The organism is Delftia sp. RIT313 (assembly GCF_000632165.1).
Taxonomy (GTDB): Bacteria; Pseudomonadota; Gammaproteobacteria; order Burkholderiales; family Burkholderiaceae_C; genus Comamonas; species Comamonas acidovorans.
In genome coordinates, this window is sequence record NZ_JFYT01000001.1 from 287,848 (window position 1) to 401,702 (window position 113,855).

The 113,855-nt window shown below is 65.8% G+C and carries 104 protein-coding genes and 1 tRNA gene (2 of these 105 only partly in view); 39 read left to right on the forward strand and 66 right to left on the reverse strand.

From position 1 onward, the window contains the following. Together BW39_RS01230 and queG are read right to left on the reverse strand one after the other, a co-directional pair. Positions 1–1,012: the beginning of a diguanylate cyclase gene (locus BW39_RS01230; RefSeq protein WP_043819188.1), read on the reverse strand. 2,036 nt of this gene lie to the left of the window's left edge; the window shows 1,012 of its 3,048 coding nt (coding positions 1–1,012); the start codon lies at positions 1,010–1,012; its stop codon lies off the left edge, out of view. 115 nt (positions 1,013–1,127) lie between these two features. Beyond that, positions 1,128–2,183: a tRNA epoxyqueuosine(34) reductase QueG gene (queG, locus tag BW39_RS01235; RefSeq protein ID WP_043819190.1), complete on the reverse strand. Its 1,056-nt coding sequence runs from the start codon at positions 2,181–2,183 to the stop codon at positions 1,128–1,130. Positions 2,184–2,195: 12 nt separating this feature from the next. On the opposite strand from queG, the gene tsaE reads away from it, so the two are divergent. From tsaE to BW39_RS01250, 3 genes are all read left to right on the forward strand, one after another. Next, positions 2,196–2,723, forward strand: a complete 528-nt coding sequence (gene tsaE, locus BW39_RS01240) for a tRNA (adenosine(37)-N6)-threonylcarbamoyltransferase complex ATPase subunit type 1 TsaE (protein ID WP_034396474.1) — start codon at positions 2,196–2,198, stop codon at positions 2,721–2,723. Continuing rightward, entirely contained in the window at positions 2,720–4,213 is a 1,494-nt protein-coding gene (locus BW39_RS01245; RefSeq protein ID WP_043819191.1) for an N-acetylmuramoyl-L-alanine amidase, read from the forward strand. The genes tsaE and BW39_RS01245 overlap by 4 nt, the downstream gene beginning before the upstream one ends. Positions 4,214–4,442: 229 nt before the next feature. After that, on the forward strand, positions 4,443–4,667 hold the full coding sequence (locus BW39_RS01250) for a glycine zipper domain-containing protein (protein WP_012206927.1): 225 nt from the start codon (positions 4,443–4,445) through the stop codon (positions 4,665–4,667). A gap of 73 nt (positions 4,668–4,740) precedes the next feature. Here the strand turns inward: BW39_RS01250 and BW39_RS01255 are convergent, their stop codons facing one another. Beyond that, a complete protein-coding gene (locus BW39_RS01255; RefSeq protein WP_043782650.1) occupies positions 4,741–5,391 on the reverse strand; it encodes a DedA family protein in 651 nt (216 codons plus the stop codon). A gap of 273 nt (positions 5,392–5,664) precedes the next feature. On the opposite strand from BW39_RS01255, the gene BW39_RS01260 reads away from it, so the two are divergent. Together BW39_RS01260 and mutL are read left to right on the forward strand one after the other, a co-directional pair. Then, a complete protein-coding gene (locus tag BW39_RS01260) occupies positions 5,665–5,955 on the forward strand; it encodes a glycine zipper 2TM domain-containing protein (protein ID WP_013801089.1) in 291 nt (96 codons plus the stop codon). Between the two features lie 165 nt (positions 5,956–6,120). Then, on the forward strand, positions 6,121–8,145 hold the full coding sequence (gene mutL / locus BW39_RS01265; RefSeq protein WP_043819193.1) for a DNA mismatch repair endonuclease MutL: 2,025 nt from the start codon (positions 6,121–6,123) through the stop codon (positions 8,143–8,145). 70 nt (positions 8,146–8,215) lie between these two features. On the opposite strand, the gene BW39_RS01270 is transcribed toward mutL, so the two are convergent. Both BW39_RS01270 and BW39_RS01275 read right to left on the reverse strand, forming a co-directional pair. After that, entirely contained in the window at positions 8,216–9,220 is a 1,005-nt protein-coding gene (locus tag BW39_RS01270) for a Bug family tripartite tricarboxylate transporter substrate binding protein (RefSeq protein WP_043819194.1), read from the reverse strand. Positions 9,221–9,272: 52 nt separating this feature from the next. Next, entirely contained in the window at positions 9,273–10,496 is a 1,224-nt protein-coding gene (locus BW39_RS01275) for a M20 aminoacylase family protein (protein ID WP_043819196.1), read from the reverse strand. 114 nt (positions 10,497–10,610) lie between these two features. Here BW39_RS01275 and BW39_RS01280 point away from each other — a divergent pair, with 114 nt between their 5' ends. Next, positions 10,611–11,630, forward strand: coding sequence for a LysR family transcriptional regulator (locus tag BW39_RS01280; protein WP_043819295.1), 1,020 nt, complete (start codon positions 10,611–10,613; stop codon positions 11,628–11,630). 7 nt (positions 11,631–11,637) lie between these two features. Here BW39_RS01280 and BW39_RS01285 read toward each other — a convergent pair whose 3' ends face one another. The 4 genes from BW39_RS01285 to BW39_RS01300 form a co-directional block, all read right to left on the reverse strand. After that, a complete protein-coding gene (locus BW39_RS01285) occupies positions 11,638–13,095 on the reverse strand; it encodes an efflux transporter outer membrane subunit (RefSeq protein ID WP_043819197.1) in 1,458 nt (485 codons plus the stop codon). A gap of 28 nt (positions 13,096–13,123) precedes the next feature. After that, positions 13,124–16,375: an efflux RND transporter permease subunit gene (locus BW39_RS01290; protein ID WP_013801083.1), complete on the reverse strand. Its 3,252-nt coding sequence runs from the start codon at positions 16,373–16,375 to the stop codon at positions 13,124–13,126. Between the two features lie 86 nt (positions 16,376–16,461). Beyond that, the gene (locus BW39_RS01295; RefSeq protein WP_034396497.1) at positions 16,462–17,736 is read right to left on the reverse strand and encodes an efflux RND transporter periplasmic adaptor subunit; all 1,275 of its coding nucleotides are present in this window, start codon (positions 17,734–17,736) and stop codon (positions 16,462–16,464) included. Between the two features lie 114 nt (positions 17,737–17,850). Beyond that, positions 17,851–18,711 (reverse strand): alpha/beta hydrolase, encoded by an 861-nt coding sequence (locus BW39_RS01300; protein ID WP_043819199.1) that lies wholly within the window; start codon positions 18,709–18,711, stop codon positions 17,851–17,853. A 175-nt stretch (positions 18,712–18,886) separates the two neighbouring features. Here BW39_RS01300 and BW39_RS01305 point away from each other — a divergent pair, with 175 nt between their 5' ends. The 3 genes from BW39_RS01305 to BW39_RS01315 all read left to right on the forward strand — a co-directional run bounded on the left by BW39_RS01305 (position 18,887) and on the right by BW39_RS01315 (position 23,217). Further along, positions 18,887–19,801 (forward strand): LysR family transcriptional regulator, encoded by a 915-nt coding sequence (locus tag BW39_RS01305; RefSeq protein ID WP_043819201.1) that lies wholly within the window; start codon positions 18,887–18,889, stop codon positions 19,799–19,801. A 352-nt stretch (positions 19,802–20,153) separates the two neighbouring features. Further along, entirely contained in the window at positions 20,154–21,497 is a 1,344-nt protein-coding gene (gene gdhA / locus BW39_RS01310) for an NADP-specific glutamate dehydrogenase (protein WP_013801081.1), read from the forward strand. 184 nt (positions 21,498–21,681) lie between these two features. Next, positions 21,682–23,217, forward strand: a complete 1,536-nt coding sequence (locus BW39_RS01315) for an IPTL-CTERM sorting domain-containing protein (RefSeq protein WP_043819202.1) — start codon at positions 21,682–21,684, stop codon at positions 23,215–23,217. A 117-nt stretch (positions 23,218–23,334) separates the two neighbouring features. Here the strand turns inward: BW39_RS01315 and BW39_RS01320 are convergent, their stop codons facing one another. Together BW39_RS01320 and BW39_RS01325 are read right to left on the reverse strand one after the other, a co-directional pair. Next, positions 23,335–24,654, reverse strand: coding sequence for a serine hydrolase domain-containing protein (locus BW39_RS01320; protein WP_043819203.1), 1,320 nt, complete (start codon positions 24,652–24,654; stop codon positions 23,335–23,337). Positions 24,655–24,763: 109 nt separating this feature from the next. Next, complete coding sequence (locus BW39_RS01325; protein WP_043819204.1) at positions 24,764–25,636, reverse strand: methylglyoxal synthase; 873 nt, start codon at positions 25,634–25,636, stop codon at positions 24,764–24,766. Positions 25,637–25,785: 149 nt separating this feature from the next. Between BW39_RS01325 and BW39_RS01330 the strand changes: the two genes are divergently transcribed. After that, positions 25,786–26,688 (forward strand): alpha/beta hydrolase, encoded by a 903-nt coding sequence (locus BW39_RS01330; protein WP_043819205.1) that lies wholly within the window; start codon positions 25,786–25,788, stop codon positions 26,686–26,688. 27 nt (positions 26,689–26,715) lie between these two features. Here the strand turns inward: BW39_RS01330 and BW39_RS01335 are convergent, their stop codons facing one another. Further along, complete coding sequence (locus BW39_RS01335; protein ID WP_043819206.1) at positions 26,716–28,155, reverse strand: alpha/beta hydrolase; 1,440 nt, start codon at positions 28,153–28,155, stop codon at positions 26,716–26,718. Positions 28,156–28,469: 314 nt separating this feature from the next. Between BW39_RS01335 and BW39_RS01340 the strand changes: the two genes are divergently transcribed. Further along, complete coding sequence (locus BW39_RS01340; RefSeq protein WP_043819207.1) at positions 28,470–30,140, forward strand: ankyrin repeat domain-containing protein; 1,671 nt, start codon at positions 28,470–28,472, stop codon at positions 30,138–30,140. Positions 30,141–30,146: 6 nt separating this feature from the next. Here BW39_RS01340 and BW39_RS01345 read toward each other — a convergent pair whose 3' ends face one another. Both BW39_RS01345 and BW39_RS01350 read right to left on the reverse strand, forming a co-directional pair. After that, positions 30,147–31,397, reverse strand: a complete 1,251-nt coding sequence (locus BW39_RS01345) for a YeeE/YedE family protein (RefSeq protein ID WP_043819208.1) — start codon at positions 31,395–31,397, stop codon at positions 30,147–30,149. Between the two features lie 174 nt (positions 31,398–31,571). Beyond that, the gene (locus tag BW39_RS01350) at positions 31,572–32,537 is read right to left on the reverse strand and encodes a sulfurtransferase (protein ID WP_043819209.1); all 966 of its coding nucleotides are present in this window, start codon (positions 32,535–32,537) and stop codon (positions 31,572–31,574) included. 204 nt (positions 32,538–32,741) lie between these two features. Here BW39_RS01350 and BW39_RS01355 point away from each other — a divergent pair, with 204 nt between their 5' ends. The 11 genes from BW39_RS01355 (at position 32,742) to BW39_RS01410 (ending at position 44,390) form a co-directional block, all read left to right on the forward strand. Continuing rightward, the gene (locus BW39_RS01355; RefSeq protein WP_043819297.1) at positions 32,742–33,938 is read left to right on the forward strand and encodes a multidrug effflux MFS transporter; all 1,197 of its coding nucleotides are present in this window, start codon (positions 32,742–32,744) and stop codon (positions 33,936–33,938) included. Between the two features lie 29 nt (positions 33,939–33,967). After that, positions 33,968–34,957 carry a tRNA (adenosine(37)-N6)-dimethylallyltransferase MiaA gene (gene miaA / locus BW39_RS01360; protein WP_043819210.1) on the forward strand — a complete coding sequence of 330 codons (990 nt, stop codon included), beginning with the start codon at positions 33,968–33,970 and terminating at the stop codon, positions 34,955–34,957. Between the two features lie 16 nt (positions 34,958–34,973). After that, on the forward strand, positions 34,974–35,690 hold the full coding sequence (locus tag BW39_RS01365) for an ABC transporter ATP-binding protein (protein ID WP_043819211.1): 717 nt from the start codon (positions 34,974–34,976) through the stop codon (positions 35,688–35,690). Between the two features lie 19 nt (positions 35,691–35,709). Then, positions 35,710–38,277 carry an FtsX-like permease family protein gene (locus BW39_RS01370; protein WP_043819212.1) on the forward strand — a complete coding sequence of 856 codons (2,568 nt, stop codon included), beginning with the start codon at positions 35,710–35,712 and terminating at the stop codon, positions 38,275–38,277. A 197-nt stretch (positions 38,278–38,474) separates the two neighbouring features. After that, positions 38,475–39,173 carry an IPTL-CTERM sorting domain-containing protein gene (locus BW39_RS01375; RefSeq protein ID WP_043819213.1) on the forward strand — a complete coding sequence of 233 codons (699 nt, stop codon included), beginning with the start codon at positions 38,475–38,477 and terminating at the stop codon, positions 39,171–39,173. 9 nt (positions 39,174–39,182) lie between these two features. After that, positions 39,183–40,259, forward strand: a complete 1,077-nt coding sequence (locus BW39_RS32200) for a collagen-like protein (protein WP_200871494.1) — start codon at positions 39,183–39,185, stop codon at positions 40,257–40,259. Between the two features lie 169 nt (positions 40,260–40,428). Continuing rightward, on the forward strand, positions 40,429–41,538 hold the full coding sequence (locus tag BW39_RS01390; RefSeq protein ID WP_052155253.1) for a glycosyltransferase: 1,110 nt from the start codon (positions 40,429–40,431) through the stop codon (positions 41,536–41,538). A 26-nt stretch (positions 41,539–41,564) separates the two neighbouring features. After that, complete coding sequence (locus tag BW39_RS01395; RefSeq protein ID WP_043819214.1) at positions 41,565–42,632, forward strand: PLP-dependent cysteine synthase family protein; 1,068 nt, start codon at positions 41,565–41,567, stop codon at positions 42,630–42,632. 3 nt (positions 42,633–42,635) lie between these two features. Then, on the forward strand, positions 42,636–43,760 hold the full coding sequence (locus tag BW39_RS01400; RefSeq protein ID WP_043819215.1) for a lipocalin-like domain-containing protein: 1,125 nt from the start codon (positions 42,636–42,638) through the stop codon (positions 43,758–43,760). Positions 43,761–43,830: 70 nt separating this feature from the next. Continuing rightward, entirely contained in the window at positions 43,831–44,064 is a 234-nt protein-coding gene (locus BW39_RS01405; protein ID WP_043819217.1) for a type II toxin-antitoxin system ParD family antitoxin, read from the forward strand. Then, positions 44,061–44,390: a type II toxin-antitoxin system RelE/ParE family toxin gene (locus BW39_RS01410; protein ID WP_043819218.1), complete on the forward strand. Its 330-nt coding sequence runs from the start codon at positions 44,061–44,063 to the stop codon at positions 44,388–44,390. The genes BW39_RS01405 and BW39_RS01410 overlap by 4 nt, the downstream gene beginning before the upstream one ends. A gap of 72 nt (positions 44,391–44,462) precedes the next feature. Here BW39_RS01410 and BW39_RS01415 read toward each other — a convergent pair whose 3' ends face one another. From BW39_RS01415 to rpsO, 27 genes are all read right to left on the reverse strand, one after another. Further along, a complete protein-coding gene (locus BW39_RS01415) occupies positions 44,463–45,461 on the reverse strand; it encodes a branched-chain amino acid ABC transporter permease (protein WP_012206959.1) in 999 nt (332 codons plus the stop codon). Between the two features lie 27 nt (positions 45,462–45,488). Further along, positions 45,489–46,373 carry a branched-chain amino acid ABC transporter permease gene (locus tag BW39_RS01420; RefSeq protein WP_043819219.1) on the reverse strand — a complete coding sequence of 295 codons (885 nt, stop codon included), beginning with the start codon at positions 46,371–46,373 and terminating at the stop codon, positions 45,489–45,491. Positions 46,374–46,430: 57 nt separating this feature from the next. Next, a complete protein-coding gene (locus tag BW39_RS01425; protein WP_012206961.1) occupies positions 46,431–47,627 on the reverse strand; it encodes an ABC transporter substrate-binding protein in 1,197 nt (398 codons plus the stop codon). A 99-nt stretch (positions 47,628–47,726) separates the two neighbouring features. Next, positions 47,727–48,437 carry an ABC transporter ATP-binding protein gene (locus BW39_RS01430; protein WP_043819222.1) on the reverse strand — a complete coding sequence of 237 codons (711 nt, stop codon included), beginning with the start codon at positions 48,435–48,437 and terminating at the stop codon, positions 47,727–47,729. Position 48,438: 1 nt separating this feature from the next. Beyond that, entirely contained in the window at positions 48,439–49,209 is a 771-nt protein-coding gene (locus tag BW39_RS01435; protein WP_012206963.1) for an ABC transporter ATP-binding protein, read from the reverse strand. A 613-nt stretch (positions 49,210–49,822) separates the two neighbouring features. Further along, entirely contained in the window at positions 49,823–50,332 is a 510-nt protein-coding gene (locus BW39_RS01440; protein ID WP_043819224.1) for a DUF1178 family protein, read from the reverse strand. 38 nt (positions 50,333–50,370) lie between these two features. Continuing rightward, entirely contained in the window at positions 50,371–50,676 is a 306-nt protein-coding gene (locus tag BW39_RS01445) for a DUF2818 family protein (protein WP_012206965.1), read from the reverse strand. 55 nt (positions 50,677–50,731) lie between these two features. After that, positions 50,732–52,225 (reverse strand): NADH-quinone oxidoreductase subunit NuoN, encoded by a 1,494-nt coding sequence (nuoN, locus tag BW39_RS01450; protein WP_012206966.1) that lies wholly within the window; start codon positions 52,223–52,225, stop codon positions 50,732–50,734. Between the two features lie 24 nt (positions 52,226–52,249). After that, positions 52,250–53,725, reverse strand: coding sequence for an NADH-quinone oxidoreductase subunit M (locus BW39_RS01455; RefSeq protein WP_012206967.1), 1,476 nt, complete (start codon positions 53,723–53,725; stop codon positions 52,250–52,252). A gap of 16 nt (positions 53,726–53,741) precedes the next feature. Next, positions 53,742–55,757: an NADH-quinone oxidoreductase subunit L gene (gene nuoL / locus BW39_RS01460; protein ID WP_043782670.1), complete on the reverse strand. Its 2,016-nt coding sequence runs from the start codon at positions 55,755–55,757 to the stop codon at positions 53,742–53,744. Between the two features lie 53 nt (positions 55,758–55,810). Beyond that, positions 55,811–56,119 (reverse strand): NADH-quinone oxidoreductase subunit NuoK, encoded by a 309-nt coding sequence (gene nuoK, locus BW39_RS01465; protein ID WP_012206969.1) that lies wholly within the window; start codon positions 56,117–56,119, stop codon positions 55,811–55,813. Further along, complete coding sequence (locus tag BW39_RS01470; protein ID WP_012206970.1) at positions 56,116–56,784, reverse strand: NADH-quinone oxidoreductase subunit J; 669 nt, start codon at positions 56,782–56,784, stop codon at positions 56,116–56,118. Before BW39_RS01470 ends, nuoK begins: the two co-directional genes overlap by 4 nt. Positions 56,785–56,818: 34 nt before the next feature. After that, positions 56,819–57,328, reverse strand: a complete 510-nt coding sequence (gene nuoI / locus BW39_RS01475; protein ID WP_012206971.1) for an NADH-quinone oxidoreductase subunit NuoI — start codon at positions 57,326–57,328, stop codon at positions 56,819–56,821. Positions 57,329–57,339: 11 nt separating this feature from the next. Beyond that, entirely contained in the window at positions 57,340–58,416 is a 1,077-nt protein-coding gene (gene nuoH, locus BW39_RS01480; RefSeq protein ID WP_013801064.1) for an NADH-quinone oxidoreductase subunit NuoH, read from the reverse strand. After that, positions 58,413–60,536 (reverse strand): NADH-quinone oxidoreductase subunit NuoG, encoded by a 2,124-nt coding sequence (nuoG, locus tag BW39_RS01485; protein WP_043819225.1) that lies wholly within the window; start codon positions 60,534–60,536, stop codon positions 58,413–58,415. The genes nuoH and nuoG overlap by 4 nt, the downstream gene beginning before the upstream one ends. Before the next feature lie 15 nt (positions 60,537–60,551). Beyond that, positions 60,552–61,910, reverse strand: a complete 1,359-nt coding sequence (gene nuoF / locus BW39_RS01490) for an NADH-quinone oxidoreductase subunit NuoF (RefSeq protein WP_034396578.1) — start codon at positions 61,908–61,910, stop codon at positions 60,552–60,554. Then, positions 61,907–62,398 (reverse strand): NADH-quinone oxidoreductase subunit NuoE, encoded by a 492-nt coding sequence (gene nuoE, locus BW39_RS01495; RefSeq protein ID WP_012206975.1) that lies wholly within the window; start codon positions 62,396–62,398, stop codon positions 61,907–61,909. Before nuoE ends, nuoF begins: the two co-directional genes overlap by 4 nt. Then, entirely contained in the window at positions 62,395–63,648 is a 1,254-nt protein-coding gene (locus BW39_RS01500) for an NADH-quinone oxidoreductase subunit D (protein WP_013801061.1), read from the reverse strand. The genes nuoE and BW39_RS01500 overlap by 4 nt, the downstream gene beginning before the upstream one ends. Positions 63,649–63,680: 32 nt before the next feature. After that, the gene (locus tag BW39_RS01505) at positions 63,681–64,289 is read right to left on the reverse strand and encodes an NADH-quinone oxidoreductase subunit C (protein ID WP_043783660.1); all 609 of its coding nucleotides are present in this window, start codon (positions 64,287–64,289) and stop codon (positions 63,681–63,683) included. Between the two features lie 10 nt (positions 64,290–64,299). Further along, on the reverse strand, positions 64,300–64,779 hold the full coding sequence (locus BW39_RS01510; protein ID WP_012206978.1) for a NuoB/complex I 20 kDa subunit family protein: 480 nt from the start codon (positions 64,777–64,779) through the stop codon (positions 64,300–64,302). A gap of 23 nt (positions 64,780–64,802) precedes the next feature. After that, positions 64,803–65,162: an NADH-quinone oxidoreductase subunit A gene (locus BW39_RS01515; protein ID WP_012206979.1), complete on the reverse strand. Its 360-nt coding sequence runs from the start codon at positions 65,160–65,162 to the stop codon at positions 64,803–64,805. A 73-nt stretch (positions 65,163–65,235) separates the two neighbouring features. Beyond that, positions 65,236–65,320, reverse strand: a tRNA-Leu gene (locus tag BW39_RS01520). Positions 65,321–65,437: 117 nt separating this feature from the next. Next, complete coding sequence (gene secG, locus BW39_RS01525; RefSeq protein WP_012206980.1) at positions 65,438–65,830, reverse strand: preprotein translocase subunit SecG; 393 nt, start codon at positions 65,828–65,830, stop codon at positions 65,438–65,440. 58 nt (positions 65,831–65,888) lie between these two features. Beyond that, positions 65,889–66,635: a triose-phosphate isomerase gene (gene tpiA, locus BW39_RS01530; RefSeq protein ID WP_043819228.1), complete on the reverse strand. Its 747-nt coding sequence runs from the start codon at positions 66,633–66,635 to the stop codon at positions 65,889–65,891. 2 nt (positions 66,636–66,637) lie between these two features. Beyond that, positions 66,638–67,639, reverse strand: a complete 1,002-nt coding sequence (locus tag BW39_RS01535) for an NAD(P)H-quinone oxidoreductase (protein WP_012206982.1) — start codon at positions 67,637–67,639, stop codon at positions 66,638–66,640. 119 nt (positions 67,640–67,758) lie between these two features. Then, entirely contained in the window at positions 67,759–70,020 is a 2,262-nt protein-coding gene (gene pnp / locus BW39_RS01540; RefSeq protein ID WP_043819231.1) for a polyribonucleotide nucleotidyltransferase, read from the reverse strand. A gap of 207 nt (positions 70,021–70,227) precedes the next feature. After that, positions 70,228–70,494, reverse strand: coding sequence for a 30S ribosomal protein S15 (gene rpsO / locus BW39_RS01545; RefSeq protein WP_012206984.1), 267 nt, complete (start codon positions 70,492–70,494; stop codon positions 70,228–70,230). Positions 70,495–70,733: 239 nt separating this feature from the next. On the opposite strand from rpsO, the gene BW39_RS32205 reads away from it, so the two are divergent. The 7 genes from BW39_RS32205 (at position 70,734) to BW39_RS01575 (ending at position 76,949) form a co-directional block, all read left to right on the forward strand. Beyond that, complete coding sequence (locus BW39_RS32205) at positions 70,734–71,048, forward strand: hypothetical protein (RefSeq protein WP_081816104.1); 315 nt, start codon at positions 70,734–70,736, stop codon at positions 71,046–71,048. A gap of 247 nt (positions 71,049–71,295) precedes the next feature. Further along, complete coding sequence (locus BW39_RS01550; RefSeq protein WP_081816105.1) at positions 71,296–71,859, forward strand: GspH/FimT family pseudopilin; 564 nt, start codon at positions 71,296–71,298, stop codon at positions 71,857–71,859. Continuing rightward, on the forward strand, positions 71,850–72,470 hold the full coding sequence (gene pilV, locus BW39_RS01555) for a type IV pilus modification protein PilV (RefSeq protein WP_043819234.1): 621 nt from the start codon (positions 71,850–71,852) through the stop codon (positions 72,468–72,470). The genes BW39_RS01550 and pilV (BW39_RS01555) overlap by 10 nt, the downstream gene beginning before the upstream one ends. Beyond that, positions 72,467–73,342, forward strand: a complete 876-nt coding sequence (locus BW39_RS01560) for a PilW family protein (protein ID WP_043819235.1) — start codon at positions 72,467–72,469, stop codon at positions 73,340–73,342. The genes pilV (BW39_RS01555) and BW39_RS01560 overlap by 4 nt, the downstream gene beginning before the upstream one ends. Continuing rightward, positions 73,339–74,103, forward strand: coding sequence for a pilus assembly PilX family protein (locus BW39_RS01565; RefSeq protein WP_043819237.1), 765 nt, complete (start codon positions 73,339–73,341; stop codon positions 74,101–74,103). Before BW39_RS01560 ends, BW39_RS01565 begins: the two co-directional genes overlap by 4 nt. Positions 74,104–74,118: 15 nt before the next feature. After that, positions 74,119–76,515, forward strand: coding sequence for a pilus assembly protein (locus BW39_RS01570; protein ID WP_043819239.1), 2,397 nt, complete (start codon positions 74,119–74,121; stop codon positions 76,513–76,515). An 8-nt stretch (positions 76,516–76,523) separates the two neighbouring features. Next, the gene (locus BW39_RS01575; protein ID WP_043819303.1) at positions 76,524–76,949 is read left to right on the forward strand and encodes a type IV pilin protein; all 426 of its coding nucleotides are present in this window, start codon (positions 76,524–76,526) and stop codon (positions 76,947–76,949) included. A 20-nt stretch (positions 76,950–76,969) separates the two neighbouring features. Here BW39_RS01575 and ribD read toward each other — a convergent pair whose 3' ends face one another. From ribD to BW39_RS01610, 7 genes are all read right to left on the reverse strand, one after another. Further along, on the reverse strand, positions 76,970–78,079 hold the full coding sequence (ribD, locus tag BW39_RS01580) for a bifunctional diaminohydroxyphosphoribosylaminopyrimidine deaminase/5-amino-6-(5-phosphoribosylamino)uracil reductase RibD (RefSeq protein WP_235264134.1): 1,110 nt from the start codon (positions 78,077–78,079) through the stop codon (positions 76,970–76,972). A 64-nt stretch (positions 78,080–78,143) separates the two neighbouring features. Then, a complete protein-coding gene (locus tag BW39_RS01585; protein WP_043819242.1) occupies positions 78,144–78,635 on the reverse strand; it encodes a type IV pilin protein in 492 nt (163 codons plus the stop codon). Then, on the reverse strand, positions 78,632–83,524 hold the full coding sequence (locus BW39_RS01590; protein ID WP_052155254.1) for a pilus assembly protein: 4,893 nt from the start codon (positions 83,522–83,524) through the stop codon (positions 78,632–78,634). The genes BW39_RS01585 and BW39_RS01590 overlap by 4 nt, the downstream gene beginning before the upstream one ends. 12 nt (positions 83,525–83,536) lie before the next feature. Next, positions 83,537–84,247: a pilus assembly PilX family protein gene (locus BW39_RS01595; RefSeq protein ID WP_081816106.1), complete on the reverse strand. Its 711-nt coding sequence runs from the start codon at positions 84,245–84,247 to the stop codon at positions 83,537–83,539. Between the two features lie 11 nt (positions 84,248–84,258). Further along, the gene (locus BW39_RS01600) at positions 84,259–85,329 is read right to left on the reverse strand and encodes a PilW family protein (protein WP_043819245.1); all 1,071 of its coding nucleotides are present in this window, start codon (positions 85,327–85,329) and stop codon (positions 84,259–84,261) included. A 3-nt stretch (positions 85,330–85,332) separates the two neighbouring features. Continuing rightward, positions 85,333–85,953, reverse strand: a complete 621-nt coding sequence (gene pilV / locus BW39_RS01605; protein WP_043819247.1) for a type IV pilus modification protein PilV — start codon at positions 85,951–85,953, stop codon at positions 85,333–85,335. A 9-nt stretch (positions 85,954–85,962) separates the two neighbouring features. Next, positions 85,963–86,556 (reverse strand): GspH/FimT family pseudopilin, encoded by a 594-nt coding sequence (locus BW39_RS01610; RefSeq protein WP_052155255.1) that lies wholly within the window; start codon positions 86,554–86,556, stop codon positions 85,963–85,965. Positions 86,557–86,745: 189 nt separating this feature from the next. On the opposite strand from BW39_RS01610, the gene BW39_RS01615 reads away from it, so the two are divergent. Further along, the gene (locus BW39_RS01615) at positions 86,746–88,542 is read left to right on the forward strand and encodes a phospholipase D family protein (RefSeq protein WP_043819250.1); all 1,797 of its coding nucleotides are present in this window, start codon (positions 86,746–86,748) and stop codon (positions 88,540–88,542) included. A gap of 13 nt (positions 88,543–88,555) precedes the next feature. On the opposite strand, the gene BW39_RS01620 is transcribed toward BW39_RS01615, so the two are convergent. Beyond that, positions 88,556–89,545 carry a tRNA dihydrouridine synthase gene (locus tag BW39_RS01620; protein ID WP_043819253.1) on the reverse strand — a complete coding sequence of 330 codons (990 nt, stop codon included), beginning with the start codon at positions 89,543–89,545 and terminating at the stop codon, positions 88,556–88,558. 225 nt (positions 89,546–89,770) lie between these two features. Here BW39_RS01620 and BW39_RS01625 point away from each other — a divergent pair, with 225 nt between their 5' ends. Then, positions 89,771–90,313 carry a hypothetical protein gene (locus BW39_RS01625; protein ID WP_043819255.1) on the forward strand — a complete coding sequence of 181 codons (543 nt, stop codon included), beginning with the start codon at positions 89,771–89,773 and terminating at the stop codon, positions 90,311–90,313. A gap of 28 nt (positions 90,314–90,341) precedes the next feature. Here BW39_RS01625 and BW39_RS01630 read toward each other — a convergent pair whose 3' ends face one another. The 6 genes from BW39_RS01630 to BW39_RS01655 form a co-directional block, all read right to left on the reverse strand. Continuing rightward, complete coding sequence (locus BW39_RS01630; protein ID WP_043819257.1) at positions 90,342–91,553, reverse strand: N5-glutamine methyltransferase family protein; 1,212 nt, start codon at positions 91,551–91,553, stop codon at positions 90,342–90,344. 45 nt (positions 91,554–91,598) lie between these two features. Continuing rightward, positions 91,599–92,120, reverse strand: coding sequence for a GNAT family N-acetyltransferase (locus BW39_RS01635; protein WP_013801040.1), 522 nt, complete (start codon positions 92,118–92,120; stop codon positions 91,599–91,601). A 257-nt stretch (positions 92,121–92,377) separates the two neighbouring features. Further along, positions 92,378–93,874, reverse strand: coding sequence for a coniferyl aldehyde dehydrogenase (locus BW39_RS01640; RefSeq protein WP_081816107.1), 1,497 nt, complete (start codon positions 93,872–93,874; stop codon positions 92,378–92,380). A gap of 130 nt (positions 93,875–94,004) precedes the next feature. After that, positions 94,005–94,358, reverse strand: a complete 354-nt coding sequence (locus BW39_RS01645) for a hypothetical protein (protein ID WP_012207005.1) — start codon at positions 94,356–94,358, stop codon at positions 94,005–94,007. A 30-nt stretch (positions 94,359–94,388) separates the two neighbouring features. Beyond that, positions 94,389–97,001: an ATP-dependent chaperone ClpB gene (gene clpB / locus BW39_RS01650; protein WP_012207006.1), complete on the reverse strand. Its 2,613-nt coding sequence runs from the start codon at positions 96,999–97,001 to the stop codon at positions 94,389–94,391. A 133-nt stretch (positions 97,002–97,134) separates the two neighbouring features. Continuing rightward, a complete protein-coding gene (locus BW39_RS01655) occupies positions 97,135–98,043 on the reverse strand; it encodes an AraC family transcriptional regulator (RefSeq protein WP_013801038.1) in 909 nt (302 codons plus the stop codon). A gap of 104 nt (positions 98,044–98,147) precedes the next feature. Between BW39_RS01655 and BW39_RS01660 the strand changes: the two genes are divergently transcribed. Continuing rightward, complete coding sequence (locus tag BW39_RS01660) at positions 98,148–99,038, forward strand: DMT family transporter (RefSeq protein ID WP_235264135.1); 891 nt, start codon at positions 98,148–98,150, stop codon at positions 99,036–99,038. A gap of 12 nt (positions 99,039–99,050) precedes the next feature. Here the strand turns inward: BW39_RS01660 and BW39_RS01665 are convergent, their stop codons facing one another. Then, positions 99,051–99,512 (reverse strand): molybdenum cofactor biosynthesis protein MoaE, encoded by a 462-nt coding sequence (locus tag BW39_RS01665; protein WP_034396618.1) that lies wholly within the window; start codon positions 99,510–99,512, stop codon positions 99,051–99,053. A 99-nt stretch (positions 99,513–99,611) separates the two neighbouring features. Between BW39_RS01665 and BW39_RS01670 the strand changes: the two genes are divergently transcribed. The 3 genes from BW39_RS01670 (at position 99,612) to dapA (ending at position 101,436) form a co-directional block, all read left to right on the forward strand. Further along, positions 99,612–99,866 carry a hypothetical protein gene (locus BW39_RS01670; RefSeq protein WP_012207010.1) on the forward strand — a complete coding sequence of 85 codons (255 nt, stop codon included), beginning with the start codon at positions 99,612–99,614 and terminating at the stop codon, positions 99,864–99,866. A gap of 8 nt (positions 99,867–99,874) precedes the next feature. Next, on the forward strand, positions 99,875–100,219 hold the full coding sequence (locus BW39_RS01675) for a hypothetical protein (protein ID WP_013801035.1): 345 nt from the start codon (positions 99,875–99,877) through the stop codon (positions 100,217–100,219). Between the two features lie 281 nt (positions 100,220–100,500). Beyond that, positions 100,501–101,436, forward strand: a complete 936-nt coding sequence (gene dapA, locus BW39_RS01680; protein WP_043819261.1) for a 4-hydroxy-tetrahydrodipicolinate synthase — start codon at positions 100,501–100,503, stop codon at positions 101,434–101,436. Here the strand turns inward: dapA and BW39_RS01685 are convergent. The 7 genes from BW39_RS01685 to BW39_RS01715 all read right to left on the reverse strand — a co-directional run bounded on the left by BW39_RS01685 (position 101,382) and on the right by BW39_RS01715 (position 108,126). Then, positions 101,382–101,735 (reverse strand): recombinase family protein, encoded by a 354-nt coding sequence (locus BW39_RS01685; protein ID WP_013801033.1) that lies wholly within the window; start codon positions 101,733–101,735, stop codon positions 101,382–101,384. The two genes, dapA and BW39_RS01685, sit on opposite strands and share 55 nt — an antisense overlap. A 5-nt stretch (positions 101,736–101,740) precedes the next feature. Then, positions 101,741–102,016, reverse strand: coding sequence for a molybdopterin converting factor subunit 1 (gene moaD, locus BW39_RS01690; RefSeq protein ID WP_013801032.1), 276 nt, complete (start codon positions 102,014–102,016; stop codon positions 101,741–101,743). Continuing rightward, positions 102,013–103,248 carry a molybdopterin molybdotransferase MoeA gene (locus BW39_RS01695; protein ID WP_043819263.1) on the reverse strand — a complete coding sequence of 412 codons (1,236 nt, stop codon included), beginning with the start codon at positions 103,246–103,248 and terminating at the stop codon, positions 102,013–102,015. The genes moaD and BW39_RS01695 overlap by 4 nt, the downstream gene beginning before the upstream one ends. 9 nt (positions 103,249–103,257) lie before the next feature. Continuing rightward, the gene (gene mobB / locus BW39_RS01700; RefSeq protein ID WP_043819265.1) at positions 103,258–103,818 is read right to left on the reverse strand and encodes a molybdopterin-guanine dinucleotide biosynthesis protein B; all 561 of its coding nucleotides are present in this window, start codon (positions 103,816–103,818) and stop codon (positions 103,258–103,260) included. Positions 103,819–103,864: 46 nt separating this feature from the next. Continuing rightward, positions 103,865–105,292: a threonine synthase gene (thrC, locus tag BW39_RS01705; RefSeq protein WP_043819267.1), complete on the reverse strand. Its 1,428-nt coding sequence runs from the start codon at positions 105,290–105,292 to the stop codon at positions 103,865–103,867. A 140-nt stretch (positions 105,293–105,432) separates the two neighbouring features. Then, complete coding sequence (locus tag BW39_RS01710) at positions 105,433–106,782, reverse strand: homoserine dehydrogenase (protein ID WP_012207018.1); 1,350 nt, start codon at positions 106,780–106,782, stop codon at positions 105,433–105,435. Positions 106,783–106,890: 108 nt separating this feature from the next. Beyond that, a complete protein-coding gene (locus BW39_RS01715; RefSeq protein WP_013801028.1) occupies positions 106,891–108,126 on the reverse strand; it encodes a pyridoxal phosphate-dependent aminotransferase in 1,236 nt (411 codons plus the stop codon). Between the two features lie 170 nt (positions 108,127–108,296). Between BW39_RS01715 and BW39_RS01720 the strand changes: the two genes are divergently transcribed. The 4 genes from BW39_RS01720 (at position 108,297) to BW39_RS01735 (ending at position 111,679) form a co-directional block, all read left to right on the forward strand. Beyond that, entirely contained in the window at positions 108,297–108,665 is a 369-nt protein-coding gene (locus BW39_RS01720; protein ID WP_043819310.1) for an Mth938-like domain-containing protein, read from the forward strand. A gap of 138 nt (positions 108,666–108,803) precedes the next feature. Continuing rightward, positions 108,804–109,289, forward strand: a complete 486-nt coding sequence (locus BW39_RS01725; protein WP_013801026.1) for a peroxiredoxin — start codon at positions 108,804–108,806, stop codon at positions 109,287–109,289. A gap of 176 nt (positions 109,290–109,465) precedes the next feature. Continuing rightward, positions 109,466–111,277: a PhoH family protein gene (locus tag BW39_RS01730; RefSeq protein ID WP_043819268.1), complete on the forward strand. Its 1,812-nt coding sequence runs from the start codon at positions 109,466–109,468 to the stop codon at positions 111,275–111,277. A gap of 3 nt (positions 111,278–111,280) precedes the next feature. Beyond that, a complete protein-coding gene (locus tag BW39_RS01735; protein WP_043819270.1) occupies positions 111,281–111,679 on the forward strand; it encodes a hypothetical protein in 399 nt (132 codons plus the stop codon). 73 nt (positions 111,680–111,752) lie between these two features. Here BW39_RS01735 and dnaB read toward each other — a convergent pair whose 3' ends face one another. The 3 genes from dnaB to rpsR all read right to left on the reverse strand — a co-directional run. Further along, entirely contained in the window at positions 111,753–113,186 is a 1,434-nt protein-coding gene (gene dnaB / locus BW39_RS01740) for a replicative DNA helicase (RefSeq protein WP_012207024.1), read from the reverse strand. 132 nt (positions 113,187–113,318) lie between these two features. Continuing rightward, positions 113,319–113,771: a 50S ribosomal protein L9 gene (gene rplI / locus BW39_RS01745; RefSeq protein WP_013801023.1), complete on the reverse strand. Its 453-nt coding sequence runs from the start codon at positions 113,769–113,771 to the stop codon at positions 113,319–113,321. A gap of 11 nt (positions 113,772–113,782) precedes the next feature. Next, on the reverse strand, positions 113,783–113,855 hold the end of the coding sequence (gene rpsR, locus BW39_RS01750) for a 30S ribosomal protein S18 (RefSeq protein ID WP_012207026.1). Its footprint extends 209 nt past the window's final position; 73 of the gene's 282 nt are visible here — the last part of the coding sequence; its start codon lies off the right edge, out of view; its stop codon occupies positions 113,783–113,785.

The following is a 113,855-nucleotide window of genomic DNA, read 5'->3' on the forward strand; positions in this document are numbered from 1 at the left end:
GCTCGCTGAGCTGGCGCTGGCGCGCCAGCCACAGCGTCAGCAGCATGCCCAGCAGCAGCACCGCCGTGCCTATGCCGTTGCGCAGCAGGCCGCGCTCCAGCGATGCCTCCAGCGACTCGAAGATGGCTTTCTTGTCCAGCCCTGCACTGACGATCAGCGGATAGCCCTCCACCCGGCTCCAGGCATACATGCGCTGCACGCCATCGACGGACGATTCGGCCTCGTAGGTGCCGCGCTCCAGGGCAGGTGCGAACAGCGCCACGCGCACATCGGATACCGAGCGGCCCATCACCTGCTCCTGCCCCTGCGAGCGCGCCAGGTAGGCGCCATCGGTGCGCAGCAGCAGGATGACGTCGTTGGCGCCATCGAAGATGGACTGGAAATAGCGCGAGATGTATTCGGGCGACAGCGACAGCACCAGCACGCCCGAGAACTGCCCCTGGCGGTACAGCGCGCGGCTCAGCTGTATGGTCCATTTGTGGGAGACACGCCCCTGCACGGGGCGGCCGATGAACATGCCCATGTTCTCGCGGTTGGCATGCACCTGGAAATGCTCGCGGTCCCGGATGGAGACCTTGGCAGCCCGCGTCTGCACCTCCTGCTGGAGGTTGGAGTACACGATGTCCCCGTTCTCGTCGGCCACGGCGATCTGCAGGAAGGTGCCGGCCGGGTAGGCGTCGAACGTGGTCTGCACGGCACGCCGGAACCCGTCGACATCGCCATCGGCAAAGTCGGACTCCAGCCCGCGCATGGTGTAGTCCAGCCCGGACAGCAGGGTCTGCACCTGCACCGACACCGCATGCGACATTTGCCCCACCCGCAGCCAAGACTGGGACTCGGTAAAGCTGCGCTGGGTGCGGTGGCTGTCCACCAGCACCGTCCAGTACGCCACCGTGGCCAGCAGCACGCAGCACAGGCCCACCCAGACGGCCACAGTGGTCTGGGTCAGCGGTTCTGCGTTCAGCAGGCGGGACAGGCTGCGGGGAGGCTTTGCGCGCATATCAAACATCATGTTGAGTCACACAGGCCCCGCGCCTTCAAGGGCAGTGGCCCGCAACAGGCCGCCGGGGGGCACTCCGACAGAGCGCAACAATTGTTTCACACACAAGCGCCCTGGTCTTATCAGCTCAATCCGATCTTTGCGACAGCGCCCAGGCCACGTGCTCGCGCACCAGGGCGTCCGGATGTTCGGCGCGGCTGGCCAGCGCCTGCTGCAATGCCGCGTTGCCGGTTTCACGCCAGGCATTGCCCAGCGCCACGGCCACATTGCGCAGCCAGCGCGCATGGCCTATGCGCCGGATGGGACTACCTTCGGTCAGGCGCAGAAAGGTCGGCTCGTCCCAGGCAAAGAAGTGCACCAGCTGCCCGCCGGACAGGGCCTCGCGCGCATCGAAGTCGGGCAGGCGGCTGGGCTGGGCGAACTTGTTCCAGGGACAGGCCAGCTGGCAGTCGTCGCAGCCATAGATGCGGTTGGCCATCAGCGGCCGCAGCTCCTCGGGAATGGCGCCCGCATGCTCGATGGTCAGATAGGAGATGCAGCGCCGCGCGTCCACCCGGTGCGGCGCCACGATGGCGCCCGTGGGGCAGGCCGTGATGCAGGCCGCGCAGCTGCCGCAGTGCGCGGTCACCGGCGCCGTGGGCTCCAGCGCAAGGTCCACATAGATCTCGCCCAGGAAGAACATGGAGCCCGCTTCGCGATTGAGCACCAGCGTGTGCTTGCCGCGCCAGCCCTGGCCGCTGCGCCGGGCCAGTTCGGCCTCCAGCACGGGCGCGGAATCGGTGAAGGCGCGGTGCCCGAAGGGGCCGACTTCCTGTGCAATGCGCTCGGCCAGCTTCTGCAGCCGGTTGCGCAGCACCTTGTGATAGTCGCGCCCCCGGGCATAGACGGAGACAATGCCCTCGTCGGGCCGCTGCAGCCGCGCCCACTCCACCGCTTGCCAGACGCCCGGCGCATCGGCAGGCGTGTCGCGCGGCAGGTAGTCCATGCGCGCCGTGATCACGCTGACCGTGCCCGGCACCAGCTCGGCAGGCCGGGCGCGGCGCAGGCCGTGGGCCTGCATATAGTCCATCTCGCCATGGAACCCTTGGGCCAGCCACTGCATCAAACCCGGCTCCGCAGAAGACAAATCCACGCCGGCCACGCCAATTTGGGAAAATCCCAACTCGCGGGCCCAGCCTTGCATCAAAGGAACCAATTGACTGCTGCACAACATACTCCCTCGATTGTAGAAAGCGCCCAGCCGCAGGATGCGGAAACTGCGGGCCGTCGCTGGATATGGGGCAGCGAGGAAGACACGCAGCGGTTTGCGCAGCAGCTCGCGGACCATCCCGCGCTGCGCAACGCCTACGTCACGCTGCACGGCGACCTGGGCGCAGGCAAGACCACGCTGGTGCGGCACTGGCTGCGCGCACTGGGCGTGCAGGGCCGCATCAAAAGCCCCACCTATGCCGTGGTGGAGCCGCATGAGGCGCCGGACCTGGCCATCTGGCACTTCGATTTCTACCGCTTCGATGACCCGCGCGAGTGGGAGGATGCAGGATTTCGCGATATTTTCGCCAGCCCCGGTCTCAAGCTGGCAGAATGGCCCGAAAAGGCCGCAGCGCTTACGCCTGCGGCAGATATAGCTATTCATATCGAAGCAATCGACGAGACGCAGCGCCAGGTGACCTTGCTCGCCGGCACGCCCGTCGGACGCGCCGTGATCCAAGCACTCAAGGCATGAGCGACGCCAACTCCTCCTCCTATCCGTCCGGCCTGTCGCGCCGCAATCTTTTGCAGGCGGGCTCCATCGTGCTGCTGCTGGGCCGCCAGCACATCGCGCACGGCGCCACCATCGTGGCCGTGCGTGTCTGGCCCGCGCCCGAATACACGCGCGTGACCATTGAGTCCGACCGGCCGCTGGCTGCCAAGCAGTTCTTCGTGGACCAGCCCCCGCGGCTGGCCGTGGACATCGAGGGCATCGACCTCAATCCCGCGCTGCGTGAACTGGTGGCCAAGGTCCGCTCCGACGATCCCAACATCGCCTCCATCCGCGTGGGCCAGAACTCGCCCAGCGTGGTGCGCCTGGTCATCGACCTCAAGCAGCCCGCCAAGCCCCAGGTCTTCACGCTGCAGCCCGTGGCGGCCTACAAGCACAGGCTGGTGTTCGATCTGTACCCCGCCAAGGCCGTGGACCCGCTGGAGGCGCTGATCAGCGAGCGCCTGCGCGATGCCTCCGGCGACGATACCGCTGTCGCATCGGCACCGCCGCCGCCTCCACCACCGCTGCCCCGGCCCTCAGGCTCCACGGCGCCAGCCCCCGACCCGTTGGGCGACCTGATCGCCCAGCACAGCAGCGGCTCCGGCGGCAAGACGCCTGCACCGCCCGCCGTGGTGGCACAGGCACCTTCCCCTGCGGCTCCGGCCCCGGCGCCTCGCCCTCCCGCGCCTGCGCCCGTTCCGGCCCCTGCCCCCATTGCCGCGCCCAATATCGCCACCTCGCGCCAGACCGACCGCATCATCATCGTGGCGCTGGACCCCGGCCACGGCGGCGAGGACCCCGGCGCCACCGGCCCCAGCGGCACGCGTGAAAAGGACGTGGTGCTCAAGATCGCCCACCTGCTGCGCGACCGCATCAACGACACCCGCATCGGCGGCAGCCCCATGCGCGCCTTCATGACGCGCGATGCCGACTTCTTCGTGCCCCTGGCCACGCGCGTGGAAAAGGCCCGGCGCGTGCAGGCCGACCTGTTCATCAGCATCCACGCCGACGCCTTCACCACGCCGGCCGCGCGTGGTGCCAGCGTCTTTGCGCTCAGCGACAAGGGCGCCTCCAGCACGGCCGCGCGCTGGCTGGCCAACAAGGAAAACCAGTCCGACATCGTCGGTGGCCTGAACATGGGCTCGCAGGACCAGCATGTGCAGCGCATGCTGCTGGACATGAGCACCACGGCGCAGATCAAGGACAGCCTCAAGCTCGGCGGGGCCCTGCTGGGCGAGATCGGCAACATGGCCAAGCTGCACAAGCCGCGCGTGGAGCAGGCCGGGTTTGCCGTGCTCAAGGCACCCGACATTCCCAGCGTGCTGGTGGAAACCGCCTTCATCAGCAACCCCGAGGAAGAGGCCCGGCTGCGCAGCAGCGCCTACCAGGTGCAACTGGCCGACGCGCTGATGCGCGGCATCCGCAACTACTTCGCGCACAACCCGCCGCTGGCACGCAGCCGCTCCGTCTGACAGAGCCAAAAGGCATGGGCGCAGGGCACGGGCGAAGGGCACGGGCGATGCCGCCCGCAGCCGCTGTCGGACGGCAAAGACGCGACACTTCCGAGCCGCCCGGCGGCAGCTCGGGCAGATCTCCTACCGCTGCCGCAAGCCCTGAATGAGAGCATGCAAACATGTTCCACACAGTGCTTGCGCCACACGCCACTCACGGCGACAAGGCAGGCCATCACAGGAGATGAACATGAAGACACGCCTTTATTCCATTGCCGCCGCAGCAGCCATTGCCCTGTTCTCTGCCGGCTGTTCCACCAATCCCAGCAGTGCACAGATCGGTACCGGCGTAGGCGCCGTGGCCGGTGGTGTCGTGGGGGATGCCCTGTTCGGCAGCACGCTGGGCACCGTGGGCGGTGCAGCCGCCGGTGCACTGATCGGTAACGAGGTGGGCAAGCGCAACGATCGCCGCTGATCCCCACTCCCGCTCCACGAAAAAACCCCTTGCGCCATGAAGGTGCAAGGGTTTTTTTCTATGCGCTGAAAGCTCAGGCGGCCGTCTTGGGCGCGCGCCCCGCGCGCCAGGCGCCAAAGATCGCGATCAGGCCCGGCACCAGGATCAGGCCCCAGATGATCTTCTCCAGGTTCTCGCGCACCCAGGGCAGGTTGCCGAAGAAATAGCCGGCTGCGCTGATGCCGAACACCCAGACAATCGCCCCGCCCACATTGAAGGCAGTGAACTTGCCCCGGTTCATCGCGGCCACCCCGGCCACGAAGGGCGCAAAGGTGCGGATGAACGGCATGAAGCGGGCCAGCACGATGGTGATGCCGCCATAGCGCTCGTAGAACGCGTGGGCCTGGTCGAAGGCGCGGCGGTTGAACCAGCGCGAGTCCTCCCACTGGAACACCTTGGGCCCTATGTAGCGGCCGATGGTGTAGTTGCATTGGTCGCCCAGCACGGCCGCCACCAGCAGCACGGTGCAGGCGATCGAATAGTCCATGAGGCCCACGCCGCACAGCGCGCCGACGATGAACAGCAGCGAGTCGCCAGGCAGAAAGGGCATGACCACCACGCCCGTCTCCACGAAGACGATGAGAAACAGCAGCGCATACACCCAGGGTCCATAGGCCACGACAAAGGCCTCCAGATGCTTGTCGATGTGCAGGATGAAGTCGATCAGGAACTGAATGATTTCCAAAAGAGAGTCCTCCGCGGCGGGCGCCGCACCGGCCCGTACTGTACTTCGCCGACATGCCCCCACGGCCGAGCCGGAGCCGGTCACGCCATCGCACACACCGGCGCTTGCAGGAATCTACAAATGCTTGAAATCAAGCTTGTTTTGTTACACAACTTGATAAAACTCTACGAAAAACTCATGAGTGCGTCAGCTTTTTGCAGGCAAAGTGCTTCCATGCCGTCGGCAATGCCGGCCCGGCCTCACCACCATCGCCAAGACACAAGGAAGCAAGCCATGAACAAGACCCTTCGCACTTTCGCGCACAAGTCCGAACGCCAGTCCGGCTCCACGATGGGCCGCACCCTGGCCATCGCCGCCCTGCTGACCGGCGCGCTCGCGATGGGCGGCTGCGCCCACCGTCCCAACAATGCGCAACTGGGCACGGGCGTGGGTGCCGTGGCCGGTGGCGTGCTGGGCAGCGCGCTGTTCGGCACCACGCTGGGCACCGTGGGCGGCGCCGCGGCCGGTGCGCTGGTCGGCAACCAGATGGGCAGCAACAGCGACCGCGCAGGCCGCCGCCGCTGACCCTGCAGCCCCCTCATTCAAAGAGTGCCCCCGGCTCCGGCCTTTGTTGCCGGGGACGCCTCTTGGAGCCGCTTTCGCGGCTCCTTTTTTTTTGAGGGTGCCGGCGCCGCACACCCCCATTCCCACAGCCCGCAAGCGGTGGATGCGAGCCCCTAGAATTGCCGCGTGAACGCATCCATCCCCTCCTCCGACACCCTCCCCCGCCGCCCCATCCGCGACCTGCCCGACGAGCTGATCAGCCAGATCGCGGCCGGCGAAGTCGTCGAGCGCCCTGCCTCGGTGGTGCGCGAACTCGTGGACAACGCACTGGATGCGGGCGCCCGCCAGATCAACGTGCGGCTGCTGGCCGGCGGCGTGCGGCTGATCTCGGTGGAGGACGACGGCGGCGGCATCCCGCGCGATGAGCTGCCCGTGGCATTGCGCCGCCATGCCACCAGCAAGATCACCGATCTGCACGACCTGGAGACCGTGGCCACCATGGGCTTTCGCGGCGAGGCGCTGGCGGCCATCTGCTCGGTGTCCGAGGCATCCATCCTCTCGCGCCCTGCGGGCCAGGACTCGGCCTATCTGCTCGATGCGCGCAGCGGCGAGCTGCGCCCCGCCGCCCGCAACCAGGGCACGACGGTCGAGGTCAAGGAGCTGTTCTTCTCCACGCCGGCCCGCCGCAAATTCCTCAAGAGCGATGCCACGGAACTGGCCCACTGCATCGAGTCCGTGCGCCGCCATGCGCTGGCCCGGCCCGACGTGGGCTTTGCCATCTGGCACGAAGGCAAGCTGGTCGAGCAGTGGCGTGCCGCCGGCAGCATGTCGGACGAAGCCCTTGCGCGCCGCCTGGGCGATGTGCTGGGCGACGCCTTCGTGCAGAACTCCGTGACGGTGGAGCACTGGTCGGGCGCCGTCCACGTCACGGGCCGCGCCGGTGTTCCCGATGCGGCGCGCTCCCGGCCCGACCACCAGTTCTGCTACGTCAATGGCCGCTTCGTGCGCGACAAGGTGCTGACCCACGCCTCGCGCAGCGCCTACGAGGATGTGCTGCACGGCCACAAGCAGCCCGTCTATGCGCTGTATGTGGAGATCGACCCTGCGCGCGTGGACGTGAACGTGCACCCCACCAAGATCGAGGTGCGCTTTCGCGACAGCCGCGAGGTGCACCAGGCCGTGCGCCACGCCATAGAGAACGCGCTGGCCGCCCCGCGCGCGGCCGCCGCCGCAGCCGCTGCCGCCGAGGAAGCCGCCCGCACCCCGGAGCTGGCCCCTGCCGCACCGGCCACCGCGCCCAAGGTGGCGGCTCCCGCCTGGCCCCAGGCGCGCATGAGCTTTGGCGATGAACAGGGCGGCCACAAGGTCAGCAACATGGCGGGCCTGTGGGCACCCATGCGCGAAGCCGCGCCGGCCCCCGTGGCGCTTCCCGCACAGACGGCCATGCAGACTGCCGGTGCTGCCGAAGACCCGGTGGACAGGCCCGGCGTGCAATGGCCTGCCGGCGATGTGCCCGCCAGCTATGCACCCGCTGCACAGCCCCAGCCAGTCACCGTCACCGAGCCTTCACCTGCGAACTTCACGCCCCCGGCAGCGGACACCCCTGCCGCTGCCGAGGAAACCATCTGGCCCCTGGGCCGCGCCGTCGCCCAGATCCACGGCGTCTACATCCTGGCCGAGAACGCCCAGGGCATGGTCGTGGTGGACATGCATGCGGCGCACGAGCGCATCGTCTACGAGCAGCTCAAGAATGCCGTCAACGCGGCAGAGCAGATCCCCAGCCAGCCGCTGCTGATTCCCGCCACCTTCGCCGCCACGCCCGAGGAAGTGGCCACGGCCGAGGCCCATGGCGACACGCTGCAGGCCCTGGGCATGGAGGTTTCCCCCTTCTCGCCCAAGACGCTGGCCGTGCGTGCCGTGCCCGCCACCCTGGCCCAGGGCGATGCCGTGGAGCTGGCGCGCAGCGTGCTGGCCGAGCTGGCCCAGCACGACGCCAGCACCGTGGTGCAGCGCGCGCGCAATGAGATCCTGGCCACCATGGCCTGCCACGGCGCCGTGCGCGCCAACCGCCGCCTGACGCTGGACGAGATGAACGCCCTGCTGCGCCAGATGGAAGTCACCGAGCGCTCCGACCAATGCAACCACGGCCGCCCCACCTGGCGGCAGATGAGCATGAAGGAATTGGACGCGCTGTTCCTGCGCGGTCGCTGAACCTGCGCGGCTGCCGCCAGCGCCGTCAGCACCGTCTACACCGTCAACGCCGTCAACGCCGTCAACGCCGTCAGTCGCGCATGTTCGCGAAGGCCGCGAGCTGCTCGTACTTGCGGTCTTCCTCGGCGATCAGGCGCGCCAGGTCCTCGCGGCCCGTGGCCGGCACCATGCCGGCATCTTCCAGGCGCTTGCGCACGGCGGGCTCGGCCAGCGCCTCCTGCAGGGCCGCCGTGATGCGCTGCGCGGTGGCGGCGGGCAGCCCGCGCGGCGCCATCAGCGCAAACCAGCCCACCAATTCATAACCGCGCAGCGGCGCCAGTTCGGCCATGGCTGGAACCTGGGGCAAGGCGGACAGGCGCTGCGCGCTGGTGACCGCCAGCGGCACGATGCGCCCGCTCTGCAAAAACGGTTGCGCCGCCGTGGGCGAGAGCATGGCCAGGTCCAGGCTGCCGCCCGCCAGGTCGCTGGTCAACGGCGCCACGCCGCGGTAGGGCACATGGGTGATGGAAACACCCGCGCGCTGCTTGAACAGCTCTCCCGCGAAATGCAGGGTCGACCCCACGCCCGAGCTGCCGTAGCTGAGCTTGCCGGGCTGGCGGCGCGCCAGCTCCACCAGCTCGGCCATGCTCTTCACGCCCAGGCCCGGGCGTGCGGCCAGGATCAGCGGGCCGGTGGCCACCAGGCCCAGCGGCGTGAAATCGCGGCGGCCGTCGTAGCGCTGCGCGGGGTTGACGATGCGCGTGGCCACCAGCTCGTTGCTGGCCCCCACCAGCAGCGTGTAGCCATCGGCCGGTGCCGAGGCCACGCGCTGGGCCGCAATGGCACCCGCCGCCCCGCCCACGTTGTCCACCACCACCGTGCCGCGCAGCCGCGCGGCCAGCGCATCGCCCACCACGCGGGCGACCAGGTCCACCGAACCACCGGCTGGGTATCCGACGACCAGCTTCAAGGGCTTGGCAGGAAAGCCGACCTGTGCAGCAGCCGGCAGGGCCAGCCCCAGCGCAGCGGCGCCCAGAAGGCTGCGGCGGCTCAGGACCTGGCGGGCCTCGGAGGAGAGAGGAAATGCAGTGCGCATGGTGGCAATCGCAGGTGAAGTCGTGAAAGGAATCCGGTGCGGGCGCGGCGCCTCAGGCGGCGGACAGAAAGCGCCGGGCCAGCTTCACCCAGTAGGTGGCGGCCAGCGGCAGGATGCGGTCGTTGAAGTCGTAGCCGGGGTTGTGGACCATGCAGCCGCCCGTGCCATGCGTGTCGCCCACGCCGTTGCCCACGATCAGATAGCTGCCAGGGCATTGTTCGAGCATGAAGGAGAAGTCCTCGCTGCCCGTCAGCGGCTGCAGGTCGGGGATCAGCGCCTGCTCGCCCAGCCAGTCGCGCGCCACCTCGCGGGCGAAGACCGTGCTGGCCGCGTCGTTGACCAGGGCCGGATAGCGCCAGCGGTAGTCCACCACGGCCTCGGCCCCCAGCGTGGCGGCCTGGGCATGGGCCAGCGCGGTGATGCGTTCGCGCAGCAGGGCACGCACCTCGGGCCGGTAGGCGCGCACGGACAGGCGCAGCTCCACCTCGCCGGGGATGACATTCGGTGCATCGCCGCCATGGATGGCGCCCACGCTGACCACGGCCATGTCGCGCGGATCGACATTGCGCGAGACCACGGTCTGCAGCGCCAGCACCAGGTGGGCCGCCGCCACCACCGGGTCGGCCGACAGATGGGGGGCCGAGCCATGGCCGCCCTTGCCGCGCACGGTGATGATCACCGTGTCCGACGAGGCCATGAACGAGCCCTCGCGAAAGCCGAACTGCCCCTCGGCAAAGCCCGGCATGTTGTGCAGCGCAAAGATGGCATCGCAGGGGAACAGATCGAACAGGCCGTCCTCCACCATCTTGCGCCCCCCGCCCAGGCCCTCCTCGGCCGGCTGGAAGATCAGGTGCAGCGTGCCGTCGAAGCCGCGCGCCTGGGCCAGCTCGCGCGCGGCGGCCAGCAGGATGGCGGTATGGCCGTCATGCCCGCAGGCATGCATGCGGCCCGCGTGGCGGCTGGCATAGGGCAGGCCGGTCTGCTCGTGGATGGGCAGCGCGTCCATGTCGGCACGCAGGCCCAGCCGGCGCGTGCCTGCCCCGACCCGCAGCGTGCCGACCACGCCCGTGCCTCCCAGGCCCCGGTGCACTTCGTAGCCCCAGGAGGCCAGGCGCTCGGCCACCAAGTCGCTGGTGGCGAACTCCTCGAAGGCCAACTCGGGATGGGCATGCAGGTGATGGCGCAGGGCCACCATCTCGGCCTGCGTGGCACGAATGCCGGCAAGCACCGGATCGGCGGCTTCGGCCATGGTGGAAACGGACGGGTCAATGTTCATGCCCGCAGTCTAGGAAGCGTGGGCAGCGGGTGGAAGACCGCCAGCGCCTGCCCTGCCAGGCATTGCCTGTCATCCCCTGAACACCTGCACGCGCCAATCACGGGCATGGCACACATGGCACGAAACCTGCAAGATCGGCCCATGAATTCTCAGCCCCACCCCGATGTCGGTCCCGCCATGAAGCTGCACCAGATGCGCTACCTCGTCGCCGTGGCCGGCTGTGGCAGCGTGCGCGCCGCGTCACGCGCGCTGGGCATCACGCAGTCGGCCATCACCCAGGCCCTGCGCGAGTTGGAGGAAGGCCACCGCCTTGCGCTGTTCGAGCGCCAGAGCAGCGGCATCGTCCTCACGCCGGCCGGGCGCACGCTGCTGCGCCACGCCCAGCTGATCACCGGGCAGATGGCCCAGGCCGAGGATGAAATGGCCCGCCTGCGCGACACCTGCGCCGTGGCGCGCCTGTGCGTGGGCGTGACGCCCTGGGTGGGCCAGAGCCTGCTGCCCCATGTGCTGCGCGCCTTCCGCGCCGAACTGCCCCAGGTGCGGCTGGAGCTGTTCGAGGGCCTGTCGGCCGTGGCCCATCCGCGCCTGCGCGAAGGCACGCTGGACCTGCTGATCGGCCGCGTGCCCTCGGGCCCCTCGGGCGGCGACCTGCATGGCACGCCGCTGTTCCGCTATGACGCCACCGTCGTGGCCCGCACCGGCCATCCGCTGGCAGGCGCGCGCTCGCTGGCCGAGCTGATGGACTGCGACTGGCTGCTCAACTACACCCCGCCCGAAGAGGATGACCTGGTGCGGCGCCTGTTCCTGCGCCATGGCCTGCCCGTGCCCGTGGGCCACATCCACCTGGTGCATTCGGCATCGCTGCTGCTGCACCTGATCGCGCACAGCGACATGCTCTCGTTCTGCCCCTGGCCGCTGATCGAATCGGGCGTGCCCCAGGGCACCCTGGTGCCGCTGTCCCTGCGCGAACAGTTCGAGCCCCACACGGTGGGCGTGGTCCAGCGCGGCCACGGCCCCCTGCCCTGGGTGGCCGAGCGCTTCGTGCACCACCTCATGGAGCAGGTCCACGCCTGCCGCCACAGCCCGGACCCGGTGCTGCAGCGCGTGTTCCGCTCCATTGACGTACTGGCCTGAGGGAGCCTCAGCGCAGCGCAGCCTGGGCCACCGGCACGTCAGCCGGCACATCCCAGCCCCCGCCCAGCGCGCGGATCAGGCCCACAGCTGCCTGGTACTGCGCGGACTTCACCTGCAGCGCCTGGCGGCGGTTGCGCAGTTCGCTGCGGCGCGCATCCAGCAGGTCCAGCTGGCTGACATAGCCATTGCGGTAGCGCGTGTCCGAAAGGCTGGTGGCACGCTTGGCGGCCACCACGGCCTGGCCCTGCACGGTGGACTGCTCTTGCAGGATGCGGATGGACGACAGCTGGTCCTCCACCTCCTGGAAGGCCACCAGCGCCTGCTGGCGGTAGGCGGCCAGCGCGGCATCGAGCTGCGCGCCTGCGGCCTGCACGCCGGCCTCGCGCCGGCCGCCGTCGAACAGCGGCAGCGACAGCAGGGCGCCCACGCCCCAGGAGCGCATGGACCACTTGAACAGGTCACCAACCTCGGGCGAGGCATGGCCGGCCGCGCCGGTCAGCGAGATGCTGGGGAACCATGCCGTCTTCGCCACGCCCACGCGCGACTGGGCGGCGAACACGGCGCGCTGGGCAGCCGAGATGTCGGGCCGGCGCATGAGCACCGTGGCCGGCACGCCGGCTGGGATGGAGGGCAGCGCCGTGGTCCAGGCGCCTTCGCCCAGGCCGAAGCGCGAGGCCGAGTCACCCACCAGCACGGCCAGCGCATGCTCGACCTGGGCGCGCTGACGGTCCAGCGCCAGCGCATCCGATTCGGTGGCCGACAGCTCGGCCTGGATGCGCGCCACGTCCAGCTCGGCAATGTCGCCGGCCTGCAGCCTTCGCTCCGACAGGCGCAGCGTGTCGCGGTAGGCCTCCACGGTCTCGCGCATCAGGGCGCGCTCGGCGTCCAGCGCGCGCAGCTGCAGATAGGTCTGCGCCACCTCGGCCTGCACGGCCAGCCGCGTGCTTTGCAGCAGGGCCTCGCGGCCCTCGGCGTCCAGCCGCGATGCGTCGGCCGCCTGGGAAATGCGGCCGAACAGATCGACCTCATAGGACAGGTTCAGTCCCGCATTGACCAGGGTGGCAGGCCGCGTGCCCGAGGCCTTGTCCAGCCCCGCGCCGCGCGTGGCCCCTGCGCCCAGGCCCAGTTGGGGCATGCGCTCGGCATTGGCGCTGCGCGCCAGGGCGCGGGCCTCGGCCAGGCGTGCGGCCGCGGCCTGGATGCCCTGGTTGTCCAGCGTGGCCTTGTCCACCAGCGCGTCCAGCGCCGGGTCGGCAAAGGCCAGCCACCATTGGCCGCGTGCCTGGGCTTCGGCGGGCAGGGCCTGGGTCCAGCCCGCCTGCGGCGCGGCGCCCTGCTCCTTGAAGGCAGGGGCGGCCGGCAGCTCTGGCAGGCTCTGGGACACACTGGCGCAGCCGGCCAGGGCCAGCGCCGCCACCAGGGGCAGCAGACGCCTGGACAGTTTCGAAAGCGATGGGATCTTCATGATCGGTTCCTGTTCTTGTGGTGTGGGCTCATTCATGCTCGCCACGCGCAGCAGAGGGCATGGGCAGCGCGCCGCCACCCGAGGCATGGCCGTGGGCGGGTGCATGTGCAGGGGCCTCTTCCTCCATCTCGGGCCCATGCTGCTTGAGCGGCCGGTTGCCTGCCAGGCGGCGCATCAGCACGTAGAACACGGGCGTCAGGAACAGGCCGAAGGCCGTCACCCCGATCATTCCCGAGAACACGGCCACGCCCATGGCACGGCGCATTTCCGAGCCCGCGCCCGTGGACAGCACCAGGGGCAGCACGCCCATGACGAAGGCCAGCGAGGTCATCAGGATGGGGCGCAGGCGCAGCCGGCTGGCCTCGATGGCGGCCTGTATGGGCGTGCGGCCCTCGAACTCCAGCTCCCGCGCGAACTCCACGATCAGGATGGCGTTCTTCGCACTCAGCCCCACCAGCACGATGAGCCCGATCTGCGTGAAGACATTGCTGTCCCCGCCCGACAGCCAGACGCCGGTCATGGCCGCCAGCAGGCCCATGGGAACGATCAGGATGATGGCAATCGGCAGGGTCAGGCTCTCGTACTGCGCGGCCAGCACCAGGAAGACCAGCAGCAGGGCCAGCGGGAACACGATCACCGCCGAATTGCCGGCCAGGATTTCCTGGTAGGTCAGGTCGGTCCATTCGAAATCGATGCCCTTGGGCAGGGTCTCGGCCGCGATGCGCTTGATGGCGTCCTGCGCCTGGCCCGAAGAGAAGCCCGGTGCGGCACCGCCGTTGATGTCGGCCGTGAGGTAGCCGTTGTAGCGCATGGCGCGCTCGGGGCCGAAGCTGGAGTCCACCTTCATCAGCGCCGACAGCGGAATCATCTCGCCCGAGCTGGAGCGCACCTTGAGCATGCCCACGTCCTCGGCACGCGCGCGGTAGGGCGCGTCGGCCTGCACGCGGACGCTGTAGGTGCGGCCGAACTTGTTGAAGTCGTTCGCATACAGGCTGCCCAGGTAGATCTGCATGGTGTCGAAGATGTCCGTCACCGGCACGCCGAGCTGGCGCGCCTTGGTGCGGTCGATGTCGGCATACAGCTGGGGCACGTTGACCTGCCAGCTGGTGAACATGCCGGTCAGCTCGGGCGTCTGGTAGGCCTTGGCCATGAAGGCCTTCACGGCCGCGTCCATCTGGTCATAGCCCAGGGAGGCGCGGTCTTCCAGCTGCAGCTTGAAGCCGCCCGTCGTGCCCAGGCCCGCCACGGGTGGCGGCGGGAACATGACGATGAAGGCGTCCTGGATGCCTGCGAAGGCCTGGTTGAGCTGGCCGGCCACGGCGCCGCCGCTCTGGTCGGCGCGCTTGCGCTCGTCGAAGGGCTTGAGCGTGGCGAAGACGATGCCCGAGTTGGAGCTGTTGGTGAAGCCGTTGATGGACAGGCCCGGGAAGGCGATGGTGTCCTCCACGTTGGGGTTGTCCTTCATGATCTCGCCCATGCGGCGGATCACCTCGTCCGTGCGGTCCAGCGTGGCACCGTCGGGCAACTGGGCAAAGCCGATCAGGTACTGCTTGTCCTGCGCGGGCACGAAGCCCGAAGGCACGGCCTTGAACAGGCCGAAGGTCACGGCGATCAGCGCCAGGTAGATGGCCAGCATCAGCGCCTTGCGCGAGATCACGCGGCCCACGCCGCCGCTGTAGGCCTCGGAGCCCCGGTGGAACATGCGGTTGAAGCCGCGGAACAGCCAGCCGAAGGCCCGGTCCATGCCGCGCGTCAGCGCGTCCTTGGGCGCATCGTGGCCGCGCAGCAGCAGGGCCGCCAGCGCGGGCGACAGGGTCAGCGAGTTGATGGCCGAGATCACCGTGGAGATGGCGATGGTCACCGCAAACTGCTTGTAGAACTGGCCCGTGAGGCCGCTGATGAAGGCCAGCGGCACGAACACCGCCACCAGCACCAGGGCGATGGCGATGATGGGCCCGGACACTTCGCGCATGGCACGGTAGGTGGCGTTGCGCGGCGTGAGACCCGCCTCGATGTTGCGCTCCACGTTCTCGACCACGACGATGGCGTCATCCACCACGATGCCGATGGCCAGCACCAGGCCGAACAGGCTCAGCGCGTTGATGGAAAAGCCCAGCAGATGCAGCACGGCGAAGGTGCCGATCACCGACACCGGCACGGCCAGCAGCGGGATGATGGAGGCACGCCAGGTCTGCAGGAACAGGATCACCACCAGCACCACGAGCACGATGGCCTCCAGCAGCGTATGCACCACCGATTCGATGGAGGCGCGCACGAACTGCGTGGGGTCGTAGGCGATGCGGTACTCCAGGCCCTCGGGCATGTTCTTGTTCAGGGCCTCCATGGTCTTGCGCACATTGGCCGAGATCTCCAGCGCATTGGAGCCCGGCGCCTGGAACACGCCCATGCCCACGGCCGGGTCGTTGTTCAGCAGCGAGCGCAGCGAATAGTCGGCCGCGCCCATCTCCAGGCGGCCGATGTCGCGCAGGCGGGTCACGGCGCCGTCGGAGCCGCTCTTGACGATGATGTCGCCGAAGTCCTCCTCGCTTTGCAGGCGGCCCTGGGCGTTGATGGACAGTTGCATGTCCACGCCCGGCAGCCCCGGCGATGCGCCGACCACGCCGGCCGCAGCCTGCACGTTCTGGCCGCGGATGGCGGCCACCACATCGCTGGCCGACAGGCCGCGCTGCGCCACCTTCTGCGGGTCCAGCCACACGCGCATGGCGTAGTCGCCACCGCCGAAGATCTGGATCTGGCCCACGCCCTCGATGCGCGCCAGCGGGTCCTTCACGTTCAGCACCGCGTAGTTGCGCAGGTAGTTGATGTCATAGCGCTGGTTGGGCGAAACCAGGTGCACCACCATGGTCAGGTCGGGTGCGCTCTTGACCGTGGTGATGCCCAGGCGGCGCACCTCTTCCGGCAGGCGCGGCTCGGCCTGCGAGACGCGGTTTTGCACCATCTGCTGCGCCTTGTCGGGGTCGGTGCCCAGGCGGAAGGTGACGGTCAGCGTCATCACGCCGTCGCTGGTGGCCTGGCTGCCCATGTAGAGCATGCCTTCGACGCCGTTGATCTGCTCTTCCAGCGGCGTGGCCACGGTCTCGGCGATCACCTTGGGATTGGCGCCCGGGTACTGGGCGCGCACCACCACGGACGGCGGCGCGACCTCGGGGTATTCCGAGATCGGCAGCCCGCCCATGGCGATCAGGCCGGCGATCAGCATCAGCAGCGAAAGCACGCCTGCGAAGATCGGCCGGTCAATGAAGAATTTGGATAGGTTCATGGTGTTTGGCTCCGCCACGGCAAAGCGCGGCCCATGCCGCCTGCGGTCAGGCGGCATTTCAGAGGCAGGAAAGGTGTGCGGCTAGATCAGGACTTGGTTGCGTCAGCCACTTGTTCGGCTGCCTGCCGGGTGCCCGGCTGGCGGGCATCGGCCCGCGCATCCATGGACACCTCCTTGGGCGCGACCAGGGCGCCGGGGCGGATGTGCTGCAGGCCGTTGACGACCACGCGCTCGCCGGGCTGCAGGCCCTGGGTCACGTTGCGCAGGCCGTTGACCGAGGCGCCCAGGGCCACCTCGCGGTAGACGGCCTTGTTGTCGCCGCCCACCACCATCACATACTTCTTGCTCTGGTCCGTGCCGATGGCGCGCTCGCTGACCAGCAGCATGCTGCTGTCGCGCGCCTGGCCCATGCGGATGCGGGCGAACTGGCCGGGCATGAGGGCGCCGTCCTTGTTGTCGAAGGCGGCGCGCACGCGCACCGTGCCGCTTCGGGCATCGACCTGGTTGTCGATCAGCTGCAGCCGGCCCTCGAAGGGCGTGCTGCCCGCCGTGGCCGTGCCCATCTGCACGGGAATGCTGTCGATCTTGGCGCGGTTGCCCGCGCCGCCGCCGAGCTCCTTGAGCGCGCGCGTGATGACCTGCTCATCGGCATCGAAGCTCGCATAGATGGGGCTGACCGAGACCAGCGTGGTCAGCACCGGCGCGCCCGGGCCTGCGGCCACCAGGTTGCCTACGGTGATCTCGCGCTTGCCGATGCGGCCCGACACGGGGGCGCGCACCTGGGTGTAGCCCAGGTTCAGCCGTGCCGATTGCAGGGACGCCTGGGCCGCGCGCAGATTGGCCTCGGCCTCGCTGCCTGCGTTGATGCGCTCGTCCAGCTCGCGCTGGGCAATCGCCCGCTCGTCCCACAGGCGGCGTGCGCGCTCCTGCTCGCTGCGCGCATAGGACTGGCGCGCCTGGGCCGAGGCCACCTGGGCTTCGGCACGCTCGACCTCGGCCGCATACGGTGCGGGATCGATGGTGATCAGCAGATCGCCCTGCTTGACCAGCGCGCCCTCGCGAAAGTGCACGGCCTGCACGGCGCCAGCCACGCGCGAGCGGATGTCCACGCGCTCCACGGCTTCAAGGCGGCCCGAGAACTCGTCCCAGGCGGTGACCTCGCTTTCGGCGACCGTGGCCACGGACACGGGCGTGGCGGCGGGCTGGGCGCTGGCGGGCGCGTCATCGGCCTTGGCCTCGAAGCCATGCAGGCCGAACAGGCCGGCGCTGACGGCGAGGATGGCCGCAGCGGCGGCAGGCAGCCTCCAGCCCTTGCGCTGGGCCGAGACGGAGGAAGAGGATGAGGTGGATTCGGTGGACATGGTGTTTTTTTGAGAAATTCAGGGAACACGATGCCCGCCCGGCGCCTGAACGCGCCGGGAAGGCGGAAGGGGAAAACGGGGCAGCAGGTGTCGCCGGCTGCGGCGGCGCGGGGCCTAGCCCGGTGCTGCGGGCTTGTTCATGGTGGCCTCGAAGAAGTCATGCACATGCTGGGACACGGCGGCGCTGCAGGCCGTACAGGCCTCGGCCTCGGACAGGGCCTGCGGCCAGTTCGACGCGCTGGGCAGCACATGGCTGCTGGCCGTCACCCCGGCCGCGCGCAGGCGGGCCGCATAGGCCTGGGCCTCGTCGCGCAGCGGGTCGTCGCCACCCACCAGCACCAGGGCCGGCGGCAGCTGGGCCAGGCGCAGCGAGCTGCCGGGCACGGCATAGGGATGCATGGCGTCCTTGGGGCAGCTCAGGTACTCGCGCCAGCCCGTGGCCCAGCGGCATTCGCCGGCCTCGGGCGTTGCCTCGCGCTGCGAGGCGGTGCCGGTGCAGGGATCGAGCATGGGCGACACCAGGATCTGGCCCGCCAGCGGCGGATGGCCCCGGTCGCGCGAGATCACGGCCACGGCGGCGGCCAGGTTGCCGCCGGCTTCTTCACCCGCGAGGAACAGCGGCGCGCCCTTGCCCGCCATCTTCACGCGGTGCTTGTACAGCCACTGCAGCACGGCGTAGCCCACCTCGATGGGCTGGGGAAACGGATGCTCGGGCGCCAGCGGGTAGGCCAGCGACACCACGACGGCGCCCGCCTCGGCCAGCAGCCGGCCGATGTAGCGCCCGTTGTCCAGCGTGCCGCAGACAAAGGTGCCGCCATGGAAATGCAGCACCAGCGGCGAGACCGTGCCGGGCCTGCGCTGGCCATAGGCGCGCGCAGCCACGGTGCCGTGCTCGGGCAGCTCGATGGAGAATTCTGTTTCGGCAATCTGCGCCCCGGCGGCGGGGCCGTTCGGAAGCGACGGGGAAGTGGACATGGCGCGAACCTGCGGCAATGGTCGATGGTTGGAATATAGGCGGCGCCGGCCATGTCTGAAATAGCAACGCAGCCATCGCTCTGTTTCCGTTTCACGAACAATCGCCCGATACCGCGCATGTGAGAATTCCGCCGAGCCGGCATTCCCTTGCCGGGCGCTGCAGGAGCAACTTTCCATGGACCAGATCCAGGCCATGCGTGTCTTCGTTCGCGTGGTGGAAGCCGGCAACTTCACCCGCGCCGCCGATTCGCTCGACCTGCCCAAGGGCACGGTCACCAAACAGATACAGGCGCTGGAGGCGCGCGTGCGCGTCAAGCTGCTCAACCGCACGACGCGGCGCGTCACCGTCACGCCCGATGGCGCGGCCTACTACGAACGCGCGGCACGCCTGCTCAATGACTTCGACGATCTCGAAGCCAGCATGGTCAACACCCAGACCGCGCCCAGCGGGCGACTGCGGCTGGACGTGGGCAGCTCCATGGCCCGGCTGATCATCATTCCGGCGCTGACCGAATTCTGCGAACGCTACCCCGACATACAGATCGACCTGGGCGTGGGCGACCGCCTGGTGGACCTGATCAGCGACAACGTGGACTGCGTGATCCGCGGGGGCGAGCTCAGCGACCAGTCCCTGGTGGCGCGGCGCATCGGCTCGATGAACTGGGTCACCGTGGCCTCGCCCGCCTACCTGGCGCGCCACGGCGTGCCCCAGCACCCTTCCGAGCTGGATACGAAGCACCAGATCGTCGCCTTCTTCGCGGGCCATACGCGGCGCATGTACCCGCTGGAATTCCAGCGGGGCGATGAATCCATCGAGGTGGCGGGCAACTACCGCATCGCGGCCAACGACAGCAATGCCTACACGGCCGCCGTGCTGGCGGGCTTCGGCATCGCGCAGCTGGTCACGGCCTTTGCCCAGCCGCTGATCGACAGCGGCGAACTGGTCGAGGTGCTGCCCGAATGGACCCAGCCGCCGCTGCCCATTCACGTGGTCTATCCGCCCAACCGCCACCTCAGCGCCAAGGTGCGGGCCTTCGTGGACTGGGCGGCCGACCTGTTCGCGCGCCATCCCCAGCTGCAGCGCAGCTGAAAGGCCGTCGATGGGATGGCCGGGCGGGCCCAAGCCCCGTCCGGCTGCAAGGCCTTCCTAGCCACTCTTCATGTCAGCTGGCATGGCGCCAGCCATTCCCATTCGCCATGGCCATGCACGCCACCGGATACGGCTGATCCAGGCCGCTGCCTGCCCGCTCACTGCGGCACGCAGGCCCTGCCCATGCACCAAATACCGTCGGCACCTCTCTGGAAATGCACCGAAAAACGGCATTCAGGCACCAAGCACGGGCACTGTTCACCAAAACGATGCATGACGGCATAACTTTTTGGCATAATTTTGGTTTGCACTCACCCCTTCCCGCAGCCGTTTTTTAGTCAGAGGTTTTTCCATGAAGTACGAGTCCGTCGGCCAATTCCTTGAAGAAGTGGCGCAACGCAACCCCGGCCAGCCCGAATTCCTGCAAGCCGTCACAGAAGTGATGGAAAGCCTCTGGCCCTTCATCGAGAAGAACCCCAAGTACGCCGAACTCGGCCTGCTGGAGCGTCTGGTCGAGCCCGAGCGCGTGGTCATGTTCCGCGTGAGCTGGACCGACGACAAGGGCCATGTGCAGGTCAACCGCGGCTTCCGCATCCAGCACAGCATGGCCATCGGCCCCTACAAGGGCGGCCTGCGTTTCCACCCCTCGGTCACGCTGTCCGTGCTCAAGTTCCTGGCCTTCGAGCAGACCTTCAAGAACGCGCTGACCACGCTGCCCATGGGCGGCGGCAAGGGCGGCTCGGACTTCGATCCCAAGGGCAAGAGCCCCGCTGAAGTCATGCGCTTTTGCCAGGCCTTCGTCACCGAGCTGTTCCGCCACGTGGGCCCGGACACCGACGTGCCGGCAGGCGACATCGGCGTGGGCGGCCGCGAAGTGGGCTTCATGGCCGGCATGTACAAGAAGCTGTCCAACAGCGCCGCCAGCGTGTTCACGGGCAAGGGCCTGTCCTTCGGCGGCTCGCTGATCCGCCCCGAAGCCACCGGCTACGGCACCGTCTACTTCGCCCAGGAAATGCTGGCCACGCGCGGCCAGTCCTTCGCAGGCAAGACCGTCTCCGTCTCGGGTTCGGGCAACGTGGCCCAGTACGCCGTGGAGAAGGCCCTGCAACTGGGCGCCAAGGTGGTGTCGGTCTCCGACTCCTCGGGCACCGTGTATGACCAGGACGGTTTCACCACCGAGAAGCTGGCCATCCTCATGGACGTGAAGAACCACCGCTACGGCCGCGTGGACGAGTACGCCAAGCTGGTGGGCGCCGAGTTCCTGCGCGGCAAGACGCCGTGGCACCTGAAGGTGGACGTGGCCCTGCCCTGCGCCACGCAGAACGAACTGACCGAGGAAGACGCCAAGGTGCTGATCGCCAACGGCGTGGTCTGCGTGGCCGAAGGCGCCAACATGCCCTCGACCATCGAAGCCGCCAAGGCCTTCGAGAAGGCCGGCGTGCTGTACGCACCGGGCAAGGCCAGCAACGCCGGTGGCGTGGCCACCTCGGGCCTGGAGATGAGCCAGAACGCGGCCCGCCTGTCCTGGCCCGCCGAGGAAGTCGATGCCCGCCTGCTGCAGATCATGCAAGGCATCCACGCCGCCTGCCTGAAGTACGGCAAGCGCGAGGACGGCACGGTCAGCTACATCGACGGCGCCAACATCGCCGGTTTCGTCAAGGTGGCCGACGCCATGCTGGCCCAGGGCGTGATCTGAGCATCAACGCTCCCCATCCCTGACGAAAGCCCATGCAGCCTGCTGCATGGGCTTTTTTCATGGCTGGCCCGCACACAGAAAGCGCGACGGCCTTCGCTATTGAAAGCCAATTCTCAGAATTGCTCAGATTCGCCGGCCAACGGGAGAGGACACTCAGCGCGCCCTGTCTCCACCCCCGTTCCCCATGCTCCCTGGACCCATCACCAAAGCGCTGCTCGTCGGCGCCGCTGCCCTGTCGCTGGGCAATGCCTTCGCCTATGAATCCCTCGGCTTCAAACCCAATCTGGATGTCAACGGCAACTGCAGATCCACGACTGACACGACGCCTTCATCGCCCTACTATTTTTTCTCCGCACAGATGGTCGGCGGCACCACCCGCTGCGGCACCGACAGCAACGGCTGGATGAGCTTTCGAATCAGCGGCTCGGCTTATCCCTTTGCATCCTGGTCGGTGTCGGCTCTCACCGGAAAGATCAATTTCCAATCATTCGTGATGCGCAACAGCACGGCCAATCCGTTGCAACTGACCATCACATCGGGCGCCGTGACGTACACCAAGACGGCACCGGTGGGCATCTCCACCATTGCGCTGGACGAGCCCATCACCAACAGCAGCACCGTGAAAATCACTTTCTCGGCCGCCGACATTGTGGGTGCGGCTCTACAGTCCGTTTCCGTCGAGCCCTTTATTCCCCTGAGCATCAGCCCCTCGACCTTGCCCAGCCCCCAGGTCGGCAGCCTGTACTCCCGGACGCTGACGGCAACCGGCGGCCTGGGCGCACCCTACACGTTTGCACTGCAAAGCGGAGCGCTGCCTGCAGGCCTTGAACTGGACCCCGCCACAGGCACGATCAGCGGCACGCCCACGGCCGCAGGCAGCACCTCGTTCACGGTCCGGGTCACCGACAGCAAAGCCAATACGCTGGACCGCAGCTACACGCTCAATCCCATCAAGATCCCCGAGCCCCAGGCAGCCACCGTGACCGCGACGCCGACAGCCGTCGCCGTGGGCGAAACCACCACCCTGGCCCTGAGCGGCGGCATCGGCAATGCCGTCCCCGCCTTCCAGCTCCTGAGCGGGCCATGCACGGTCAGCGGCAACCAGCTGACCGGCACGGCCACCGGCACCTGCGTCGTGCGGGGGACCAAGGCCAGCAGCGATCCCTTGAACTACGCAGCCGCAACCGGCACCGTCTCCGTGACTGTTCTCGGCCTCACACAGCACGCCGATGGAACGAGCAGGACACAGTTCACGCAAGGCCAGCCCAATGGCACCTGCACCTTCCGCCATGTCGCATTCACCAGCGCCCTGCCCGGCCCCTTGCCCGCCGGCTTCACGGCCGTGCCCGACATGCCCAGGCCCGTGCTGGAGTTTGAGACCCGGGACTGCACCGTCGGCGACACGCTGACCATGCAGGTGACGCATGCAGACGTGCCCGCAGGTGCCGTTCTGCTGAAATGGAAGCCGCTGGCAACGCCTGCCCAGTGGGTGAAGATTTCCAGCTTCAATGGTGGCACTGCCAGCTACACCGTCACGGACGGCGGCGATGGCGACGATGACGGAGCCCAGGACGGCGCCATCCTCGACCCCGTGGTCGTGGCCATGCCCGCGGCAGCCACCACCACCGCGGTGCCCACCCTGTCGCAGTGGTGCCTGATTGCCATGTCGGCCCTGCTGGCCCTGTTCGGCATGACCCGGATGCGGCGTCGCCAGGTCTGACGCGTGCGCTCCATTGCGGGCCGTGCCAGGCGATCAGAAGCCGGCCCGGCCTGCCCACGGGCCGAAGGCAACGTGTTTGCGCACGCTGCCTTTTTTGCTGCCTGCTACCTGTTCCTGCTACCTGTCGCGCACCGCATCGGCCAGCGCCGCCCAGGCTTTGAGCGTCAGCGCATGCGTGAAGGCCGCGCCCGCCACCGGGTGCGATGACAGCTTGACCACCACCATCTGCGCGGCCGGGTTCACGTGGATGAACTGGCCGTGTATGCCGGCGGCCTCGTAGGCGCCGTCGGCGTTGTGCAGCACCCACCACTGGTTGCGGTAGCTGTAGCCGGGCCGCGCGGCCTGGATGCCGCGGAACTTGAACTGCTCGCGGTCGCCGCCGCGCGCAATGTCGTCCAGCACCGCCTTGTCGAAGATCTTCTGGCCGTTGAAGCTGCCGCCCAGGCGCAGCATCTCGCCCACGCGCGCCAGGTCACGCGCCGTGGCGTTCAGGCCCGCGCCCTGCAGCGGCGTGCCGGTGCTGTCCACCATCACATAGGCGTCTTCCTGCATGCCCAGCTTCTGCCAGATGTTCTCGCTCATGAGATCGCTCCAGCGCCGGCCCGTGACGCGCGAGACGATCCAGCCCAGCACCTCGGAGTGCACGGTGCGGTAGACAAAGCCCTCGCCATGCGTGCCTTCCTTGGGCAGCGTCTTGAGGAAGTCGTACACATTGGTCGGCCCCGCGTAGCCGGGCGGACGCGGCAGCATGCCCGAGGCCCAGGAGTAGCCGAAGATCTCGGTCTTGGGGTCGGTGTAGTCCTCGCGAAAGCGCACGGCGCCCGTCATGTCCATGACCTGGCGCACCGTCATGTCGCCCCAGGCCGAGCCTTCCAGCTCAGGCACGTACTTCGTCACCAGCGCCTGGGGGTCGATGCGCCCCTCGTGGGCCAGTTGCGCGGCCATCAGGCCGGTGAACGATTTGGTGACCGAGAACAGCAGGTGCGGCGAGCTGGCCTGCATCTGGTTCTGGTAGCGCTCGAAGACCACCCGCCCCTTGTGCAGCACCACGATGGCGTCGGTATAGGTGCGGTCCAGCCACTGGTCCACGGTGACGGGCTGGCCCTTGTCGTCGTCAAAGCGCAGGCCGCCCAGGGCCATGGGCGCTTCGGGCAGGGCCGAGGGCGCCGCCGCGCCGCGCCGGATGTTCTGCGTGGGCTGGATTTCGCGCAGGTGCTGCACCACCCAGCGCAGTTGCGGATAGCGGTAGCCGTTGGACACGTCCACTCGCTTGTCTGCAGCCGGCGGAAAGCCCTGCATCAGCCCCAGTTGCTCCAGGCGCACGCTGTCGGGCGGCGGCAGCGCAGGTGCTGCCGGGGCCTGGGCTGCAGCCCAGCCGGGCAGCAGCGCCAGCAAGGCCATGGCATGCCGGGAACGCCGAAAGAGCTGACTGACCATCGCTGTCTCCTTGGTTTTGGAAACGGCCAGTCTTGCAGAAAGCCCTCGGCCGGTCACGGGTGTTCGCCCGCCCGCAGGCCGCAAGGCTGTCGTCTGCGCGACGAAGGTTTCAGCGGCGCATCAGGGCGGAATCGCACCAGCGCTGGGCGACCTGGGGCGAGGTCATGCAGACCGTGTCGTGCGTCACCGTGGTCACGGCGCGCTCCAGCAGCTGGATGTCGGCCTCGTGCTGGCGCGCCACATGCGGGTCCTCGAAGAAGATCACGCGCTGGCAGCGGCGGTCCAGCACCAGGTCGGCGATCTGCGCATCGCCGCCCAGCGGGCCGCTGTTGTAGCGGTCCACCCAGGGCCGGTCCTCGGGCCAGCCACGGCTCCAGGCCATTTCGTTGAGCCGCTGGCCCGTGGTGCCCGTGCCCACGCGCCGGCCAAAGCGCGACAGCAGCTCGAAGTTGCGCGCCGCGAAATCCAGCATGGTGGGCTTGAGCGCATCGTGGGCGATCAGCGCCAGCGTCTGCTGCGCGTAGTCGTGGAAGCGCTGCGCGCCCGCATCCCTGGGAAGGCCGGCATGGATGCGCTCCATCTCGATCCAGTCGCGCGCCGAGGCCACGGTGGACAGGAAGGGCTTGCCGTGGATCACGCATTGGCGCTTGAGCGCCACGGCCTCGGGGAAGATGGAGGACGGATCGACGGGGTCGGTCAGATAAATGGCGCCGTCAATCGTGCGCTCGTCGCCTTCCACGCCCACCACCTCGGCCACCAGCTTCATCAGCCCGCCTTCGCGGCCATAGGGATAGCGGCGCAGGCCCCGGTAGGACGCCAGCATGCCGGCGGCCTGGATGGCGTCGAAGGTACGGCCCACGGCATGCAGGCCCAGCTGCAGCTCGCGGATGCCGGACTCGCAGGCGCGCAGCCAGCCGAACAGTGCGGCATCCTCGGTTTGGTGGTGGATTCGGTTGGCGGCCAGGCCCAGGCGTATCGGCATACAGGTTCACTCATCAACAGTGGGGAGAGGTCCGCATCGCCTTGTCGGCCCGCGAACCAGCGGCAAGAATAGCGCCAATCCATGACAGCGCCGGCCCGCAGGGCAGCGGCGCTGAACTTTTGGCCGGCCCGTGCATCCATTGTTGCGTCATGCCCTCAATGCTTCCCTTTCTGTGGCCCCGAAGGCGCCTGCACCGGATCACGGCGGCGCTGGGCGTGGCCGCGCTGCTGGCGGCCAGCGGCTGCTCCGTGCTGGACACCAAGCAGCGCGAATGGATCTTCCAGCCCAGCGACCGCAGCTGGCCCGGCGCCAACACGGCCGGCATGGAAGATGTCTGGATCGACATGCCAGCGCAGGACGGCGCCCGCCTGCATGCGCTGTGGCTGCCCCAGCCGGCCACGGCCGGCAACGCCCCCGTGCTGCTGTACCTGCATGGCGCGCGCTGGAACGTTGCCGGCTCCTCGCCGCGCATCCGGCGGCTGCACGAACTGGGCTTTTCGGTGCTGGCCATCGACTACCGGGGCTTTGGCAAGAGCAGCGCCGGCCTTCCGTCCGAGGAATCGGCCGCCGAGGACGCACGCGCAGGCTGGGACTGGCTGGGCCGGCACGTTCCGGGCCGGCCGCGCTTCATCTTCGGCCATTCACTGGGCGGCGCCATCGCCATCGACCTGGCGCGCAGCGTCCAGGACGAGGCCGGCGTCATGGTCGAGGCCACCTTCACCAGCATTCCCGACGTGGTCCGCAGCTTCCGCTGGGGCTGGTTGCCCGTGGGGCCGCTGATCACGCAGCGCTTTGCCTCCATCGACAAGGTGGCCGGCATAGGCTCGCCGCTGCTGGTCGTGCACGGCAGCGCCGATCCGCTGATCCCCGCCACGCTGGGCCGCCAGCTGTTCGAGGCGGCCAGCGAGCCCAAGCGCTTCGTGCTCATCGAGGGTGGCAACCATCACAACACCCAGTCGCGCGCCATGGAGCAATACCGGCAGGCGCTGGACGAGCTGTTCGGGCTGCGCCTGCTCGCACAGGCGCCCACAGCGCCAGCAAGCCCGCGCTGAGCGGCGCAGCCTGCGCCGCCTTCCGCGCTACGGGCAGCTTGCCGCGTTCTGCGAGATCACGGCGCGCAACTGCCGCGTGGTGGTGCTGTCATCCGGGCCCAGCGTGTTGCGCGTGTAGCGGCAGCCATAGGTGGGCGCGGCCACCGTGGCGGCCGTCTGCACATCGTCACCGCCCGGCTTGGCGCCGCCCTGCTCCCACTGCACCATGGCATCGAAGGCTTCCACCTGTTCGGCCACGGTGAAGTCGCAGTGCGATGCGCCGCGGATGGCGCGCTGCACCAGCCACTGGCTCCGGCCCTTGTCGGCCACGCGGCGCTGGTAGATCTGCTCCATGCTGAAGGGCACATACAGATCGCCCAGCGTATGCAGGGTCACCACGGGAATGTTGATATCGCCGGAAGTCACGGGAATCCAGCGCAGGCCGTCGCGGCGCGGCCGGTTGGCATCGGGCGCGGCCGTGCGCTTTTGCGCAGCGGCATTGAGCGCGGCCGAGGCCGCGGCATCCCCGTCGATGCGGTAGGTGAAGCGGTTGGTATCAGTCACATTGCGGTTCAGGATGCCGTTGACCGAGCCATCGCTGCCGAACACGCCCCAGACCGGCGCGAACGAGCCGCCCACGGCCACGCCCAGATCGAACAGCGGGCGCGGGCCACCCGTGAGGTTCTGGATGACCGACAGATAGGCGCGCCCCGTCGCGGTGGGAGCCGACGGAAAGGTGGTGAACAGGGCCGAGGTCACCTGGCCCTGGATGGCGGCCCACTCGGTGACAGGGCGCTGGGCCACGCCGGCCATGGCCTGCGCGGTGACCTGGGCCGCGGCGAAGTAGTCGAACAGTTCGGTATCTCCTGTCACGCCGCACATGGGCACGGCGCCCTGGTAGCGCACCTTGTTCCTCGCGGTGGCCTGGGCCTCGGCCTCGATGGCCGCCGCCGTGACATGGCCGCCCATGGAATGGCCGGTGATGTACAGGCGCTGCGGCTGCGCCAGCGGCCGGCCGTGGGATGCGGCCAGGCGGTTGAAGGCCAGCGCCAGCGCATTCGTGTCCTCCACGCCGGCGCGCACGTCGTAGTAGTTCTTGCTGTAGCTGGACGCCGCCCAGGCATAGCCGTTCTGGATCAGGTACCGGCGTATGGACGGATTGGTGACGTTGAGCGCACTGCCCTCGCCCGCATAGCCGTGGGCATACATCACCAGGCGGCCATTCCAGTTGGCCGGCACCTCGATGCGGTAGGCCGCGCCTTCCAGCACACCGGCCCAGCGGCTGGTGCTGGCGTTGTCGACCACATCGCCCGAAGCGGCGGCCAGCGCATCGAAGCTGGTGGCCGAAGGATTGGCCGGCGCAAAGCTGCGGCTGTCCTGTGCCCGCGTCTCCTCGGGCGCATCACCGTCCCCCCCGCCGCAGGCCGCAAGGCCCGTGGCCGCCAGCAGACCGAGATACTTCCAACGATTCCAACGCAGGGCTCGCATAAGACTGTCTCCTTGGGATGAAGGTGTTGAGGGGAACGCGCGCAAAAAAAAATCAGGTTCAAGCGGGATTGCCGACGCAGCCTATGCCAGACAACTGGCCCGCCATGCGGGTAGGAACCCGCAAGCAGGGGCTGCCGGCTGTCACCCAGATGACTGTCGCCTTGCGCTAACATCCGCGCTTGCGGTGCAGGCCGCACCCGGACCTGCGGGAAGGGTTGAACCCACCTGTATGCGCCTCCCGGCGTTTTTCTCTTGCCACATGCCTTTGTGCGCCAAGCTGCAGGTCATTGGCCTTCGTGCACGGAGGTATTCCTGTGAAACGCATCCCCGCCCGGCCCGACATGGGCCACCTCAAGAAACAGGCCAAGCAACTGCTGGCCGCCTATCGCGCAGGCTCGGCCCAGGCCATGGAGTCCCTGCGCTCCCACCTGCCAGCGGCCAAAGGCCTTGCCGATGAGGCACTGGCCGCCAAGGACCTGCGGCTGCACGACGCCCAGTCCTGCGTGGCGCGCGAGCACGGTTTCGCTTCATGGAGCGAGTTGTCAGGCTACGTCGAGGCATGCCAGCGCCTGGCGGCGGACCCCGAGAAATCCCGGCTGCACTGGCTGGCCCTGGTCTATGCCGGCGATGTGGCGGGCGGCACGCACCGCGCGCAGCCCGCGCTGGCCCGGCGCCTGCTGGACGAGCGGCCGGAACTTGCGGGCAGTGATGGCAGTGATCCCTGGGTGGCCTGCGCCACCGGCAATCTGGCCGTGCTGCGCGAGGTCGAGCGCTACGACCCCGGCTGGCTGCGCCGTGCAGGCGGGCCGCTGGCGCTGCCGCCGCTGATGGCCGTCACCCATTCCTGCCTGCTGCGCCTGCCCGAATTCACCGAGCACCTGCACGCATGCGCGCGCTGGCTGCTGGACGCGGGCGCCGACCCGCTGCAGACCATAGGCAACCGCTGGCCACCCGCCTCGCTGCAGGCCCCCTCAGATACCGAGCGGCTGTCGGCCCTCTATGGCGCAGCAGGCCAGAACCATGATGCGCAACTGACGCAGATGCTGCTGCAGGCCGGCGCCGACCCCAACGACGGCGAATCGCTCTACCACTCGCTGGAAGGCACGCCCGCCAGCCGCGAATGCACGCGGCTGCTGCTGCAAGCCGGCGCACGCGTGGACGGCAGCAATGCCCTGTTCCGCGTGCTGGACCTGGACGATGTGCAGGCCCTGCGCCTGCTGCTGGACCACGGCGCCAATCCGAACGAGGACAACGGCCAGGGCGAATGGGGCCGCCCGCTGCTGTGGGCCATCCGCCGGCGCCGCTCGCCCGCCCATGTGCAGGCGCTGCTGGATGCCGGCGCCGATCCGTCGGTCCGCACGCCGCAGGGCCTGAGTGCCGCTGCACTGGCGCGGCGCTTTGGCCTGGCCGACGTGGCCGCCCTGCTGGAACAGGCGGCGGGCAGCGAGCCCACCACGCCGCAGGAGCAGCTCCTGGCCGCCTGCGCCGTGGGCGACGCAGCACAGGCCCGCCGTCTTGCCGCAGCCCACCCCGGGCTGCTCCAGGGCCTGGCGCCCGAACAACTGCGCATGCTGCCCGAACTGGCGGCCCTGGGCTGCATGGACGCCGTGCGCTGCATGGTGGAACTGGGCTGGCCCATCGCCGCGCGCGGCGGCGACTGGGATGCATCCGCACTGAACCAGGCCGTGTTCCGTGGCGATGCCGCCATGGCGCGCTTCCTGCTGGAGCACGGCGCACAGTGGACCGAACGCCACGCCTATGGCGACAACTGCGCAGGCACCCTGTGCTGGGCATCGCTGAACCGGCCCGAATCCACGGAACCCGGCGGCGGCGACTGGCTGGGCTGCGCCCAGGCCCTCATCGACCACGGCATGCCCCTGGCCAGGCCCGACCCCGAGGCGCCCGGCTGCGTGCTCATCGACGGAAGCCGGCAGCGGTATCCGGAGGAGATCGCGGATCTGCTGCTGGGTGCGGCTGCCGGCTGAAGGCCCTCAGTCCCGGCTGGCCTGCCAGCGCCGCAGCACGAAACCCGCCCACAGCGCCGTGAACACGGCCGCGCCAAAGACCCAGCCCGACAGCGCGCCCGCCATGCTGCCCGACAGCAGCGTGCCAATGGTGCAGCCCAGCCCCGTCATGGCGCCCCAGCCCAGCAAGGCGCCACCGGCCAGGCCGCGTGCCGCATCGCGCCAGGTGGGGCGGCGCGGCGTCCACTGGCGGCTGGCCACGGCAGCGCCCCAGGCACCGGCCACCAGGCCCAGCAGCAGCACGGCATGGGGCGTGAGCAGGCTGTTGAGTACGGCGGTGGCGCATCCGCCCAGGGTATCCAGGCCATGCAGGCGCTCGGGCACCCAGCCGCCCGCCTGGGCCCAGCCGCGCACGGTGCTGCCCAGCGTGGTGGTCACGCCCAGCGGCCGCATGCGCACGATGGCGGCGGCCGCGATCAGGCCCACGGCCAGGCCGCCCAGCGCGGCGTTCCAGCGGCCTTGCCACAGCGACAGCCACAGCTGGCGCAGGCCCGGTGGCTGCGCCGGTTCTGCCGCAGGCCGGGGCTGTGCACGGCCCGAGCGCCCATGAATGCGCCAGACCCAGGCCGCCAGCAGGCCCAGCACGGCCAGTTGCAGCGCCAGCGCGCCGCCATAGCCCAGATGGGCCGGCAGCCAGATGACGGGCGCATCGGCAATGGCCAGGCTGTACAGCGGGTTCCAGCTGCGAAACCCCAGCACGAAGCCCAGGCCCGTGCCGACCAGGGCAAAGGGCGCCACGGGCGAGCCCTCGCCCAGCCGGTACCAGTGGGCGCTGATGCACGAGCCCGAGACCGACATGCCCGCGCCAAAGGCCAGGCCCGCAAGGACCAGCACCCAGCTCACGGGACCTATGTGCATGTCAGGCGGCAACTGGCCCGGCTGGGGCACGGCCACCCAGCTGCCCAGCACCACGGTCATGCCCGCCGATCCCACGGCCAGCGCCAGCAGGATGGAGAGCACGCCGCGCGGGTCGCCGAACTCGAACCAGTCGCGCGCATGGCAGTAAAAGCAAAAGCGCGAGCGCTGCAGCACCAGCCCCAGCAGCAGGCCCAGCGCCAGCGCAAAGACCAGGGTGCGCCCGCCGCCTTGCAGCTGCAGCTGCGCCGCCACAGGCCAGGCTGCGGCCAGCACGGCGGCCAAGGGCAGCCATCTGGTCCAGTCCCTTGCCCTGTGCCTGCCATTCACGTTCTGCGTGTGCTCACCGGTCACGCTTGTCATTCCTGCCCCCTTTGTTGCCATCCACGCATAAAAAAAGGGGCCCGCAGTCTGCGGGCCCCAAAGGAGCCGAGCTTTTGCCAAAGCCACTCGTCACCACCCCTGATCCGTCGAACCAAGAGCACCGACACCCCTCGCCCGGCCCCCGCCTTCAAGACAGGTTGATCGACTGCAGGATCATTTCGCGGCCCAGACCGTGCCGGCCGGGTTGTTGATGGGCACACCCACGGAGTTGCCGTATTCGGTCCACGAGCCGTCGTAGTTGCGCACCTGGTAGCCCAGGATCTTGGACAGCGCAAACCAGGTGTGGCTGGAGCGCTCGCCGATGCGGCAGTAGGTGATGACGGGCTTGCTGCCGTCGATGCCCACGCCCGCGTAGAGCTTCTTGAGCTCTTCGGCGGACTTGAAGCTGCCGTCCTCGCGCACGGCCTGCCCCCAGGGCACGTTGACGGCGCCGGGGATGTGGCCGGCGCGGATGGCCAGCTCCGGCACGCCGGCCGGGGCGAAGACCTTGCCCTGGTATTCGTCGGCCGAGCGGATGTCGACGAGCTTGGCGTCGCTGCGCCCTTCGGCCGAGGCCAGCGCATCGGTCAGGCGCGCGCGCAGCGCGGTGTTGACCTTGCCCACGCGATAGGTGGTGGCCGCATATTCCGGGGCGCGGTTGTTGAGGGGGCGGTTCTCGGCCTCCCACTTCTTGCGGCCGCCGTCCAGCAGCTTGACGTTCTGCACGCCATAGATGTCGAAGACCCAGGCCCCCCAGGCCGCGAACCAGTTGTTGGTATCGCCGTACAGCACGACCGTGTTGCCGTCCTTCACGCCAGCCTGCGACAGCAGCTTCTCGAACTGCTCCTTGCCCACGATGTCGCGGCGCACCTTGTCATTGAGGTCGTTGTGCCAAGAGAAATTGACGGCGCCCGGCACATGGGAGCGTTCGTACAGGCCGGGGTTGACGCTGACCTCGACGATGCGCACATCGGCGCGGTTGAGGTTGGCCGCCAGCCATTCGGTGCTGACCAGCGGGCCTTCGGGCACAGGCGCATTGGCATGGGCCGCACCACCGACCAGGGCCACGCCCCACAGCAGGGTGCACGCCCCCTGGCGCAGCGCGGCGGGAAGGGAGGAGAAAGCGGTCAGCGTTGCCATTGCGGTCCTTTGTTCACAGTTGCGTTGATCGGGTTGATTCCTCTGCAATGCAATGTAGGCAGGGCCCGGCCGGTTCCCAACTGCGCAATCCGCAGATGGATATGCACCGCCCGAACATGGACAGCGGCACCCCTTGTTCTCTGCTACCCTCGGTCGCCTATGTCAGCGCCCCTGTCTCCCGCCGCCGCGCAAGCGCAGCCGGCCATGTCCCCCGTCCTGGTCGTCGTCCTGCTCGGCCTGCTGCTGGGACTGCAGCCGCTGGCCACCGACCTGTACCTGCCGGCCCTGCCGTCGATACAGGCGGCCTTCTCCACCCAGGTGTCCCAGGTGCAGCTCACGCTGACGGCGTTCCTGCTGGCCTTCGGCTGCTCGCAACTGGCCTGGGGGCCGCTGTCCGACCGCTTCGGGCGCCGGCCCATCCTGCTGGCGGGCATGTCCATCTACGTGCTGGCCGCGCTGGGCAGCGCCAGCGCCGAGACCATGGAGTCGCTGATCGCCTGGCGCGCGCTGCAGGGGGCATCGCTGGGCGCCGGCGTGATGTGTGCACGCGCCATGGTGCGCGACCTGTTCGCTCCGCACCTGGGCGCCCAGGTCATGTCCAAGGCGCTGACCGGGCTGGGCGTGATCGCCTTCCTGAGCCCCGTCAGCGGCAGCCTGCTGGTGGATTCGCTGGGCTGGCGCTCGACCATGCTGGCCCAGGCCGTGATGGGCGCGCTGGCCCTGCTGCTGGTGGCCCTGCGCTTCACGGAGACACTGGCCCGCACCAATCCCACGGCGCTGCAGCCGCTGGCCCTGGCGCGCAACTGGATCACCATCGTGCGCCACCCGGGATTCCAGTCCTACCAGTTGCTGACCTGCTGCACCTATGCGGCCCTGTTCACCAACCTGGCCGCATCTTCCTTCACCTATATCCATGTGCTGGGCGTGAGCCGCACGGGATACGGCCTGCTGATGGGCAGCAATGCGCTGTGCTACATCGCGGGCACCTTCCTGTGCCGTTGGCTGCTGCAGCGCATGGATGTGCGGCGCGCCGTGCAGATTGCCGGGCTGGCAAGCCTGCTGTCGGCCACGGCCATCGGCATTGCGGCGCTGGCCGATGCGCGCAGCCTCTGGGCCTATGCCCTGCCCTTCTATATCTTCCAGATCGCCCATGGCGTGCACATGCCCTGCGGCCAGAGCAATGCCATTGCGCCCTTTCCGCAGTCGGCGGGCACGGCATCGGCGCTGAACGGCTTCACCATGATGCTCATCGCCTTTGCCATGGGACACTGGCTGGGCCTGCACCTGGACGGCCAGTCCACCCGGCCCATGGCCTTCGGCATCTGGTTCTGGGGCGTGTGCACGGCCCTGGTCGCCTGGGGGCTGGTGCGCCGCCATGGCCGGGCCGATGGCCACCGCTGATTCCACTTTCCTGCGTTCCCGTTTCTCGAATGTCCACCGCTTCCCCGCTCCCCTGCCTGGCCATCGCCGGCCCCACCGCTTCCGGCAAGACCGCTGCCGCCCTGGCCCTGGCCAGGCTGCTGGCCGAACGCAGCCAGGCCGCAGAAATCATCAGCGTGGACTCGGCCCTGGTCTATCGCGGCATGGACATCGGCACGGCCAAGCCCACGCCCGAAGAACTGGCTGCCTGCCCCCATCACCTGATCGATATCCGCGACCCGCTGCAGGCCTACAGCGCGGCCGAATTCGTGCAGGACACGCAGCGCCTGGTGGCCGAGATCCGCGCGCGCGGCGCCCTGCCACTGCTGGTGGGCGGCACCATGCTGTATTTCAAGGCCCTGCAGGATGGCATTGACGACATGCCGGCCGCCGACCCCGCCGTGCGCGAGCGGCTGGATGCACAGGCCGCGCAGATCGGCTGGCCCGCCATGCATGCGCTGCTGGCCCAGGTCGATCCCGCCACGGCAGCACGCCTGGCGCCGGCCGACAGCCAGCGCATACAGCGCGCGCTGGAGGTCTGGCATGTGTCGGGCAAACCGCTGTCCAGCTTTCATACGCGCAGTGGCAAGAATGCCGAACAGGGCCTGATCAGCCCCGGCGGCTTCTTCTCGCTGGAGCCGCAGGACCGCGCCTGGCTGCATGCGCGCATCGCCCAGCGCTTCGACGCCATGCTGGACGCCGGTTTCATCGACGAAGTGCAACAGTTGCGCGCGCGCGGCGACCTGCACCTGGACCTGCCCTCCATCCGCTGCGTGGGCTACCGCCAGGCCTGGGAATCGCTGGACGGCCTGTACTCCATGAACTCGCTGCGCGAACGCGGCATTGCCGCCACGCGCCAGCTGGCCAAGCGCCAGATCACCTGGCTGCGCAGCATGCCCGCCCGCCATGCCATTGCCTGCGATGCGCCCGATGCCCAGCAGCAACTGCTGCAGGCAGCGATGGCCGTGGTGGCCGCAGCAAACCAGGCCCGCAACGGCTGAACAGGAAACCGCCTTCATGACTGCCGCGCCCCGGGACAACACGCCGCTGACTCAGCCGCCGCTGCTTCAGGTCCAGGGCCTGGCGCGGCGCTACCGCAACGACGGCGGCACGGAAACCGCCGTCTTCGAGAACGTGGACTGCAGCGTGGCGCGCGGCGAGTTCGTGGCCATCGTGGGTGACTCGGGCGTGGGCAAGTCCACCTTTCTCAACTGCCTGGCCGGGCTCGATGAGTGGCAGCAGGGCCGCGTGCTGCACGAAGGCCAGGACCTGTCGGCCCTGGATGAAACCGGCCGCGCGCTGTGGCGGCGCAGCCATGTCGGCTTCGTGTTCCAGGCCTTCCATGTACTGCCCCATCTGGATGTCTGGCACAACGTGGCCCTGCCGCTGATGCTGCTGCAGCGGCTGGATGCGGCGGGCCGCCAGCGCGTGCAGCAACTGCTGCAGGCCGTCGGGCTGCAGGGGCTGGAGCAGCGCCTGCCCTGGCAGCTCAGCGGCGGCCAGCTGCAGCGCGTGGCCATTGCACGCGCCCTTGTCCACGGACCGGCCCTGCTGCTGGCCGACGAGCCCACGGGCAACCTGGACCCCGGCACGGCCGCACAGGTCATGGAACTGCTGCTGCAGCAGACCCGGGAACACCAGGCCGCCCTGGTGCTGGTCACGCATTCCCTGGAAGCCGCGCGCCGTGCCGACCGCGTGCTGCGCCTGACCGCACAGGGCATGCAGCCCGCCTAGCGCCAAAGATCGCCCGCCCATGCTCGCCCTGCTTCGCACCTTTTCCTGGCAGGAGCTGCGCCAGCATCCCTGGCGCACGGCCACCGCCCTGGTGGCCATCATGCTGGGCGTGGCCCTGGGCTTTGCCGTGCATGTGATCAACCAGTCCGCGCTCGATGAGTTCTCGCGCGCCGTGCGCACGGTCAGCGGCCAGCCGGACCTGGAGCTGCGTGCCATGCAGGGCGGCCTGCCCGAAACGCTGTATGGCCGTGTTGCGCAGCAGCCCCAGGTCAGCCTGGCCGCACCCTGGATCGAAGCCACGGCCCTGGCCGGCACCGCCACGCCGGTGCAGTTGCGCGTGCTGGGCGGCGATGCGCTGCGGCTGGCGCCCGTGGCGCCTGCGCTCATGCCCCGGCTGTTCGATGGCGGCGGGCGGCTGGACCTGTTCGCGCCCGATGCGGTCTTCCTCAATGCAACGGCACTCGAAGCCCTGGGCCTGACGCCGGAGCAGGCGCGGCACACGCCCCTGCCATGGCAACTGGGCGGGCGCGCGCAGACCCTGCGCATCGCGGGCACGGTGGCCGCATCCGGCCCGCCGCTGGCCGTGATGGACATCGGCGCGCTGCAGGACAGCCTGCAGCGCTGGGGCCAGGTGGACCGCATCGATGTGCTGCTGGCCGAAGGCGCCACGCGCGAGTCCCTGCTGGCCGAGCTGCGCCGCCTGCCCGACTGGCCCGCCCAGGCCCTGGCCAGCCGCCCCGGCGACGACCAGCAGCGAATTGCCGAGATGTCGCGCGCCTACCGCGTCAACCTCACGGTGCTGGCCCTGGTGGCGCTGTTCACGGGGGCGTTCCTGGTGTTCTCGGTGCTGGCGCTCAGCGTGGCCCAGCGCGCGCCGCAGTTCGCCCTGCTGGCCGTGCTGGGACTGACGCCTCGCCAGCGCCTGGGCCTGGTGCTGCTGGAATCGCTGCTGCTGGGTATTGTGGGCAGCGCGGCCGGCATTGCACTGGGCGCGGGCCTGGCCTGGCTGGCCCTGCACCTGCTGGGCGGTGACCTGGGCGGCGGCTACTTTGCCGGCGTGCAGCCCGCGCTGCAGTGGAGCGCCGGCGCCGCGCTGACCTTTGGACTGCTCGGCGTGGCCGCCACCGTGGCTGGCGGCTGGTGGCCGGCGCGGCAGGCGATGGAGTTGCCGCCCGCCGCCACGCTCAAGGGCCAGGGTGCGGGCTCCGAACGCGCGGCGCGCGGCCTGCCGGCCCTGCTGCTGATGGCAGCCAGCGTGACCCTGGCCTTTGTGCCGCCCGTGGCCGGCATCCCCCTCGCAGCCTATGCCGCCGTGGCCCTGCTGCTGCTGGGCGGCATGGCCGCCCTGCCCTGGTTGCTGGGCCAGCTGTTGCGCCTGGTGCCGCAATCGCTGCTGCGCCAGCCGCTGGCCCTGCTGCCCGTGGAGCGTGCGCGGCGCATGCGCCGCAGCACCACGGTGGCCGTGGGCGGCGTGGTGGCCAGCCTGAGCCTGGCCGTGGCGCTGACCGTGATGGTGGCCAGCTTCAGGGACAGCATGATCGCCTGGCTGGACGCCGTGCTGCCCGCCCCGCTGTACCTGCGCACGGCCGGCAGCGCAGGCCGTGCCGATGCCGCGCCCCTGCCTGCCGATCTGGCCGCGCGCATTGCCGCCCTGCCTGGCGTGCAGCGCGCCCAGCCCATGCGCAGCACCAGCCTGTGGCTCAGCCCGGATCGCCCCGCCGTCAGCCTGCTGCTGCGTCCGCTGCATGGCCCCCAGGGCCAGCAATTGCCGTGGATACAAGGCCCGGTGCAAGCGCCCGCTGGCAGCACGCCCGTCTATGTCAGTGAAGCCGTGGCCCAACTCTATGGCGTGCGGCCGGGCCAGGAGTGGCCGCTGCTGGCCCAGGCCCTGCCGTCGGAAGATTCCCGCGTGTTTGTGGCCGGCATCTGGCGCGACTATGTGCGCCAGTTCGGCGCCATCGCCATGGACTGGGACGACTACCAACGGCTTGCCGACGGCAGCGCCACCACGGCAGGCCCCACTGAAATCGCCATCTGGCCGGACGGCGACGACACAGCCACGGCGCAGCAGCTTCAGGCGCGCATCCAGTCCCTGCTGACCGGGCCGGGCGCCGCGCAGGCACTGGAGTTCGCCAGCAGCGGCGCGCTGCGCGAGCGCTCCATGCGCATCTTCGACCGCAGCTTTGCCGTGACCTACTGGCTACAGGCCGTGGCCATCGGCATCGGCCTGTTCGGCATCGCGGCCAGCTTCAGCGCCCAGGTGCTGGCACGGCGCAAGGAATTCGGCCTGCTCGCCCACCTGGGGCTGACGCGGCGCGACATCCTGGCCGTGGTGGCTGGCGAGGGCATGGCCTGGACCACGGCGGGCGCCATCGCCGGCAGCCTGCTGGGCCTGGGCGTGGCCGTAATCCTGGTGCACGTGGTGAATCCGCAAAGCTTTCACTGGACCATGGAGCTGTCCCTGCCGTGGTCCCGCCTTTTGGCGCTGGCTGCCAGCGTGATCGCAGCAGGCACGCTGACGGCCTGGCTGGCCGGGCGTGCGGCTGCAGGGCGCGAGGCAGTGCTGGCGGTCAAGGAGGATTGGTAAACCCCATCCCTCCGCGCAAACCGATAGCTTGCTAAAAATGAAAACGCATAATCAATTGTTAATTTTTCTTACAAGAGAATCATTTTCTATCTGATCATTTGCCCGACTTCGGCAGTGCTGCGTCCTATCCACGGGGGTGCCTGCCTCTACAAAAATCAGACAGGCGCATTGCCGTCTGTACGCGGGAGATCGGAATCATGGCAGGTTTCGGAAAACGTTGGGCTGCGTCGCTGGCCCTGGGCACGGCGCTGTGCGGCTCGGCGTGGGGACAGATGGTCGTTCCGGCGGGAGGCAGCATCGATCTGGCCGGCGGCTCGTTCCAGCTGCCATGCACGGCGGTCCTCATGCAGGGCGAGTTGACACTGGGCACAGGGACGTTCGACACGGGGTCCTTCAGCTTCGACACCGGCGCGACGGTCACCGGCGCCGGGGGCCAGCTCAACGTCAGCGGCGATCTCACCAGCACCGTGCCGTTGAACCTGGGCACCAGCAGCGTGGTGCTGTCCGACTCGTGCGCAGCCGGCTCCACCCTGCAACTGAGCGGCAACATCATCGTGAAGGACCTCACGCTGATCAGCACCAGCGCAACGCCTCCCACCATCGTTCTGCCGGCAGGCACCAACCTCACGGTGCTGGGCACCCTTACCCTGGGCTCTCCTGGCAGGCCGGTGGTACTGACTTCTTCCGGCCCTGGCACCGCCGTGGTGACCATGGGGCCATCGGCGACCCTGGTCAACAGCAGCGGCAGCGTGGTGCCAGGCAACGTGCAGATCGGAGCGCCTGTGGTGACGGCTCCAGCCAGCATTCCCACGCTCAGCACCTACGGGCTGATGCTGATGAGCCTGCTGCTCGGCGGCATGGCCCTGAATCGCCAGCGCCGCAACACACGCATCTGAGGAGCGGACATGCACCAGAACCGTCTCCCTGTCCCGGCCCTGCTGCTTGCGATGTTTGCGGGCGCAGGCCTGCACACCTCCGCAGCACTCGCGGCCGATGTCTCCATCACCCTGCCAGCCAATGGCGATTTCGTGATCAAGAACTCCGTGGGCGCCGAGCGGCTGCGGGTGCAGCGTACCGGCGAGGTACTGGTTCCGGCCCTGCCGGCCGATACGGCCACCGGCAACCAGCTGCTGTGTTTTGATGGCGTCTCTGGCCAGCTCACGCATTGCGCGGCGGGCGTGGGTGGAGGTGCCACGGGAGCGACAGGCGCCACGGGGGCCACAGGTTCGACAGGTGCCATCGGCCCTGCAGGCGCCACGGGCGCAGCCGGCCCGACCGGACCCACAGGTGCCACCGGTGTCACCGGAGCAACAGGACCCACGGGCGCGGGCATCACGGGAGCGGCCGGCCCCACGGGTCCGCAGGGCATTCAGGGCACGATGGGACCGACCGGCGCCACGGGGACCGGGGAGATCGGGCCCATGGGCCCACAAGGCATCCAGGGCATACAGGGTGCCACGGGCGATGCAGGGCCCACTGGACCCACCGGCCCCGCAGGCGGGGGGGGCGTCACCCTCAGGGACAACAGCGGCGCCATATTGGGAACGTTGATCGACATGAACACGGCCAACTACAGCACCGTCGGCGTGCTTACCTCGACCCGTCATTTCTTAAGAATGCGCTTCGACGGCCGTATCCAGAACGACAACAACCTGTTCTTTCTCACGCCCGACTGCACGGGCACGCCCTACATGGCGTCAGGAGGGTCGGTGGAGGGCATCCCTCGCTTTGCCAAGACGCTGGTCTATGCCAAGGTCAACAACAAGACCTATAGCTTGAGCGGTGCCAATGCCAACGGCGTGGTGCTGTCGCAAAGCCAGACCAGCCTGGGCATTGACGTGACATCCACCGAGGACATTCTTTCGGGCGACTGCACAGTAAGTACTTCCAACCAGGCAGTATTCCCTCTCGTCGAGACGCTTCTCAGCAACGCGGGTCTGCCGGCAAGCATCACTGCGCCGCTGCAGTTTTCGGCGCCCTGAATCGGTATGCATCCAAGCATCACAGGAACCCTGGATCGTCGCACCTGCTGCATCCACTCCCGTCGCATCCGGACCCTGTGCCCCAGTGCAGGCATGTTCAGCACAGCAGCGCAGGCCGCCGACGTGGGCACTGCCGTGACGTGCCAATAGGCTCGCGCAAAGCCACACCATGCCTGTTTCCACGCCGCGCAAACGCCCAGGCTCTGCTGCCCGCATCTGCCTGAACATGATCGTCAAGAACGAGGCCCCGGTGATCGCGCGTTGCCTGGCCTCGGTCAAGCCGTGGGTAGACCATTGGGTGATCGTGGACACGGGCTCCAGCGATGGCACGCAGGCCCTTGTGCGTGATTGCATGGCCGGCGTGCCCGGCATCCTGCATGAGCGGCCCTGGGTAGACTTCGCCCACAACCGCAACGAGGCGCTGGAGCTGGCGCGGCCGCACGGCGACTACCTGCTGTTCATCGATGCCGACGAGCAGCTGCGCGTTCCCGAAGGCTTTGCATGGCCGGCGCTGGAGGCGGACGGCTGCATGCTGTCCTGCCACATGGCGGGCACCGAATACCAGCGCAATGCGCTGATCGCCACGCGCGTGGACTGGCGCTGGGAAGGCGTGCTGCACGAGTACCTGACCGCGCCTGCGCACCAGCCCTGGCAGATGCTGGCCGGGCCGTTCATCGATGTCTCGCACGATGGTGCGCGGGCGCGTGATCCGCAGACCTACCTGCGCGACATTGCCGTGCTCGAGAAGGCCGTGCGCGAGCAGCCCGACAACACGCGCAACGTGTTCTATCTGGCGCAAAGCCACCGCGACGCGGGCCAGATCGAGTCCAGCCTGCATTGGTACCGGCAGCGCGCCGCCATGGGCGGCTGGGCCGAGGAGCAGTGGTTTGCGCTGTTGCAGATCGGCGTGCTGCTGGAGCGCTCGGGCGCCGAGCCGGCCGCCGTGCGCGAGGCCTATCTCACCGCCTATGCCGCGCGACCGCAGCGGGCCGAGCCCCTGTGCGAGCTGGCGCGCTACCACCGCGAGCGGTCCGAGTTCGCCCTGGCCTGCCTCTATGCGCGCCAGGCCGCCGCGCTGCCGCGCCCGGCCGAGGACATCCTGTTCATCGACGCCCAGGTCTATGCCTGGCGCGCGCTGGACGAGCTGGCCGTCAGCGCCTTCTACACACCGCTGCGCGACCTGGGCCGTGCCGCGCTGCAGCAGTTGCTGGCCGAACGCCGCTACCCCGCCAGCGAGCAGACACGCATCGAGGCCAACCGCCCGTTCTACGGCCTGTAGCCGCGTGGGCAGGGCAGCCTGCGACAATGGCCGCCATGCCGCACACCACCTCTTCCTGGCTGCATGAGGCCATCAACCGCATCGAGGCCGATTACCAGCGCAGTGCCGACACGCACCTGATCCCGCTGCCCCTGCCCGGCTTTGCCGGCCTGGGGATCGATCTCTACCTCAAGGACGAATCCACCCACCCCACGGGCAGCCTCAAGCACCGGCTGGCGCGCTCGCTGTTTCTCTATGCGCTGTGCAATGGCTGGGTGCATGAGGGCTCGACCATCGTCGAGGCATCGAGCGGATCGACCGCCGTGAGCGAGGCGTATTTCGCGCGCCTGCTGGGCCTGCCCTTCGTGGCCGTGATGCCGCGCAGCACCTCGGCCGAGAAGATTGCGCTGATCGAGTTCTACGGCGGCCGCTGCCATCTCGTGGACAGCGCAGGCCAGGTCTACGACGAGGCACGCGCCGTGGCCGCGCAGACCGGCGGCCACTACATGGACCAGTTCACCTATGCCGAGCGCGCCACCGACTGGCGTGGCAACAACAATATTGCGGAGAGCATGTTCACCCAGATGCGGCGCGAGCGCCATGCCGTGCCGCGCTGGATCGTGGTGGGCGCGGGCACGGGCGGCACCAGCGCCACCATTGGCCGCTACGTGCGTTTCCAGCGCCATGCCACAGGCATCTGCGTGGCCGACCCCGAGGGCTCGGTGTTCGCCGCCTACCACCGCACGGGCGATGCCACCCTCACCGCACCGGGCTCGCGCATCGAAGGCATAGGCCGCCCGCGCGTGGAGCCCAGCTTTGTGCGCACCCTGGTGGACCGCATGGAGGAGGTGGCGGACTGCGATTCCCTGGCCGCCATGCGCAGCCTGTCCGCACTGCTGGGCCGGCGCGTGGGGCCGTCCACGGGCACCAACTACGTGGCCATGCTCAGGCTGGCCAGCGAGATGCGCCAGCGCGGCGAGCAGGGCTCCATCCTCTCGCTGCTGTGCGATGCGGGCGAGCGCTACCTGCCCACCTACCATGATGCGGACTGGGTGATGCAGCGCATCGGCGACTGCGGGCCGGCCCAGGCGCGCATCGCGCAGTTGCAAAGCTGATCCATGATGCCCCTGCCCCGCCGCCATCTGCTGGGCCTGGCTGCAGGCCTGGGCCTGGGGGCGGCAGGACTGCCCGCCCAGGCACTGCCGCCACGCACGCTGGTCTTCCCGCGCGACCACGGCAGCCACCCCGGGCTGCGCACCGAGTGGTGGTACATCACCGGCCAGGCACGCGCGGCGGGCCGGCCCTGGGGTTTCCAGATCACCTTCTTCCGGTCACGCGTGCAGGCCACGCAGGAGCTGCGCTCCGCCTTTGCGGCGCGCCAGCTGCTGTTTGCCCATGCGGCGCTGTGCGATGTGCAGGGCGCCCGCCTGCACCACGACCAGCGCATCGCACGCGCAGGCTTTGGCATTGCCCAGGCCAGCGAGACCGATGCCGACGTGCGGCTGCAGGACTGGTCGCTGCAGCGCACCGATGAAGACACCGGTAACGGCGAGGCCGAACGCTACACCACCCGCATACGCAGCACCGCATTCGCACTGGACCTGCGCTTCGAGACCCGCGAGCACCCGCTGCTGCAAGGCCGCGCCGGCCTCTCGCGCAAGGGGCCGGAGCCCGAGCAGGCCAGCTACTACTACAGCCGCCCGCAACTGCAGGTGAGCGGCACGCTGGAGCTGGCAGGCCAGCGCATGGAGATCGAAGCCGCACGCGAACCCGGTGACAACCGCGCCTGGCTGGACCATGAATGGAGCCAGGCCCTGATGCACCCCGAGGCCGTGGGCTGGGACTGGATAGGCATGAACCTGTTCGACGGCAGTGCGCTCACGGCCTTCAGAGTGCGCCGCAGCGATGGCGGCGCGCTGTGGGCAGGTGGCTCGCTGCGCGGCGCCGATGGCAAGGTACAGGTCTTCGCCCACGATGCCGTTCGGTTCACACCGCTGCGCCACTGGAGCAGCCCCGCCAGCGGCGCGCGCTACCCCGTGCAATGGCAGGTGGACACGCCCGCTGGCCGCTTCACCGTGAACGCCCTGGTCGATGACCAGGAGCTGGACAGCAGCGCCTCCACCGGCGCCATCTACTGGGAGGGCCTGTGCAGCCTCCAAAAGCCCACCGGCCCGGGCCAGGAGGCGCGAGCCGGTCAGGGATACCTGGAGATGACGGGCTACGCCCGGCCGCTGCAGCTATGAAAACCTCTTCAAGCTCCAGTGGCTGAATGGGAATCTTGCCAATTTTTGCCAAGAAACCCACACTGTCGCCATGAGCACCATGAACATTTCCCTGCCTGACGCCCTCAAGTCCTTTGTGGATGAGCAGGTCAGCCAGCGCGGCTACGGCACAAGCAGCGAGTATGTCCGCGAGCTGATCCGCAGGGATCAGGAGCGCTTGCAACTGCGCAACCTGCTGTTGGCTGGAGCGGGTTCGGCGCCGGCTGCCGCGGTGGATGCGGGCTATTTCGATGGACTGCGTGAGCGGGCGAAGGCCAGGAGGTGAAGGCCAAGGCCATCGTCCCCCGCGAGCAGGCCAACCGGGACGTCGAAGAGATACTTGCCTGGTACCTGGGCGAGGAGGCAGCACATGCAGCCCTGGGCTTCATCGACGCGCTGGAGAAGGCCTACGCACACATAGGCCGCCACCCCTCCACAGGCTCGCTGCGCTATGCCCATGAACTCCATCTGCCCGGTCTGCGCGCCTGGCCGCTGACGCGCTACCCGTACATGGTGTTCTATGTGGAGCACGCCCATCACGTCGATGTATGGCGTGTGCTGCACGGCCAGCGGGACCTGCCGGCATGGATGCAGGAACCCGACAACGGATAAGGGCAGGCCGCCAGGATCAGATGCGGTCCTGGCGGCCTGCCCTTCCCGCCGCTCGGCGCGGTCTTCAGGATCTCAAGGAGTACGCTTTTTCTGCAGCCAGGCGATCAGCTCGCCCATGATGCCCTTGCGGAACAGCAGCACGCAGACCACGAAGATCAGGCCGGTGACGATGGTCACCGACTCGCCCAGCGTGGAGAACCACTCCACGCCCGTGAGGCGCTGCAGGAAGCTGCCGAACTCGCCGATCTTGTTCTCCAGCATGACCACCACGGCCGAGCCCAGGATGGGGCCGGACAGCGTGCCCAGGCCGCCCATCAGCGTCATCAGGATCACGTGGCCGGAGGTGGTCCAGTGCACATCCGACAGCGTGGCAAAGCCCAGCACCACGGTCTTGAGCGAACCGGCCAGGCCCGTGAGCGCGGCCGAGATCACGAAGGCCAGCAGCTTGAAGCGCGCCACGTCATAGCCCAGCGAGGTCGCGCGCGGCTCGTTCTCCTTGATGGCCTTGAGCACCTGGCCGAAGGGCGAGTGGATGGTGCGCACGATAAGCAGGAAGGCCAGGACCACGATGACCAGCGTGACGTAGTACATGGTCAGGTCGCTGGTCAGGTCGATGAGGCCGAACAGCTTGCCGCGCGGTACGCCCTGCAGTCCGTCCTCGCCGCCCGTGAAGGGCGCCTGCAGGCACACGAAGAACAGCATCTGGGCCAGCGCCAACGTGATCATCGAGAAATAAATGCCCTGGCGGCGGATGGCCAGCCAGCCGAAGATCAGCCCCAGCAGCGCGCCGCCGGCCGTGCCGGCCAGCATGGCCAGCTCGGGCGTGAAGCCCCAGCCCTTGATGGCGTAGCCCGTCACATAGGCCGCGCCGCCCAGGAAGGCCGCGTGGCCGAAGGACAGCAGGCCCGTGTAGCCCAGCAGCAGGTTGAAGGCCGAGGCGAACAGTGCGAAGCACATGAGCTTCATCACGAACACCGGGTAGGCACCCAACATGGGCGCCGCCAGCAGGCCCAGCAGCAGCAGGCCATAGCCCCAGGGGGCGATGCGTTGAACGAGAGTCTTGGATTTCATGTGGTCGGCCCCTTGTCCTCGTTCTTGTTATTTCTCTTTGCCGAACAGGCCGGCGGGGCGGATGAGCAAAACGATGACCATGATGAAGAACACCACGGTGGACGAAGCCTCGGGCCAGAAGACCTTGGTCAGGCCCTCGATCACGCCCAGGCCCAGGCCGGTGAGGATGGAGCCCATGATGGAGCCCATGCCCCCGATCACCACCACGGCGAAGACCACGATGATGAGGTTCTGCCCCATCAGCGGCGTGACCTGGTAGACGGGCGCCGCCAGCACGCCGGCAAACGCCGCCAGCGCCGCGCCGAAGGCATAGGTCAGCGTGATCATCACGGGCACGTTGACGCCGAAGGCCTCGACCAGGCGCGGGTTCTCGGTGCCGGCCCGCAGGTAGGCGCCGATGCGCGTCTTCTCGATCATGAACCAGGTGGCCACGCAGACCACGACGGAGGCAAGCACCACCCAGGCGCGGTAGTTGGGCAGGATCATGAAGCCCAGGTTGGTCGCGCCTTCCAGCAGCTCGGGCGTGTCGTAGCCCAGGCCCGAGACGCCGTAGACCGAGCGGAACAGGCCCTCGATCAGCAGCGACAGGCCCAGGGTCAGCAACAGGCCGTAGAGGTGGTCGAGCTTGTAGATCCAGCGCAATAAAAAGCGCTCGATCAGCACGCCCAGCAGGCCCACCAGCAACGGCGACAGCACCAGCATCACCCAGTAGTTGATGTTGAAGTAGCTCATGGCCATCCAGGTGACCATGGCGCCCAGCATGAACAACGCGCCGTGGGCGAAGTTGATCACGTTGAGCAGGCCGAAGATCACCGCCAGCCCCAGGCTGAGGATGGCGTAGAACGAGCCGTTGACCAGCCCCAGAAGGAGCTGGCTCATCAGGCCTGGCAGGGAAACACCAAAGATTTCCATGGGATGCAGCTGTCGTGGTTGGCCGGGTGGCGGTTGGGGGTCAGTGGCGGCGCAGCGTTACTTCCACAGCGCGCACTTGGTCTCGGCCTTGGTGGTCCAGACCTGGTCGGCGGGCAGCGTGGCCACGACCTTCAGGTAGTCCCAGGGCTTCTTGGATTCGGCGGGCTTCTTGACCTCGACCAGGTACATGTCGTGGGCGAAGGTGCCATCGGGACGGATCGAGCCCTTGCCGTAGAAGTCGTCGATGGGCGTGCTCTTGAGGTAGGCCATGACCTTGTCGGCATCCGTGGACTTCACGGCCTGCACGGCCTTGAGGTAGCTGGTCACGGCCGAGTAGTCGGCAGCCTGGATGGAGGTGGGCATGCGCTTGGTCTTGGCGAAGAAGCGCTCGCCGAACTTGCGCGTGGCATCGTTCTGGTCCCAGTACCAGCTGGTGGTGAACTGCATGCCTTCGGTGTTCTTCAGGCCCAGGCTGTGGATGTCGGTCAGGAACACCAGCAGGCCCACGGTCTTCATGCTCTTGTTGATGCCGAATTCCTTGGCCGCCTTGATGGCGTTGATGGTGTCGCCACCGGCGTTGGCCAGGCCCAGGATCTGGGCCTTGGAGGCCTGCGCCTGCAGCAGGAAGGACGAGAAGTCCGAGGCATTGAGCGGGTGCTTGACGCCGCCCACCACCTTGCCGCCCTTGGCCTTGATCACGGCCGTGGTGTCGTTCTCCAGCGCATGGCCGAAGGCGTAGTCGGCCGTCAGGAAGAACCAGTCCTTGCCGCCGCGCTCGACCACGGCCGTACCCGTGCCCTTGGCCAGGGCCACGGTGTCATAGGCGTAGTGAACGGTGTAGGCGTTGCACTGCTCGTTGGTCAGTGCCGAGGAACCCGCGCCGCTGTTGAAGTGCACGCGCTTTTTCTCATTGGCCACCTGCGACACCGCCAGGGCCGTGCCCGAGTTGGTGCCGCTGAACACCAGCGAGATACCTTGCGTGTCCACCCACTCGCGCACCTTGGAGGCGGCGATGTCGGCCTTGTTCTGGTGGTCGGCGCTCAGCAGCTCGATGGGCTGGCCCAGCACCTTGCCGCCAAAGTCATCGATGGCCATCTGCATGGCGGTGACGGCGTTCTTGCCTTCCACGTCCGCATACAGGCTGGACATGTCGGTCACGAAGCCGATCTTCACCTTCTCCTGTGCCATGGCAAGCGGGCTGGCCAGGCCGGCCGCAGCCAGCATGCACGACAGTGCGGTCAGTTTTGCTTTCATTGGTGTCTCCTTCGCGTTGATGTCTTGGGTTTTTGTCACAGGGCCATGGCAGGAATGCAGCCGGCGAGCCCCAGGCGCCGGCCACGATGGATATCCGGGTCAAACGCCCAGCAGCTCGTTGAGCACGGGCATCTTGGCCTGCAGCTCGGACGCGCCGAAACGCTCGACCACATGGCCGTGCTCGACCACGTAGAAGCGGTCGGCCAGCGGCGCCGCGAAGTGGAAGTTCTGCTCCACCATGACCACGGTGTAGCCCTTGGTGCGCAGCATGGTGATCATCCGGGCCAGCGCCTGCACGATGACGGGTGCCAGGCCTTCCGAGATTTCGTCGAGCAGCAGCAGCCGCGCGCCCGTGCGCAGGATGCGCGCCACGGCCAGCATCTGCTGCTCGCCACCCGACAGGCGCGTGCCCTGGCTGTGGCGGCGCTCGGCCAGGTTGGGGAACATGGCGTAGATCTCATCCACGCTCATGCCCGGCTGGCCGGTCTTGAGCGGCGGCGGCAGCATCAGGTTCTCTTCGCACGAGAGGCTGGAGAAGATGCCGCGCTCTTCAGGGCAGTAGCCCACACCCAGGTGGGCAATGCGGTGCGTGGGCATGTGGATGGCTTCCACGCCATTGATCCTGATCGAGCCCTTGCGCGCGCCCGTCAGACCCATGATGGCGCGCAGCGTGGACGTGCGGCCCGCGCCGTTGCGCCCCAGCAGCGTGACCACCTCGCCGGGCTGGACCACTAGGTCCATGCCGTGCAGCACATGGGATTCGCCGTACCAGGCCTGCAGGCCCTTGATTTCCAATGCCGGTGCAGTCATCTCAATGCGCTCCCTGCAACTGGCCGTCGGTGGTGCCCATATACGCTTCCATCACTTGCGGGTTGCGCGAAACTTCCTCGTACGGCCCCTCGGCCAGCACGGCGCCGCGCTGCAGCACCGTGATGCGGTCGGCAATGGTGGAGATCACCTTCATGTTGTGCTCCACCATGAGAATCGTGCGGCCGGCCGAGACCTTCTTGATCAGCTGGGTCACGCGGTCCACGTCTTCGTGGCCCATGCCCTGCGTGGGTTCGTCCAGCAGCATCAGCTCGGGCTCCATGGCCAGCGTGGTGGCAATCTCCAGCGCACGCTTGCGGCCATAGGGCAGGTTGACCGTGACCTCGTCGGCCAGATCCTGCAGGCCCACTTCGGCCAGCAACTGCATGGCGCGGTCATCGAGCTGCGACAGGCTCTTCTCGCTGCGCCAGAAATGGAACTCCGTGCCCAGCTTGCGCTGCAGGCCGATGCGCACGTTCTCCAGCAGCGTGCAATGCGGGAACACGGCCGAGATCTGGAAGGACCGGATCACGCCACGGCGCGCAATCTGCGCCGGTGCTTCCCGCGTGATGTCCTCGCCATTGAAACGGATGGTGCCGGAGGTGGGCTCCAGGAACTTGGTCAGCAGATTGAAGCAGGTGGTCTTGCCTGCGCCATTGGGGCCGATCAAGGCATGGATGGAGCCACGGCGCACCGAAAGGTCCACCTTGCTCACCGCCGTAAATCCCTTGAACTCTTTGGTCAGGTTCCGGGTTTCGAGAATAACGTCGCTCATGTGCGCTTCGCCTGCTCCGTTGATGCTGCCAGCCCCCAACGCGTCGCCAGAGGCTCTGGCGGGCGTTGTGCAGGGTCGGACGCATCGTAGGCTTGCCGACGTTGTGCACCGCAGCGGGAAAACGCCTACGTAGGTGCTCCTAAGCACAGGCCCTGCCCCGCACTGCAGCATGGCGCATCAAGCCTGGCCTTCGCAAACGAAAGAAGCAACCACTCACACTTGAAATAATCAAGCACAGACGGGGCTGTAAGGTGCCGCGGTGGCAGGCAGGGCCTAGGGTTCTCCAGCATCTCGGCCCGGCGCGGCCCACACGGAAGGCCAGAGCGCTTCCAAAGCGATAGCAAACTACCCTTTTTGCGACTTACAGGGCAGCAGCCAATGTCCGCTGCCTTACGGGAAACACCCAGGTCGGCAATCTCCCTGTGGCCTGCTCAGTCACTATGCGAAAAGCCGCGGATATGCTTGAGTTTGTCGTCTCTTCAATTGAAGGACGACAAAGTCAGCTGGAGCGCTACTCAATCAATAGCAACAAGCAAAGGCCTGGCCTGGAAATTGCCGATCCATTGCAATGGGCGCAATTGTCGTCGCCAAGACAGCATGGGCCAGTCGCCACTTACTGCAGCGTTTCCTTGCTGCCTTCGGGCAAGGCCAATGGAAGAACGGCAATGCCTTCATCCAGCAATTGCATGGCCTGCTCGGGACTGGCCTTGCCGCGGATGGCACGCTCGTCCGTCTCGCCGTAGTGCATGCGGCGGGCTTCATCGACAAAGCGCTCGCCCACGTCCTCGGTCTGCTGCGCCACCTGGCGCGACCATTTCAGCCAGGCGGCCTGCATGGCCTGCAGCTGCTCGCGCGCCTGGGGCGGCATGGACGGTGAGGGAACGGCTGCCGCACTGGCAGCCGAAGCGGCTGCAGCAGGCTCAGCCGCTGCAGCCGGGGGCATGGCTGCGGGCTTGGCGCCAAGATTGATGCGGGGGGCGCTCAGTCGCTTGGTGATGTCGCTGTGGCCGCAGACGGGGCACAGCACCAGCTGGCGCTGCAGCTGGCCCTGGAAATCATCTTCCGAGGCGAACCAGCCCTCGAACAGATGGCCGTGCGGGCAATGCAGGTCGAGCACTTTCATCACGCACCCCCACCCATGAGACAACCGGCACCGCAGCCTCAGCCGCGGCGGTGAATCAGGAAACGATAGACGAAACCGGGGAAGGCCAGCGTCAGGAACAACGCTCCCGTGACGGCATAGAACTCCCAGCCCTGGGGCGCGATCTGCCCCACGCGGCGCTCCAGGAGCAGCGCCACGCCGCCGACGATGAAGTACAGCAGCACCATCTCCAGCAGGCACATGGCCAGCGGCTTGCGCTGGGCGCGCAGCGGCCCCAGCTGCAGCCAGCGGGCATTGAAGAAAGGCAAATTGGCTGCCACAAGGGCAGCCAATATCACGAGCCAGATCGAAGCGGTTTGCGACAAGCCGATGTCCTCACCGCGAAGCCCTGCGTGCAGGGCCCCGCATCGGGAAAGTGGATCAGGAAGCCAGGGCGCGCACGACGGCGTCGGCGCACAGGGCCATCAGGCCACCCGGCAGAAGGCCCAGCCCCAGCACCAGGGCGCCGTTGAGGGTCAGCACCACGCGCACGTCCAGCGAAGCGGAAACGCTGGTGGCGGTGATGGGTTCGTCAAAGTACATGACCTTGACGACGCGCAGGTAGTAGAAGGCGCCGATCAGCGACATGACCACGGCAAACACGGCCAGCGCGATGTACAGGCTGTGGCCCGATGCCACGAGCGCCTGCAGCACCGACAGCTTGGCGTAGAAGCCCACCAGGGGAGGGATACCGGCCATGGAGAACAGGCAGATGGCCATCACGCCGGCATACAGCGGGCTGCGCTGGTTGAGGCCGGCAAAGTCGGCGACCTCTTCGCTCTCGAAGCCTTCGCGGGCCAGCAGCTGGATCACGCCGAAGGCGGCCAGCGTGGTCAGCACGTAGGTCACCACGTAGAACATGGCCGAGCTGTAGGCGTTCTCGATGGTGGCCGGATCGACCTTGCCATCCACCACACCCGACATCAGGCCCAGCAGCACGAAGCCCATCTGCGAGATGGTCGAGTAGGCCAGCATGCGCTTGAGGTTGGTCTGCTGCAGGCCGGCCAGGTTGCCGACCAGCAGCGAGGCGATGGCAAGCACCGCCAGCATCTGCTGCCAGTCGATGGCCAGCGGCAGCAGGCCGTCCACCAGCAGGCGGATGACGATGGCGAAGGCGGCCAGCTTGGGCGCGCCACCGATCATGGTGGTGATGGCCGTGGGAGCGCCCTGATAGACGTCGGGAACCCACATGTGGAAGGGAACCACGCCCAGCTTGAAGGCCAGGCCGGAGACCACGAAGACCAGGCCGAACACCAGCACCTGGTGCTTGATCTCGCCCGAGTTGATGGCCTTGAAGACCTGGCCGATGTCCAGCGAGCCGGTCGCACCGTAGAGCATGGACATGCCGTACAGCAGGAAGCCGCTGGCCATGGCGCCGAGCACGAAGTACTTCATCGCAGCCTCGACCGACGCCGTGTGGTCGCGGCGCAGGGCCACCAGGGCGTAGCTGGACAGCGTCAGCAGCTCCAGGCCCAGATAGATGACCAGGAAGTTGTTGCCCGAGATCATGATGAACATGCCCAGCAGCGCGAGCATGGCCAGCGTGAACAGCTCGCCGCCGCGCAGCATGTCGCGGTCAGCGGCGTAGGGGCGGCCGTAGACCAGGGTGACCATCATGGCCACGGTGGCGAAGCACTTGAGCCAGTTGCCCATGGCGTCGGAGACCACCATGTTGCCCCAGCCATAGAAGGTGTTGCCACTGGAGGCGTACATGCCTTGCAGCACGGCCACCACGCCCAGGGTCAGCAGCGTCAGAACATAGGTGCCCGTGCGGCGCGGGCTTTTGACGCCCAGGTCCACCAGGGCGATCACGCAGGCCATGACCAGGAGAAGGATCTCCGGATAGATGGCCAGCCAGCTGATGTTGTCAATCATCTCGATTCTCTCGTTTCAGTCTGGTCACTGCAGCTTGCTCATGGCCACATGCTTGAGCAGCTCGGCCACGGACACATCCATCACGTCAGTGAAGGGCTTGGGATACAGACCCATGTACAGCACGGCGATGGCCAGCAGACCCAGCACCAGGAACTCGCGGTTGCCGATGTCGGTCAGGCCGCGCACATTGTCGTTGGTGACCGGACCCAGGTAGACGCGCTTGTACATCCACAGGGTGTAGGCGGCGCCGAAGATCAGCGCCGTGGCAGCGCCCAGGCCGATCCAGAAGTTGTACTGGACGGCACCCAGGATCACCATCCACTCGCCCACGAAGCCGGCCGTTGCGGGCAGGCCGCAGTTGGCCATGGCGAACAGCAGTGCGAAGGCCGCGAACTTGGGCATGGTGTTGACCACGCCGCCGTAGGAGGCGATTTCACGCGAGTGCACGCGGTCGTAGAGCACGCCGATGCACAGGAACATGGCGCCCGACACGAAGCCGTGGGCAATCATCTGCACGATGCCGCCGGCAACGCCCAGCGGGTTGAAGATGAAGAAGCCCAGGGTCACGAAGCCCATGTGGGCCACGGACGAGTAGGCCACCAGCTTCTTCATGTCCTTTTGCACCAGCGCGACCACACCCACGTAGATCACGGCGACCAGCGACAGCGCGATGACCAGCCAGGCCCACTTGTGCGATGCATCAGGGGCGATGGGCATGGAAAAGCGCAGGAAACCGTAGGCACCGAGCTTCAGCATGATGGCAGCCAGCACGGCGGAGCCGCCGGTGGGCGCTTCCACGTGCACGTCGGGCAGCCAGGTGTGCACCGGCCACATCGGCACCTTCACGGCGAAGGCCGCGAAGAAGGCGAAGAAGATCAGCGTCTGGGCCGTCATGGACAGCGGCAGCTTGTGCCAGTCGAGGATCTCGAAGCTGCCACCGGACTGGGTGTACAGATAGATGATCGCGATCAGGGTCAGCAGCGAACCCATCAGCGTGTACAGGAAGAACTTGAAGGCCGCATAGATGCGGTTGGGTCCGCCCCAGATACCGATGATCAGGTACATCGGGATCAGCGTGGCTTCGAAGAACACGTAGAACAGCAGGCCGTCCAGTGCGCTGAACACGCCGACCATCAGGCCGGACAGGATCAGGAACGCGCCCATGTACTGGTTCACGCGCTCGGTGATGTTTTCCCACGACGCGATCACGACGATCACGGTGATGAAGGCCGTCAGCGGCACGAACCAGAACGAGATGCCATCCACGCCCAGGTGGTAGTAGATGTTGAAGCGCTCGATCCACAGCGCCTTCTCCACGAACTGCATCGCAGCCGTGCTGTTGTCGAACTGCTGGATCAGCGGCAGCGTGACCGCCAGGCCGGCCAGCGCGCCGACCAGGGCCAGCCAGCGCACTGCCTTGACCTGGTCCTCGCGGCCCAGGGCCAGCAGGAGGGCGCCGAATGCGATCGGCACCCAGATTGAAAGACTCAACCAATGCATTTTTGTTCTTCCTCTACTACTTGTTGAGCCACACGAAATACGTCATGAGAGCGAACACGCCCAGCAGCATGACCAACGCGTAGTGATAGAGATAGCCCGACTGCAGCTTGCGCACCCACTGGCCGATGCGGCCGATGAGCTTCCACGAACCGTTGACGATGGCGCCATCGATGATGGCCTGGTCGCCGACCTTCCAGAAGAAGCTGCCGAAGGCGCGAGCACCACGGGCGAAGATGTTTTCGTAGACCCAGTCCACGCCGTACTTGCCTTCCAGTGCCTGGTAGACACCGATCTTCTGCATGGCCGACTTGATGGCCGCAGGAACTTCAGGCTTGACCATGTAGAACAGGTAGGAGACGACGACGCCTGCCAGTGCCAGCCAGAACGGCGCGGCCGTGAAGCCGTGCAGTGCCATGGGCACCCAGCCGTGGATCTTCTCGGCCAGTTCGGCCATGGCGCCGTGCTTTGCGCCATCGACGTGGATCACGCCCTTGAAGAAGTCACCGAACAGCATGGGCATCAGCGCGATGGCACCGATCACCACCGAGGGGATGGCCAGCAGCATCAGCGGGCCGGTCACGACCAGGGGCGACTCGTGCGGCTTGGCATCGTGGCCATGGCCGTGGTGGTCATCGTGACCGTGGTGGTCATCGTGGTGCGCGTCCGGGTTCTGGTCGTAGCGCTCCTTGCCGTGGAAGACGATGAAGTACAGGCGGAAGGAGTAGAAGGCCGTGATGAACACGCCGGCCAGCACCGCGAAGTTCGCGAAGCCTGCGCCCGGCAGGTTCGTGGCGTGCACGGCTTCGATGATGGCGTCCTTCGAGTAGAAGCCCGAGAAAAACGGCGTACCGATCAGAGCCAGGTTGCCCAGCAGGAAGGTGATCCAGGTGATGGGCATGTACTTGCGCACGCCACCCATCCAGCGGATGTCCTGGTTGTGGTGCATGCCCATGATCACCGAGCCGGCGCCAAGGAACAGCAGGGCCTTGAAGAAGGCGTGGGTCATCAGGTGGAACACGGCCACCGAGTAGGCGGAGGCACCCAGGGCCACGGTCATGTAGCCCAGCTGCGACAGCGTGGAGTACGCGATCACGCGCTTGATGTCGTTCTGGATGATGCCCAGCACGCCCATGAACAGCGCCGTGATGGAGCCGATCACCAGGATGAAGCTCAGTGCCGTGTCCGACAGCTCGTACAGCGGCGACATGCGCGAGACCATGAAGATGCCGGCCGTCACCATGGTGGCGGCGTGGATCAGTGCCGAGATGGGTGTCGGGCCTTCCATCGAATCGGGCAGCCAGGCATGCAGCGGGAACTGGGCCGACTTGCCCATGGCGCCGATGAACAGGCAGATGGCCGTCACCGTCACCAGCAGCCAGCCGGTGCCGGGCAGCAGGGTGTTCTGGATTTCGGGCAGCTTGGCGAAGATTTCGCCGTAGTTCATGGTGCCGGTGTAGGCAGCGATCAGGCCGATGCCCAGGATGAAGCCGAAGTCACCCACACGGTTGACCAGGAAGGCCTTCATGTTGGCGAAGATGGCCGTGGGCTTGTTGTAGTAGAAGCCGATCAGCAGGTAGGACACCAGGCCCACGGCTTCCCAGCCGAAGAACAGCTGCAGCAGGTTGTTGCTCATGACGAGCATCAACATGGAGAACGTGAACAGCGAGATGTAGGAGAAGAAACGGTTGTAGCCGTCATCTTCCTGCATGTAGCCGATGGTGTAGATGTGCACCATCAGCGACACGAAGGTCACCACGCACATCATCATGGCCGTGATGCTGTCGATCAGGAAACCGACCTCCATCTTCAGGCCGCCGATTTCCATCCAGGTATAGATGGACTGGTCGAAACGCGCGCCGTCGAAGATCACGCTGTTGAACGTGATGGCCGACAGGATGAAGGCGATCAGCACGCCCGCGATGGTGAGGGTATGGCTGCCGCCGCGACCGATCTTGTTGCCGCCGAAGGCCGTGCCCCAGATGCCCGCGAGCACGGAGCCCGCCAGCGGTGCCAGCGGCACCGCCAGGAGCATGGATGCAGAGAGTGTTTGACTCATTCTTAAGAACCTTGCAAGTTACGGCGGACTCAACCCTTGAGGGAGTTGAGATCTTCCGCATTGATGCTGGTCTTGTTGCGGAACAGAAGCACCAGGATCGCCAGACCGATGGCCGACTCGGCGGCTGCCACTGTCAGGATGAAGAACACGAACACCTGGCCGTGCATGTCACCCAGATAGCTGGAGAACGCCACGAAGTTGGTGTTGACGGCCAGGAGCATCAGCTCGATGGCCATCAGCAGCACGATCAGGTTCTTGCGGTTCAGAAAAATGCCAACGACGGAGAGCGCGAACAGCATGGCGCCCAGCGTCAAATAATGGCCCAAAGTCAACGTCATGCTTTTGTCTCCACGGCGGGGGTTGCCTCGGCGGCCGGTGCCTGCGGCGCCTGGGTGACCGGCACCTTGACCAGCTCGAGGCGATCCTTTGCGCGCACGCGGATCTGCTGGGCCGGGTTCACTGCCTTGCTGTCCTTGCGCTTGCGCAGGGTCAGGGCGATGGCGGCAATCATGGCCACCAGCAGGATCACGGCAGCGATCTCGACGGGGTACAGGTATTCGGTGTACAGCAGCTTGCCCAGGGCCTGGGTGTTGGAGTACTGCACGGTCTGGCCGGCAGCGTTGACCGTGGCCGCAATGGCCTTGGGCTCCTCGACGCCGCTGAAGCCGCCCATCAGCACCATGCCCATTTCAAAGGCAATCAGTGCGCCGATCAGGGCAGCGAAGGGGAAATGCTTCCAGAACCCCTGGCGCACGGCGTCGATGCGGATATCCAGCATCATCACCACGAACAGGAACAGCACCATCACGGCGCCCAGGTAGACCAGCACCAGGGTCACGCCCAGGAACTCGGCCTTGAGCAGAAGCCAGATGCCGGCAGCCTGCGAGAAGGCCAGGATCAGGTTGAGCACGGCATGCACGGGGTTGCGTGCCGTGACGACCCGGAAGGCTGCAAACAGCAGCACGACCGAGAACAGATAGAAGAAACCAGTTTTGGCGTCCATGGATCGAATCTTTTCAAGTGATCAAGGAGCCGCTTCAGCGGTACTTGGCGTCCGCAGCCTTGGCGGCGGCAATCTCGGGTTCGTAGCGATCGCCAACGGCCAGCAGCATGTCCTTGGTGAAGTACAGGTCGCCGCGCTTTTCTCCGTGGTATTCGAAGATATGCGTCTCGACGATCGAGTCCACCGGGCAGCTTTCCTCGCAGAAGCCGCAGAAGATGCACTTGGTCAGGTCGATGTCGTAGCGCGTGGTGCGGCGCGAGCCGTCGTCACGCACATCGGACTCGATGGTGATGGCCATGGCCGGGCACACCGCCTCGCACAGCTTGCAGGCAATGCAGCGCTCTTCGCCGTTGTCATAACGGCGCAGGGCGTGCAGTCCGCGAAAACGCGGCGACAGGGGTGTCTTTTCCTCGGGGAACTGCACCGTGACCTTGCGGCGGAAGGTGTAGCGGCCAGTCAGGGCCATGCCCTTGGCCAGTTCCCAGAGCATGAAGCTCTTGAGGAAATCTTTGATCGAAAATGGGGTAGCAGCAACCGCAGACATTCTTGCTCCGCTCAGTTCCAGATGTTCCAAGGCGAGTGCATCCAGCCACCCACGACGACCAGCCACACCAGGGTGACGGGAATGAAGATCTTCCAGCCCAGACGCATGATCTGGTCATAGCGAAAGCGCGGGAAGGTGGCACGGATCCAGATGAACATGGACACGACCAGGAAAGTCTTCGCCGCCAGCCAGATCCATCCGGGGATGAACGACAGGAAGTCGAACGGAGGCAGCCAGCCGCCCAGGAACATCACCACGGCCAGGATGGACACCAGCCACATGCTGGCGTATTCGGCCAGGAAGAAGATGGCAAAGCCCATGCCCGAGTACTCGACCATGTGGCCGGCCACGATTTCGGCTTCGCCTTCGACCACGTCGAAGGGGTGGCGGTTGGTCTCGGCCACGGCCGAGATCAGGTAGACCACGAAGATCGGCAGCAGCGGCAGCCAGTTCCACGAAAGGACGCTGACACCCATGCTGGCGAATTGGCCCTGGCCCTGGCTCAACACGATCTGCGTCAGATTCATGCTGCCCGTGACCATGATCACCACCAGGAAGCAGAAGCCCAGCGCGATTTCATAGCTGACCATCTGTGCCGAGGCACGCAGCGCGCCCAGGAAGGCGTACTTGGAGTTGGAGGCCCAGCCCGCAATGATCACGCCATAGACTTCGATGGACGTGATGGCCATGATCAGCAGCAGGCCGGCATTGACGTTGGCCAGGGCCACGTCGGGACCGAAGGGGATCGCCACCCATGCCGCCAGGGCGGGCATGATGGCCATCACCGGGCCCACGTAGAACAGGCCCTTGGCAGCAGCCGTGGGCTGGATCAGTTCCTTGGTCAACAGCTTCAGGCCGTCGGCCAGAGGCTGCAGCAGACCGAAGGGACCCACGCGGTTGGGACCCATGCGAACCTGCATGAAGCCCAGCAGCTTGCGCTCCCACAGCGTCAGGTAGGCCACGGCTCCCATCAGCGGGGCGACGATGGCAACGATGCCCAGCAGGATCCAGAGCACGGGCCAGGCCACGTCGGTCCACCAGGGTGCGGCGATCAGGCCGGCACCGGCCGTCTTGAGTGCGTCAATCATGCGGCGCCTCCCTCACGAGCCTGACGTGCATCTGCCGTCAGTTGCAGCGATGTCGCGCGGCGCACGATGCTGTCGAGCTGATAAATGCTGGCCACCACGGGCGCGGCATGGCCGGCACCGTTGGCGATGGAATTCACGGCAGGAGCACCGTTGCCCAGCAGGTTGGCCGGCACGCTGGTGGCAGCGGCCGTGGCGGCTGCGAGCACGTCCTGCGACGTCTCGTAGTCCACGCCCTGCACGCCCAGCAGGTTGGCCAGCACGCGCAGCACCTTCCATCCCGGACGGGCTTCGGCCAGCGGCTTGACCACGGCGTGGAAGCTCTGCAGGCGGCCTTCGGCATTGACGAAGCTGCCCGAGGTTTCCGTGAACGGGGCGATGGGCAGCAGCACGTCGCTGAATTCCATGTTGGCCTTGAAGGGGCTCAGGGTCACGACCATCTCGGCCTTGCCCAGTGCCTCTGCGGCGCGGGCGCCGGCAGCGGAGTCGAACACGGGTTCGTTGTTCAGCAGCAGCACGGCCTTGAGGCCGCCGGCCAGCATCTGGCCTGCGTTCAGACCCGAAGCGGCAGGCTGTGCACCCACCCACTGGGCGCCCACCGTGTTGGCGGCTTCGGTCAGGTAGCCGACCGAGGCGCCGGTCTGCTCGGCAATCCAGTTGGCCAGAGACAGCAGGGACGATGCCTGTGCGTGGTGCGCAGCGGCATTGCCCAGCAAGATGGCCTTGCGCTCGCCGCGCAGCAGCGCGGCAGCGATGGCCTGGGCCTCGGCATGCACGTCGGCGGCGGCCACGGGAGCGGCAACGCCCTTTTCCTGCGCCACGGCGGCGGCCACATCGGCCAGCGCCTGGGCCCAGTCCGGGGCAGCCACGATGGACGCCGTCACCGGCATGGCCCAGTCGTAGACACGCTCATTGATGGCGAGCACGGCGCAGCCCTGCTTGGCAGCCTGGCGGATGCGCTGCGCGAACAGCGGATGGTCCTTGCGCAGGTTGGAGCCCAGCACGAGGACGCCTTGCAGCTTGGACAGCGACGCGATGGGCGTGCCCAGCCACTGCACGCCCTGGGCGGCGGTGAACTCGGCATTGCGCAGGCGGTAGTCGATGTTCTCGCTGCCCAGGCCACGCACCAGCTTGCCTGCCAGGTACAGCTCTTCCAGCGTGCTGTGCGGGCTGACCAGCGAACCGATGGCGGAGGCGCCATGGTCGTTCTTGATCTGGCGCAGGCCGTTGGCCACGTATTCGAGGGCGGTCTGCCAATCGACTTCCTTCCACTCGCCGCCTTGCTTGAGCATGGGGCGGGTCAGGCGTTCGTCGCTGTTCAGGGCTTCGTAGGAGAAGCGATCGCGGTCGGCGATCCAGCACTCGTTGACCTCTTCGTTCTCGAAGGGCACGACGCGCAGAACCTTGTGGTTCTTGACCTGGACGATGAGGTTGGCACCCGTGGAATCATGGGGCGAGACCGACTTGCGGCGCGACAGCTCCCAGGTGCGGGCGCTGTAGCGGAAGGGCTTGCTGGTCAACGCGCCCACGGGGCAGATGTCGATCATGTTGCCCGACAGCTCGGAGTCCACCGTATCGCCCACCACCGTGGTGATCTCGGAGTGCTCGCCGCGGTTGATCATGCCCAGCTCCATCACGCCGGACACTTCCTGTCCGAAGCGCACGCAGCGGGTGCAGTGGATGCAGCGGCTCATCTCCTGCATGGAGATCAGCGGGCCCACGTCCTTGTGGAAGACCACGCGCTTTTCTTCCTCGTAGCGCGAGGCGGAGCTGCCGTAGCCCACGGCCAGATCCTGCAGCTGGCATTCGCCGCCCTGGTCGCAGATCGGGCAGTCCAGCGGGTGATTGATGAGCAGGAACTCCATCACCGACTGCTGTGCCTTGATCGCCTTCTCGCTCTTGGTGCGCACGATCATGCCCTGCGTCACGGGCGTGGCGCAGGCGGGCATGGGCTTGGGGGCTTTTTCCACATCCACCAGGCACATGCGGCAGTTGGCGGCGATGGAAAGTTTCTTGTGATAGCAGAAATGCGGGATGTAGGTGCCTGCCTTCTCGGCTGCATGCATGACCATGCAGCCTTCGGCGACCTCCACCTTTTTTCCGTCCAGTTCAATTTCAACCATATGCTTTTCTCGCGATCAGGCGGCGTGGACCGTCTGCTTGGAAGCGTTCTGGATCTTCGCTTCAAACTCGTGGCGGAAGTGCTTGATCATGGCGCGCACAGGCATCGCTGCCGCATCGCCCAGCGCACAGATCGTGCGCCCCATGATGTTCACGGACACCGAGTCCAACAGCTCGATGTCTTCAGGACGGCCTTCGCCGTGCTCGATTCGGTTGACCACGCGCCACAGCCAGCCCGTGCCTTCGCGGCAAGGGGTGCACTGGCCGCAGGACTCGTGCTGGTAGAAGTAGGACAGGCGCAGCAGGCTCTCGACCATGTCGCGCGAGTCGTCCATCACGATCACGGCGCCCGAGCCCAGCATGGAGCCGGCCTTGGCGATGGAATCGTAGTCCATCGTGCATTCCATGATGATGTCAGCCGGCAGCACGGGCGAGGACGATCCACCGGGGATCACCGCCTTGAGCTTGCGGCCCGTGCGCACGCCACCTGCCAGCTCCAGCAGCTTGCTGAAGGGCGTGCCCAGCGGCACTTCGTAGTTGCCGGGCAGGTTCACGTCGCCGCTGACCGAGAAGATCTTGGTGCCGCCGTTGTTGGGCTTGCCGCACTCCAGGTACGCAGCGCCGCCGTTGCGGATGATCCAGGGAACGGCCGCAAAGGTTTCGGTGTTGTTGATGGTGGTGGGCTTGCCGTACAGGCCGAAGCTGGCCGGGAACGGCGGCTTGAAGCGCGGCTGGCCCTTCTTGCCTTCCAGCGACTCCAGCAGCGCCGTCTCTTCGCCGCAGATGTAGGCGCCGAAGCCATGGTGCGCGTGCAGCTGGAAGCTGAAGCTGCTGCCCATGATGTTGTCACCCAGGTAGCCGGCGGCGCGGGCTTCCTCCAGCGCGGCCTCGAAGCGCTCATAGGCTTCGAAGATTTCGCCGTGGATGTAGTTGTAGCCCAGGGAGATGCCCATCGCGTAGGCGGCGATGATCATGCCCTCGATCACGATGTGCGGGTTGTGCACCAGGATGTCGCGGTCCTTGCAGGTGCCCGGCTCGCCTTCGTCCGAGTTGCAGACCAGGTGCTTCTGGCCCGGGAACTGGCGGGGCATGAAGCTCCACTTCAGGCCCGTGGGGAAACCTGCGCCGCCGCGGCCGCGCAGTCCCGACTCCTTGACGGTGGCGATCACCTGGTCCTGGGTCAGGCCTTCGCTGCCATCCTTGCCCAAGATCTTGCGCAGCGCCTGATAGCCGCCGCGTGCCTCGTAGTCCTTGATGGACCAGTTGGCGCCGGTCAGGTCGGCGTAGATCTGCGGATTGATGTGGCGGTCGTGAAAGCAGGTCTCGCTGCCCGAAGAGGCAAACTTGGCCAGGACCGATTGTGCGGCGGCGTTCATGCCTTGCCCTCCGCGGCACGCAGGCCGTCGATCAATTCGTCGAGCTTCTCGTTGCTCATGAAGCTGCACATGCAGCGGTCGTTCACCAGCATCACCGGCGAATCCGCGCAGGCGCCCAGGCACTCGGACTGCTGCAGCGTGAACATGCCGTCAGGCGTGGTCTCGCCCATCTTGATGCCCAGGCGGGACTCCAGGTGGTGCAGCGCCTTGTAGCCGTCGCGCAGCTGGCAAGGCAGGTTGGTGCAGACGTTCAGCTTGTACGTGCCCGTGGGGCGCTGGTTGTACATGTTGTAGAACGTGGTGACTTCATGCACCGCGATCTCGGCCATGCCCAGGAACTCGGCAATCACAGCCTCGCTCTCGGCGCTGACCCAGCCCTGCTCCTGCTGCACGATGGACAGGCAGGCCATCACGGCAGACTGCTTCTGGTCGGCCGGGTACTTGGCCACCTCGCGCGCAAAGCGCTCCTTGGTCGCTTCGGTAATCATCGGTCAACGTCTCCAAACACGATGTCCAGGGTACTCAGCACCATCACGGCGTCGGCCAGCATGTGGCCTCGGCACATTTCGTCCATGGCGGACAGATTGGCGAATCCCGGCGGACGGATCTTCAGGCGATAGGGCTTGTTGGCCCCGTCGCTCACGATGTAGATGCCGAACTCCCCCTTGGGGTGTTCGATGGCCGCGTAAGCCTCGCCTTCGGGCACGCGGAAACCTTCGGTGAAGAGCTTGAAGTGGTGGATCAGCTCTTCCATGTTGGACTTCATGCCTTCGCGCGGCGGCGGAGCAATCTTGTGGTTGTCCACGATCACCGGGCCCGGGTTGGCACGCAGCCAGTCCACGCACTGCTTGATGATGCGGTTGGACTGGCGCATTTCGGCCACGCGCACCAGGTAGCGGTCGTAGCAGTCGCCGGTCTTGCCCACAGGCACGTCGAAGTCCATGCGGTCATAGACCTCATAGGGTTGCGACTTGCGCATGTCCCAGGCCACGCCGGAGGCACGCAGCATCGGGCCGGTCAGGCCCAGGTTCATGGCACGCTCGGCCGTCACCACGCCGATGTCCACGTTGCGCTGCTTCCAGATGCGGTTGTCAGTCAGCAGGGTCTCGTACTCGTCCGCGCACTTGGGGAAGCGCTGCGTGAAGTCATCGATGAAGTCCAGCAACGAGCCGTGGCGGTTGCGGTTCATGATCTCGACCGAGCGCGCATTGCGCACCTTGCTGGCCTTGTACTGCGGCATGGTGTCGGGCAGGTCGCGGTAGACGCCGCCCGGACGGAAGTAGGCCGCGTGCATGCGGGCGCCCGAAACCGCCTCGTACATGTCCATGAGGTCTTCGCGCTCACGGAAGGTGTAGATCAGCGTCGTGGAGCTGCCCGCATCGTTGCCGCTGGAGCCCAGCCACATCAGGTGATTCATGATGCGGGTGATCTCCGAATACATCACGCGGATGTACTGGGCGCGGATGGGCACCTCGATGCCCAGCAGCTTCTCGATGGCCAGGCAGTAGGCGTGCTCGTTGCACATCATGGACACGTAGTCCAGCCGGTCCATATAGGGCAGCGACTGGATGTAGGTCTTGCTCTCTGCCAGTTTTTCTGTCGCACGGTGCAGCAGACCGATGTGCGGGTCTGCGCGCTGCACCACTTCACCGTCGAGCTCCAGCACCAGGCGCAGCACGCCGTGCGCTGCCGGGTGCTGCGGACCAAAGTTCAGGGAATAGTTCTTGATTTCAGCCATGGTCGTCCATCAAAAAGGCGCCTGGAGCGCCTTCAGTGCAGGCCCCCGTAGTTGTCTTCGCGGATGATCCGCGGCGTGATCTCGCGGGGCTCGATGGTGACCGGCTGGTACACCACGCGCTGTTGCTCAGGGTCATAGCGCATTTCCACATGGCCCGACAGCGGGAAGTCCTTGCGGAAGGGATGGCCGATGAAGCCGTAGTCGGTCAGGATGCGGCGCAGGTCGTCATGGCCGTCGAAGACGATGCCGAACAGGTCGAACGCCTCGCGCTCGAACCAGTTCGCACCCGCCCAGACGGAAGTGACGGAAGCCACCACCGGGAAATCGTCGTCGGTGCAAAAGACACGAACGCGCAGGCGCTGGTTCAGGCTGATCGACAGCAGGTGGGATACCACGGCAAAGCGCGGGCCTTCACGCCCGACTTCTGCATAGGTGGAGTAGTCCACGCCGCACAGGTCCACCAGGACCTCGAACCGGCAATCCGGAGCAGTGTGCAGAACCTGCATGGCCTCCAGATACTGGGCGGCGGACACTTCGACCGTCACCTCGCCCAGGGCCACGGTCACGCTGCGCGCCTTGTCGCCCAAGGCAGCAGCCACCACATCCCGAAGCACTTCGGGGTGAATCGCAATAGCAGTCATCATCTAGCCCTTAGACGCGAGCGATGGTATGGGTGCGGCGGATCTTCTGCTGCAGCTGGATGATGCCGTAGATCAGGGCTTCCGCCGTGGGGGGGCAGCCAGGCACATAGACATCGACCGGCACGATGCGGTCACAGCCGCGCACCACGGAATAGCTGTAGTGGTAGTAGCCGCCGCCGTTGGCGCACGAGCCCATGGAGATGACCCAGCGGGGCTCGGACATCTGGTCATAGACCTTGCGCATGGCGGGCGCCATCTTGTTGCACAGGGTGCCGGCCACAATCATCAGGTCCGACTGCCGCGGGCTGGCACGGAAGACTTCCGAGCCAAAGCGACCGATGTCGTAACGCGCCGCCGCAGCGTGCATCATCTCCACCGCGCAGCAGGCCAGACCAAATGTCATGGGCCACAGCGAGCCCGTCTTGGCCCAATTCACCACAGAGTCGTAACTCGTGGTGATGAAGCCTTCTTTCATCACGCCTTCGATCATCGTGTTTCCTTAGTGAACCCGCTTCAGTCCCAGTCCAACGCACCCTTCTTCCATTCGTAGACAAAGCCCACGACGAGAACGGTCAGGAAAATAAGGACAGCGGCGAAACCAGCCCCACCCACGTCCCGAAGCGCAACGGCCCAGGGCAGCAGAAAGGCGATTTCCAAATCAAACAGGATGAACAGGATGGCGACGAGGTAGTAGCGCACATCGAACTTCATGCGCGCGTCTTCGAAGGCCTCGAAGCCACATTCATAGGGGGAGTTCTTGGCGGCATCGGGTCGGTTCGGACCCAGCACATACCCCAGTACCAGGGGGACTACGCCGACACCCATGCCGACGAGAATGAACAAAAGAACGGGAAGATACTGGTCGATGTTCATCGTGTGCGGCTACCTTGAAAGGCATGCCCGCACCGATCAGCCTGATCAGCAGGGCAGGCTCTTAGTTATATCTTGGTGCCGTCGGCGAGACTCGAACTCGCACAGCTTTCGCCACTACCCCCTCAAGATAGCGTGTCTACCAATTTCACCACGACGGCAAGTCTTGATTTCGGCTGGCTCTTTATCTCCGTTGCAAAGATTCCGCCTACCGAACAATCTCTAGATTCTACTCTGAAAAACCCTCGGACCCGGAGGACCGAGGACTTTGTTCGAAATTATTTCGTAGGGATCTGGGCAGCGCCTTCAGCACCGGCAGCAGGCGCCTGACCTGCAGCAGGAGCGGGCACTTCGCCAGCAGCGCCAGAGGCCGCAGGAGCCGGAGCCGTGATGGGTGCGGCACCTTCCAGCACGCTGCCCGAGCTGACCGGACGCGCATTGCTCAGATAGGCCAGCGCCAGTGTGGCCACGAAGAACACTGTGGCCAGGCCTGCCGTGGAGCGCGACAGGAAGTTGGCGCTGCCCGAGGCACCGAACAGGCTGCCGGAGCTGCCGCTGCCGAACGAGGCGCCCATGTCGGCACCCTTGCCGTGTTGAATCAGGATCAGGCCGATCATGCCGAGAGCCGACAGCATCTGAACGGCGAGGATCACGCTTGCGAATGCATTCATTGGTTGTACCTGCTAGTAACGCGAGAGCTAAAAAAGCGAATGGAAAAACCGCCCCGGCTTACTGGGCCGCAGCGATGATGGTCAGGAAATCGGCCGCCTTGAGCGACGCTCCGCCCACCAGGCCACCGTCAATGTCGGCCTGGGCCAGCAGCTGGGCTGCATTGGAGGCATTCATGCTGCCGCCGTACAGCAAGGCGATGCGATCGGCCTGCTGGCTGGCAGCCGCCAGCTGGGCGCGCAGCACGGCATGCACCTGCTGGGCCTGCTCCGGCGTGGCGGTCCTGCCGGTGCCAATGGCCCAGACGGGCTCATAGGCCACGACCAGCTCATTGATGCACTGGCCCACCTGGTGGATCACGGCCGCCAGTTGGCGCTTGACCACTTCTTCGGTCTGCCCCGCCTCGCGCTCCGCCAGCGTTTCACCCACACAGACGATGGGCGTGACGCCCTTGGCCAGCGCAGCCTGCGCCTTCAGCGCCACCACGGCATCGGTTTCGCCATGGTATTGGCGACGCTCCGAATGCCCCACCAGCGTATAGCGCACGCCAAAATCCCGAAGCATTGCGGCCGACAGCTCGCCCGTATAGGCACCCGATTCATGCTGCGACACGTCCTGCGCGGCCACGCCGATGGCCGAGCCTTCAAGCTCGGCCTGGGCCTGGGCCAGATAGACGGCAGGCACGGCCACAGCCACGCCCACATTGCCCCACTCGGGCAGACCCTCCTTGAGGGCCTTGAGCAAAACGGCATTGGCAGCCAGGCTGCCATTCATCTTCCAGTTGCCGACGATGAGTTTCTTCTTCATGGTTACCACGTCAAAACGATTTTGCCGGTGTGCTGACTCGACTCCATCAGCGCGTGCGCCTTGTCGGCATCAGCGGCAGCAAAGGTGCTATGGATCACAGGACGAATGCCGCCTGCCTCGATGAGCGGCCAGACCTCGCGGCGCAGGGCCTGGGCGATGGCTGCCTTGAAAGCCACAGGCCGCGGACGCAGTGTGGAGCCCGTCACCAGCAGACGGCGACGCAGGACCAGGCCCGCGTCGAACTCTGCCTTGATGCCACCCTGCACCGCAATGATGACCAGGCGGCCATCCTCTGCCAGGCTTTGCACTTCGCGCGCCACATAGCCACCCGCCACCATGTCCAGGATCACGTCCACGCCCCTGCCTTCGGTGATGCGCTGCACCTCCGCGGCAAAGTCCTGGGTACGGTAGTTGATGGCATGGTCGGCACCCAGCTTGAGGCAGTCGGCGCACTTGGCATCGGAGCCAGCGGTCACGATGACCGTTGCGCCGCGCGCCTTGGCCAGCTGGATGGCCGTCACGCCGATGCCGCTGCTGCCGCCCTGCACCAGCAGGGTTTCGCCCGCCTGCAAGGCACCGCGGTCGAACACATTGCTCCAGACGGTGAAGAAGGTCTCAGGCAATGCCGACGCCTCCACCTCGCTGAGCCCTGCCGGGATGGGCAGGCACTGGGCCACAGGCGCAACGCAGTACTCCGCATAGCCACCGCCGGCCAGCAGCGCGCACACGCGGTCTCCCACGCGCAGGCCTGCCAGCCGCATGGCTTCGTCGTCGCCCGACACGATCACCCCGGCCACTTCCAGCCCGGGCAGGTCGGAGGCGCCAGGCGGCGGAGCATAGTGCCCCTTGCGCTGCAACACATCAGGGCGATTGACACCACTGGCCGACACCTGGATCAGCAACTCCTGCGCACCCGCAACGGGCAGCGGACGCTCGCCCAGGCGCAATACCTCGGGAGCACCAAAGTCCGTGAGTTCCACGGCACGCATGATTTGCTTTTCCATCTTTCGACCTCGCAATCCCTGTCAAAAATGCCACAAGCGCTGAACAGGTCAGCGCTTTTTGCCAGTCACCACATGCACCTGCAAGGCCACCCCCTTTTGGGGAATGGCCTTGCCGGGCATTACTGCTGCTGTTGCTGTTGCTGCTCGCCCTCGGCAGCCGGACGGCCGCCGTCACGGGGCTCGCGGGGTTCACGCGGCTCGCGGAACTCGCGCTGCTGGCGGGGCTCGCGCGGCTGGCGGAACTCACGCTCGGCAGGCGCGGGGCGCTCGCTGCGCTCCATGCCGGCAGGACGCTCGGTCAGCGCCTTCAGCGACAGCTTGACACGACCCTTTTCGTCGGTCTCCATGACCTTGACCTTGATGATCTGGCCTTCCTGCAGGTAGTCGGCGACGCGCTCCACGCGCTCGTGGGCAATCTGGCTGATGTGCAGCAGACCGTCCTTGCCGGGCAGCAGGTTCACGAGAGCACCGAAGTCCAGGATCTTGGTGACCGGGCCTTCGTAGATCTTGCCGATTTCGACTTCGGCCGTGATCTCTTCGATGCGGCGCTTGGCTTCGTCGGCCTTGGCGGCATCGCTGGAGGCAATGGTGATGGTGCCGTCTTCGCCGATGTCGATCTGCGTGCCGGTCTCTTCGGTCAGCGCACGGATGGTGGAGCCGCCCTTGCCGATCACGTCACGGATCTTCTCGGGGTTGATCTTCATCGTGTACAGCTTGGGAGCGAAGGACGAGATCTCGGCCTTGGCTTCGCCCATGGCTTCCTGCATCTTGCCCAGGATGTGCATGCGCGCTTCCTTGGCCTGGGCCAGGGCGACCTGCATGATTTCCTTGGTGATGCCCTGGATCTTGATGTCCATCTGCAGCGCAGTGATGCCGCTGGTCGTGCCGGCCACCTTGAAGTCCATGTCGCCCAGGTGATCTTCATCACCCAGGATGTCGGTCAGCACGGCGAAGCGGTTGTCTTCCTTGATCAGGCCCATGGCGATGCCGGCCACGTGGGCCTTCATCGGAACGCCTGCATCCATCATCGACAGGCAGCCGCCGCAGACCGAAGCCATGGACGAGGAACCGTTGGACTCGGTGATTTCCGACACCACGCGGATGGTGTAGGGGAATTCTTCCTTGCTGGGCAGGCAGGCCGCCAGGGCGCGCTTTGCCAGGCGGCCGTGGCCGATTTCGCGGCGCTTGGTCGAGCCCATGCGGCCCACTTCGCCGGTGGCAAAGGGAGGCATGTTGTAGTGGAACAGGAAGCGGTCCTCGAACTCGCCAGCCAGCGCGTCGATGCGCTGCGCGTCGCGCTCGGTGCCCAGCGTGGACACGACCAGGGCCTGCGTCTCGCCGCGCGTGAACAGGGCCGAGCCGTGCGTGCGGGGCAGCACGGAGTTGCGGATTTCGATGGGGCGCACGGTGCGCGTGTCACGGCCGTCGATGCGCGGCTCGCCGGCCAGGATCTGGCTGCGAACGATGCGTGCCTCGATGTCGAACAGCATGCCTTCGACCTTGACGCCGTCGAACTCCACGCCCTGGGCCGTCAGGCCAGCCTTCACGGCGGCGTAGGCTTCGCGGCAGGCTTGCGTGCGGCTTTGCTTGTTGCGGATCTGGTAGGCCGTGCGCAGGGCTTCGTCACCCAGTGCAGCCACCTTGGCGATCAGCTCTTCATCCTTGGCGGGAGCAACCCAGTCCCAGACGGGCTTGCCGGCTTCGCGCACCAGCTCGTGGATGGCGTCGATGGCGATGCGGCCTTGCTCGTGGCCAAAGACCACGGCGCCCAGCATCACGTCTTCAGGCAGTTGCTGCGCCTCGGACTCCACCATCAGCACGGCGGCTTCGGTGCCAGCCACGACCAGATCCATCTGCGAATCCTTGCGCTGGGTCTGACCGGGGTTGAGCACGTACTCGCCATTGATGTAACCCACGCGGGCGGCACCGATGGGGCCATTGAAGGGAATGCCCGACACGGACAGGGCAGCCGAGGTGGCGATCAGGGCGGCGATGTCGGCATCGACTTCGGGGTTCAGCGACACGGTGTGGATGACCACGTGCACGTCGTTGTAGAAACCTTCGGGGAACAGCGGGCGGATCGGGCGGTCGATCAGGCGGCTGGTCAGGGTTTCGAGTTCGCTGGGCTTGGCTTCGCGCTTGAAGAAGCTGCCGGGGATCTTGCCTGCGGCGTAGGTCTTCTCGATGTAATCGACGGTCAGCGGGAAGAAGTCCTGGCCGGACTTGGCCTGCTTGGACGCCACCACGGTGGCCAGCACCACGGTGTCATCGATGTTGACCAGCACGGCGCCGGAAGCCTGGCGGGCGATCTCGCCGGTTTCCATGGTGACCGTGTGCTGGCCCCACTGGAAGGTCTTGGTGACTTTGTTGAAGATGGACATTGTTGCTCCTTTGGAATGGGTGGACCGATGCACTCATCGGGCCATGATGGAGAGCAATTCAGAACACGATGCCATTCCAGTGCTGGATTCACTGCTATCAAATCAGCAGCATTGGAATGACACAGCTTCGCTCTGTCTTGCATTCTCCGAAGTAAAAAACGCCTGAGCTAGACAGGCTAACTCAGGCGTTTTGATCTCCCACCGTGCTTACTTGCGCAGGCCCAGCTTGGCGATCAGTGCGGTGTAGCGATCAGCGTCCTTGGACTTGAGGTAGTCCAGCAGCTTGCGACGACGGCTCACCATGCGCAGCAGGCCGCGACGACCGTGGTGGTCCTTGGCGTGTTGCTTGAAGTGAGGGGTCAGCTCGTTGATGCGTGCGGTCAGCAGGGCCACTTGCACTTCTGGGCTGCCAGTATCGTTGGCAGAGCGTGCGTTGGACTTGACGACTTCAGCCTTCACGGAAGATGCGATCATTTTTTTTCCTTTGAAATTGGCCCCTCACAGACAAAAGCAGGGAGGCAGCCTTGGTTACTTGCGCCGGGACTGGAAAGGCCCCGACGTGCGTCTTGCACCATGCAAAACCCTGGGATTATAACAAGCGCGCCCTGTCCAGCATCCACACATGCTTTGTGGCCCCACACCGTGCCGGCCGACAGCCCGCCCAGAATGCCGCGAAGCCTGCAGACATTCATAGATCACGGGAGGGCAACACCATGGCAACGCGTTTTTCATTCACGACTGCAACCTGGCGCGCACATCGGCAGCAATGCGCCCTGCTGAGCCTGGTCGCGGCCCTATGCCTGGCCCTGCCGGCCCAGGCGAGCCCTCACCGCTCCGACACATCGGCCGCGCAAGGCGCCAAGCTCAAAAAAGGCGGACAGCGGGTCCGTGTTCCAACCCACCGCAGCAGCTCCGAGGAATCGCCCGAACAACGCGACAGGCGGCTGTACCGCGAATGCCAGGGCCGGCACAACGCCGGGGCATGCGCCGGATATACCCGGCCGCCACCCGGCAGACAGCAGCGCTGAGGGTTCTCCAAACAAAAACAGTCCTACCCCGGAGTCCGATAGCGGCAAAGCCGGCAACACCTTTTCACCATTGGATTTTTTTACGCATCGTCATGCCGAATGACCCTGCACCAACGGTACGACTCCTAATTGTTGAGGTCAGAAACAGATTTGTCTGAAAGACATGTACGAAGAACCCCAATAGATTGAGCGGCGCGCAAAGACAACCAGCGCTTCGCAAGCAGATCGACGGGGAGGGATTCAAGACATGTCATCGACCTGGCCTCAGGCCCACCCGGGCACACAAGGCTTCACGGCCATCGAGATGATGGTGGTCGTCGCCATCCTCGCCGTGCTCACCACGCTGGCAGCACCCAGCTTCCACCTCATCATCGAGCGATGGCGCGTTCGCCAGACCGTCGAGGGCCTGCAGTCGACGCTGCAATACGCGCGCTCCGAAGGCGTGCGGCGCGGGGGCGGCGTCTTCATCCAGAAACTACCCCAAGGCACCAACGGCTGCACTCTGGCTGCACGTCACGCGGACTGGGGCTGTGGCTGGGTAGTGTTCGTTGACCGCAATGGCAACAAGCGCTGGGATCCCCGGGAAGAACTACAGCGCTTCGACACTCCCGCACGCACCCTTGTCATCCGCTCCAGATCCGCCGCCATCATCAGTGTGGACCGATGGGGACAAATGGGTGGATTCACGGCCATGGGCTTCGCCGTCGCCCCGTCTTCCGCCGGCCTCGTCTCCGCTGCAGCGAAAGGCATCTGCGTTTCGTCCGGCGGACGTATCCGTGTGGTCGGCCGGGAAGGCATTCCATGCGCCTGACAAGTACCCGCGCCCGGCACGCCAAAGGCTTCACCCTGATCGAAACCCTGGTTGCCACCGTCGTCACGGCCCTGGGTGTTCTGGGAATCCTGAGCCTGCAGATGCGCACCCTGGCCGACACCCAAAGCGGCGTGCGCCGCGCTCAGGCCATCCGGCTGATAGAAGACTTCAGCGAGCGCACCCACGCCAATCCCAACTCCCTCGGGCAGATGGGCAACTACGAATCCGATTGGGATCACACCCCTGAATCCACCGCCGACTGCAGCGCCACACCATGCGACCCGGAAACGCTGGCCAGCTACAACCTCGCGCTGTGGAAGGCTTCCGTGCACCAACTGCTGCCAGGCGGAGCCGCCAAGGTCTTCCCTGCAGCAGACGACATCAGCAACGGACGCCACCTGGGCATCGTGATCAGCTGGCGTGAAAACGAGAAATCCAGCAAAGCCGGCTACAAAAAACCCATCGGACTCCATAGCGATGGCACACACGGCGACGAAGCCATGGCCTGCCCCACCGGCAGAACCTGCCACCTGCAATACATAGCGCTCAGCGCTCGTTGCGCGCCATATCTTGCCAACAACGCAGTCCAGTTCTTCTGCGCAAGCCCATGAAGCACACCCGCATCGCCGCCGCAACGCTTATGCAGCCTGATCAACGCGGCCTGAGCCTGGTCGAACTGCTGGTGGGCCTTCTCCTGGGACTGTTGATCATCGGCGTGGCCCTGGGCGCACTCATGGCATCACGCGCCGTCTCCGGCACCGTCAGCGATGCCAGCCAGCTGCAGCAGCAGGCATCCCACATCTTCCGCGTCATGGGCCGGCAGATCCGGCAGGCGGGGTCTCTTCGGCTGCTTCTCTCGTCTGCAAAAAAGGGAACAGACACCGTTGACGTGGCGGACCCCGTTGCATTCGAGGCGAGCGCACAAGATTTCGACCCTGCGCACGACACCATCCTGGGCCTTGATGCGCCAGGCCGCGCTCAATACAAGCTCACCGTGGGCTACAGCAACTACACGCAACCGCTGCACGGCTCGGCCATCGAAACTTCACTGCAGCGCAATTGCCTGGGCCAGGCCAACAGCCACAACCTGATCCTGAGCCGCTTTGCGCTGGACACCCGCAAAAACACCCTGCGCTGCACCGGAGCACCCTCTGCGGGAGCCCAGCCACTGGCCCAGAACGTCGCCAACTTCCAGGTGCGCTATCTGATCCAGTCGCCGAAAGGTGATGCACGCCTGCAGTACGTCAACGCAGCCGCCGTGGGCCAGGACTGGTCACGCGTCGTTGCCGCCGAGGTCTGTCTGGTGCTTTTCGGAACCGAAGTCATCAACATGCCCGCCGACAGCCGCTACACCGATTGCGCAAGCAGTGACGGCACAGCCGAATCCATCGACATGACCACGCTGCCGGCGCCCAGGACCCGGCGCCTGCACATGGTCTTTCGCAGCGTGTATCAGTTGCGCAGCCAGGGGATGGCTGGATGACCGCCAAAGCAGCAGGCATGCGGCATGCCCACACCTGTGCCGCGCAGCGTCAGAAAGGCGTCGCACTGTTCATCGTGATCACCCTGGTCATGCTTTCCATGCTGCTGGCACTTTGGGCATCGCGCAGCGCCCTGTTCAACGAAATGTTCGTGGGCAACGATGCCGACTACCAACGCGCCCTCGAAGCTGCTCAGGCATTGCTGCAGGATGCCGAACTGGACATTCGAGGCGAACAGGCCAACGGCACCGCCTGCATCGCCAACAGCAGCCAGCCATCCGTCTGCCGCAACGCTGCAACCATCACCCAGTTTCCCCAGGAAACCCAGCAGGTAGGTCTGCTGCTGGCCAACCTGAACCGAGCCACCCCCACAAGCTGCCGAGACGCCCTGTGCACCAAGCGCACAGGGCCTCAGGACTTCTGGAACAACGTGGACGAGACCAAAGGGATCACGCTGAGCCAGATGACCGCCACCGATGTAGCCGCGCGCTACGGCCAGTTCACGGGCGCCATTTCTGGAGGCAAGAGCAATCCCATCCTGGCAAGCCGTGAGACAGGAAAGGGGGGTTGGTACTGGATAGAGATCCTGCCCTATGACGCCAACGCAGGGAACTCAGGCCTCATCGCCAATGACTCACCCCGTCTGGCCCTCTACATGCAGCCCCAGGTGATCTATCGCATCACAGCCATCGCTCACGGCCGCAAGAGCGGCACCCAGGTGGTGCTGCAACAGACCTATGTCCGCCAGAAGCGCCGCGACTGATTCAGAACGTCTGACATGCCTTATCTCTTCCACCCTGGGTTCCGCCCCCTCCTGCTGCCAGCCGTGATCGCCGCAGTCCTGGCCGCGCAAAACAGCCAGGCCCAAAGTTTCTCTGAGGCAGGCACGCCAGTTTCCCTGGCGCAGAAAGAAGACAAAGAATTTGCCACGCCCATTGAAGACTGCCTGACAGGCCAGCCAGCCAATGCCAAGGGCCGCAGCAGCTCCGCCACCTCCAACGGCAGCGTGATTGCACAGGCAGGCGTGGACATATTCACGGCCCGCTACAGTGCCAAAGCTGCCTGGAGCGGCTGGATCAACGCAGAAACGGTCCAAGCCGACGGGAGCATCACCGCAGCAGCCGGCTGGCAAGGCAAAAGCACGGCTGACCACCTGGATGCACTCAGTGATCAACAGGTACTCAATGAACGCCTGATCCTGACCTGGAGTGACAGACTGCAAAGGGGCGTGTCTTTCAAATGGCATGAGCTGGACCGCCCCCAGAAGGCGTCTTTCAGCGTCGATGCCGAAGGCAGGGCCGACAAACTGGGCAAGCACAGGCTCAACTTCATACGTGGCGACCGCCGCATGGAAGCTGCGGGACAACCGCCGCGCCCTGACCCAGCCCACCCTTTTCGCCAACGCGGCTCGCGCCAGGGCGATATCGTCAACTCCCAGATCTGGCACACCGGCCACCCCGTGGACAACTCGCCTTTGCCGGGCTATGCGGCCTATGCGCTCGCCCAGCAGAAGCGCCAGCCCATGATTTACGCGGGCGGCAACGACGGCATGCTGCACGGCTTTTCTGCCACTGACGGCAGCGAGAAGATCGCCTACATCCCCCGTGGCGTGATTTCGGGGCTAGCACACCTTTCCGACCTCGAATACGACACCCGGCATCGCTACTTCGTGGATGGCTCTGCCATGAGCGGCGACATCAACTCGGGAAGCCATGCATCCCCGCAGTGGCGCACCGTGCTGGCAGGCATGCCGGGCGCCGGTGCCAAAGGCTACTTTGTGCTGGACATCACGCACCCAGAGGCTTTCAACGAACACGGCGCCGGCACGCTGGTCCTGCTGGACCGCACCCAGACCCGCAACAGCGATCCCGGTGACTGCGCCATCTCCGCCGACCTCTGGCAGCGCACCACTTGCCAGGAAGACAGGGACCTGGGCCATATCCTTGCAGCGCCCGTACGGGACGATGCCAACCCGCAACGCAGCACCCAGATCACGCAGTTGAACAACAACCGCTGGGCTCTGGTGACAGGCAACGGCTACCACAGCATCAACCAGCGACCCGTGCTGCTGATCCAGTACCTCGATGGCAACCAGGAGCTGCTGCGCATCGTGGCCACAGGCGACATCCCCACCGGCACCACACCGGATACCACCAACAATGGGCTCTCTGCCCCACGCCTCGTGGACATCAATGGGGATGGCCGGCCCGATGTGGTCTATGCGGGCGACCTCCAGGGCAATCTGTGGAAATTCATCATCGCCAGCGATGCCTCTTCCGCTTGGGGCATGGCCTTCAACGGCCGGCCGCTGTACACCGCCATGGGTGGCAGTTCGCCAACGGCCTCTCGCGCACTGCGCCAGCCCATTACCGCCCCTGCGTCCGTACGCGCCAATGACCGGTACAGCGTCACCACAGAACCTAAAGGAAGCGATGAACGCGTGACTGTGGGCGGCATGCTGGTGGCATTCGGCACAGGACGCAACATCACCCGGCAGGACACTGGCAGCACGGCGGTGCAGAGCATCTATTCCATCCTCGACAACACCCGCTACAAGCTGCTCGCGGACGGCCGGGTACAGCCTTGCACGGGTGACTCGGACTCTGAGTGCAAGCTGCCTGCAGGGGAGCGTCCAGCCCCTGTATCCGGCATCGGTGAGCTGGCCAAACGCTCGGTGAACCAACAGACGCAAGGGATCGTAGGCCGTGGCACCTGGCGAGTGGACTCCACCACCGATCTCGACTGGACGCGGCACAAAGGCTGGTACATAGACCTTCCCCTGTCAGGCGAGCGCCTGCTCAAGCCGATGAGCTTCTACGACGGCAGCAACCTCCTCGCGATCTACAGCCAGATACCCGCCAGATCCTCCAAGCGTCCTGGTGAAGCAATGAGCCGCCCCGCTGATGCCTGCAATGTGAGCGAGGAAAGCCAATTTCTGACGCTCATGAACATCATGGATGGCAAGCGGCCCAGTGTTCCATTGATGGACAGCAACGGCGACGGCGTCTACGACATGGCGGATCAGGAAGCCTCGCGCGCAACCGTCTCCGGGGGATCCCAGACATTGCTCAAAAAAGGCCATCACGCCATTGGCTACGACACCGATGGCCGCCGGAACGTCCTCGCCCGCATGCCCGAGCAATCCCTGCGCCCCAGCTGGCGCCAAATGAAATGAGCCGCACGATGCGCCGCCCTCCATCCCCGGGCTTCACACTCATAGAACTCATGGTCGTCGTAGCCGTCATAGTCATCCTCGGCACCGTCGCCGTGCCCAGCTACAACGAATACATCCGCGGAGTCCACCGTGCCGATGCCCGCGCCGGCCTGCTGCAGGCCCAGCAATGGCTGGAGCGCGCAGCAACGGCCAACGGGGTCTACCCCACCAAGCTCCCCGTCGATCTGACCTGGGCCCGCGACTCCAGCAAGCGCTACACCATCGACTTTTTGGCAACCAGCGGCCACGACGACGACACTTACACCCTGATCGCCACGCGCCGTGGCTCCCAGCTCAATGACCGATGCGGCGATTTCACACTGACCCATACGGGCGAGCGCGATGCACGGAACCTGGGCGCGAATACCAAAGCGATAGAGTGCTGGGGACGGTAGCTGCGACCGCGTGAGATGCCTCAGGTGGAGCCGTCCACACCAAGCCGATCCGCTCCTACCTTCCGAAGAATCACCCGCAAGTCGTCGCCCACGCTTGCGACCGACTGGAATGACATGGCCTGCGCATCGGCGAGCCTGCTCAAAGAGGGCGTATCGGCCCAACCAGCCCCGCCCCACAGAAGCTTGGGGGCCAGATAGGCCAACCACTCATCCACCAGCCCTGCCTCGACAAGCGCTGCGTTGAGTCGATGACCCGCCTCGACGTGCAGTTCATTCACTTCCAGCCTCGCCAGATCGTGGATCATGGCCCGAACATCCACACGCCCCTGCCCATCAGGCATACACAGCAACTGCGCTCCACGCTCCGCCAGCGCAAGCGCACGGCTTGACGCCAGATCACTGACTGCTGTGTAGATGACCACCTTGCGTTGCGCCGCAAACAAGACTGCATCCGGAGGTGTCTGAAGCTGGCTATCCGCCACGATGAGGGTAGGCTGCCGAAACGTTTCGACCTCCCTGACATCCAGGCGAGGATTATCGGCAAGCACCGTGCCTATGCCCGTGAGAATCGCACAGGAGCGAGCGCGCCAGGCATGGCCATCATGTCGGGCTTCGGCAGAGGTGATCCACTGACTCTGCCCATTGCTCAATGCAGTGATGCCATCCAGAGAAGCTGCCACTTTGGCGCGCACCCAAGGCCTACCCCGAAGCATGCGGCTGAAAAATCCCAGATTCAGTTCCCACGCCTGATCTGCGCCATCACCAATCTCAACCTCGACACCTGCGGCGCGCAGCCTCTCAAAGCCCTGTCCGCCCACGCGGGGATTGGGATCCGCCAGCGATGCCACCACCTTGCCGATGCCCGCCTCGACCAGTGCATCGCAGCAAGGCCCCGTGCGGCCATGGTGGGCGCAGGGCTCCAGGGTCACATAGGCAGTGGCGCCTCGCACGGAGTGCCCCCGAGACTGGGCATCACGCAAGGCCATGATTTCGGCATGCGGACCTCCCGCGCGCTGAGTGGAGCCTTGACCCAGCAGCTGCCCCTGGGAGTCGACGATGACGCAGCCTACCCGGGGATTGGGTGAGGTTATGAACAGGGCTTGCGTGGCAAGCCCGATGGCTTGTGCCATCCATTGCGAGGACAATTTGGAGACCATTTCAGGTAGTCAGCGGCAGCCCCCGCCCATCCGCCGACTATCGCCAGCAGTAATCCATGGCCGCCTGCTTGTTGGCGAAATACTTGTCACTGTACTCCTTCAAATCCTTGCGGCCATATTGGTCCAGGTAGTAATCGCCGCAGCGATCCGAGGCCATGCCGGCAGATGCCTTTCGCACGGCCTTGATGGAGTAGGCATCCCGCACATCCTCAGTCACTACAACCGAAATATCATAGACCGCTGTGCCCTGCCCCTTGGGGGGAGATACCGAGAAATATGCAGGGAACAGCGCAGAATTGGTCACTGCGGTTCCAGCGCTGTTCTTGTCATACCGGAAATTCTCCGAATAGAACCGCTCCATCCATTGCTGAGCAGACGAGAGAACGGTTCTGGCCTCGGACCTGCGGCTCTTGGCCACATATTCCTTGTAGGAGGGGTAGGCCACCGAGGCCAAGATGGCGACGATGGCCACGGTAATCATCAGTTCGATCAGCGTGAAACCCGCCATCAATCGAGAAGTTCTTTTCATTGATTGGTCCTCAGGCCGGGGACATCACGCCACTGCATGCGGGGAGAAGAACTGAAGCACATGATGGCGTCCGCATTGCGGCCCACCACACGCTTGGCCCCCATGCCCGGGCCACAGGTCGGTGAGGCCTTCTCGCAGGTACTGCCCGTGCAAGTACATCCAGGCTCGCCCGCCTTGCAGTTTTTGGTGAAGGGCTTCTTGGAGCGGTCATTCACCACGCGCACGCGCTGGTCACCGCCAATGTCCTTGCCGGCGATGATGACTGTCTTGGAGTTCACCACCATCGTGCCTTGCACATTGCGCTCGGCACGTCCGGAAATAGGATCGATAGTGTAAAGGGTCGTGTTGGGCGTATCCGAGCACTGGTTGGAATCCGATTTAGGCCGGATCCCCACCAGAGAAAGCACGCCCGCATCCAGCGACGGATCGGCGAGCACGGCCTCGGCCGAGCCAGGCAGGGCGATGTACCAGCCATCGTGCTGTGACCAGTCCAGAGCTGTTCCATCGGAAGACACGTAGACATTGCCCGCACTATCGCGCGTATAGGCACGGGACACCAGCGTGCTGCCCGACCAGGCCGGCAACGCCCTTGTCGTGGGCATACCAGGGCGATCCCAGATGCCATAGACGCGTTGCGTGGTGCCAGTCGCGGGAAAGTCCCCGGTTTCAAATGCATTGCCAGTACCGAAGGTGACCAGCATGCCGCCACGCCCCATGAACAAGGTCTGCGGCGCCGTTGTGATGGGCAGTTGCGTCGTGACAGCCGAGGGCCCGGTACCCGTGGTGTACTGGGCTCGGAACAAGGGAAGATTGGCGGATGACGTGGATTTGTAGGCTACACCCCAGTTGTCTGCCGTCGTGCTGGACACATCGAACTTCCACAGATTGCCCTTGAGATCCCCTGCGTAGATCACATCGGCCGTACCGTCGCCGTTGTAGTCCTCCCAGCGTGGCATGGCCATGCCATTGCCGGTGCCGGCATCGGCGACGATCTTGGTATAGCGCCCGCTCCAACTGCCGCTCGAAGGGCCATCCATGTAGAGGATATAGAGCACCGCCTTGCCACCGGGAGACCTGTTGCCATTGCCCAGCAGCAGCGCATACTGGCCGTTGTTCATCTTTGCCACGGGTGTGGCCTGATTGCTGGTGGTATGGATACCCACATCGCCGGTGATATAGCCGAGATCCGCATCATCGTCCGACGTGAATTGCCATTTGAAGATGCTGGATGCATTGGACTCCGAGAAGCTCGAAGGGTCAGTCGCATCGAGAGCAAACACGGCGCGTCCACCGCGACCCAGCGATGCGAAGACATAAGACCGCCACACCGACTTGGAGCCCGATGTCACCAATACGTCAGCCGTAAAAGGATTGCCGTCCACATAGGGCCAGATCGTGCCCTGCGGCAAGGTCTCGGTGGAATCCAGTGTGAAATTGGCGTTGTTGAGCTTGGTGCGACTGGAAGTGTCGCGCTGCAGCGGCAACTCGGGCAGGCGATTGGCCAGCACCCCCGGCACATAGGCCAGCAGCTCATTGCCATTTTCCGCATCGAAGGCGTGCAGCATGCCGTCATTGGCAGCCACCCACAGCAGCTTCTTGCGGCTGCGGTTGTCACCATAGAACTTGGTGTAGTCGGAATTGCCCTGAATCAGCGCCTGGGGGCGATCCTGTATCCAGGGTGTACCGTTCACGATGGAGCCCAACAGACTATTGCCACGCTGGCGCAGAGCGGAGGCGCCCTCCAGAGATTGGTCGCCGCGCACATAGTTCAAGGCCAGCTTGGCGTTGTCCACGCTGAGCTTGTTGGCCGAAGCCGTGGTCATCTGCTCCTTATAGGCGTCGGTCAGGGAGTCCCAGCGCAAGGCGATACCCGCATTGCTGCCATTGCCGCTGTTGGTGATGATGGCGCGTGTGCCACCCGCCGCGGCGGTCTTGAGCAGCAGCCCGGCTTCCCACGAGTAATTGGCCCCGACATTGCCGTCCGCATCGATCTTGTAGGCCTCCAGCGCACCCGAATAGGTCGCATTGTCGAACTTGGCCACGTACTTGTAGCTGCCTGACACGAACTGAGAGGACGAGATGGCGGGAGCCGCATTCGAGTCCTTCGCCACGGCATCCAGCACCCGACGCAACTGGGCCTCGAGAATTTCAGGACGGCGTGCGAGAAAGTAGCCGTCCGGAACACCATCCGAGCCAGAGTTTCCATCGCTGCTCAGGCTGTCCCAGCTGGCCTGGTTGGGCGGCATGGTCAGTGTGCTGTAGGTGCCGTTTGACAGCTTTTCGCTGGAGCGGAAGTAGCCGTATTTCGCTGCGTACCACAGCGGGTCCTTGATCAGTGCATCCGTCTCGCCAACCATGTTGAAGGTCATGGGCACCAGATAGTCCTCGTTCTTGACCGTGCAGTAGGCGGAGAATTTGCTGCTGCTGCCGTCGCTGAACGAGACCGTGCCATTGCCGGTGACATTGCAGACCGTGCCGTCATACGTCTTGGTGCCAATCAGCCGCTTGCGGTAGCTGTCATCACCGCAGAGATACTGGGAGGTATCGGGCATGCCCTTGAGCTTGCCACTGCTGTAGTGCTGGTGGGTCAGGTATCGCCCATTGGCGGATTTGCCGCCCGTTTGCACCCCAATGATACTGAAGCCATGGGTTCCCGGACTGCCCCCGCAGACACCCGGGATGTCGGTGGTGATTTTGATATCCCAGCCAGAAGGCGAGCTGGCATTTGCAATCAAGTCGTAGCGCAGGAAGCCGGTGATATCCATGTCGTAGTCGCCGCCCATCAGAATGTCATTCCAGGTGACGATGAAGGAACCATAGAACTCGCCGGAACTGATGGAGGCAAAGGTCAACGGCGCACTGACATTTCCGCCGTCCTGCACGCTCTCAGGCGTGATATAGACATATTTCTTGGGATTGCTGCCAGGGATCAGTACGTCGATTCGCGGAGAGCCACCGGTCAGCGAGGCGGCCATGGTCCGGACCTTGAGTGCGTTCTCCACCGTGCCCAGATCCGAGGGCGGATTGGAGATAGTGCGAATCTTGGCGGTGTTGCCATAGAGCGCGGCGCCTGCCACCTGGTAGGTTCCGCCCATAGCGGGCGCTTCGGGACAGATGCCATTGACGTCCGACAGCGTGCCCACGGTCTTGGCTGAGCAGGCATTCTTGTCGTCCGCCGCTGTCAGCCCCTTGCCGCCCACCGAGCCTACGGAGCGCGATGTGCCTGTCAGCCCTTCGGCATCACCGATCTTGTTGACGTAGGAATCCAGATTTCCAGTGGTATTCGACAAGGTGCCAAAGGCCGTTCCTGCCTGGCCGTCAAAACTCAGCGCATTGGACGAGAACGCAAGGATATTGAGGGGCCTGCAGATGGCATTGCCATATTTTGCACGCGCATCCGTCGTGGCCAGTGGGTCGGCCCATGTCGCCACGGGCATGCCCGCCGTCGTGTCGTTGTTGCTGGATGACGGATTGTTGGGCGTAGGACTGCTGCCGTTGTAGGCGTAGTACTGCAGGGCCTGCACCACCATCTCGCCTATGGGGTTGCCCCAGGCCGGCAAATCCCCGTCGGGAGAATTGCTGGGCGTCTTGCCGCTTCCATACGAGGTGCCATTGCGTCCGAACAGGATGATGGAGTCGAAGGTCTTTATGGCACCCTTGCCCGTTTCTCGAAGGTCGTCCAGCTTCTTGGCACATTTCGAGGATTCGCTGTGGCAGAAGACACCGGTGCTGCGGTTGATCTCGTCGTCCAGATCGCGGATGTTCTTGCGCAATGCACCCGCCGTATGGTTGTTGTCGTAGCTGCCCGTGATCAGGCCGAATTCCACGCGCGCCGCAGCGTTGCTGGTGCTCGGATAGCCGAACTCCTGCAACAGGCCATAAGGCTTGTAGTTGGATGTGGAGTCCGCCGGATAGGCCTGGCAACGCTCATCGCCCAGCAGGCTGGGAACACAGGCCTTCACCTTCACCGTCAGGTCAGGGCCTACGCCGGAATAGGTGGCTCCGTCCGCAGTCTTCGAAGGAATCTTCTCTTCATGCTTGACCCCACCGTTGCCCTTGTCTGTATCGGAATAAAAGCGCGCCAGCTTGGGGCCAAAGGTGCCCAGGTTGTAGTTGTCCGTGTCATCTCTCCAGCGGCAGAGCTTGACCTCCACGGTGGACCAGAATCTGACATTGCCCTTGACCAGCCGGATATTGGGTTCCGACAAGGCAGGATTTTCACTGCTGCCCGTGACACACATGCTCAGGCCTGCATAAACATTGGCATTGGCGCCCGTCGTCTTTATCAGATCAGTGGTCGAGAATGGCGTGTAGTCACGGATATCCGCGCCACGGTAGTATTTGACGAAGGAGTGCGCATCCTGCACCAGCCTGGAGCCCATCAGCACCGTGGATTCGTTCTTGTCCTCGCTGCGAAAGCCTCCATAGAGCATCTTGCGCACGGTATCCAGGCGCGTCATCGTTGCCCAGTTGAGGAAATTGCCGCTCCAGTAAGACTGCGTGGCAGGACAGCTGAACTTGTTGGATTTGACGGTCCCGGTGGTGATCTCTGTTTTCGTCGCCAGCACCTTGGGGACGAAGATGCCGCTTTCATAGGCATAGCACTTCGTGGCATCGAAATAGCCGTAGTACTTGAAGTCGGGCTTGAACGTGGTGTCGATCACGCCGTCGCCATCGAGGTCCTCGAAGTCCGTGTAGACCGGCCCGAACAGGGTGTGGTCCTTCGAGGCCGTCAGCATGATCATCGGCTTGTTGGCCGATGTGACGATGTTCGGCGGAACGCCTTGACGTGGCCTGGACACTTCCAGCGGACTCGCGCCAACGGCACTGCAGGCGAACGCAGCCACCAAGCCACCTACAAAGGCCAGCAATGATTTTCTTGTATTCATTTTTCCCTCACCTCAAGGAAAGTAGATGGTCTGGAGCACCACCTGCGTGCGTTGCGAGTAGCCAAAGCCACGGGCTGTAATCCTGTACATATACGACCACTGATTTGCGTTCTCGCCCCGCGATGTGACAAGGGTTTCATCAAGATTCATCCGTACATGCTTTCTGCGGAAAATCTCTATCAGGTACTCGGGCTGCACGGCCACACCCGTAATGGCTGCAATGCCTGTATATGTTCCAAGCGGCACGCCTCCCGTAAAGTTGCAGTTGGTTGCCTTGACCGGTGTTCGACTGGGCTTGGAGTCAAAATCGTCATTCCACAGCCCCCCTTTTCCGGTAGGCCACCAGGGCTCGGCAACTGTGGCGTTGTCCTTGGCAGCGGCAGCCCAGTCCGTGGTCGTATAGCTGGTATCAGCCATGTAGCAAAGCCCGCCCTTGCAGGTGGAAGAAAAGTCGTTGGGATTGAGTTCCTGAACTCCACGAGAGCAGGAGGCATTGGTGCGCAACGCGGTCTCGACATTCAGGATGTCCCGCTCCGCATCCCTCAGTGCCGATTCGGCCGCTTGGCGCGCCGCCTCCTGATCCTGTTGATTGCGTGCCAACCCCTCGGACAGGGTGGATTGCTTGACCATCCACAGCGTGATACCCGTGATGGCAACCAACAGCAGCATCACGACAACCAGCGCCACGCCACGTTGATGATTGATTTTTTGTTGCGACGACATGATCACGCGATCTAGTAACTTTGCTTCAGGCCATTGCGAGCGCCGAAAACCTGGACAAGCCGGGTATAGGTCTCTCCTGTCGGCTGGCTCTTTTCCACTTCCTGGCAATCCACATACTTCCGCTCACTGCCGGATTTGTCGGCGATACGGGTTCTGCCATTGAGGGTCTTGGTCAGAATGCAGACCCGAATGGAGACAACGCGCTGCCAGCCAGTCATGGTGACACCGTCGATGACGGTACTTGACAGTCCATTGACCTCCTTGGCCGTATAGAAGCGATCCGGGGAAAGCGTCTGATTCGTCGAATAGATGCCATAGGTGAATTGCATGTCCTCGATGCCCGCCAGCAGTGGCTGGTAGGCCGTGCTGTCCGCCGTGCCATGCGGGCTTTTGCCATTGCCGCTGCAAACCAGGCTCTTGGTGCTCACCTCACTTCGCCCCACATACACCGTGCCTGCACTGAGTGCATAGCGGTTGGAGCCGAACAGCGGCAGGCGGGGTGGCTTGCCATCTGCGATGGTCACACCCTTGGCATCCTTGTTGCGCTCGCTGTTGCTGGGATCGGAAGCCACGTCCCGCCCCGTGCAGTCGAAACGCGAACCCGTTGCGCCCCCCATCGAATCGCTGGTGAAGTAATTGATCACCAGGGTGTCGGGGTCATTGGCGGTCTCCGTCCCGCAGAGGCTGGTGGCAACGTCAAGCTTTGCACCATCGCAGCCATAGATCCCGGTCTGAAAGGCCGTGGGAGGCCAGCCGCTGGCGGGATCCGCCCAATCGGTAGACACCCGCGAAGTAGCAGGGATGGGCGGATAGGTGTCATACATACCAGTCTGGCTTACATCCACCGGGATGGGCAACGCTGGCGCCGGATAGAAGCCGGCATTCATGATGGCGCGCCCCATCATCTGCATGGCAAATGCCCCCGTCTCGCTGCTGACAGTACTGCGGTCCTGGGCGCGCTGGGAATCCACTGATGCCGTGTACACAAAAACGGCGGCAAGTATGATGACCATGCTGATGGCCAGTGCCACCATCAGCTCCACAAGAGTCATGCCACGCTGTGGCTGGATGTGCGTTTTCATAGCTCAGGGCACGAAAGAAAAACGGGAGCAGCGCACCCCTTCGACCGCCTTGGCTTCTGCCGGACAACAGGTCTGCCGAGCCATGCCGCTCTGGTCAGCATTGCAGGTGGGTGCCTTCTGCAACGTGGCATCCGAGCTGCCGTCGGTGAACTCCTTGTCGAACCACATGAGGGTCACGGTAATTCCATCGCGCTTGTTGCCTGAAAGCATGGCACCGCCCTGCGGCATGCTGTCGCGGACCTTCTGGCGCCAGGTCAGCAGATCGAAAGTGGCCCGCTCGCTGGAAGTGCAGGCCGCCGTGTTGCAGTTCTTGCTCACGGAGAAACTGTCCTTTTGCTGCGCGGTCCAGTCAGAGGCGATCGTATACAGAGAGGCAACTTCGCTGCCGCTCTGCATGAAGCTCGGGCCCGCAGCATCGGCGTTGATGCGAATGCGTTCCGACAGGTCGAATACAAGGCCGGTCCCTGCGGCGCGCGACATGGTGGTGATCCGGTATTTCGTCGTGGCCGCCTGCAGCCCAGCCAGGCCCAGCAGGCCGATGGACATAATGATCAGCGCGACCATCATCTCAATCAGCGTTACGCCTTCATGAGTGCGGCGTGTCATGGCATGAGCGAATTTCATTCTTGGCCCTCAGCAGGACTTGTCGCCTGGGATGCTCCTGGAACGTCCCTGGGCATCAATGCAGATATTGGAGCCATACCTCTGGGTGTAAGAGCTGTCCTTGTCCTTGTAGAAAAGGCCAAACTGGGAAGAGCTGGGCAAGGACGGCGAACCGGAGGAATTGAACATGATGGACCTGACCGGAGTGGTGCCCGCAGCAGACAGGAGCACGTCGCTGCCGTTAGCCACCCGGGCGAAGATCAGATCGCCATCCACCGCAGGCTTGGTGGCGGTGGCATCGCAACTGGTGTTCAAAAAGGCAATCCAGCCGACCTGCCAGTCACTGCCCGTCGTCGTACATACAGGTGCCGCATCAGCCGCCTTGCTGCTCATGCACATGGTGACGCAGGTATTGCGGCTTACGGATTCACTCCTGGCACGCAGGATTGAGCCCGAGAACTCGCCGCCCACGCCGTTCATCTTGCTTTTGACGATGTAGTCGCCAATCGAAGGCGCAGCCAGCATCGCCAGCACTACGGCAATGGCCAGCGTCACCATGAGTTCAATCAAGGTGAAGCCTCGGACCCGCGTTGCGCGCGGAAACAGAAACTTGCAAAAGGACATATTTGATTATTGCTTTGTGATCGCGCAAGGATGGAACCGTTCGGCGGTCACACGACGCCGCCTGTCATTGCGCCAGACTGGTCCGGCAGGCACGCCGCGTTTTCGGCCACATCCGCTGCAGATGTGTCATGCAAGAATTCACCAGTTCCGCATTCGCACAGATCAGCCCACCTACCAGTTTCAATCACCATGAGCGACTTGCCCTTACCCCTGAACCGGTTGCGTCAGTCGCTGATGGGCATGGTCTTGCTGGCGCTTCTTGCGTCTACCGGCTGCGCGGGCTTGCCCAGTCAGGTGGAAAGACCCGTGACCCGGGCACTGACCAATTCCTCTGTCACCCCCCTGGGCCAGTTGATCCAACAGCAGCGCTCCGAGGCGGGAAGCAAGCAGACCTCCGCCTTCACCCTCCTGTCCGGCGCCCAGGCCGCCTATGGCGCCCGGCTGGCACTGGTCGAGGGAGCGCAGCAGACGCTGGACCTGCAGTACTACGCCATCCATGCTGACGAGAGCACGCAGCGCCTGCTGCGCGGCGTGGTCGAGGCAGCACGGCGTGGCGTGCGCGTGCGCGTGCTGCTGGACGATTTCCACAGCACGGGCGCGAATGCGCAGGTCATGCGCCTGGCCTTTGTGCCGGGTATCGAGATGCGCATGTTCAATCCTCTGGCGGGCGCGCGCAGCTCGGCGCTGGGCCGGGCCTATACGCTGCTGACGGATTTCCAGCGGGCCCAGCAGCGCATGCACAACAAGCTGTTCATCGCCGACAACGCCATGGGCGTGATTGGGGGACGCAATCTGGGCGATGCGTATTTCGATGCGGACAGCGCCAGCAATTTCGTGGACCTCGACGTGCTGGCGGCAGGGCCGGTGGTCGGGGACCTGTCACGCAGCTTTGACAGCTATTGGAACAACCAGCGCGCCTATCCCGTCCAGTCGCTGATCAGCCTCAAGGAGCTCAAGCAGTTGCGCGAGCGCTTTGCGGGAGATGATGACCAGGCGCAGGAGGAGGACCCCACGCCTGCCGTTCCCCCAAAGGAGGCAAAGGCAGATGACCAGACGGCTGAACAGCGCCGGATCATCTGGGACCAGCAGCCCATGGATTTGCGAAAGGCTCGCTGGACCTGGGCATCGGCCGCCGTGCTGGTAGATGAGCCCGCCAAAATTCCGTTGGACAGGGATGACGGCCCAGGCTCCATCACAAGCGCTGGCACGGATGCGTCCGCACAGGCCAGCCCCGCGCCGAACGGCCCGCAGGCCAGGCCTGCCGGCACGCTGTCCATGGGCCAGCCGGCTGGCGCCCTGCGCCAGGCGGCGCGTCCGGTGCTGGAGGCCGATTCGGTGGTCGATGGCCTGCTGGCCCTGGTGCGCAAGACCCGGCGCGATCTGCTGGTGGTCTCGCCCTATTTCGTGCCGGGCCCGGACATGATGGAGGCGTTTCGTGGCGCACGGCAACGCGGAGTGCGCGTGCGCATCCTGACCAATTCGCTGGCTTCCAACGATGCACCTTTGGCCCATGCCGGCTATGCGCGCCACCGCAAGGCGCTGCTGGAGATGGGCGTTGAACTCTACGAGATGCGCAGCACGGCGGCCAGCGTCCGCTCTGCATTCGGCTCGGGCAGCACGGGTGGCGGCGGTCCTTCGGGTTCCACAGGCGCCTCGCGTGCAATGCTGCACTCCAAGCTGCTGGTGGTGGACGGGCATCTGGTGGCAGTCGGCTCGATGAACCTGGATCTGCGCTCCCAGTTGCAGAACACCGAGATTGCCCTGCTCATCGCCAGCCGCGAGTTCGGCCGCCTGGCCACGCAAAGCATTGACGAGGGCCTGCAGGATGGCAGCTGGCGCGTCGAGCTCGACAAGGATGGCGAGCTGGTGTGGCGGGCTTCGGAAGACAGTGAGCGCGGTGACGAGCACAGCGAGCCCGATGCCAGCTGGGGCCTGCGCCTGATGCTCAAGCTCATTGGCCCGCTGGCGCCCGACCATCTGCTGTGACCGGCCGATCGCGCTAAAGCCCGGCCCACTCCTGGCGCCGCGCCAGCGCTTGTACCCACAGCGTGATCTCGCGCTGGTCAGTCTGCGTGCGCACTTCCTGATAGGCCTGCTCGGCTTCGGGAAAGCGGCGGCGCAGCAGGTTCAGCCATTGCTTGAGGCGGCCTGCGCGCTGGCGCGGCTCCAGATCCTCGCAGACCATGTCCCAGAAACGCTGGACCTGCGGCACCAGGTCGCTCCAGAACACCTGTGCTGCAAGCTGTTCCGCCGGTGCCTGCCCGCCTTCCACGGCAGCGCGAATGGCCAGCGCCAGGCCTGGGTCGGCAACGATTCCCCGGCCCAGCATCAGATCGCCGCAGCCCGATTGCTCACGGCAGCGCAGCGCATCCTCCACCGTCCAGATCTCGCCATTGGCCACCACGGGCACGGTCACGGACTCGCGGATGCGCGGGATCATGTCCCAGTAGGCAGGCGGACGGTAGCCGTCGAGCTTGGTGCGGGCGTGGACGACGATTTCGCAGGCGCCACCGGCCTGCATGGCCTGGGCGCATTCGGTCATCAGGGTCGTGTCGTTGAAACCCAGGCGCATCTTGGCCGACACAGGCATGGCCGCCGGCACGGCTGCACGCACGGCACCCACCACGCGCGCGATCTGCTCCGGGTCCTGCAGCAGCGCAGCACCGCCGCCATGGCGGTTGACCACCTTGGCGGGGCAGCCGAAGTTCAGGTCGATGCCTTCCGGACCCAGGCGCGCCAGATTGGCCGCATTGGCCGCCATGCTGTCCGGGTCCGAGCCCAGCAGCTGTGCACGCACAGGGACACCTGCCAGCGTCCGGCTGCCATTGTTGAGCTCCGGCATGGTGCGCAGGAACACCTTGTCGGGCAGCACGGTCCCCGTGACGCGGATGAACTCCGAGACACAGCGGTCTGCGCCGCCCACGCGCGTGAGCACATCGCGCAGCACGAAATCAAGCAAGCCCTCCATGGGCGCCAGCAACAGTCTCATCACCTATGTCGCGAGGCCTGCGCCCCGTCTTCCTGTTACAGATCAAACAATATTTCTGCGACCGGCATCGGCCGCCAGCCTCTGGAAATCAGCGCCCGCCCATGCGATGGCAAGCGATTGTGCGCTTGCCGCAGAACACCGGGTGGACCAGTTGTCATGGCTTCTTCACGCCACGGTCATTCATGTAACGTGCAATCGGGGCTTGTCGGACTCCCTGCCCCCACCATGCTGCTGCAAAAAACCGCCAAGGCCCTTGAAGAGCTGCAGCCCGGCCGCCGCAGCCTGCCGCTGCGCGAGCGCTCGGTGCTGCTGATGGCCGATGGCCGCACCGAGGAGCAGTTGCAGCAGGTGCTGGGCGCACAGGCCGGCGAACTGATCGAACAACTGATCGCCAGCGGCCACCTGCAGCGCCTGGCTGGCCAAGCCGCCGAATCATCCCCCCCGGCTCATGCTCAGGCCCCCTTCATGGCACCGGCCGCTGCGAAGGAATCCAGCCCGCCCGGCCCCGCCACCACGCTGAATCTTGCCGGCACACGCATGTACCTGTTCGATATGTGCGAGCGCATGTTCGCCAACCGCCATGAGGACAAGGCCCAGGTGCTGCGCCATCTGCTGCGCGAGGCGCGCGATCTTCAGGCACTGCAGGCCGCCGCCCTGCAGTTGCTGCAGACCGTGCAGGAACATGCGGGCGACGAGCGCGCCGATGCCCTGCGCGAGCGCCTGCGGCATCTGCTGCCCCAGGAGGCAGCGACGGCACAGGGCGTCTAGACGAAACGAAGGGTGGACGCGCGCGCGATCAGCGCGGCGCCAGGCGCCACAGCGAGGTGAGCTCGGCGGCGCGTGCCGCGTGCAGCGGATCGGTGGAGTCCGCAGCCTTTCCATGGCGCGGGCGGATGTCCTCGCGGCCCAGGACCTGCAGGCCTGCGGCATCGATCCAGCCCAGCAGTTCCTCGCGCGAGCGCAACTGCAGGTGCTCGGCCAGATCCGACAGGATCAGCCAGCCTTCGCCGCCCGGCAGCAGATGTGCAGCAAGGCCCTCGACAAAACCGCGCAGCATGCGGCTGCCTTCGTCATAGACGGCCTGCTCCAGCAAGGAGCTGGCCTTGCCCGGCAGCCACGGCGGATTGCAGACTACCAAGGCGGCCCGGCCTTCAGGGAACAGGTCCGCCTTGCGCAGGCTCACGCGCTGCGCCAGACCCAGCCGCTGCAGGTTGGCCTGCGCGCAGGCCAGTGCCCGGTCGCTCAGGTCAGTGGCCACCACCTGCCGCACGCCACGGTGCAGCAAGAGAGCGGAAAGCACACCCGTGCCCGTGCCGATATCCCAGACGGCGGCATCAGCCTGCTGGGCTGCGGCCGGCAGGGGCGCCTGCGCCACCAGATCCAGGTACTCGCCGCGCACCGGGGAGAACACGCCGTAGTGCGGGTGAATGCTGAACTCCGGCATGCCCGGCACGGCCAGGGCCACGCCCTTCTTGCGCCACTCATGTGCGCCCAGGGCACCCAGCAGTTCACGCAGGGGAACGATCACACTGTGCGCACCCTGGTCGGCGGGAATCTCGCCCCAGGCTTCGCGACAGGCTTCGCTCCAGTCCGGCGCGCGGCGCAGGGCACAGTGCCAGCGGGTATCGAGCTCGATCATCACGCTGGACAGGATGCGCGCACGCTGCGCCAGTGCCTGGCGGTGCAGGTGGAAGGCGTGGGGAAAGACCGGCTTGGCGTCTTCCTTGCCGGCGCGGCGCTGGCGCGCCTTGGCGGAAGTCTCACGTGCGGGCTTGTCGAGGCGGCGGCCCAGGGCCGACAGCAACTGCCGGGCATTCTGGAAATCGCCGCGCCACAGCATGGCCTGGCCTTCGCAGGCCAGGCGGTAGGCGCTGTCGGCGGCCAGGCTGTCGTCAGCGATGACGATGCGGCGCGGTGCGGTCATGGTGCTGTCCGCGCGCCACAGGGCAACCTGGGTGGCCTCGTGCTCCTGCCACTGCAGCAGGGACCAGTTCTGGGAAGAGGACAAGGCCTGCTGCTCCGTGAGTGATGGGTGGATGGTTTGGCGAATCGATCAGTTCAGTGCGCGCTTGAGCCGCACTTCCTCGATCTTGAGAGCGCCAACCTGGGCCGTCTTGGCGGTGGACATTTCGCGCTTGAAGCCGGCGAGCTCATGGAAGCGCAGCGCGCGTTCATTGCGCAGCGGCACCCACGAGGTGACATTGGTGCAGCCTTCTTCGAGCAGGCCGTCGCGTGCGGCGTCCCACAGGGCCACGCCCACACCCTGATTCCAGTGCGTGGGAGAGGCATAGATGGCCCAAATTTCACCGGTGGTCTGGCGCGACTTCTCATCGCGCGAGCGGTCGAAACCGACGAAGCCGACGATCTTGTCGCCGTCGATGGCGACCTGAACCTGGGGTTCGCAAAATTCGATGGCTTCGCGCCAATAGGCCTGGCGTTTTTCTACCGACGACATGCTCTTGAGCTGGTCATCGGGAACCAGACCGCGATAAGCCTCCATGGCGGAAGCAGTATGGATCTGGGCAATCGCTTTTGCATCGCGGAGAGTGGCTGGACGAACCTGGATACTAGACATGGAAAAACCGAAACGAAAACAGGTGAAAATAGAAGGGCGTGATTTTCACAGGAATCGCGCTTTTTGCGTGCGTTGCGGCTCTTAGCCATGCACGCAAGTACGGCTGTGCTCGTTTTCTTGCCCTCGGCATTGGGATGTGCTATGTGCTCTCCAAAAAAGAGCAGCTGGTGCATGCGACACAAGGCTTGGCAAGGAATCAGTTGACAATTTCTCACGATGCAGGCAAGCCCGGCAACGGCGAGAAATCACCCCCTCGCTCACAGCCAGCGGCGCATCAACTCCATGATGCGGTCGAACCTTGCTCCATAGGGCGGATACAGCATCGAAGCCCCCGACCAGCGCGACTGCACGAACACCGCTTTCTGATGGCTCAGCCGTGCAAAGCCCTGCTCCGAATGGTAGGCACCCCAGCCGCTGTCGCCCACGCCGCCGAAGGGCAGGTTCTCGTGGGCGAAGTGCAGCAGGGTGTCGTTGACCGTCACCCCGCCGCTGATGGTGCGTGACAGCACGGCATCACGCACTTTCTCATCGCGGCCGAACCAGTACAGCGCCAGCGGCCTGGGCCCCGCATTGATGGCCGAGACCACGTCATCCAGCCTGTCGTAGCTGATCACGGGCAGGATGGGGCCGAAGATCTCCTCCTGCATGAGCTGCATCTGGCTGGTGGCATTGAAGACCAGGGCCGGCGCCATCTGGCGCTCCACGGCATCGCCCCAGGCCATGTCGGCGCTCTCCTGGCCGGCTCCGCCATCCTCCATCCACTCGACATGCGCCCCCATGCCCTGGGCCTGGCGCAGCATCTGCCGCAGGCGCGCCAGGTGGCGCTTGGTGAGGATGGCCGCATAGTCCGGATTGCCGGCAAAGCGCGGGAACAGCCGCCGCGCCGCGGTGCGGAAGGCCTCGGCAAACTCCGCCTCCTGCCCGCGCGGCAGCAGCACGTAGTCGGGGGCGATGCAGGTCTGGCCCGCGTTGACGAGCTTGCCATGCGCGATCTTGAGCGCGGCCTCCTTCAGGTCGCAGTCGGTGGAGATGATGCAGGGCGACTTGCCACCGAGCTCCAGCGTTGTCGGCGTCAGGTGCGCCGCCGCCGCCTGGGCCACGCGCCGGCCCACGGCAGTCGAGCCGGTGAACAGCAGATGGTCGAAGTGCAGGCCCGAGAACTGCGTGGCAATGCTCACATCGCCTTCGATGACGGCGAATTCCTCGGGCGCGAAAAACTGCCCCACCAGCGCTGCCAGCTGGGCCGAGGTGTGCGGCGTGAGTTCGCTGGGCTTGAGCATGACGCGGTTGCCCGCCGCCAGGGCCGTGATGGCCGGCCCCAGCGCCAGTTGCACCGGATAGTTCCACGGGGAAATCACCCCCACCACGCCCAGCGGCTGGCGCTCTATCCAGCCCCGGCCGGGCATGAGCATCAGCGGCGTTCGCACCCGCTGGCGCCCCGACCAGCGCGCCAGATGGCGCAGCGTGTGCTTGAGCAGGTTGCGCAGCACGAACAGCTCCACCATCTCGGTCAGCCGTGGCGAGCGCATGCCGAAGTCGGCCTGCACGGCGGCAGCCAGCACGGGGCCGTGCTCGTCCAGCAGCTTTTGCATGCGCAGCAGGCGCTCGCGGCGTACCAGCAGGGGCACGTCCACCTGCGCCCGGCTGGCCTGGTACTGAAGGTCGAAGACGCGGTGGAGATCCAGCTGGGTCATAGGCTCAATGGTAAGAAGACACTTGCATGCGCCGCATTCCAAGGATGCGGCGCGGCACATGTTGGCATGCAGCGGCAGGAAAAAAAAGGGAGCCTTGCACGGGCTCCCGAGGGTTTCAGACTATACGGGCCGCCACGCGCGGCCTGGGCACGAAGATGCACAGGCCGCGTAAAGGCTGCAGCAAGACGCTTCAGGGCTCGCGCACTTCACGGGGCTGAACGTCGGTCACCTCGCCCGCACCCGGCAGTACGCCAGCACCGGCGCGGCGGCCACCGCCCTCGGCAGCGCCATAGGCGCGCTGCGGACGCTGTGCCATCCACTCGGAGCCGGAGCGGTACACGGTCTGCCAGCCCGCCCGCGGGCTCATGCGCATGGCCCAGGGCATCACCGGCTGGCCGGTGAGCCTGGCCCACAGCGCCCGCACGGCCCAGACCAGGGCCAGCAGCGCCGCGGCGGTCAGCAGGCTGACAAAGAAGACCAGGCCCACAAGCATCAGCAGGATGCGAACGGCCCAGCGGGTCAGGGTGGCGACAAAATCGTTCAAAGCAAAGCCTTTCTTGGCTGGCCCGGTGCGTCAGGCGGGGTCTGCCGCATCGAACCGGAATACGCCCGGCTCCAGTACCGGGTCCACATGTACCGCAATCGTGCTCTTGGGCGGGAAGCGCCCTTCGAGCAGCAGTTTCGACAGCGGATTCTCGATCCGCTGCTGTATCGCGCGCTTGAGCGGCCGGGCCCCGAAAACGGGATCGAAGCCCACCTTGGCCAGTTCGGCCAGTGCCTGGTCGGACACCTGCAGCGCAAGGTCCATTTTCTCCAAACGACGCTCCAGCAGCTTGAGCTGAATCCTTGCGATCGACTCGATATTCTTCGCGTCGAGCGCATGGAAGACCACGGTTTCGTCGATGCGGTTGAGGAATTCGGGTCGGAAATGGTTCTTGAGTTCCCCCCAGACCGCATCTTTCACATCATCGTAGTCCTCGCCGACCATGGCCTGGATCAGCAAAGAGCCTATGTTGCTCGTCATCACGATGACCGTGTTCTTGAAGTCCACGGTGCGGCCCTGGCCATCGGTCAGGCGACCATCGTCCAGCACCTGCAGCAGCACGTTGAACACGTCGGGATGGGCCTTTTCGACCTCATCGAGCAGCAGCACGCTGTAGGGCTTGCGGCGCACGGCCTCGGTCAGGTAACCGCCTTCCTCGTAGCCCACGTAGCCAGGCGGCGCACCAATCAGGCGGGCCACGGAATGCTTTTCCATGAACTCGCTCATGTCGATGCGCACCAGATGGTCCTCGCTGTCGAACAGGAAGCCGGCCAGCGCCTTGCACAGCTCGGTCTTGCCCACGCCCGTGGGGCCCAGGAACAGGAAGGAGCCCGTGGGCCGGTTGGGATCGGACAGGCCCGAGCGCGAGCGGCGAATGGCATTGGCCACGGCCGAGATGGCCTCGTCCTGGCCGACGACGCGGTCATGCAGCCGGTCCTCCATGCGCAGCAGCTTGTCCTTCTCGCCCTGCATCATCTTGGCCACGGGAATGCCAGTAGCACGGCTGACCACTTCGGCAATTTCTTCGGCGCCGACATGGGTGCGCAGCAACCTGTGGGCGGGTGCGCCGCCCTGCCCCTGCTCGTTGGCCTGGGCTTCGTTGAGCTGCTTTTCCAGCGAGGGCAGCTTGCCGTACTGCAGCTCGGCCACCTTGTTGAAGTCGCCCTTGCGCTTGAGCTCCTCGATCTGGATGCGGATCTGGTCGATCTCCTTGCGGATCTGCTCGGAGCCCTGGGCGCTGGCCTTCTCGCTCTTCCAGACCTCTTCCAGGTCGGCGTACTCGCGCTCCAGGCTGCCGAGTTCTTCCTCGATCAGTTGCAGGCGCTTTTGCGAGGCCTCGTCCTTTTCCTTCTTCATGGCCTCGCGCTCGATCTTGAGCTGGATCATGCGGCGCTCGAGCTTGTCCATGACCTCGGGCTTGGAGTCGATCTCGATCTTGATCTTGGCCGCCGCCTCGTCGATCAGATCGATGGCCTTGTCGGGCAGGAAGCGGTCGGTGATGTAGCGGTGGCTCAGCTCGGCCGCAGCCACGATGGCCGGGTCGGTGATGTCCACGCCGTGGTGGGCCTCGTAGCGCACCTGCAGTCCGCGCAGGATGGCGATGGTGTCCTCCACGGAAGGCTCCTCGACCAGCACCTTCTGGAAGCGCCGCTCCAGCGCCGCATCCTTTTCGATGTACTTGCGGTATTCATCGAGCGTGGTCGCGCCGATGCAGTGCAGCTCGCCGCGCGCCAGGGCCGGCTTGAGCATATTGCCCGCGTCCATGGCGCCATCGGCCTTGCCCGCACCGACCATGGTGTGGATCTCGTCGATGAACAGGATGATGCGGCCCTCTTCCTGCGCCACTTCCTTGAGCACGGACTTCAGGCGTTCCTCGAAGTCGCCACGGTACTTGGCGCCGGCCAGCAGGCCCGCCATGTCCAGCGACAGCACGCGCTTGTTCTTGAGGCTTTCGGGCACCTCGCCGGCCACGATGCGCTGGGCCAGGCCCTCGACGATGGCGGTCTTGCCCACGCCGGGCTCGCCGATCAGCACGGGGTTGTTCTTGCTGCGGCGCTGCAGCACCTGGATGGAGCGGCGGATTTCGTCGTCACGCCCGATCACCGGATCGAGCTTGCCGATGCGCGCGCGCTCGGTCAGGTCCATGGTGTATTTCTTGAGGGCCTCGCGCTGGCCTTCGCCTTCGGCGCTGTCCATGGTCTGGCCGCCGCGCACGGCGTTGATGGCCGACTCCAGGCTGGAGCGCGTCACGCCGCTTTCCTTGAGCAGTTGGCCTGCGCGCGTGGAAGAGCCGCTGCTGTCGGTCAGCGCCAGCAGGAACAGCTCGCTGGCAATGAACTGGTCGCCGCGCTTGAGGGCTTCCTTCTCGGTCGCCTGCAGCAGCCGGCCCAGCTCGGAGCCGACCTGCACCTGGTCCTGGTGCTGCACGCGCGGCAGATCGGCCAGGGCCTTCTCGGCTGCGGCCTGCAGCTGGCCCACGTTGGCGCCGGCGCGCTGCAAGAGCGAGCGCGGACCATCGTCCTGGCGCAGCAGCGCCACGAGCAGGTGCAGGGGTTCGATATTGGATTGGTCACCGCCCAGGGCCAGCGTTTGCGCGTCGGCCAGGGCTTCCTGGAACTTGGTTGTCAGTTTGTCGATTCGCATGGTGTTTCTTTTCGCTCCTGAAACAGGGTCATTGCGATTTATCTGATACCGGCAGGGCAAATTTCAAGCCATGCCCGGTCTGCAAGGACAGACGCTTGCGCCAGATCAAGGCCGGCGAGGCCGGCCATCCTTCTCAAGCATTGCGCTGAAAAATCGAGAACTGCGTAGGCGTAACGCCCAAATGCGCCCGGAAGCTGCGTACCAGGTGGCTGGCGCTGGAAAAGCCGCAATCCAGCGCCAGCTCGGCCAGCGGCGGCACGTTGCGCGCAGACAGGGCGCGCCGTGCCCGGGCCAGGCGCTGCTGCAGCACCCATTCGTGCACCGTGCAGCCCATGCTCTGGCGGAACATGCGTGCGAAATGGAATTCGGAGAGGCAGGCCTGTCTCGCTAGTGCCGGCAGCGACACGGCCTTGGAGTCATGCAGATGCGCCTCGACATGGGCCAGCACCCTGCGCCGCATGGCCGCAGAAAGCCCGCCCAGCGGCCGCTGCAGCGCCTGCAGCTGGCGCGGCGTGGCGGACTGCAGCACCAGCCGGTCCACCAGCTGCTGGCCAATGGCATCGGCCGCCAGTTGCTGCTGCGGGTCCTGCCAGTCCAGCTGCATCAGCGCACGGGCACCGGCGTGGAAGGCCTGATCGTCCCCATAGATCTGCGCACGCAAGGTGCGCGAGCGGGGCTCGGCATCCAGCATGCGGACCACGCGCCCCGCCCAGGCCAGGTCGGACACATACAGGTGCAGGAACTGCACGGGCGAGCGCACCAGCCAGTGCGATTCGTCCTCTGGCGTGAAGATGCAGATGCGCCCCGGCGCCCCCATGGCCTCGGGCCGCGCCTTGAGCTGCGAGCCCTCGCCCCCGGCCAGGTAGACCGACAGCGTGTGGTGACCGGGCTGGCAGTAGCGCACCTCGTCGTCCACATTGGCCCAGACGGCCAGCTCCACCCCTTCGCTCAGGCGCACGCGCCGCTGCAGCCGGGCCTTGGAGCGTGACAGCACCTGGCACAGGTGGCTGGAGGGCAGCTCGGGCAGCGGCGTGGGCGTCATGGCAGCGATTGTGGTCCCGCAGCCATACCGACGCATGGCGCCAGGCCATCAAACCGCAGGAATCTGCCATGCCCGCCCAGCCTGCGGCGCCATCATCAACGGCCATGACTGCCACCCTCTATGCCCTGGTCGTGCTGATCTGGGGTTCGACCTGGATCGCCCTGAAGCTGCAGCTGGGCGCCGTGCCCGTGGAGCTGTCCATTGCCTACCGCTTTGCGCTGGCCGCCGTGCTGATGTTCGCCTGGCTAGCCTGGTCGCGACAGCTGCGCGTGCCCCGCGGCCCGGCGCTGCCGCGCGTGCTGGCGCAGGGCCTGTGCCTGTTCAGCTTCAACTTCGTGTGCTTCATGCATGCCAGCGAGACGCTGGCCAGCGGCCTGGCCGCCGTGGTGTTCTCCAGCGCCAATCTCTGGAACGCGCTGCTGGCGCGCATCATCCACGGCCGCAGGCTGGCGCCCCATGTGCTGGCCGGCAGCCTCTTTGGCCTTGCAGGCCTGGTGGCGCTGTTCTGGCCCGAGCTGCGCGCAGGCCGGCATGCCAGCCTGCCTGGCCTGGCCTGGGCGGTGCTGGGCACGCTGTGCTTTTCCTGCGGGAACATGCTGTCTGCGTCGCTGCAGTCCATGGGCTGGCGGCCCGCACAGACCAATGCCTGGGGCATGCTGGCCGGCACGCTGCTGCTGACCGGCTATGCGCTGGTGGCAGGCCTGCCCTGGCGCTTCGATGCCAGCTGGACCTATGTGGGCTCCTGGCTGTACCTGGCCATTCCAGGCTCGGTGATTGCGTTCACGGCCTACCTGACCCTGGTGGGCCGGCTGGGTCCGGAGAAGGCGGCCTATGCGACAGTGCTGTTCCCCATTGTTGCGCTCAGCATCTCGGCGCTTTTCGAGGGCTATGTCTGGACGCCGCTGGCCGTGGGCGGGCTGCTGCTGGTGATGTTCGGAAACCTGCTGGTGTTCCGCCCGCCGCAATGTTTACGGGGCGCCGCGCTCAAGACCTGAAGGCCCGCCGCCTCACTGGCGCCAGCGCGCCAGCGCCTCTTCGTCGCTGACGCGCGCATCCACCCAGCGCGCGCCCTCGGGCGTCTGTTCCTTCTTCCAGAAAGGCGCCAGCGACTTGAGGTAGTCCATGATGTATTCGCAGGCCTGGAAGGCCATGCCCCGGTGCGAGGCGGTGACGGCCACGAGCACGATCTGGTCCAGGGGCTGCAGCGGACCGATGCGGTGGATGACGCGCGCGCCATGGATGCCGAAGCGCTGGACCGCCTCGTCGATGATGGCCTCGATGGATTTCTCGGTCATGCCCGGGTAGTGCTCCAGCTCCATGCTGGCCACGGCGGCGCCCTCGTTGCGGTCACGCACCGTGCCGATGAAGCTGCAGACCGCGCCCACGCGCGCGTCGCCGCCGCGCAGTGCGGCGAGTTCGGCCGATACGTCGAAATCCTCGGTCTGGATGGATACACGGGCTGCTTGCATGCCCGCATTGTCGCAGGGCGGCGGCGCACCAGGGTGTGATGAACGCGGTAGCATTGCCCTCCCCCGCCCCCAGCGCTTTTTTGCTGCGGCGGGCCATGCATGGCCACACTCACGATCACCACCCCCGAATACACGCTCTACCCGTCGCCGCGCAACGAGCAGCGCGTGGTCTACGAGCACCAGCTGTTCGTGTCCCATCCCTACACCATCATCCATCTGCCCGACTACAACTTTCGCGGCAAGGCCACGCTGTTCGCAGCCCACCGCCTGGCCGACGGCAAGATGGGTCAGCTCGTGAGCTGCGAGCTGGCCGAGGACCTTGCACGCTTCGAGCGCCTGTTCGAACCCGATTGAGGCGCGCCATGGACGAGACCAGCCAGATACAGCCGCCGCCGAGCTTTGCCGCCCTGTATGCCGACCGGCACGGCCGGCTCAAGGCATCGATTGCAGACGTGGTCGGGCGCTATGAATTGTGCGAGGACCTGGCCAGCCACCTGGTCGAGCAGGCGCAGACGCTCTATCACTCCGGCAACTCCTCGGAGCAAGGCGTGCTGCTGGGCATGCACGCGGGCCTGGCGGCCGAGGGCTCCATCGTCAGCCCTGGCGAGGCGCGCTGGATCGTGCAGCGCCTGGCCGAGCTGCTGGAGTGGCAGGCACCGCTGCTGCCCGATGCATCACCCCCTCCCGGCGCCGAAGGCGCAGCCTGACAGCCCTCCAGGCGCTCAGGCGCGCTACACTGCGCGCCATGCCTGCAATCTTTGCCTTCCCCACATGCCACGGTGATGCCGTGCGCCTGTGCCTGGGCAAAGCCTGCAAACCCCAGCTCGTCTGACCGGAGCTGAGGTTCCGTCCAGATGAGCGACGGAACCGGCCCGGCAGCCTCCATCTCCCCTTCCCGCATCCCTTCAGGCGCCTGCCTTTCCGCCCTCGGTCTGGCCGGTGGCTGCGTCCGGTCGTTCATTGTTTGAATCACCCGAAGGGATCTTCCATGTCTTTGCCTTCCACCACCTCGCCGCAAGCCCGATTCCAGGGGCTGTGGCTTCCGCTGGTCACGCCCTTTCTTCCTGGAGATGAGGCGGCGGTGGACCACGGGGCGCTGCGCGCCCTGGTGCAGCACTACAACGCCACCGGCATCGCCGGCTACGTGGCCTGCGGCTCGACCGCCGAGGCCGCCGCGCTGAGCGAAGCGGAGCACGATGCCGCCCTGTCCACCATCCTCTCAGCGGCCCAGGGCATGCCCGTGGTCATGGGAGTTTCCGACTGCCACCTGGGGCATGCGCTGGCCCGCGTTCAGGCACTGAACGCCCTGCCGCTGGCCGGCATTCTGGTGCCCGCGCCGCATTACATACGCCCGTCGCAGGCGGGGCTGCTGCAGTGGTTCACGGCGATTGCCGAGCGCAGCGCCCATCCGGTCATCGTCTACGACATTCCCTACCGCACCGGCGTGGTGCTGGAGCTGGCCACGCTGCGTGCGCTGGCCGCACATGAGCGCATCGTGGCCATCAAGGATTGCGGGGGCGATGCCGCCAAGACCCAGGCACTGATCGCCGATGGGCAACTGCAGGTGCTGGCTGGCGAAGACGCGCAGATCTTTTCCACGCTGGCCCTGGGCGGTGCGGGAGCGATTGCTGCCAGCGCGCACGCGCATACACGGCACTTCGTCGCGTTGATGCAATGTCTGGAGCGTGGCGAACTTACCGCTGCCCGCGCGCTGTGGCAGCCGCTGCAGCCGCACATCGCCGCCTGCTTTGCCGAGCCCAATCCCGCACCCATCAAGGCCTTGCTGGCGCAGCAGGGCCGAATGCGGGCAACGCTGCGTGCGCCCATGCAGCCGGCATCGGCCGCGCTGGCGCAGCGGCTGGCCGGGATTCAGCTGCCGCTGCTGCCGTCTGCAGACGGTGTTGCAGAGCGCAGGTCGGCATAGCGGTTCAGGATGCGTTGCACCTGACCGTGCGTCCACTCGCCGCCCCGGGCCGCGGCAATGCCGCGCGCATTGAGTTCGGAGGCCATGGCGCGGTGCGTCAGGCCGCGCGCCTGCAGTTCGGCGAACAGCGCCTCATGCTGCTGGGCGAAGGCATCGGCCGTGGATTTGCGCTTTTCCACGGTGGCGCGCAGGTTGTCTGCGCCTGCACGGCCCAGTTGCACGCCGCGCGCCTTGGCCTCGGACAGGGCCTTGCGCGTGCGTGCACTGATGGCCTGGTCCACGGGCTTGTCGGTGGTCATTTGGGTCAACCTCCGGTCACGGGAGGGAAGAAAGCCACCTCGTCCCCCTGCCGAATGGCGGCACCGGCATCGCACAGGACCTGGTTCAGCGCCATGCGCACGGCCTTGCCAGGGGCCAGCGCTTCGGCGGCTGCACCGCCACGCGCAATCAGTTCCTCACGCAGCGCGCCCACGGTGGCGGCCTCGGTGGACAGGGTTTCGCTGCCCGTGCCCAGGGCTTCGCGGATGGAGGCGAAATAGCGCACGGTGATGGTGATGGCGATGGGGACGGCCTGGCTCATGACAGCAGCTCCGAAAAGGCGATGAAGCGCACCCGGTCGCCCGGCGCAATGGCCTGGCCCGGTGGGTTGTCCACCACGCCATCGCCCCAGGCCGCCGAGGTCAGCACGCCCGAACTCTGGTTGCGGAACAGCTCCAGCCCGCCGCTGTCGTTGTAGCGCACGCGCAGGAATTCGCGGCGCTTGTCCCCGCGCGGCCAATGGAAGTCGGCGCGCACCTCGACCGAGCGCGGCAGCGCCTGCTGCACGCCCTGCAGGCGCAGCACGAAGGGGCGCACCAGCAAAAGGAAGGTGACGAAGCTGGAGACCGGGTTGCCGGGCAGGCCGATGAAGTGGGCAAAGCCTTCGCCATCGCGGTTCACGCGGCCATAGGCGAAGGGCTTGCCGGGCTTGACGGCGATCTGCCAGAGGTCGAGCTGGCCCAGCGCCTGCACGGCGGGCTTGACATGGTCTTCCTCGCCGACCGACACCCCGCCGCTGGTCAGGATCAGGTCATGCGCGCGGGCCGCCTCGCGCAAAGCATCCACAGTGGCTTCGCGCCGGTCGGGGACGATGCCGAAGTCGGTGACCTCGCAGCCCATGCGCTGCAGCAGGGCGCGAAGGAAGAATCGGTTGCTGTTGTAGATGCTGCCTGGCGGCATCTGCTCGGGCGCCACGGTGCCCGGCATGACCAGCTCGTCACCTGTGGAGAACAGGGCCACGCGCGGCTTGCGTGCCACGCGCAAAGAGGCCAGGCCAATGCTGGCGGCCAGGCCCAGCTCGGCCGGCGACAGGCGCGTGCCGGCCGCGATGACGGTGGCGCCGCGCCGGATGTCTTCGCCCGAGCGGCGTATCCATTGCCCGGCCTCGGGCCGCACCTTGATGCGCACGCGACCATCTTCCAGGACTTCGCAGTCTTCCTGCATGACGATGGCATCGGCACCTTCGGGTACCGGGGCGCCCGTGAAGATGCGCGCCACCGTGCCGGCAGCCAGCGGCTGGCCCACGGCGCCTGCGGGGATGCGCTGCGAGACGGGCAGCTCGGCATTGCCCTGCGTGCATTCGGCGCTGCGCACGGCGTAGCCGTCCATGGCACTGTTGTCCTGGGGAGGCACTTGCAGCGGAGAGACGGCATCGGCCAGCAGCACACGGCCATCGGCATCGAAGCTGTCCACGGTGTCATCGCCGGCCAGCGGCAGGGCCTGGGCCAGCAATTCGGCCAGCGCTTCGTCAAGGGGCTTGAGCGGGGCTCGCATGGTGTTTTCCTAATTTCGAGGGAGGCCTGGGGCACGGTAGCGCAGTTGCTGCGCATGCTCCAGCAGCCATTGCAGTATCTGCCCTGGCGCATTGAGATCGAGCACGGGCTGGCGCGGCGGCTCTGGCAGGCGCTGCGGTGCGTCGGTGGCAATGGCCAGCACATGGGGGTCGTGCGGATACAGGGGCGCCTGGGTCTTGCCGGCGCTTGCGCGCTCGGGCTGATCGCGCCAGATCTCTATCTTGGGCAGGTCGGCGTGCTTGAAGCCTTCGACCAGCACCCAATCCACGCGCGGATCGAGTTCGGCCAGCATGTCGTGCACCGACAGCTCCGTGGGACGGGGGAATTCGCGCATCAGCGCCAGACGGCGATCCGAGGCCAGCACCACTTCATAGGCGCCCGCCTTGCGGTGGCGCCAGCTGTCCTTGCCCTCGTGATCGACATCGAAATGGTGGTGGGCATGCTTGACCACCGAAACGCTGAGCCCCAGCGCACGCATCAGCGTGATCAGGGGCTCCACCAGGCTGGTCTTGCCCGAGCCGGAGTAGCCGGCGAAGCCTATGACCTTCATCGCCATGCACTCCTGCTGCGGACCTTTGGGCAGCCCGGCTGCGGCATCAGTCGCAATGCCGGGCGATATAGGCCTTGACCTGCTCGGCGTCGGCCGGTAAGTCGGTCACGCGCTTGGGCAGGTCCTCGATGCCTTCGAACTTGGCCGGGCGATCGGGCAGGCGGCCCAGCGCCTCCTCGATGGTGGCGGCGAACTTGATGGGCAGTGCCGTCTCCAGCACGATCATGGGCACGCCGGCCTGCAGCTGCTCGCGCGCCACCTTGACGCCGTCGGCCGTGTGCGTGTCGATCATGGTGCCGAAGCGCTCAAAGGTATCGCGGATGGTGGCCAGACGGTCGGCATGCGTGCTCTTGCCGCTGACGAAGCCGTAGCGGGCAGCAGCTTCCTGGAACAGCGGGTTGCCGCCCAGGTCAAAGCGGCCCTGGCGTGCCACGCCCTCGGCGAACAATTCGCGCGTGGCCTGGCCATCACGGCCCAGCAGGTCGAACACGAAGCGTTCGAAGTTGCTGGCCTTGGAGATGTCCATCGAGGGGCTCGATGTCTCGTAGGTATGTTCGCTGCCGCGCACCACGTAGGCGCCCGTGCGGAAGAACTCGTCGAGCACGTCGTTCTCGTTGGTTGCCACCACCAGGCGCGCTATCGGCAGGCCCATCTGGCGCGCCACGTGGCCGGCGCAGATGTTGCCGAAGTTGCCGCTGGGCACCGTGAAGCTGACCTTCTGGTCATTGCTCTGCGTGGCCTGCAGGTAGCCGGCAAAGTAGTAGACGACCTGGGCCAGCAGACGGGCCCAGTTGATCGAGTTGACCGTGCCGATCTTGTACTTCGCCTTGAAGGCGTGGTCGTTGGAGACGGCCTTGACGATGTCCTGGCAGTCGTCGAACACGCCCTCGATGGCGATGTTGTGGATGTTGGCATCCTGCAGGCTGAACATCTGGGCCTGCTGGAAGGGGCTCATGCGGCCGCGCGGGCTGGTCATGAACACGCGCACACCCTGCTTGCCGCGCATGGCGTACTCGGCCGCGCTGCCGGTGTCACCGCTGGTGGCCCCCAGGATGTTCAGTTCCTCGCCACGGCGGCCCAGTTCGTACTCGAACAGGTTGCCCAGAAGCTGCATGGCCATGTCCTTGAAGGCCAGCGTGGGGCCGTTGGACAGGGCTTCGAGCCACAGGCCGTCTTCCAGCGGGCGCAGCGGCGTGATCTCGGCCGTGCCGAACACCTGCTGTGTATAGGTCTTGGCGCACAGGGCACGCAGATCCTCGGCCGGGATGTCGTCGATGTACAGGCTCAGGATCTCGAAGGCCAGGGCAGCGTAGCCCTGCTCCTTGTAGATGCTGCGCAGCTCGCCCAGGCGGGCGGCATCGATCTGCGGATAGTGCTCGGGCAGGTACAGCCCGCCATCGGGCGCCAGGCCCTCGAGCAGGATGTCGCAAAAGCGCTTGCGGTCCGCATGGCCGCGCGTGGAAAGATAAAGCATGTCGCTTCCTCGTCAGTATTCTGTGAGACGGGGCGCGGCCGATGCCAGGGATGCCGAGCAAGGGCCGCCCCGCAGCGAGGGCGTCGTCCCCCTCCCGCGTGCGAGAGAGGGGGAAGCGGCGCAGCCGCTCAGGGGGTGTCTTAGTTCAACTCTTCCTTGCGGATGCGGTTGATAGGGGCCAGCACCGTGGGCAGTTGCTGGATCTGGGCCAGGGCCGTGTCCATATCGCCTTCACGCGTGGCATGGGTCAGGATGATCAGGTCGGTCTGCGGCACGCCCTGGCTGCCTTCGCTGTCGCCGCTCACTTCGCCGGCCTCTCGCTGCAGCAGTGCGTCGATGCTGATGCCCATGCCCGCGAGGATGCTGGTGATCTTGGCCAGCACACCGGCTTCGTCGGCCACGCGGATGCGCAGGTAGTAGCTGGTGACCACCTCGCTCATGGGCAGCACGGGCAGCTCGCCACCTGCGGCGACCAGCGTGTTCGACTGGAAGGCCAGCGGGGGCACGCGGTGCTCGGGATCGGCCGTGTGCAGGCGGGCGATGTCCACCAGATCGGCGATCACGGCGCTGGCCGTGGGCTCGGAGCCCGCGCCCTTGCCGTAGTACAGCGTGGTGCCCACGGCATCGCCATGGACGACGACGGCGTTCATTGCGCCTTCCACGTTGGCGATCAGGCGCTTGGTCGGCACCAGGCTGGGGTGCACGCGCAGCTCGATGCCCTTGTCCGTGCGCTTGGTGATGCCCAGCAGCTTGATGCGGTAGCCCAGTTGCTCGGCGTACTTGATGTCGGCCGCAGACAGCTTGGTGATGCCTTCCACATGCGCCTTGTCGAACTGCACGGGAATGCCGAAGGCGATGGCGCTCATCAGCGTGACCTTGTGGGCGGCGTCCACGCCTTCGATGTCGAAGGTCGGATCGGCTTCGGCATAGCCCAGGCGCTGGGCTTCCTTGAGCACCACGTCGAAGTCCAGGCCCTTGTCGCGCATTTCGGACAGGATGAAGTTGGTCGTGCCGTTGATGATGCCGGCCACCCACTGGATCTGGTTGGCCGTCAGGCCTTCGCGCAGCGCCTTGATGATGGGGATGCCACCGGCCACGGCCGCTTCGTAGGCCACCATCACGCCCTTCTCGGCGGCGGCCTTGAAGATTTCGCTGCCATGCACGGCCAGCAAGGCCTTGTTGGCCGTGACCACATGCTTGCCGGCGGCAATGGCTTCCAGCACCAGGGCCTTGGCAATGCCGTAGCCGCCGATCAGCTCGATCACCACGTCGATCTCGGGGTTGGCGATGATCTCGCGCGCATCGCCGACCACCTTGGCCGTGTCGCCCACGACGGAGCGGGCGCGTTCCGTATCCAGGTCGGCCACCATGGCAATCTCAATACCGCGGCCCGCACGGCGGCGGATCTCTTCCTGATTGCGCTGCAGCACGTTGAAGGTGCCGCTGCCCACGGTGCCAATGCCCAGAAGGCCTACTTGGATCGGTTTCATAAACTACTTGCCAGTCAAAAAACGCTGCGGCGCCCAGAGGGTGCGCGCCGGCAGCCGGTAAAAAGCAATGGCCGGCGGAAGGCCCTCCCCTCCACCGGCCCGCACAGCTCAGCCGCGGTCCGTGCCGTGGCGCTTGCGGTATTTCTCGAGGAACACTGCGAGACGGCGGATGGCCTCGCGCAGGTCGGTGTCGTGCGGCAGGAAGACGATGCGGAAATGGTCGGGGTGCGGCCAGTTGAAGCCTGTTCCCTGCACCAGCATGACCTTGGTCTCTTGCAGCACTTCCAGGAAGAACGCCTGGTCATCCTTGATCGGGTAGATCTCGGGGTCCAGGCGCGGGAACATGTACAGCGCGGCTTGCGGCTTGACGCAGCTCACGCCGGGGATTTCGGTGATCAGCTTGTGGGCCAGATCGCGCTGCACGCGCAGCCGGCCGCCCTCCTGCACCAGCTCGTCGATGCTCTGGTGGCCGCCCAGCGCCGTCTGCACGGCCCATTGGCCGGGCACATTGGCGCACAGGCGCATGTTGGAGAGCATGTTCAGGCCCTCGATATAGTCCCGGGCCGCCTTCTTGTCGCCCGAGACCACCATCCAGCCGGCGCGGTAGCCGCAGCTGCGATAGGCCTTGGACAGCGAGTTGAAGGTCAGCGTCAGCACATCGGTGGACAGGCTGGCGAGCGGCGTGTGCACCACGTCGTCGTACAACACCTTGTCATAGACCTCGTCGGCAAAGATCACCAGGCCATGCTCGCGGGCCAGCGCCACGATGCTTTGCAGCAGCTGCTTGCTGTACAGGGCGCCCGTCGGGTTGTTGGGATTGATGACGACGATGCCCTTGGTGCGCGGCGTGATCTTGGCGCGGATGTCGTCCAGGTCGGGCATCCAGCCGTTGGACTCGTCACACATATAGTGCACGGGCGTGCCGCCCGACAGGCTGGTGACGGCGGTCCACAGCGGATAGTCGGGCGCCGGCAGCAGCATCTCGTCGCCGTCGTCCAGCAGCGCGTTCGTGGCCAGGCTGATCAGCTCGGATGCGCCATTGCCCAGGTAGATATCGTCCAGCGTCACGCCCAGGATGCCCTGGCGCTGGGTCTCGTGCATCACGGCCTTGCGCGCCGCGAAGATGCCCTTGCTGTCCGAGTAGCCTGCCGAATTGGGCAGGTTGCGGATCATGTCCTGCTGCACTTCCTCGGGGGCATCGAAGCCGAACACGGCCAGGTTGCCGATATTGAGCTTGATGATCTTCTGGCCGTCCTCTTCCATCTTCTTCGCCGCGTCCATGATGGGCCCGCGGATGTCATAACAGACGTTGGCTAGTTTTGCGGATTTGAGAACGGTTTTCATGCTGAGAATATGAAAGTGGCCGGCGCGGGCTTGCGGCCTTCATGCACGCCAAAGTGCCCCATGCACCCTGGTGAAACCTATAATTTGACCACAGTTCCGCAATGCAGCATCGCCCTGGCCCCGGCCATGTGGCGGCCACCCCCTTCGCGCAGACCGCGCCACCCTCATCCATGAAATTCCACGCCGACAAATCCGAAGCACAGAGCATCACGGGCTATGGCCCCGGCTGGGTCGCCGTGGACAGGGAAAAATTCGAGCACAGCCTGCTGGTAGGCGCCAAGGGCCTGCGCCAGGCCTGGGACTGCATCCGCTTCGAGGACCTGACGCCCGAGCATTTCGAGGCGCTGTCCCAACTGGATGCCGAGGTCATCATCCTGGGCAGCGGCCAGCGCAACCGCTTCCCGCCGGCGGCCTGGCTGCGCCCCCTCATGGCCCGGCGCATAGGCCTGGAAAGCATGGACACGCAGGCCGCGTGTCGCACCTACAACATCCTTGCCAGCGAAGGCCGTAACGTCGTCGCGGCCCTACTCTTGGAGTAGACTCCTGCCCCCCTGATTGGGTGAAATCCCGTTTTCAGGGTAAAATTGCAGGTTGCGGTTGGGGGCATTTCCGATAAAAGCAAAAACACAAACACGGCCCTCGGCATTTCAACGACTACACCCGAGAGATATAAGCGCATGGCGATCGTTGTCAACAAACCCCTTCCCGAATTTGAAGCCAACGCTACCGGCGGGATCAAGGTGACCAACACCTCCCACACGGGCCAGATTCTGATCCTGTATTTCTACCCAAAGGACAATACGCCTGGCTGCACCACTGAAGCCATGCAGTTCCGCGACAAGTACAAGGACTTCGTGAAAGCTGGTGCCACCGTGTTTGGCGTCTCGCGCGACAACATGAAGTCGCACGACGACTTCAAGGAAAAGCTGGAACTGCCGTTCGAGCTCATCGCCGACACGGAAGAAAAGATGTGCCACATGTTCGGTGTGGTCAAGAACAAGATCATGTACGGCAAGAAGGTGAAGGGCATCGAGCGTTCCACCTTCCTGGTGGGCACCGATGGCCTGCTGGTGCAGGAATGGCGCGGCCTGAAGGTCCCCGGCCACGTTGACGAGGTGCTCAAGGCTGTCAAGACCCTGAAGGCACTGAAGCAGGCCGCCTGATAGCGACAATCTGACAGGCGACAAAGCGCCGGCCGACATATTCAGGCCATCAGCCTATGCATAATGGGACGATGCCTCTTAGCAAAGACGCTTTTCCCTGTCACCCCACCAAAGCCGCCTCGGTTTCCAGGCGGCTTTGTGCTTTTTGATCCCTGTTGAGGAACGGTTCGTCCACTATGCCCCTGCCCCCCGCACCCGGCCGCCGTGCCGCCAAGCTCTCCCCCGAAGCCTTTCTTCCCGTGCGCGGTGCCCAGCACGCAGACCCCCTGCCCGCTGACGATCTTCCCGATGCAGCCGAGGCCGTAGCTGCCGCCGCGACGCGCAAGCGCAAGCCGGCCCCAGCCGCCGCCTCCAACAACACCGCCACAACTGCAAAGCCCGCACCGGCGCGCGGCCGCAACACCAAGCCCGCATCACCGGCACCGGCTCCTGCGCCCGCGACTGCAGCCCCTGCCAATCGGCAGCGCCGCGCAACCGACAATTCCAACGCAACGGCAGCGCCGTCCAGCGCCCGCTCGGCAAAAAGGTCCTCCACTGAAGCCAAGCCGGCAGCACTGCTGGCAGCGCCGGTTCGCCCGCGCCGCACGCGCACAGGGCCGAAGACGCTGTTCGTGCTCGACACCAACGTGCTGCTGCACGACCCGACCAGCCTGTTCCGCTTCGAGGAACACGACATCTTCCTGCCCATGGTGGTGCTGGAAGAACTCGACGGCCACAAGAAGGGCATGACCGAAGTGGCGCGCAACGGCCGCCAAGTCAGTCGCACACTGGATTCGCTGGTCGCCTCCCAGCCCTCCGAAACGCTGGACAAAGGCCTGCCGCTGAATGCCACGGGCCAGCGCAGCGCCACGGGAATGCTGTATTTCCAGACGGAACCGCTGGAAACCTCGCTGCCCGACAGCCTGCCCCAGGGCAAGGCGGACAACCAGATCCTGGGCGTGGTCGCCGCGCTGCGCAAGAAGTTCAGCGAGCGCGAAGTCGTGCTGGTGTCCAAGGACATCAACATGCGCGTCAAGGCACGCGCGCTGGGCCTGGCGGCCGAGGACTACCAGAACGACAAGGTACTGGACGACGGCGATCTGCTGTACGCAGGCGCCCTGGCCCTGCCCCAGGACTTCTGGGCCAAGGCGGGCAAGAACGTCGAGAGCTGGCAGGAAGGCGCCATCACCTACTACCGCATCAGCGGCGCCATCGTCGACCAGCTGATGATCAATCAGTTCGTCTACCACGAGGCACCGGGCGAGCCCAGCCTGTTCATGCGCGTGACCGAGATCCGCGACAAGACGGCCGTGCTCAAGACGCTCAAGGACTTCGGCAATCCCAAGTACGCCGTCTGGGGCGTCACGGCACGCAACCGCGAACAGAACTTCGCGATGAACCTGCTGATGAACCCGGACATTGACCTGGTCACGCTGACCGGCACGGCCGGCACCGGCAAGACCCTGCTGGCCCTGGCTGCCGGCCTGTCCCAGGTGCTGGACGACCGCCGCTACACTGAGATCATCATGACGCGCGCCACGGTGAGCGTGGGTGAGGACATCGGCTTCCTGCCCGGCACCGAGGAAGAGAAGATGGGTCCCTGGATGGGCGCCCTCGACGACAACCTCGAATTCCTGGCCAAGGGCGATGGCGGCAATGCCGGCGAATGGGGCCGCGCGGCAACCAATGAGCTGATCCGCAGCCGCATCAAGATCAAGAGCATGAACTTCATGCGCGGTCGCACCTTCCTGAACAAGTACGTCATCATCGACGAGGCCCAGAACCTGACGCCCAAGCAGATGAAGACCCTGATCACGCGCGCCGGCCCCGGCACCAAGATCATCTGCATGGGCAATCTGGCGCAGATCGACACGCCCTACCTGACCGAAGGCTCCTCGGGCCTGACCTACGCCGTGGACCGCTTCAAGGGCTGGCCGCACAGCGGCCACATCACGCTGGCGCGCGGCGAGCGTTCGCGCCTGGCAGACTTCGCCAGCGAGGTGCTCTAAGCCATGGCGATCAGCTGGATCACCGCGTTGAAGCTGGTGCCCTGGGGCGATGTCATCGAGGTCACGCCCCAGGTCGTCAAGGCCGCCAAGAACCTGCTGCGCAAGAAGGACGCTGCGCAGGAGCTCGATGCACAGCATCCTGCGGCCGTCGAGCCGCTGGCACCGCCGCGCTCGGCTGGCGAACAGGCGCTGCAGCTGATCCAGGCCCAGGACGCACGCATCGTGCAACTGGAACAATCCCAGCGCCAGTCGCTGGAGTTGATCGAAAAGCTGGCCGAGCAGAACGCCCAGATCGTGGCCACCGTGGGCGCGCTGCGCACGGGCGCCCAGCGGCTGGCCTGGGCATGCGCCATCCTTGGCGTCTGCGTGGCGGGCCTGCTGATCCAGGTCTGGCGCATGTAGATCGCCAACCACCCAAAGCAAACGGCCCCTCGGGGCCGTTTTTCATTGCGGGCACAAAGCCCGGGTATCCCGGTCAGTATTCGTCGCCGCCACCGTAGCCCACAGCCAGGTTCTCGAAGCGCGTCTGGTTCTTCTGGAAGAACACCTTCACCGTCCCCGTGGGACCGTTACGCTGCTTGCCGATGATGACTTCGGCAATGTTCGGCTCCTTGCTGTCCTTGTTGTAGTAGTCATCACGGTAGATGAACATGATGATGTCGGCATCCTGCTCGATGGCGCCCGATTCGCGCAGGTCGGACATCATGGGACGCTTGTCGGTGCGCTGCTCCACCGAGCGGTTGAGCTGTGACAGGGCAATCACCGGGCACTGCAGTTCCTTGGCCAGCATTTTCAAGCCCCGCGAAATCTCGCCCAGCTCGGTCGCACGGTTGTCGGAACTGGCAGCCGAGCCCGAGCCGCTCATCAGCTGCAAATAGTCCACCACGATCAGGCCCAGCTTGCCGCAGGTGCGCGCCAAGCGCCGCGCATTGGCGCGCAGTTCCGTGGGGGACAGGCCCGGAGTCTCGTCGATGTGCAGGGACACCGTGCGCAGCCGCTCGATGGCTTCCGTCAGGCGCGGCCACTCGTCGTCGTTGAGCTTGCCCGTGCGCAGATTGCCCTGGTTGACGCGGCCGATGGAGCCGACGATACGAACCGCCAGCTGGGCCGCGCCCATTTCCATGGAGAAAATGGCGACCGGCAGGCCCTCGTTGAGCGCCACATGCTCGGCGATATTCACTGCAAACGAGGTCTTGCCCATCGAGGGACGGGCAGCCAGCACCACCAGGTCGCCAGCCTGCAGGCCGCTGGTCATGCGGTCCAGATCGACGAAACCCGTGGGCACGCCGGTCACGTCCATGGGGTTGTCGGCCATCTCCTGGACACGGTCCAGCAAGTCCACCACCAGCGTGTCGAGCGACTGGAAGCCCTGCTTGTTGCGCGCACCCTCCTCGCCGATGGCCAGGATTTTTTGCTCGGCCTCGTCCAGGATGCGATCGACCGTCTTGCCCTGCGGATTGAAGGCATTGGTGGCGATGTCGTCGCTGGCGGTCACCAGTTTGCGCAGGATGGAGCGCTCCCGCACGATCTCCGCATAGCGCCGGATGTTGGTGGCGCTGGGCACGTACTGCGCCAGCTGGTTCAGGTACAGCAGGCCGCCGATTTCTTCGGCCTTGCCCATGCTCTGCAAATGCTCGTAGACCGTGATCACATCGGCCGGCTTGCTGCCGTTGATCAGCTTGCCGATGGCCTCGTAGATTAGCTTGTGCTCATGGCGGTAGAAATCACCATCCACCAGCAGATCACCAACACGCTCCCAGGCGTTGTTGTCCAGCAGCAGCCCCCCTAGAACACTGGACTCGGACTCCATCGAATGCGGCGGCACGCGCAACTGGGCCACCTGCTGGTCGCCAGCAGGCAGCGGTGCGAACGCATCATCGAGATCGAGCGGGGGCATTACGGACGACATGGAATTCCTGGAGATGAGCCCGCCATCGTAGCGGCTGGCAAAAGGCCGCGCCACCCGGCGTCATCACCCTGGCACGGCAAAGCAAAAAGCCGCCCTAAGGCGGCTTTTTGGTGATACGGGACAAGCCCCGGATCAGGAGTGGTCGCCGTAGACCGACACCGTCACTTCGACGCTGACGTCGGTGTGCAGTGCCACGACCACGGTGGCGTCGCCCACGGTCTTGATGGGACCGTTGACCAGGCGAACTTGCGACTTGGCAACGGCAAAGCCGGCCTTGGTCAGTTCTTCGGCGATGTCGGCGTTGGTCACCGAGCCGAACAGGCGGCCGTCAACGCCAGCCTTCTGGGTCAGCTTGACGTTTGCGCCGTTGAGCTTTTCGCCCAGTTGCTGAGCAGCAGCCAGCTTTTCAGCCGCTTGCTTTTCCAGTTCGACGCGCTTGGCTTCGAACTCGGCCTTGGCGGAAGCCGTGGCACGACGGGCAGCGCCCGTGGGGATCAGGAAGTTGCGGGCGTAGCCGTCTTTGACCTTGACGATGTCGCCGAGGCCACCGAGGTTCACAACCTTGTCGAGCAGAATGACTTGCATGGTTGTATTCCTTAGATCTTGTGCTGGTCAGAGTAAGGAACCAGAGCCAGGAAGCGGGCGCGCTTGATGGCCGTGTTCAGCTGA

Bases quoted from the DNA above. Each gene is read 5' to 3' on its own strand.
- BW39_RS01335 (WP_043819206.1), bottom strand. From the start codon at position 28,155: ATGCGAGCCCTGCGTTGGAATCGTTGGAAGTATCTCGGTCTGCTGGCG.
- nuoF (WP_034396578.1), bottom strand. From the start codon at position 61,910: ATGAACGCCGCCGCACAATCGGTCCTGGCCAAGTTTGCCTCTTCGGGC.
- rplI (WP_013801023.1), bottom strand. From the start codon at position 113,771: ATGCAAGTCATTCTGCTCGACAAGGTTGTGAACCTCGGTGGCCTCGGC.
- BW39_RS01675 (WP_013801035.1), top strand. From the start codon at position 99,875: ATGGACGAGACCAGCCAGATACAGCCGCCGCCGAGCTTTGCCGCCCTG.
- BW39_RS01375 (WP_043819213.1), top strand. From the start codon at position 38,475: ATGGCAGGTTTCGGAAAACGTTGGGCTGCGTCGCTGGCCCTGGGCACG.
- nuoL (WP_043782670.1), bottom strand. From the start codon at position 55,757: ATGCTCCTGGCGGTGCCGCTGGCACCGCTGGCGGGCTCCGTGCTCGCG.
- BW39_RS01430 (WP_043819222.1), bottom strand. From the start codon at position 48,437: ATGACTGCACCGGCATTGGAAATCAAGGGCCTGCAGGCCTGGTACGGC.
- BW39_RS01435 (WP_012206963.1), bottom strand. From the start codon at position 49,209: ATGAGCGACGTTATTCTCGAAACCCGGAACCTGACCAAAGAGTTCAAG.
- BW39_RS01590 (WP_052155254.1), bottom strand. From the start codon at position 83,524: ATGAATACAAGAAAATCATTGCTGGCCTTTGTAGGTGGCTTGGTGGCT.
- BW39_RS01505 (WP_043783660.1), bottom strand. From the start codon at position 64,289: ATGACTGCTATTGCGATTCACCCCGAAGTGCTTCGGGATGTGGTGGCT.
- BW39_RS01500 (WP_013801061.1), bottom strand. From the start codon at position 63,648: ATGGCTGAAATCAAGAACTATTCCCTGAACTTTGGTCCGCAGCACCCG.
- miaA (WP_043819210.1), top strand. From the start codon at position 33,968: ATGTCCACCGCTTCCCCGCTCCCCTGCCTGGCCATCGCCGGCCCCACC.
- BW39_RS01670 (WP_012207010.1), top strand. From the start codon at position 99,612: ATGGCCACACTCACGATCACCACCCCCGAATACACGCTCTACCCGTCG.
- clpB (WP_012207006.1), bottom strand. From the start codon at position 97,001: ATGCGAATCGACAAACTGACAACCAAGTTCCAGGAAGCCCTGGCCGAC.
- BW39_RS01685 (WP_013801033.1), bottom strand. From the start codon at position 101,735: ATGACCACCGACAAGCCCGTGGACCAGGCCATCAGTGCACGCACGCGC.
- BW39_RS01470 (WP_012206970.1), bottom strand. From the start codon at position 56,784: ATGGACGCCAAAACTGGTTTCTTCTATCTGTTCTCGGTCGTGCTGCTG.
- BW39_RS01420 (WP_043819219.1), bottom strand. From the start codon at position 46,373: ATGGAAATCTTTGGTGTTTCCCTGCCAGGCCTGATGAGCCAGCTCCTT.
- BW39_RS01425 (WP_012206961.1), bottom strand. From the start codon at position 47,627: ATGAAAGCAAAACTGACCGCACTGTCGTGCATGCTGGCTGCGGCCGGC.
- BW39_RS01615 (WP_043819250.1), top strand. From the start codon at position 86,746: ATGAGCGACTTGCCCTTACCCCTGAACCGGTTGCGTCAGTCGCTGATG.
- pilV (WP_043819247.1), bottom strand. From the start codon at position 85,953: ATGAAATTCGCTCATGCCATGACACGCCGCACTCATGAAGGCGTAACG.
- BW39_RS01575 (WP_043819303.1), top strand. From the start codon at position 76,524: ATGCGCCGCCCTCCATCCCCGGGCTTCACACTCATAGAACTCATGGTC.
- BW39_RS01515 (WP_012206979.1), bottom strand. From the start codon at position 65,162: ATGAACATCGACCAGTATCTTCCCGTTCTTTTGTTCATTCTCGTCGGC.
- BW39_RS01350 (WP_043819209.1), bottom strand. From the start codon at position 32,537: ATGGCAACGCTGACCGCTTTCTCCTCCCTTCCCGCCGCGCTGCGCCAG.
- BW39_RS01320 (WP_043819203.1), bottom strand. From the start codon at position 24,654: ATGGTCAGTCAGCTCTTTCGGCGTTCCCGGCATGCCATGGCCTTGCTG.
- BW39_RS01305 (WP_043819201.1), top strand. From the start codon at position 18,887: ATGGACCAGATCCAGGCCATGCGTGTCTTCGTTCGCGTGGTGGAAGCC.
- tpiA (WP_043819228.1), bottom strand. From the start codon at position 66,635: ATGAAGAAGAAACTCATCGTCGGCAACTGGAAGATGAATGGCAGCCTG.
- dapA (WP_043819261.1), top strand. From the start codon at position 100,501: ATGTCTTTGCCTTCCACCACCTCGCCGCAAGCCCGATTCCAGGGGCTG.
- BW39_RS01250 (WP_012206927.1), top strand. From the start codon at position 4,443: ATGAAGACACGCCTTTATTCCATTGCCGCCGCAGCAGCCATTGCCCTG.
- BW39_RS01550 (WP_081816105.1), top strand. From the start codon at position 71,296: ATGTCATCGACCTGGCCTCAGGCCCACCCGGGCACACAAGGCTTCACG.
- pilV (WP_043819234.1), top strand. From the start codon at position 71,850: ATGCGCCTGACAAGTACCCGCGCCCGGCACGCCAAAGGCTTCACCCTG.
- BW39_RS01260 (WP_013801089.1), top strand. From the start codon at position 5,665: ATGAACAAGACCCTTCGCACTTTCGCGCACAAGTCCGAACGCCAGTCC.
- BW39_RS01635 (WP_013801040.1), bottom strand. From the start codon at position 92,120: ATGTCTAGTATCCAGGTTCGTCCAGCCACTCTCCGCGATGCAAAAGCG.
- BW39_RS01660 (WP_235264135.1), top strand. From the start codon at position 98,148: ATGACTGCCACCCTCTATGCCCTGGTCGTGCTGATCTGGGGTTCGACC.
- BW39_RS01415 (WP_012206959.1), bottom strand. From the start codon at position 45,461: ATGAAATCCAAGACTCTCGTTCAACGCATCGCCCCCTGGGGCTATGGC.
- BW39_RS01280 (WP_043819295.1), top strand. From the start codon at position 10,611: ATGGCACGAAACCTGCAAGATCGGCCCATGAATTCTCAGCCCCACCCC.
- BW39_RS01440 (WP_043819224.1), bottom strand. From the start codon at position 50,332: ATGAAAGTGCTCGACCTGCATTGCCCGCACGGCCATCTGTTCGAGGGC.
- nuoG (WP_043819225.1), bottom strand. From the start codon at position 60,536: ATGGTTGAAATTGAACTGGACGGAAAAAAGGTGGAGGTCGCCGAAGGC.
- BW39_RS01665 (WP_034396618.1), bottom strand. From the start codon at position 99,512: ATGCAAGCAGCCCGTGTATCCATCCAGACCGAGGATTTCGACGTATCG.
- BW39_RS01370 (WP_043819212.1), top strand. From the start codon at position 35,710: ATGCTCGCCCTGCTTCGCACCTTTTCCTGGCAGGAGCTGCGCCAGCAT.
- BW39_RS32200 (WP_200871494.1), top strand. From the start codon at position 39,183: ATGCACCAGAACCGTCTCCCTGTCCCGGCCCTGCTGCTTGCGATGTTT.
- BW39_RS01390 (WP_052155253.1), top strand. From the start codon at position 40,429: ATGCCTGTTTCCACGCCGCGCAAACGCCCAGGCTCTGCTGCCCGCATC.
- BW39_RS01400 (WP_043819215.1), top strand. From the start codon at position 42,636: ATGATGCCCCTGCCCCGCCGCCATCTGCTGGGCCTGGCTGCAGGCCTG.
- BW39_RS01285 (WP_043819197.1), bottom strand. From the start codon at position 13,095: ATGAAGATCCCATCGCTTTCGAAACTGTCCAGGCGTCTGCTGCCCCTG.
- nuoK (WP_012206969.1), bottom strand. From the start codon at position 56,119: ATGACGTTGACTTTGGGCCATTATTTGACGCTGGGCGCCATGCTGTTC.
- BW39_RS01270 (WP_043819194.1), bottom strand. From the start codon at position 9,220: ATGCGCACTGCATTTCCTCTCTCCTCCGAGGCCCGCCAGGTCCTGAGC.
- BW39_RS01560 (WP_043819235.1), top strand. From the start codon at position 72,467: ATGAAGCACACCCGCATCGCCGCCGCAACGCTTATGCAGCCTGATCAA.
- BW39_RS01595 (WP_081816106.1), bottom strand. From the start codon at position 84,247: ATGTCGTCGCAACAAAAAATCAATCATCAACGTGGCGTGGCGCTGGTT.
- ribD (WP_235264134.1), bottom strand. From the start codon at position 78,079: ATGGCACAAGCCATCGGGCTTGCCACGCAAGCCCTGTTCATAACCTCA.
- BW39_RS01565 (WP_043819237.1), top strand. From the start codon at position 73,339: ATGACCGCCAAAGCAGCAGGCATGCGGCATGCCCACACCTGTGCCGCG.
- nuoI (WP_012206971.1), bottom strand. From the start codon at position 57,328: ATGTCTGCGGTTGCTGCTACCCCATTTTCGATCAAAGATTTCCTCAAG.
- BW39_RS01510 (WP_012206978.1), bottom strand. From the start codon at position 64,779: ATGATCGAAGGCGTGATGAAAGAAGGCTTCATCACCACGAGTTACGAC.
- BW39_RS01695 (WP_043819263.1), bottom strand. From the start codon at position 103,248: ATGCGAGCCCCGCTCAAGCCCCTTGACGAAGCGCTGGCCGAATTGCTG.
- BW39_RS01345 (WP_043819208.1), bottom strand. From the start codon at position 31,397: ATGACAAGCGTGACCGGTGAGCACACGCAGAACGTGAATGGCAGGCAC.
- BW39_RS01405 (WP_043819217.1), top strand. From the start codon at position 43,831: ATGAGCACCATGAACATTTCCCTGCCTGACGCCCTCAAGTCCTTTGTG.
- thrC (WP_043819267.1), bottom strand. From the start codon at position 105,292: ATGCTTTATCTTTCCACGCGCGGCCATGCGGACCGCAAGCGCTTTTGC.
- BW39_RS01245 (WP_043819191.1), top strand. From the start codon at position 2,720: ATGAGCGACGCCAACTCCTCCTCCTATCCGTCCGGCCTGTCGCGCCGC.
- BW39_RS01295 (WP_034396497.1), bottom strand. From the start codon at position 17,736: ATGTCCACCGAATCCACCTCATCCTCTTCCTCCGTCTCGGCCCAGCGC.
- BW39_RS01325 (WP_043819204.1), bottom strand. From the start codon at position 25,636: ATGCCGATACGCCTGGGCCTGGCCGCCAACCGAATCCACCACCAAACC.
- BW39_RS32205 (WP_081816104.1), top strand. From the start codon at position 70,734: ATGGCAACGCGTTTTTCATTCACGACTGCAACCTGGCGCGCACATCGG.
- BW39_RS01315 (WP_043819202.1), top strand. From the start codon at position 21,682: ATGCTCCCTGGACCCATCACCAAAGCGCTGCTCGTCGGCGCCGCTGCC.
- BW39_RS01290 (WP_013801083.1), bottom strand. From the start codon at position 16,375: ATGAACCTATCCAAATTCTTCATTGACCGGCCGATCTTCGCAGGCGTG.
- nuoN (WP_012206966.1), bottom strand. From the start codon at position 52,225: ATGATTGACAACATCAGCTGGCTGGCCATCTATCCGGAGATCCTTCTC.
- BW39_RS01365 (WP_043819211.1), top strand. From the start codon at position 34,974: ATGACTGCCGCGCCCCGGGACAACACGCCGCTGACTCAGCCGCCGCTG.
- BW39_RS01730 (WP_043819268.1), top strand. From the start codon at position 109,466: ATGCCCCTGCCCCCCGCACCCGGCCGCCGTGCCGCCAAGCTCTCCCCC.
- dnaB (WP_012207024.1), bottom strand. From the start codon at position 113,186: ATGTCGTCCGTAATGCCCCCGCTCGATCTCGATGATGCGTTCGCACCG.
- BW39_RS01710 (WP_012207018.1), bottom strand. From the start codon at position 106,782: ATGAAACCGATCCAAGTAGGCCTTCTGGGCATTGGCACCGTGGGCAGC.
- pnp (WP_043819231.1), bottom strand. From the start codon at position 70,020: ATGTCCATCTTCAACAAAGTCACCAAGACCTTCCAGTGGGGCCAGCAC.
- gdhA (WP_013801081.1), top strand. From the start codon at position 20,154: ATGAAGTACGAGTCCGTCGGCCAATTCCTTGAAGAAGTGGCGCAACGC.
- BW39_RS01355 (WP_043819297.1), top strand. From the start codon at position 32,742: ATGTCCCCCGTCCTGGTCGTCGTCCTGCTCGGCCTGCTGCTGGGACTG.
- BW39_RS01300 (WP_043819199.1), bottom strand. From the start codon at position 18,711: ATGTCCACTTCCCCGTCGCTTCCGAACGGCCCCGCCGCCGGGGCGCAG.
- BW39_RS01455 (WP_012206967.1), bottom strand. From the start codon at position 53,725: ATGCATTGGTTGAGTCTTTCAATCTGGGTGCCGATCGCATTCGGCGCC.
- BW39_RS01275 (WP_043819196.1), bottom strand. From the start codon at position 10,496: ATGAACATTGACCCGTCCGTTTCCACCATGGCCGAAGCCGCCGATCCG.
- mobB (WP_043819265.1), bottom strand. From the start codon at position 103,818: ATGAAGGTCATAGGCTTCGCCGGCTACTCCGGCTCGGGCAAGACCAGC.
- BW39_RS01625 (WP_043819255.1), top strand. From the start codon at position 89,771: ATGCTGCTGCAAAAAACCGCCAAGGCCCTTGAAGAGCTGCAGCCCGGC.
- BW39_RS01585 (WP_043819242.1), bottom strand. From the start codon at position 78,635: ATGAAAAGAACTTCTCGATTGATGGCGGGTTTCACGCTGATCGAACTG.
- BW39_RS01725 (WP_013801026.1), top strand. From the start codon at position 108,804: ATGGCGATCGTTGTCAACAAACCCCTTCCCGAATTTGAAGCCAACGCT.
- BW39_RS01655 (WP_013801038.1), bottom strand. From the start codon at position 98,043: ATGACGCCCACGCCGCTGCCCGAGCTGCCCTCCAGCCACCTGTGCCAG.
- BW39_RS01600 (WP_043819245.1), bottom strand. From the start codon at position 85,329: ATGAAAACGCACATCCAGCCACAGCGTGGCATGACTCTTGTGGAGCTG.
- BW39_RS01715 (WP_013801028.1), bottom strand. From the start codon at position 108,126: ATGAAAACCGTTCTCAAATCCGCAAAACTAGCCAACGTCTGTTATGAC.
- secG (WP_012206980.1), bottom strand. From the start codon at position 65,830: ATGAATGCATTCGCAAGCGTGATCCTCGCCGTTCAGATGCTGTCGGCT.
- rpsO (WP_012206984.1), bottom strand. From the start codon at position 70,494: ATGATCGCATCTTCCGTGAAGGCTGAAGTCGTCAAGTCCAACGCACGC.
- BW39_RS01535 (WP_012206982.1), bottom strand. From the start codon at position 67,639: ATGGAAAAGCAAATCATGCGTGCCGTGGAACTCACGGACTTTGGTGCT.
- BW39_RS01610 (WP_052155255.1), bottom strand. From the start codon at position 86,556: ATGTCCTTTTGCAAGTTTCTGTTTCCGCGCGCAACGCGGGTCCGAGGC.
- nuoH (WP_013801064.1), bottom strand. From the start codon at position 58,416: ATGATTGACGCACTCAAGACGGCCGGTGCCGGCCTGATCGCCGCACCC.
- BW39_RS01735 (WP_043819270.1), top strand. From the start codon at position 111,281: ATGGCGATCAGCTGGATCACCGCGTTGAAGCTGGTGCCCTGGGGCGAT.
- queG (WP_043819190.1), bottom strand. From the start codon at position 2,183: ATGCAAGGCTGGGCCCGCGAGTTGGGATTTTCCCAAATTGGCGTGGCC.
- moaD (WP_013801032.1), bottom strand. From the start codon at position 102,016: ATGAGCCAGGCCGTCCCCATCGCCATCACCATCACCGTGCGCTATTTC.
- nuoE (WP_012206975.1), bottom strand. From the start codon at position 62,398: ATGATTACCGAAGCGACCAAGGAGCGCTTTGCGCGCGAGGTGGCCAAG.
- BW39_RS01620 (WP_043819253.1), bottom strand. From the start codon at position 89,545: ATGAGACTGTTGCTGGCGCCCATGGAGGGCTTGCTTGATTTCGTGCTG.
- BW39_RS01720 (WP_043819310.1), top strand. From the start codon at position 108,297: ATGAAATTCCACGCCGACAAATCCGAAGCACAGAGCATCACGGGCTAT.
- BW39_RS01640 (WP_081816107.1), bottom strand. From the start codon at position 93,874: ATGTGCCGCGCCGCATCCTTGGAATGCGGCGCATGCAAGTGTCTTCTT.
- BW39_RS01395 (WP_043819214.1), top strand. From the start codon at position 41,565: ATGGCCGCCATGCCGCACACCACCTCTTCCTGGCTGCATGAGGCCATC.
- BW39_RS01570 (WP_043819239.1), top strand. From the start codon at position 74,119: ATGCCTTATCTCTTCCACCCTGGGTTCCGCCCCCTCCTGCTGCCAGCC.
- BW39_RS01330 (WP_043819205.1), top strand. From the start codon at position 25,786: ATGCCCTCAATGCTTCCCTTTCTGTGGCCCCGAAGGCGCCTGCACCGG.